Consider the following 112,559-nt stretch of genomic DNA (forward strand, 5'->3'; position numbering starts at 1 on the left):
TCCACCCCGAAGGGCTTCACCGTTCGACTTGCATGTGTTAAGCACGCCGCCAGCGTTCGTCCTGAGCCAGGATCAAACTCTCCGTGAATGTTTACCCGTAATCGGGTCCACACCCGCGTTGAGCGGCACGGCAACCACCGGAATAGGGTGATCCCGCGCACTGCGTCCTCGCTAGTGTTATTTCAAAAGGAATCTCCAACCCCAGAGAATCTGAGGCCGGGGATGTCAACATATCTGGCGTTGACTTTTGGCACGCTGTTGAGTTCTCAAGGAACGGACGCTTCCTTCAGGCGGCTTTCACACCGGCCCTCCGGGCGCTTCGTTCTTTCGTGTTTCCAGCTTACCAGATGTTTTCCGTGCCGTTCCCGGCGCTTCCTTCATCCAACTCGCTGGTGTCTTCTGCGGCTTGACGCCCCGTCCGACGTTTCAAACTCTAGCCGATCCCCGCTCCGAAAAGCGAATCCGGCCGCAATCCCTGAAAACAGGCACACCGAATAAACCCTGAGCCGGAACGCATCGAAAAGATGACGATACGCCTCGGCCCGTAACCGGGAAGAGGTGGTGTTTCAGAGGATTGGCTACCCCGGGACCGTCCGCGTTGATACGTGTCCGGTGCTCCCAGCCAGGCAGCTCGAAGAACACTAGACCTCTCGGACGGCCGAGTCAAGCGCCCGTATCCGTTCGGGCGACTCCTCGTCGGCCGGCAGCTGGAAGACCAGGACGGCGACATCGTCGTCGTGCTCGGAGGTGACGCCCATGGCCCGCAGCAGGCGCGCGCAGACCACGTCGGGGGCGCCGACCGCGCCGGTGAGGGTGCGGGCGAGCTGGTCGAGGCCCTGGTCGATGTCCTCGTCACGGCGTTCGACCAGGCCGTCCGTATAGAGGACGCCGGTGGTGCCGGGCAGCAGCCGCAGGGTGTGGGAGAGGTGGACGCCTCCCCCGGTGCCCAGCGGCGGGCCGTTCTGTTCCTCGCTGCGCAGGACGGTGCCGTCGGGGCAGCGCAGCAGGATCGGCAGGTGGCCGGCGGAGGCGTAGCCGAGAGTGCGGCGCGGCGGGTCCCAGACGGCGTAGGTGCAGGTGGCGATCTGGTTGGCGTCGATCTCCATGGCGAGGCCGTCGAGCAGGCTCATCACCTTGTGCGGCGGGAGGTCGAGGCGGGCGTAGGCGCGGACGGCGGTGCGGAGCTGGCCCATGACGGCGGCGGCGCGCAGGCCGCGTCCCATGACGTCGCCGATGACCAGGGCGGTGCGGCCGCCGCCGATGGCGATGACGTCGTACCAGTCGCCGCCGACGGCCGCCTCCGCTCCGCCGGGCTGGTAGGTGGCGGCGACCCGGAGGTCGGCCGGCTGGTCGAGCTTCTGCGGGAGGAGGCTGCGCTGGAGGGTGACGGCGGCCTCGCGGTGGCGGCGCTCGGACTCGCGCAGCCGGGCGGCGGCGAGGACCTGGTCGGTGACCTCGGCGGCGAAGACGAGGACTCCGGAGGTCGGGTCGTCGCTCGTTGGAGTGGAAAGGACGGGCGCACCGCCGGGACCGGTGCGGCCCGGGTCGCGGGTCAGGGGGACGCAGGAGACGTTGTAGTAGCGGTTGCCGGTGAGGCCGAGGATGCAGCGGGCCTTGACGCTGCGGGGGCTGCCGCCGCGGATGACCTGGTCCATGAGGGGCAGGACGCCGAGGGTGCCGAGTTCGGGCAGCGCGTCGCAGGCGGGCAGACCGGTGGGGCGCTCGCCGAAGAGTTCGCGGTAGGCGCGGTTGGCGTAGCCGAGCTGGTGCAGCGGGCCGTAGGTGACGGCCACCGGGGCCGGGATGCGGTTGAGGACCTCACGGAGGTCCTGGGGCCGGTGGGGGTCGAGCACGCCGGTGGGGTCGAGGGCGTCGGGCGGTCCGGCGGTACCGGTGGGGTCGCGGGGGCCGGGCACCACGACGGCGTCGCCGGACGGCGCGGCGCGGTCGGTGCCGGCCCCGGACGGCGGGGTGGCACGCCACGGGACTCCGGTGAGCCGGGCGCTCCAGCGCATGAGGTTCAAACGACGGCCGCTTCCTCGGGTTCCAGACATATCATCACTTCTTGTGCACTCGTCAGCACACGGGGTAATGACTCGGTCGGGCAGATCCTGTCAGGCGGAGGCCCGATTCCGGAAGTCGCCCGCGCCACGCGTGGCCCTTCGATCGGCCACAGGGCCGTGTCCGTACTCCGACCGGGCGGTGGCGGGCGCACCACCGGCGCGGCTCACACGGGCCGCTCGTCGGCCGGGGCCCGCCCGGCCGGGGCCCGCCGGTCCGGCCGGCCGAGCGGGACGACCTCGCGGGAGAACAGCCCCGCCAGCACCCAGTCCGTGAGGACCCGCACCCGGCGCTCGGCGCTCGGCAGCCGGCGCAGGTGCCGGGCCCGGTGCAGCCACCAGGCCCGCCGTCCGGTGAGCCGCCCGCCGCGCCTGGTGTGGGCGACCGCCCGGCCGAGGCCCAGCGAGGTGGAACAGGCCGGGGCCTCCGGCCGGTACTCGGCGATGCCGGGCGCGTGCGGTCCGCCGTCCAGCGCCACCAGCACGTTGGCGGCCAGCAGGGCGGCCTGGGCGAAGGCGTGCTGGGCGTTCGGCGCGCACGGCGCCCCGTCCGCCCCCGGGTCGGGCACGGCGGCGCCGTCCCCGGCCGCCCAGGCCCCCGGCAGCGCGCGGCCGTCCGGGCCGAGCACCTGGAGGGTGGGCAGGCAGCGGACCCGGCCGGCGGTGTCCAGCGGCAGGTCGGTGTCGCGCAGCAGCGGGTTCGGACGGATCCCGGCCGTCCAGACCAGGGTGCGGGCCGCGAACCGGCTGCCGTCGGAGAGCGCCATGACCCCGTCGGCGGCCGACTCCAGGGTGGTGCGCAGACGGACGTCGACGCTGCGCTCGCGCAGCTGGGCGAGGGTGTGGTCGGCGAGTTCGGGCGACTCCTCGGCGAGGATCCGGTCGGTGGCCTCGACCAGCACCCACCGCAGGTCCTCCGGGGTGATGTTGTGGTGGCCGCGGACGGCGTACCTGGCCATGTCCTCCAGTTCGGCGAGCGCGCCGACGCCCGCGTAGCCGGCCCCGACGAAGACGAAGGTGAGCGCGGCCTGGCGGAGCGCCGGGTCGCGGGTGGTGGCGGCCAGGTCGAGCTGTTCCAGGACGTGGTCGCGCAGGCCGACCGCCTCGCCGACGGTGGAGAAGCCCCGGCCGCGCTCGGCCAGGCCCGGGACGGGCGCGGTGCGGGAGACCGCGCCGGGGGCGAGCACCAGGACGTCGTAGTCGAGTTCGACGGGTGCGGGCGGCTCGCCCGGTCCCGCGGCGTCGGCCCAGGCCCGGCGGGTGGCGTGCTCGATCCGGGTGATCCGGGCGGTGAGCACCCGGCACCCGGTGAGTTCGCGGCGCAGCGGCACGACCACGTGCCGGGGGTCGATGGTGCCGGCCGCGACCTCCGCGAGCAGCGGGTGGTAGGTGAGGTAGGCCTGCGGTTCGACCACGGTGAGCTGGACCTCCCCGCGCCGCAGCCGCTCGCGCAGGCCGCGCTGGAGGTGCAGCGCCGCGGACATCCCCGCGCACCCGCCGCCGACGATCAGGATCCTGATGGCGCACCTCCTGTCGATGGGGCCCCGCGCCCGCCTTCGACCGGGCATGCCCCCATCACGCCCACCAATAAAGGACCGTCGGCGCCGTCTTGTCCACCATCCGTGCCGTGACGGATGGGGCCGCCGGGACCTGGCGGGGACGGATGTGCTGCCGGGGTGAGTTTCTGACGCACTTTCGGCCTCGAACGGCGGTGAACTATGGTCGGATTGTGTGGCGGCGCGGCCACTGCCATGTCAACTGGCGGCGACGCACCGTGGAGCGGCCATTACGGCCAGTTCTAGTGTTGGCGGGAGAACCCGACTGCGGGACCGTGATCCGGGGAAGGGTAGTTCCCGGACAAGGCCCCGGACGGGCGCCGACACGCCGGTCCGATCGCACCGATCGACCCGGCGGCGCCCGCCTGATCGGGGTCCGGGTGGACTGCGCGCGGCCGCACCCACGGTCGGGCGCCACCCGGGCGGCACCACCAACGGCACGAGCGATGGGTCATCGGTCATTTCTTTCAGGCTTAGCTGCACCGGGGGGTGCAGGGGCGGGCGACGACAGGGTCCGGAATCGGATGCCTGCGGGGGAGAGTTGGGATGATGGAACAGGAGCGACTGTTGGGGCGAGCGGGTGCGGCACACCCCGGCCAGGGCGTGGTCCCGGAGCAACGCGGCCCCGCCGAGGCGGCCGGGCCGCCCGGGGCCACCGGTGCGTCGGGCGTGCCCGGGACGACCGGGACGGCGTACGCGGCGGTCCCGTACCGGGGCGGCGAGATGACACAGGCCGGCGGGCCTCCACCGGGCGCGCGGCTGCGGGTCGACGCCCGCCGGAACCTGGAGAGCGTGCTGCGTGCGGCCCGCGAGGTGTTCGGCGAGTTCGGCTACGGCGCGCCGATGGAGGAGGTCGCACGGCGGGCCGGGGTCGGCGTGGGCACGGTGTACCGGCGTTTTCCGAGCAAGGAGGTGCTGGTCCAGCGGATCGCGGCCGAGGAGGTCGCCTGGCTGACCGCCCAGGCGCGCGAGTCGCTGTACGGCGGCTCGGGGGCGTGGGAGGCGCTGGCCGGGTACCTGGCGCGCGCGGTGTCCACCGGGGCCGGGCGGCTGCTGCCGCCGGAGGCGTTCCGGTACGCCGAGGAGCTCGGGCGGGTGCCCGAGCAGCGCTCGGGGGAACCGGCCGGGCCGGTCGGCGGGTTCGGCCTCACCCGGTACGAGCCGCTGGGCGGTGAGGTGGCGGCCGTGTCCGGCGGGTTCCCGGGCACCGGGGTCGCGGCGGCCGAGGCCGAGGCCGCGGCGCTGGGGGCCGACGCGGATCCGCGGCTGCTGCTGCAGCTGCTCGCGGCGCTGGTGGCGCGCGCGGGTGCGGCGGGTGAGCTGCGGCCCGGAGTCACCGTCGCGGACGTGGTGCTGGTGCTGACGGCGTCGGTGCCGGTGCACGCGTGGCGCGGCGGGCCGGCGGGTGCCGCTCCGTCCGGGGCCGCCGGTTCCGGTGCGGCGGGCCCGGTGCCCGGGGAAGCGGCGCAGGCGGCAGGCGGACGGCAGGCGGACGGTCAGTCCGCCGAAGGCCCGTCGGACCGGCTGCTGCAGATCCTGCTGGACGGCCTGCGGGCCCGCTGAACGTCACCCCGCCGGACGGCCACCGTCCGTCGCGGGCAAGGAGGTTGCTGAACCGGGCGGCGCGGGGAACCGGGTCGCGCGCCCGGCGCGAGCGGCGCCCGCCGGGGCGCCGTGCACCGGGCGAACACATCCGCGACGGCCCCACGGAAGAGTGGGTCACGGCCGGTCCGGCTACCGCCCAACTCTGCGCTATGCCATCCTTTGCCCGTGGTTGGAGCCAATGTCCCGATGCGCGCCGTTCGCGTGCCCTCGGCGCCGTGCAGCGGGAGCTCGTGCGCCCACGCACTCCCGTGCGCCCTGCCACACTACGGGGGCTGTCGTGGAATCTGGGGTCCGTTGTGAGCGCCGAGGAACAGAACGACTACGGCTACGGCCTCGACTTCGGGCGGTCCGCCGGGGCCGGGCCGGACTGGGGAGCCGACTGGGGGCCTGACGGCCCGGGCGCCGACGCCGCCCGGCCGGGTCAGGTGCCGGACCAGGCCGGGATGCCCAGCCGCGAGACGCTCTCCGCCTCCGCCGCCGCCTTCCCCCAGGGCCGCGTCCCCGGGCAGGCCCCCGCCGGGCGCGGCGGCGTCACCCCCGAGGCCTTCGTCGGCACCGGCGCCCCGACGCGCCCCACCGTGCCGGCGCCCGCCGACCCGGTCGACGGCGAACGTCCGCCCTCCGACGCCGAGTTGACCGCGCTGGTGCGGGCCGGCGACGACACCGCGTACGAGGAGATCTACCGCCGGCACGTCGACTCGGTGCGCCGCTACGCCCGGACGTGCTGCCGCGACAGCTTCACCGCCGAGGACCTGGCGGGCGAGGTGTTCGCGCGCACCCTTCAGGCGCTGCGGGCGGGCAAGGGGCCGGAATTCGCCGTCCGCGCCTATCTGCTGACCGCCGTGCGGAACGTCGCCGCGGCCTGGACCCGCAGCGAGCGGCGCGAGCAACTCGTCGACGACTTCAGCGTGTTCGCGCAGACCTCGGCCGCCGTCGTCGACCTCGACCTGGCCGACCCGGGCGCCGACGCCTGGGCGATGGCGATGGCCGACCAGCGCATGGTGATGCAGGCCTACGCCGAACTCCCCGAGGACGACCGGATGGTGCTCTGGCACACCGAGGTCGAGCGGGAGTCGCCGAAGACCGTCGCGGTGATGCTGGGCAAGACCGCCAACGCGACCGCCGTCCAGGCCCACCGGGCCCGCGACCGGCTCGCCGCCGGGTTCCTCCAGGCGCACGTCTCGGGCAGCCAGGACCGGGCCTGCCAGGCGTACGCCAACCGGCTCGGCGCGTACGCGCGCGGCTCGCTGCGCAAGCGGGCCTCGGCGGAGGTCGGGGGGCACCTCAAGGAGTGCGACCGGTGCACGGCGGCGTGCCTGGAGCTGTCCGAGATCAACCACGGGCTGCGTGCGCTGCTGCCCGGCGGGGTGCTGGTCTGGGTCGGCGTGGGCGGCTTCGGTGCCGCCGCGGCCGCCGTGGGCGGGGCGGCGGTGGTCGGCGGCGCGGCCGCCGGGACCGCGGCCACCACGGCGGGCGGTGCGGCCGGGGGTACGGCGACGAGTGGTGCCGCCGCGGGTACGGCCGGTGCCACGGGTGCGACGGGTGGCGCCGGGGCTGCGGGTGGCACCGCGGCTGCGGGCGGGGGCGCGGGCAGTGGGGCGGGTGCGGGCAGTGGGGCGGGTGCGGGAGCGGGGGCGGCCGGGGAGGGCCTGGGCACCGCCGCCAAGGCCGGCATCGCCGCCGCCATCGCGGTGGCGGCCGCCGCCGTCGCCGCGTACGCGCTCACCGGCTCGCCCGAGCCGAAGCCTCCGGTGGCCGCTCCCCCGGCGTCCGCCCCGGCCTCGCCCGCGCCGCCGGCCCCCGCGCCCGAACCGGCCGCCCCGGAACCGGCGCCGCAGCAGCCGGCCCCGGCGAGTGCCGAGTCCGCCCCGGCGGAGCCGCCCGCCCCCGCGCCGTCCGCGCCCTCGGCGTCGAGCGCCGTGCCCAAGCCCGCGCCGCCGGTCGTGCCCGGCACGCCGCGGGCCACCACGGCGGCCTCGCCGACGCCCGCGCCCCCGAAGTCCTCCCCGGCACCGGCGCCCACGTCGACGCCGGCCAAGCCGCAGGCCCCGGTCGTGGTGACGCCGCAGCCGAGCCTGCCGCCGCTGCCACCGGTGCCGACGCCCGAACTGCCGGTGGTCCCGTTGCCCGAGGTGCCGGTGATCCCGACGCCCACCATCCCGCCGACCGTCCCGCCGGTGGTCGTGCCGACGCCCACCACGCCACCGCCACCGAGCGACTTCTGGGGCGACAACCTGCCGGTGACCAAGCCCGGCAACAACCGGGTGCCCCCGCCGGAGCCGGCCATCCGGGAGAAGGGGAGCGACTGGTTCTGGCAGCGCGGCACCGTGTCGGTCGGCGGCACCGAGCGCCGGCACGGCATCACCGTGCACGCTCCGGCGACCACGGTGATCGACCTCAACCGCACCTGCACGTCCTTCGACGCGGTGGCCGGGATGGACGACCTGAGCGTGACCCTCGGCGCCGTGGTCTTCTCGGTCCAGGGCGGCGACGGGCGGACCCTGTGGAGCTCGCAGCCGGTGGGGGCGGGCGACCCGGCGGTGCCGGTGCACGTGCCGCTGGACGGGCAGAAGTCGATCAAGCTGGTGGTGACGCCGGCGAGCGGATTCTGGTCGGCGCTGAACATGGCCGACTGGGCCGAGGCCCGCTTCAGGTGCGTCTGAAACGGGCCTCGGGTCCGGCTTCCGGCCGAGGGGCTGCTCAGATGGCGCAGGAGCCGTCCGCGCAGGCCTCACCGGCCGGGGCGACCTGCACCGGCGCGGGCCGGTGCTCGCCGATCTCGGTGGCGACCTGCTCCAGCACCCGGCGGAAGGTCTCGGCCTCCTGGCCGCCCTGGACGGCCCACTTGCCCTCGAAGACGAAGGTCGGCACGGCGGTGATGCCGATCTCGCGGGCCTCGGCCAGCTGCGCGCGGACCTCGGCGACGCCCTCGTCGCCGGCGAGGTAGGCGGTCACCCGGTCGCGGTCCAGGCCCGCGCCGACGGCGACCTCGGTGAGCGCGGTGCGGTCGCCGACGTCCACGCCGTCGGTGAAGTGCGCCTTGAGCAGGGCCTCCTTGAGGCGGCCCTGGGCCTGCGCGCCGTACTCGGTCTCGGCCAGGTGCAGCAGGCGGTGGCCGAGGAAGGTGTTGGCGTGCAGCGCGGCGTCGAAGTCGTAGCCGATGCCCTCGGCGCGGCCCAGCTCGGCGACCCGGGCGTCCATCGCGACGGACTGCGGGCCGTAGCGCTCGGCGAGCCATTCGCGGTGCGGGCTGGCCGTGGCGGGCGCGTCCGGCACCAGCTGGTACGGCCGGTAGACCACCTCGACGTTCTCCTTGCCCGCGAAGCCGTCGAGCGCCTGCTCGAAGCGGCGCTTGCCGATGTAGCACCAGGGGCAGGCGATGTCGGAGTAGATCTCGACCTTCATGACGGGGGCTCCAGGGAGGTGGGGATGAGCGTGTGGTCCGAGATCGGTGAACGGTGAACCATCTCGGGACATTCCCGGCGCCCCGGGCGCGCTGCCCCGGGGCTCAGGTTGCGGGCGGGGCGGGGACGACCAGGACGGGGCAGGCCGCGTGGTGGACGACGGCGCTGCTGACCGAGCCCAGGAGGAGGCGGGTGAAGCCGCCGTTGCCCCGGGTGCCGAGCACCAGGGTGTGCTGGCGGGCCGAGGCGGCCAGCAGGACCTCGATCACATTGCCCAGCACCACGTGCAGCGACATCTCGGCCGTGCAGGGGTGCGGGCGGGCCTGTTGGACGGTGGCCACCGAGCGGCGCAGGCCGTCGGCCATCGACTCGACCAGGGTTTCCACGCTCTCCTGGACCAGCTCGGCCATCCCGGGCGGGTAACCGGCGGGCGCCGGGTTGACGACGGCGAGCACGTACAGGGGCAGGCCGTGCAGCTCGGCCTCGGTCATCGCCCGTTCCAGCGCCCAGAGCGAGCCGTCGGACCCGTCGCACGCCGCGAGCACCCCCGGCGGCCGGCCCGTCGGCGGCCGCCCGAGCACCGAGAGCACGACGGGAACGGGCTGGTCCGGACTGGCAGTGGTCACCACGACCTCCGTGGGTGCGGGGGGGGGGAAGCGGGAGTAGCGGGAGCTACGGGAGTAACGGGGAAGCGGGGGTTGACGGGGCGGGGGGACGGGATGCCTCGCCATGATCGCCGCCCGACCCCCGCCCCGCCCCCGAGCCGCGCCGAACACGCCCCCGAGCCCCGGCGCCGCGAACCCGCCGCACAGGAAGTCGGCTCCGCCGACTTTCCACTCCGCGCGTCCCGGGAGCGGGTGAGTGAATCAGTAGACCGGTCTGCATATTCATGGGCGCAGGAAGTCGGCCTGGCCGACTTTCCACTCCAGGGGATGGGCGCGGAGGAGCTGGCGCGAGGGAAATCCGTAGACCGGTCTGCATATTCGTGCGGGCGGAAGGGCCCGGGAGAGCAGGAAGTTGGACGGGCCGACTTTCCACTCCGCGCGCGCGGAGGATGGGTGCGGGAATCACTAGACCGGTCTGCATATTCGCCGGCGTAGGAAGTCGGGCCGGCCGACTTTTCGCTCCGGGGGTGGGTCAGGGGAAGCGGGTGGGGGTGAGGGCGGGGTGGGTGGGGTGGGGGAGGCCGGTCCAGCAGGCGCCGTGGCGGCGGGCGCGGATGCGGCGGAGCCAGAGTTCGGTGGCGACGAGGTCGGCGAGGCCGGCGAGGGTGGCGGGCGGGAGGGGGGCGGCCTGGTCGGCGGCGCGGGTGAGGGCGGTGCGGACGGCGGGGAGGTCGATCAGGCCGGCCTCCGCGAGCAGGGGGGCGTCGAAGAGTTCGGCCAGGCCGTCGGCGGCGAGCCGCAGGCCCGCGCGGGCGGGGGCGGTGCGGTCGGGGCGGGGTGTGCGGCCCCAGTCGGGCGGCAGGTCGGTGCGCCCGGTGCCGGCCAGGACGGACCGCAGCAGCGCGTGCCGCGCCCCGGGCTGGAGGCGGACGTCGTCCGGGAGCAGCCGGGCGGCGCGCACCACCTGGTTGTCGAGGAAGGGCGCGTGCAGGCGCTGCCCGGGCTGTTCGGTGGCGTGCACCAGCGTGCGGAACCCGCGCGCGTGCCGGTGGAGGGCGTGCCGGGCCCGGTACGCGCCCGGGTGTTCGCCGGGCGCCGGTTCGCGCGCCGCCAGGCGGAGCCGCAGCGCGACGGCGGAGAGCGCCTCGTCGGAAAGCCAGCGGGCGGCCGGCCCCGGGACCACCCAGGCGAGGTCGTCCGCCGAGCGGGTGCCCGCCGTGCCGCCGCCGTCGTCGGAGGTCCGGCGCAGGGTCAGCCGCACGGCCGTGTCGTCGAGCGCGTCCGCCCAGCGGGCGCGGGCGAGGCGGTGGGCAGCGCGCAGCACGGTGAGCGGGGTCCGCAGCGCGCCCGCCAGGACGCCGGCGGCCGCCCGGTCGGCGCCGGCCAGCGCGGCCACCGGGGAGAGCAGCTCGCGCGAGCGTCCGGCCCGGACCAGGTCGGCCAGCCGGGCCGGGTGCCCGTCCAGGACGTGCCGGGCGCCGTAGCCGGTGAGGTGGTCGGTGCCGCCCGCCTCGAACCGGGCGCCGGCCCAGGCCGCGGTGACCAGTTCCGGCCCGGGCTCGTCGGTGAGCCGGCCGGCCGTCGGGTCGGTGCGCAGGTCCGCGTACGGGAGGGTGTCCGGGCCGACGGCGAGCACGGTGTGCCGCAGCCGGGGGACGTCCGGCGCCGGGGCGGGGGGCGCCGTCCCGCCGGAGGTGACGGCGGCGACCGGTTCGGGGCCGGTCCGCGGCCGGCCGGCGGCGCGGGCCCAGGAACCCTTCACCGCCCCGGTGCGCGCGGCCCTGGGTCCGGCCGCGGCCGGACCGGACTCGGCGGGCCCCGACCCGGCGGGCCCGGACTCGGCGGGCCCGGACTCGGCGGGCCCGGACTCGGCGGGCGGCGGGCCGGGCTGCCGCGGCACGGCGGCGGCGAGCAGGGCGACCGTGGCGGACGCCGTCCCGTACGAGAGGTCGGCACCGAGCCGGGCCCGCCCCGGCGGCGCCGCCGGGCTGGTGCGGACCCGGAAGCGGACCGACTCCAGCAGCGCCCGGGTGAGCTCCCCGACGGCCGCCGCCTCGCCGCGCCCGCGCGCCCCGCCGGCGCCCGGCTCGTCGTACCCGGAGAGGTACGGCCGCCCGTCCCGCAGCCCCAGCGCGTGCCCGGGCGGCACCCGCCGCACGCCGAGGTAGGGCGTGCCGGTGCCGAGCGCCTCCGGGGCCTCGGGGCAGGCGAGCCGGGCGGCGAGGTGGCCGGTGTCCAGCGGTGCGCCGACCAGGTCGGCGAGCGGCAGCGCCGCGGTGGCGTACGCGGTGCCGCCGCCCCAGGGGGTGTGGAAGACGGGCTGGGCGCCGGCCAGGTCGGTGAGCAGCACGGTCGACCGGATTCCGCTGCGCAGCACCACGGTGTAGCCGCCGGGCCAGGCGGTGAGGTGGCGGACGGCGCCGCCGCGGGCGGCGGCCAGGCCGGCAGCGAGTTCGGCGTCGGTGGCGCCGCAGGGGCCGAGGACGGCGAGCCGCAGGACGGCCGGTCCGGCCTCGACCGGGTCCGCGGCGGTGGGCCCGGTGGTGACGGTGGCGGGGGCGCCGGGCCGCAGGGTGACCAGGCGGATCTCCTCGGGCCGCCAGTCGCCGACCGCCCAGAGCGGGTCGGGCCCGCTCCACAGGGGGCGCGCGGCGATCGGGGTGACCGCGCCGGGCGGCTCGTGCGCCGGTGCGCCCGGTCGGGGCGCGCCCGTGCACCAGCCCGTCAGCCACCGCATCGCGCCTCCACCGCACGAGGACCAGCACCGCGCGGCGCGCCCTTCAGCGGGCGGTCCCCCTGGCCGGCCCCTGGCGCACCGTCAGAAGACATGGTGCCACCGGTTGCGCGCCCGCCGACCGGAGTTGTCGTTTCCGGTACGCGCCGGGAAGGGCGCGTACCGGACGGCGACGCACAGTGTCGAACACCCGGACGATCCCCGGCCGGACGTCCCCGTCGGGGCGGGCCGGGCCTCCCCCTCCTCGGCCCGGACCGCCCTCCACGGCGCCCTGTCATGGTCATCGCGAAATGGCCGAAAGGCGTCGCTCTGCCCGGGAGGGCATCCGCATGCCCTCCCGGACGTCGCCACCGCCCGCGGGGATGTAGGCGGCGGCGTCCCCCGGCCCGCCGGGTCCTCGACGGCGGGCCGACCCACGACCACCAGCGAATCGCCGACCAGCCGGTCGGGCCAGGGGGCACGGCCGGGCGCACATCGACACGGGACCGGAGCACGGCGCTCCGGCGCTCCGCCCGGACGCCCCGGGACGGCCGGATCCGGGCGGTCGCAGCCGAGTCCCCGGAGCCCCCGCCACCCGGGCCCGGGCGCACGATCCCGCCATCCGGAATGCGGCCTCTTAACCGTCGGAACGCGTCCGACTACTCTAGGTACAGCAGCTACGGCCCGGTGCCGCCCGGGCCCCGCGCACAAGGCCGCAGGAGGTGCCGCCGCCACCATGACCGTCAGCCCACGAGGACCGAACGAACGGCTCGGCACGCTCCTGACCCTCGCCCAGATCAGCAACGCGGGGCTGGCCCGCCGCGTCAACGACCTCGGCGCGCAGCGCGGGTTGACGCTCCGCTACGACAAGACGTCGGTGGCCCGCTGGGTGAGCAAGGGCATGGTGCCGCAGGGCCCGGTCCCGCACCTGATCGCCACCGCGATCGGCGGCAAGCTCGGCCGGCCGGTGCCGCTGGAGGAGATCGGCCTCGGCGACACCGACCCGGCGCCCGAACTCGGCCTCGCCTTCCCGCGCGAGGTCCCCGACGCCGTCCGCTCCGCCACCGACCTCTGGCGGGTCGACCTCGACCTGCGGCGCGGCCCCGGCGGCGGGCGCTGGAGCGACAGCCTGGCCGGCACCTTCTCGGTCGCCGCCTACGCGACCCCGGTCTCCCGCTGGCTGATCACCCCCGCCGACGGCTCGGTGGCCCGCGAGGTGCCGCGCTCCCCCGCCGAGGCCGGTTCCTACCGGGTCGGCCACTCGGACGCCGCCAAGCTCCGCGAGGCCGCCCAGGAGGCCCGCCGCTGGGACTCCAAGTACGGTGGCGGGGACTGGCGTTCGTCGATGGTGCCGGAGTGCCTGCGGGTCGAGGCGGCGCCGCTGCTGCTCGCCTCGTACAGCGACGCGGTGGGCCGGGCGCTGTTCGGCGCGACGGCCGAACTCACCCGGCTGGCCGGGTGGATGGCCTTCGACACCGGCCAGCACGAGGCCGCCCAGCGGTACTACATCCAGGCCCTGCGGCTCGCCCGGGCCGCTGCGGACGTCCCGCTCGGCGGCTACGTCCTGGCCTCGATGAGCCTCCAGGCCGGCTACCGGGGCTTCGCCGAGGAGGCCGTGGACCTCGCCCAGGCCGCCCTGGAGCGCAACCGGGGCCTGGCCACCACCCGGACGATGAGCTTCTTCCACCTGGTCGAGGCCCGGGCCCAGGCCAAGGCCCGCAACGCGGCGGCGTGCGCGACGGCGCTCGGGGCCGCGGAGAGCGCCCTCGAACGGGCGCGCGCCGGGGATCCCGATCCGGCGTGGATCGACTTCTACGCCTACGACCGGCTCGCCGCCGACGCCGCCGAGTGCTTCCGCGACCTCGGTGTGCCCTCCAAGGTCCGCCAGTTCACCCGCGAGGCGCTGGCCCGGCCCACCGAGGGGTTCGTCCGCTCGCACGGCCTGCGGCTGGTGGTCTCCGCGATGGCCGAGGCCGAGGCCGGCAACCTGGACGCGGCGGTCGCGGCCGGCGAGCGCGCCGTCGACGTGGCCGGGCGGATCTCCTCGCAGCGCAGCCGCGAGTACGTGGTGGAGATGCTGCGCCGGCTGGAGCCGTTCCAGGGCGAGCGCCGGGTCCGCGAACTGACCGAACGGGCCCGCGCGGTGATCGTCGCACCCGCCTGACCCGGCCGGCGCCGGACCGCCGACGCCCACTCGACCGGCCCCCGCCGACGTGGCAGCATCGCGGACGGACGGGGACGGTCGGACGAGGCGAGGCGAGGAGCGGGCCGTGCGGTACGACGTCGACGTGCTGGTGGTGGGGGGCGGGATCGTCGGGCTCTCCACGGCGTACGCGCTGACCGGGGCCCGGCCCGGGCTGCGGCTCACCGTGCTGGAGAAGGAGCCCGTCCTGGCCTCCCACCAGACCGGGCGCAACAGCGGGGTGATCCACAGCGGCGTCTACTACCGGCCCGGGTCGCTCAAGGCCCGGTACGCGGTGGCCGGCGCCGCCGGGATGGTGGAGTTCTGCCGCGCCCACGCCGTCCCGTTCGAGGTCACCGGGAAGCTGATCGTCGCCACCGGGCCCGCCGAACTGGACCGGCTGCGCACCCTGGCCGAACGCGGCCGGGCCAACGGCATCCCGGTCACCGAACTGGACCGCCGGGGCATCGCCGGGTACGAGCCGCAGGTCACCGGCATCGCCGGGCTGCACATCGGGACCACCGGCATCTGCGACTTCCCCGCCGTGGCCGCCGCCTACGCCCGGCTGGCCCGCGAGGCCGGGGCGGAGATCCGCACCGGGGCCGAACTGCGCGCGGTCGCCCGGCGGGCCGACGGCGTCACCGTGCAGACCTCGGCGGGCGAGCTGCGCTGCCGGGTGCTGGTGAACTGCGCGGGCCTGCACAGCGACCGGATCGCCCGGCTGGCCGGCGACGACCCCGGCGTGCGGATCGTGCCGTTCCGCGGCGAGTACTACGAACTCGTCAAGGAGCGACGGGAGTTGGTCCGGGGCCTGGTCTACCCGGTCCCCGACCCGGCGTTCCCGTTCCTGGGCGTCCACCTGACCCGGGGCGTGCACGGGGACGTGCACGTCGGCCCGAACGCCGTCCCTGCGCTGGCCCGCGAGGGCTACGACTGGCGCACCGTGCGGCCGCGCGACCTCGCCGGCACCGCCGCCTTCCCCGGCACCTGGCGGATCGCCCGCCGGCACTGGCGGTACGAGGTGGGCGAGTTGCACCGCTCGCTCTCCAAGCGGGCGTTCACCACTGCCGTCCAGCGGCTGCTGCCCGCCGTCACCTCGGCCGACCTGGTCCGCGCCGGGGCGGGCGTGCGGGCCCAGGCGGTGGCCCGGGACGGCTCGCTGCTGGACGACTTCGCCTTCGCCGGCTTCGACCCGGACGACCCGCGCTCCACCCGCCGCCTGGTGCACGTGCTGAACGCGCCCTCCCCGGCGGCGACGGCCTCGCTGCCGATCGGCCGGGAGGTGGCCCGCCGGGCGCTGGCGGCGCTGGAGGCGGGCGGCTGAGGATGGCCGCGGCCCGGGGACGTGGGGACCGTCACAGGGCCTGCGGCCCGCGCCGGACGGCCCCGTAGACTCGGGTGATTGTGACTGCCACCGCCCCGATCCCCCAGCCATCGCCCTCCGCCCGGCTCTCCGCGGCGCCCGCCGCGTACCCCGCGCCGATGTACCCGCACAAGGCCACCGAGGCCCAGCACAGCGAGCGGCGCATCCGCAGCTTCCAGCCGCGCCGGGGCCGGATGACCAACGCCCAGGCGGGCGCGCTGGACCGGGGCTGGGAGAAGTACGGCATCGCGATCGACGGCACCCCGCTCGACCTGCCCGCGCTGTTCGACGGCCTGCCGGTCACCCTGGAGATCGGCTTCGGCATGGGCGAGACCACCGCCGCGATGGCCGCCGCCGACCCCGCGACGGGCATCCTGGCCGCCGACGTCCACACCCCCGGCCACGGCAACCTGCTCGGCCTGCTGGAGCGCGACGGCAGCACCAACGTCCGCCCGGCCGCCGGCGACGCCGTGATCCTGCTGCGCGACATGCTCCAGGACGCCTCGCTGGCCGGCCTGCGGGTCTACTTCGCCGACCCGTGGCCCAAGCCCAAGCACCACAAGCGCCGGCTGGTCCAGGCGTCCTTCCTGGAACTGGTCCTCCCCCGGCTGGCGCCCGGCGCGCTGGTGCACTGCGCCACCGACTGGGAGCCGTACGCCGAGCAGATGCTCGCCGTGCTGTCCGCCTCCCCGGAGCTGGAGAACCTGCACCCCGAGGGCGACGGCACCGGCTGGCTGGAGCCGGCGGACCACCCGGACGGCTCCGTCCCCGGCTACGCGCCGCGGCCCGACTGGCGCCCGGTCACCAAGTTCGAACGGGCCGGCATCGCCAAGGGCCACGTGGTGCACGACCTGCTGTTCCGCCGCCGCTGAACCACCGCCGGGTGTTCGACCCGGCGGGCCGCGCGGGCCCCGGCGTCCGCGGGCCGGCCGGGCCGGAGCGGGGCGCCCGCGCCGGGTCCCCCCGGCCGCCGGGCGGCGTGGCCTAACCTGTGGCGCGTGAGCACCCCGTCCGGCGGTGGGTACCACATCACCGTGCGGGCCGCCGACGACCGAGAGATGCCCACGCCCACCGCCGGCACCCGGACCATCCCGGGGCCGCGGAGGCGCCGGGCGCAGCGGCTCGTGCCCGCCCCCGGGGGCCCCGTCACGACCGCCACGACCGCCTTGCCCGCCTCCCCCGCCACCGGTGCCCCGCGCCCGCTCCGCCCGGTGGCGTTCTCCGCCGTGACCGCGTCCGTCGTGCTGACCCTGGCCGGTTGCGGCGTGCTGATCCTCCATCTGGTCCGCCGCCAGACCGGCACCACCGGACTGCTGGTCGGCCTCGGACTGGCGATGGTCCCGCTGCCCTTCGTGCTCGGCGGGCTCGCCTGGCTCAACCAGACCGCCCGGGTGCCGCTGCGGCACACCGTCTTCTGCCTGGGCTGGGGCGCCTGCGCCGCCACCACCGTGGCGATCCTCGCCAACGGCTGGACCAGCAGCTACCTCACCGCCCACCAGGGCAGCCTCGGCGAGGCGCTGGGCGCCGACCTGGTCACCCCGGTGATCGAGGAGGGCGCGAAGGGCGCCGCGCTGCTCGTCCTGCTGCTGCCGCTCGGCCGGCGGTCGCGCTGCGCGGCCCGGCACCCCGGCCGCCCAGGCCCCCGGCGCCCGCGCAGCTACGAGCGCCGGCCCGCCCTGCCGCACGCCCGCGTGCGGCTGCGGCTGCGCCCCTACCTGCGCCCGCTGCCCCATCCGCGCCCCGCGGCGCTCCCCGGCCACCCGCGGGCCCGTTCCCGGCCGCGCGCCCTGGCCGCCGGGGTGGTGCTCGGCGGGATCACCGCCTGCGGCTTCGCCTTCACCGAGAACGCGCTCTACCTGGGGCGGGCGTTCACCGACGACCAGCAGCAGCGGCTGGACAGCATCGGCCTCGGCGAGCCGCCGAGCCTGCGGGACTTCGACAGCACCGTGCAGACCTTCGTGCTGCGCGGCCTGCTCTCGCCGTTCGCCCACCCGCTGTTCACCGCGCTGACGGGGCTGGGCCTGGCGCTGACCCTCAGCACCGGGCGCCGCTGGCTGGCCCGGCTGGCGGCGCCGGCCGGGCTGGTCCTGGCGATGGCCCTGCACGGCACCTGGAACGCCGCGGCCGACCTCGGCACGCGCGGCTTCCTGCTGGTGTACGCGGTGCTGATGGTGCCGTGCTTCGCGGCGCTGGTCTGCTTCGCCGCCTGGGCCCGGGCACGGGCCGGACGGCACCCCGCGCGGGGGCCGGCGCGGGGGCGGTGAGGCGGGCGGGCCGGGCGGGGTGCAAGGCGGTGCGCAGGGGCGGATGTGGAACCGATTTCCCATTCGGGCGGCTTCCCCGTATGGTTGTGTTCACCGACGCGGGGTGGAGCAGCTCGGTAGCTCGCTGGGCTCATAACCCAGAGGTCGCAGGTTCAAATCCTGTCCCCGCTACTCAGTAGCCGAAGGCCCGGAGGATTCTTCCTCCGGGCCTTCGTCATGTCCGGACGGCTGGTGCGGCACGGTCCTGCCACGAAGCTGTAACGGCGCGGCGCGTCAAGATCGGATAAATAATCCTTCGATCATACTGAGCGGGTAAGTCACCCGTTCGGACGCGCTCTGTCGCGCCGGGTTAGGAAACACTCATGCTGTCGAAGCGCCTTGCCAGTACCGCCGCGATCTGTCTGCTGCTCGCGGCCGGCGCCACCGCCTGCGGTGACGACAAGCCTTCCGCGACGAAGCTGGACACCGCCAAGCTCAGCGCCGAGGAGATCCAGAAGAAGGCCAAGGACGCCCTGGCCGGCGCCGGCTCGGTCAAGGTCGCGGGCTCCGTCGGCAACGGCGCCGAGAAGATGACCATCGACCTCGCGCTCGACACCAAGGGGCAGTGCAAGGGCGGCATCACCATGCCGGGGATGGGCAAGTTCGAGCTTCTGGGCGACGGCAAGCAGGTCTACCTGAAGCCCGACGCCGAGTTCATCACCAACGTCGCCGGCGGCGGCTCGGAGGGCGCCAAGGCCGCCGAGCTCCTCAAGGGCCGCTACATCGCGGGCGTCCAGGACGACCCGGAGATGAAGGAGCTCACCGCCGCCTGCAACCTCAAGGAGCTCACCAAGAGCTTCCTGGACGACGGCAAGTCCACCGACCTCACCAAGGGCTCGGCCGGCACCGTCAACGGCGCGAAGTCCTTCAGCGTGAAGTCGAAGAACAGCAGCGGCGACGAGGTCGTCCTGCACGTCGCCACCGAGGGCACCCCGTACCCGCTGCGGGTCGAGAAGGCCGGCTCGGACGGCGGCCAGATGGACTTCACCGAGATCGACAAGCCGCTGACCATCCAGGCCCCGCCGGCCGACCAGGTCATCGACTACTCGAAGTTCAAGTCCGAGGCCTCGCCGGCCTGATCGCGCGGCGAGGGGCCCGGGAACGGGCCCGAAAAATGCGTTGCCCTCCTCCCGGCGGGCTGCCTATGGTGGCGGCACACTGAAGGGAGGTGATCCTGAATTGAGTTCCATCAGGATGCGTGAGGTGGCTGCTCGCTAGAGCCGCCCCTGCCTGCGCAGGGTGGGGCCACAGGCCTCCGGCAGGCGAAATTCCAAGCAGTCACCCGGCCCGCGGGCTCACCGGTACATCCCCGGTGCCTCGGCGCCCGGCCCCTCGCGGGCCGAGCGCCGAGGAGCAGCCCGCGGGTCGTCTGCGTTCCCGGGGCCGACGCGGGACCGGCGCGGGACCGGCGCGGGGCCGGCGCGGGGCCGGCGCGGGGCCGGCGCGGGGGTTGTCCGGGTGTGTCCGCGGGCCCGGCGGGGCATCCCCGCTAGAGTCGGCGCGCGCTCCGCAGGGGCGGAGGCGCGGCACTGGGGGTGGTGGGCGATGGCGACGACAGGACGGGCCGGCGGCGCGGCGGCGCTGGTGCGGGCTGTGCAGCGGATGGCGGCCGGGACGCTGCCGGGCGCGGGACTGCTGGGGCTGGTGCTGTTCTCGCTGGGACGGCCGCACCCCTGGCAGGCGCTGGGCGGTGGACTGGTGGTGGCCTGCGCGGCGACCCTGGTCGGCGGCGCGCTGGGCTTCCTGTTCGGGGTGCCCCGGGTGCGCGGCGGCTCCGGCGGCCAGGACGGCACCGGAGGCGGCGGGTCCCACGGCTCGTACGCGCCGAACACCAATCTGGAGCAGGTCTCGGACTGGCTCACCAAGGTGCTGCTCGGCGTCGGGCTGACCCAGCTCGGCTCGCTCGGCGAGCGGCTCGACCAGCTCGGCGGCACGCTCGCCCCGGCCCTGGGCGGGGGCCCGGGCACGGCGCCGTTCGCGGCGGCGCTGGTCCTCTACTTCCTGCTGCTCGGCTTCCTGTCGGGCTGGCTGCTGACCCGGCTGGCGCTGCCGAGGGTGCTCTCCGACGCGGACCAGGCGCTGGACCTCTTCCTGGCCGGGCAGGACCGGGACCGCAAGGGCGACAAGGTGGGCGCGGACGACCTGCGGATGCGGGCGATGCAGCACCTGGGCCTGATCGGCACCAGCACCGGGAAGGCGGACGACCTGCCCGGCTCGATGCCGACGGCGGACCGGACGGCCGGGCCGGAGCGGGTGGTCGCCGAGGTGCGGTCGGCGGCCCGGCGGTCGGCGCTGACGGCGGCCCAGGTGCGGGAGCTGTTCGCGGACGGCTCGGAGGGGCGGCGAATCCAGGCCCTGGCGCTGATGCAGGGCGATCCGGCGCTGGCCGACCTCGCGAGCGTGCTGGAGGCGATCGAGCACCCGCGCTCCGGGTTCGAGCAGTACCACGCGCTGCTGGCCGCGCGCGGGCTGATGTCCCGGCTTCCGGCCGACGAGGCCCGGCGGCTGCGGGACGCGGTGGCGGGGCGGCTGATGGCGCCGGACGGGATCCCGTTCGGCTCGGACCGGAGCTGGCTGGCGGAGAAGATCCTCTCGGGGCTGGACACCCCGGCGTTCCTGCCGCAGCAGCAGGGCGGCGAGCCTGCGCAGAAGCGGGAGCAGGAGCAGGAGCAGACCGCGTCCGGGGACCGGGCCTAGAGGGCGAAGCGGAGCTCGGGGCGGTCCCAGCCGATCGGCGGGCGGGCCGGGAAGGTGCCGACCCGCTCGGCGCCCATCCGCAGGTAGAAGGCCTCGGCGGGCGGGTGGGAGACCACCCGGACACCGCCGCTGACGCCGATGGCGCGGGCACGGTCGAGCATGTGGGTGATCAGTCGGCGGCCGATGCCGAGGCCCTGCGCCGCGTCGTCGACGAACATGAGGTCGAGATCGGCGGGGTCGGTGACCAGCGCGTAGAAGCCGAGCAGGCGGTCGTCGGCGGCTCGGACGGCGAGGTGGACCTCGTGCCGGGCGAGGTACTCGGGCGTCACCCGGTAGCCGGCGATCATCGGCGCGTAGTCGCCGCGGTAGGCGGAGCAGTCCTGGATCAGGGCGGTGAGCCGGTCGGCGTCCGAGGCCACGGCCGGCTTGATCAGCGTCTCGGTCATGGCAATGAGTATAGGGGTGAAACCCCCTTGCGATCATTACCGAGGTGCCCTGCCCGGTGCAGGACGAGGACCCGTTGGGCGCGTCCGCCCCGATCGGCGGGCGGCAGCACGCGGACCTCGCTGGCGATCCCGCGCTCGCCGAGCGCGTGCCGGACGGCGTCCAGGGTGGCGGTGCGGCGGCCCTCGCCGTCGAACAGCGGGTGGATCCTGACCTCGCCGTCCGGGGCGGTGACCCGGACCAGTTCGGCCAGCGCGGCCAGCTGCCGCTCCGGCCCGAACAGCTCGGGGTAGGCGAAGACCAGGTAGCCGCTCAGGGTGAGGGCGAAGGTGCCGTCCGCGAAGGGCAGCCGGGGCAGCGCGGCGGCGACGTACTGCCCGGGGTGGGCGGCGCGGTCGGCCGCGAAGAGCCGGCGGGCCCGGTCCCAGCCGCGCAGGTAGTGCTCGGGGCGGCGGTGCCGGCGGGCCGGGTAGAGGTCGGGGCGGGCCGCCATCGAGGCGGCCATCGCGGCCCGGGCGGCCAGCGCGCGGGCGGTGACCTCCTCGGGCGGCCGGGCGTACACCGGGTCGGCGGCGATCACCCGGCAGCCGAGCGGGCGGGCCTCGGCGGCCAGCCCGGCGGCGCCGCCGGGGCAGTCGAGCAGCGGGCCCGGCAGGGCGGCGATCCCGGCGCGGGTGAGGCCGAAGAGGCCGCAGTACTCGTCCAGCGGGCGGGAGGTGACCAGGGGCGCGGCCGGGGCGCGGGCGGTTCGGTCGGCCATCGCGGCCATCCGACCACGGGCCCCGGCGGCCCGCACCCGGGGGCGTCCGGGCGGGTGTACGGAGCCGGAGCCGGTGGGGGTGGGGGTGGGGGTGGGGGTGGGGGTGGGACGGGTGGTCAGCGGCCGAGCAGCCCGCGGGCGGCGAGGCGGTTGACGTTGGTCAGGCCGCGCACCAGCTGCGGGGTCAGGAAGACGAACAGCATCCCGAGCAGGCAGACCCCGGCGATCTGCAGCGGCGACTCGATGAAGTACTCGTGCCGGACGCCGTCGTCACCGGTGAAGTCGAAGACCCGGTAGCCCGGCCAGTCGACGTAGCGCGGGAACACCCAGTGGTAGACGGGGTAGAGCGCCAGCGCCCAGCCGACGCAGAGGAAGACCAGCGACAGCGCCATGCTGAGGATCGCCCACGGGAACATCACCACCTGGTACAGCACGGCCTTCCAGCCGGCCGCGTCCGCGAGGCGGGCGGTGATCGCGCCCCAGACGCCCGGCCGGGTGGCGCGGACCGGCGCCGGACCGGGCACGTCCAGGGCGAGCATGCCGCGCACCCGGGCGCGCTCCAGGCCGCCGAAGCCGCGGGCGAAGGTGGTCAGCGCGGCCAGCACCGGCAGGCCGAGCACGGTGACGAAGGTGCCGAGGCCGAGGCAGAACAGCGCGACGGCGACGGTGAAGCCGACGACCGCGACCGGCAGGCCGGTCAGCGTGTAGCCGACCTCGCGGTAGAAGTAGGAGGTGAACGGGGCCCGCCAGGCGTACGGCGGCTCCTCGATGCGGCGGGCCGGGGCGTGGTGCTCGCCGTACTCGCGGCCGTCGTACGCGTCGAACTCGTTGCGCTGCATGCTGTGGGTGCTCATGGCCGGTCTCGGTCCCTCGGGTCGGTCGCGGTTCGGGGCTCGTGGGGTCTGTCCTGCTGACTCCCCCAGCCTGTCAAAGCGCGCCCGGCTTGGACATCCGGCTCCCCGGCGAACCGGGGGTGGGGTTATCCCCCCTGACCGGCGCCCCCGGCCGACCCGTCGTCGGCGAGCAGCGCGTACTGGTAGGCGTCGCGCCAGCCGTCCCGGCGCCGGTAGTCGTGCCGGACCCGGCCCTCCAGCCGGAAGCCGGCCCTGGTCAGCACCCGGATCGAGGCGGCGTTGTCGACGTCCACCCGGGCCTGCAGCCGGTGCAGGCCGAGCGGGCCGAAGGCGAGGTCCCGCAGCAGGGCGACGACCTCGCCGGCGTACCCCCGGCCCCAGACGTCGCGGCGCAGGGCGTAGCCCAGGTGGGCGGCGCGGTGCGGGCCGAGGCCGAGCGCGGCGTTGCCGACCGGGACGGCGCGGGCCGGGTCGTCGGCGTCGGCGAGGCGGGTGACGGCCAGCCGGTAGACGGTCCGGTCCTCCTTCTCCGCCTCCTCCAGGTACTGGGCGATCTGGTCCGCGCAGTCCTCGTGGTCGCGCGGCTCGAAGGCGAGGTAGCGGGTGGCCTCCGGATCGCCGAACACCGCGTGCAGCGCGTCCACGTCCTCGGGGGACTGGTGGAACTCGCGGACGGCCAGCCGGGGCCCGGTGAGTCGGACGGGAACCATGGCTCCCGACCCTACCCCCGACCAGCGGTTACGGTTCGTGGTTATGGAAGACGAAGACCTGCGGCTCGCCCCGCGCACCAAGGCCGCCGAACTGCTCGCCTGGGCGGAGGCGGAGGGCCGCGAGCCGGTCGCCGGGGCCCCGCTGCGCGCGGTGCTGGCGCTGCTGGAACTGGGCGGCGGCAGGATGCACGACGGCTGGCCCGAACTGACCTCCGCCGCGGTGGAGCACCTGCTGTACGAGCGCCTCCACCTGTACGTCCAGCCGGAGCCGGGCCAGGACCCGCTGGCGTACGGCGCGGCGGTGCGGCTGCTGGTCGACCACCAGCGGGCGGCGAAGCGGCTGAACGCCAAGCGCCGGCAGCGGCTGCACGCCGAGGCCGAGTGGCAGGGCGAGCTGGCGGCCGGGCTGCTGCGCCGGGCGGACCTGGTGACCTGGCCCCGGCTGTACACGCTGCTGCTGCGCGCGGCCGGGGTGGACACCGGTGACGAGGCGGCGGTGCGGGCCTGGCTGGAGGGGTTCCGGGAGCTGCCGGCGCAGGAGCGCTCGGCGGCGTTCGAGGCGCTGGAGGCGGACGGCGTGCTGGACCCGGTGGACGACGGGGGCTGGGACGGCGGGGCCCGGACGCTGGCGGTCGGGATGGCCACCGACGGGGCGCGGCGGCTGCTGGAGCAGGGGCTGATGGAGCGCAGCTACCGGAACCTGGCGGAGCTGACGGCACTGGGCCGGCCGATGCCGGACGAGCTGGCCGGGGACTTCGGGGCGTTCGAGGACGCCGCGGTCCGGGTGGCGCTGGAGCTGGCCGGCGCGTGGACGGTTCCGGGGCTGCCGAGGCTGCTGGTGGAGGAGTTCCCGGAGCTGGCGCCGGAGCCGGGGCAGGCGGAGATCGACGCCTATCTGGCGGGTCTCGAACCGGCCGGCGACGAGGAGCGCTGACGCGCGAGGGGCCCCGGCCGGTCGGCCGGGGCCCCTCGTCGTGTGCTGCCGGAGGCGTCAGGGGGTGACGCCGCGCTGCTCGAACCAGCTCTCCGGGTCGACGGGGGCGCCGCCGCCGGGGCGGACCTCGACGTGCAGGTGGGCGCCGGTGACGTTGCCGGTCGCGCCGACCTTGCCGATCTGCTGGCCGGGGACGACCTTGCCGGAGCCCTTGATGATCGAGGAGAGGTGGCAGTACCAGATCTCGGTGCCGTCGGGCAGGGTCTCGACGATCCGGTAGCCGTAGGCACCGGCCCAGCCCGCCGAGGTGATGGTGCCCTGGCCGACCGCGTAGACCGGCTCGCCCTGGTCGGCGGCGAAGTCCAGGCCGGTGTGCAGGTGGGCCCAGTAGCGGGCGCTCTGGCCGTAGTGGGCGGAGAGCCGGTAGTCGCGCACCGGGAGCTTGATGGCGGCGAGCTTGGCCTTCTCGGCCTCCTCGGCGGCGCGCTTGGCCTGCTCCTGCTGGGCGATCTGGGCGGCGCGCTTGGCCTCGGCCTCCTGGGCGGCCTGGACGCGGGCGCTCTCCTCGGCCGCGGTGCGCTGGCTGTCGGCCTGCTGCTGGATGCGGGCGGCGAGGGCGAGGCCGGGGTCGGCGGAGAGCGCGACCGGCTGCTCGTCGGGCGCCTCGACGGCGGGCGCGGCGGCAGGGGTGGCGGAGGCGAAGCCGGTGGCGCCCAGGGTGGCGGCGACGGCGGTGACGCCGAGCAGCGGAGCGGTGCCGCGGCCCTGACGGGGCATCCGGTGCCGGCTGGTCTCGGCGGCCGGCGGGGCGGTCTCGTCGGCGGGGCCGCCGAACGGGCCCTGACCGGTGAACGGAGCCGGGTGATCGAGCAGCCGGGTACCGGCCGAGGAGCCGGACGGGTGTGCCGGGGTGTGCGTCGACGCCACGGAGGCGCGCTCCTTTCCTTCCTTCGCGCCTACCGGGTTAGCTGACGGGTTCGGAGCAGGAAGGTCTCCTACGGCTGGGCCTGGGCCTGGCCGATTCACCCCAAGGAACGTGGTTCCCCGGCTCCCTGGCCTGCCCGGAGGCCGGCCGGCGGGATTAGGCGACGGCGCACGGTGCCGTCTGGGTACGGCGTTGCGGACCGCGCTGCGTTATCAAACGTTAATCCGAGAGCCCCCCGATTCCAAGCCATCCGTTGGTGACGGCGGGATACGGATCGGGCACCACGCGGCCCGATGGGCGTTTTGGGACGTTTGATGACAACTGACACTACCGAACGTGTCAGGACGTCAACGAACGGCCCCTCACTTGAGTACCGCTACTCATGTGCGGCCGGGCCGGGCGCGGCCATCCTGGGCGCCATGAGCACACCGATGCAGTCCCGCACCACGGCCGCGTACTACATCCAGGCCGTGCTGTCCTTCACCCTCTCCGCCACCGCCCTCGGCGTCGGGATCGCCTTCCTCCCGGTGGAGCCGTGGACCCGGGCGTTCCTCGCCCTCGGCCTGCTCTACACGATCACCTCCACGTTCACCCTCTCCAAGGTGGTCCGGGACCGGCAGGAGACCTCCGAGCTGGTGACCCGGGTCGACCAGGCGCGGCTGGACAAGCTGCTGACCGAGCACGACCCGTTCAAGGTGGAAGGGGTCTGACCGGCCGCCCCGGGCGGGCCGGCCGCGCGCAGCCAGTACCGATAGCTTGACGGCTAAGGCTATTAGCCTTAGCTTTATGGCTATCGGCGCTCCGCCGACGATCCCGCCCCCAGGAGGCTCCCCATGAACGGCACCCTCGCCCCCGTCACCCGCCACCTCGACCTGCCCGGCGGCCGGATCGCCTTCGACGACACCGGGCACGGCGAGGGCGCCCCCGTCGTCCTGCTCCCCGGGATGCTCGACAGCCGGGCCGCCTACCGCCACCTGCACCCGCTGCTGACCGCCGCCGGCCGCCGGGTGATCACCATGGACCTGCGCGGCTTCGGCGAGTCCTCGATCGTCTGGGACGACTACTCCCCCGCCGCGATCGCCGGCGACGTCCTCGCCCTGCTGGACCACCTGGGCATCGAGCGGGCCGTGCTGGCGGGCAGCTCGTACACCGGCGCCAGCGTCGTCAAGGCCGCCGGGGCCGCCCCCGGGCGGGTGGCCGGCATCGTCCTGCTGGACGCCTTCGTCGAGAACGTCCCCGTCGGCGCGCTCCAGCGGCTGGTGGTCGGCGCGATGGGCGCGCTGGTGGTGCACTCGCCCGCGTTCTGGGGCCTCTACCACCGGAAGATGGCCTACCCCGGGCCCAAGCCGGCGGACCACGAGGAGTACGTGGCCGGGCTGGTCGCCGCGATGCGCACCCCGGGCCGGAAGACCGCCACCCGCGGCTATGTGCGCGGCGACTCCTCGCCCGTCGGCTGGACCGCCGCCGTGCGCTGCCCGGCGCTGGTCGTGATGGGCTCGAAGGACCCCGACTTCGGGAAGCCGGAGCTGGTCGCCGACCGGCAGGCCGCCGCGCTGAACGCGCGCAAGGTGATGATCGAGGGCGCCGGGCACTACCCGATGGCCGACCACCCGCGGGCCACCGCCGACGCCCTGCTGGCCTTCCTCGCCGACCTGGCCTGAGCGCTCCGAACGCCGTCACCCACCCACCCCAGGAGAACCGCTGTGCCCCGAGTCGGACTGACCCCCGAGCAGGTCGTCGGCCACGCCCTCGCCCTCATCGACGAGCAGGGCCCCGAGGCCCTCACCCTGGCCGCCGTGGCCGGCCGCGCCGGGGTCGCCACCCCCTCGCTGTACAAGCACGTGAGCGGCGGCCTGGCCGAACTGCGCCGGCTGGTGGCCGTCCGGGTCACCGAGGAGCTGGCCGACCGGCTGGCCGAGGCGGCGCTCGGCCGCGGCGGGGACGCGGCGGTCGCCGCCGTCCTGCGGGCGTACCACGCGTACGCCACCGAGCACCCGCACCGCTACGGCGCCCTGCCGCAGGCGCCGCAGCCGGACGCCGACCTGGCCGCGGCGGCCGGCCGGCTGGTCGGGGTGATCGTCGCGGTGCTGCGCGAGTACGGTCTCGAAGGCTCCGAGGCGATCCACGCCGCCCGCACCTTCCGCTCGCTGGCCCACGGCTTCGCCGCGCTGTCGACCGGCGGCGCCTTCCAGCTCGCCGAGGACCTCGGCGAGACCCAGGAGCGCATGATCACCGTGCTGACCGCGGGCCTGCGCGGCTGGCCCCGCCCCTGAGCGGCGCGGCAGCCGGACGCGGGAACGCCGAAGGGCCCGGAGCGGGATGCTCCGGGCCCTTCGTGGTGGTGTGGGGCTAACAGGACTTGAACCTGTGGCCTCTTCCTTATCAGGGAAGCGCTCTAACCGTCTGAGCTATAGCCCCGTACCGCACGACCCCGCCGGTACGGCGGGACGTCGTACGGAGAAGGGTACCGGACCCGGCGGGGGTGCTCGCACACCAGGGAAACCCGGTGCACCGGGACCCGCCGTTCGCCTCACGCCTCACCCGCTTAAGAAATAAGGTATTAAGAATTAACTGCCCCATAAGGAACCGGAGAGGCCGGCCGTCCCGTGGACCCGCGCAGCAGCCCCACCGCGCGCAGTGCCATGCGCTGCGTCCGCTTATTGCTCGGCTGCACCAGCGCCGCCGAACTGCTCGGCACCGTGCTCGCCGAGGGCCCCGGCTGGATCACCGGCGAGGGCTCGGCGCTCTACCTGCTCGACCCCGGCGGCATGCTCCGGCTCTCCGCCTCCCACGGCCTGCCCGACTGGGCCCACGAGCGCTACAGCGTGGTCGACCCGGCCAGTGAGCTGCCCGCCGCGATGGCGCTGAAGCTGCGCCGCCCCTATCTCCTGAGCCCCGAACGCACCAGCGTCGACTACCCGAACCGGAACACCGGGATGGGCACCGGGATGGTCGCCATCGTCACCCTGCCGATGGTCGTCGACGAGCGGCCGATCGGCGTGCTGGCCCTCGCGCTCGCCCACCGGGGCATCGTCCCCCGGCGCGACCTGGACGTGCTGGAGACCCTCGCGGACGCCTGCGCGCACCGGCTGGCGTACCTGCTGGAGCACGCCGGGGCGCCGCTCGCCCCGCACCACGGCGCCGCCACGCCGAACGGGGTGCGACCCGGGCCCGGCCCCTGCGGCGACCCGGCCGCCGGAACGGCCCACCCGCTGCTCTCGCTCGCCGTCCGCGCCGCCGGGCACGGCGCCTTCGAGCGCGACCTGGTCACCGGCGAGACCCACTGGGACGTCCAGGCGCTCCGGCTGGTCGGCCGGCCCGCGCCGCCGGACGGCGGTCCGGCCCCCGCGCCCGACCTCGACCTCGTCGTCCACCCCGAGGACCTGCCGGACGTCCAGGCCGCGCTCGCCGAGGCGCTCGCCACCGGCGGGCCGTACCGGATCCGCTACCGGGTGCCGCGCGCGGGCGGCGGGGTGATCCGGATCGAGGAGACCGGCGAGGTGATGCTGGACGTGCACCGCCGGCCGGTCCGGATCTCCGGGCTGATCGCCGACCTCGACCACGGGCGCGCCCTCGACGAACACCCGGTCACCGTCCATGCCGGCCGGGCCGCGGGGGGCGCCAACGGGACGGCGCTGAACGGGACGGCGCTGAACGGGGCGGCCGCCGGCGGGACGTCCGCCGCCGGGGCCCGGTCGGCGCTGCTGCTGGCGCTCACCCGGGCGCTGTCCCGGGCGGTCACCGTGCGGGACGTCATCACGGCCGTCACCGACATCGCCCGGCCCGCCTTCGGGGCGGCCAGCATCGTGCTGGACCTGGTCGACGAGGGCCGGCTGCTGCCCGTCGCACACACCGTCTACGGCGGGCCGCTGCGCACCGAGCTGACCCGGCTGGCCGACCTGTCGGAGGGCGTGATGCAGCGCGCGCTGGCCCGCTCGGCCCCGCTGTTCAGCGAGCCGGCCCGGCGCGGGCGGGGGCGCGGACGGCCGCAGGGGGCGGCCGCCGGCACCGGCGGCCCGCTCGCCCCGGCCGCCTGGGCGGTGCTGCCGCTGGTCGCCTCCGGGCGGCAGGTCGGCTCCTGCCTGATCACCTTCGCCACCGAGCGGGTCTTCAGCCGCGAGGACCGCACCCTCTACTCCGCCTTCGCGGGCATCCTGGCGCAGTCCCTGGAACGGGCCCGCCTCTACGACACCCACCACCACCGGGCCACCGAGCTGCAGCGCGCGATGCTGCCGCGCACCCTCCCCCGGCTGCCCGGGATCGCCAGCGCCGCCCGCTACCTGCCGAGCACCGAGGGCATGCAGATCGGCGGCGACTGGTACGACCTGCTGCGGCTGCCGGACGGCCGGATCGGCCTGGTGATCGGCGACGTCCAGGGCCACAACGCCGAGGCGACGGCGGTGATGGGGCAGCTGCGCAGCGGTCTGCGCGCCTACGCGACCGACGGGCACGACCCGGCCGCCACCCTGGCCCGCACCAGCCGGCTGCTCGCCGAGCTGGACACCGAGCTGTTCGCCACCTGTCTCTACCTCACCCTCGACCCGGCCGACGGCACCCTGCGGGCCGCCCGCGCCGGGCACCCGGCCCCGGTCCGGGTCACCGAGGACGCCCGGGCGGTGGAGCTGGACCTGCCCGGCGGCCCGCCGCTGGGCGTCGCCCCGGACCGGCCGTACCCGCTGGCGGTGGAGCACCTGCCGCCCGGCGAGACGCTGCTCGTCTACACCGACGGCCTGGTGGAGGACCGCGAGGAGGACTACGACGAGTCGGTGCAGCGGATGCTCGGCGGGCTGGAGCTGTGGGCCCGCAACGCCGGTCCGGTGCGGGTGGAGCCCGGTCCGGCGCTGGAACGACTGGCCGATCTGCTCACCCTGAACGTCACCGAACGGCGCTCCCGGCCGGACGATGTCGCGTTGCTGCTGTTGCACAGGTTGTCGGCTGTGCACTAGCGGGGCCGGTGGGACAACGATCGGGGGTCCACGGACCGTCCGATCGAGTCCGAAGCAGGGAGGATTGACGCGGTATTGACAGGATTTCGACGAGATCCGGTCACTTGGCGAGATCCGTTCACACCATCGTAGGATCATCACCCTAGAATTCGCCGCGTGACGATGACTCAGTGGTGCGCAACGGCAACAGGCGTGCTCGCCGTCCTCGCCCTCGTGGCCGCCGTCCGCTACCGCGCGGTCGCCGCCGTCCAGCGCCGCCGGGCCGCCGAGCGGCAGCGCGAGATCGCCGCCCTCCGGGGCCGGCTCGACGCCGAACTCTCCCGCCGCAGCGCCGAACTGGCCGCCGTCCAGCACGAGCAGGAACTCACCGCCTCCACCCAGCGGGCCTTCCTCAGCGTGGCCCGCCGGATCCTCGTGATGGCGCACGACCAGCAGGCCCTGCTGGACGAGATGGAGCGCACCCACGACGACCCGGCCCTGCTGGAGGGCCTGCTCAAGGCCGACCACGCCGCCGCCCAACAGGCCCGCCTCGCCCAGACGCTGGCCGTGCTCTGCGGCGCCCGGGCCGGCCGGCACTGGCCCGAGCCGGTCTCGCTGGAGGACGTCGTCCGCGGCGCCCAGTCGCGCATCCTGCCCTTCCAGCGGGTGATGATCCGCAGCCGGATCGAGACCGCGGTGGTCGGCGCGGCCGCCGAGGCGCTGATCCACGCGGTGGCCGAGCTGTTGGACAACGCCACCCGCTACTCCCCGCCCAGCACCCAGGTGTTCGTCACCCTGATGCCCGTGCACAACGGCGCCGTCATCGAGATCGACGACGGCGGCGTCGGCATGCCCGAGCAGGCCGTCGCCAAGGCCTCCGCAGCCCTGGCCGGCGGCTCCACGGTGGAGATCTCCCGCCTCGGCGAGGTGCCGCAGCTCGGCCTGGCGGCGGTCGGCCGGCTCGCCGAGCAGTACGGGTTCCGGGTCACGCTCAGCTCCGCGCCCTCGCCGTACGGCGGGGTGCGGGTCGTGGTGCTGCTGCCGAACGCGCTGCTCACCGAACCGCTGCCGCCGACCGTGCCCGGCCTGGGCGTGGACGACGCGGTGTTCGGGGGCGGTCGGCGCCGCCCCGGTCCGCCGCCGGCCGCAACGGGCCGGAGCACCGGGTACGGCGCGGGGCCGGCCCGGTCCGGTCAGGGCCCGGCCGCCCCGTACGACCCGGCGCAGGCCTCCGGCTACCCGCCCGTGTACCCCTCGCCCGCCGGCTACCCACCGGCTTCCGCCCCACCGGCCGCGGCCCCGCCCGCCCCGGCTCCGCCCGCCGTCTCCCCGGCCGGCGGGTCACCGGCGGACGGCCCGGCGTCGTCCGGCGCCACCCCGCCGCCGCTGCCCCGCCGCAGCCACCGGCGCGGCCGCGCCGCCACCCGGCACGCGGCCGGCCCCGCCTCCGCCCCGCCCCCGGCCCCGCCGTACCGCTCGGCGCAGCAGGCGCAGGCGTTCATGTCGATGTTCCAGGCCGGCACCGCCAGCGGCCGCTCCGCCGCCCAGGCCAACTCCCAGGCCCAGGCGGCGCACCAGGCCCGGTCGGCGTACCAGGCCCGGGCCGGGGCTGACGACCGGCAGCAGGACCGGACGGACCGCCCCCGCGGCCCGTTCGGCCCGGACCAGGGCGGTCCCCACCCCTCGGGCCACTCCCCGGCCCCCGCCCCGCACGACCCTTCCCTTCCCGCTTCCCCCCAGCTTCCCCAGTGCTCCGGAGAGTTCCATGACCACCACCCCTGACCTCGGCTGGCTGCTCGCCGACATCATCAACGTCCCCGAGGTCCAGCACGCCGTCGTGGTGTCCAACGACGGCCTGGAGATCGGGCGCAGCGAGGGCATCGTCCGCGAGGACGCCGAGCGCCTCGCCGCCGCCTGCTCCGGCCTGCAGTCGCTGGCCCGCGGCGTCGCCCAGGGCTTCGGGGGTCACCACAGCGCCACCCGGCAGATCATCATCGAGTACGGCGGCGGCTACCTCTTCATCGTCGCCGCCGGCGCCGGCGCCCACCTGGCCGTGGTGACCGGCGAGGCCGTCGACGCCGGCCTGGTCGCCTACCAGATGCAGGTCCTCGTGGAGCGGATCGGCACCCATCTCACCAGCCCGCCGCGCGCCGACCTGGCGGCGGGTGGCCACCGGTGAGCGGCGGCCCGGTCCGCCCCTACGTCATCACCGGCGGCCGCAGCCGCTCCACCCGCCCCGAGCTCGCGATCGAGAGCCTGGTCAGCGCCTTACCGGAGCAGCCCGAACTGCCCGACGACGCGCTGATCAACCGTGAGCACCGGCGCATCGTCCAGCTCTGCCGCAGCCTGCTGTCGATCGCCGAGGTGGCGGCCCACCTGGGGCTGCCGCTCGGCGTCGTCAAGGTGCTGGTCGGCGATCTCTGGGACCTCGGCGCCGTCCAGGTGCTCCCGCCCGTCCCGCAGGCCGAGCGCCTGCCCACCACTCTCCTGGAAGAGGTGCTCGTTGGCCTCCGCCAACTCCGCTGAGCCGCTCGCCGGCCCGCCGGCCGCCGCGCCGTTCGGCCCGCCCGCCGAGCCGCAGTACCTGCCGTCGTCCGTCCAGGGCGCGGTGAAGATCCTGGTCACCGGCCCGTTCGGGGTCGGCAAGACCACCCTGGTCGGCTCGCTGAGCGAGATCACCCCGCTGCGCACCGAGGAGACCATGACGGCGGCGAGCGCCGGCGTGGACGACCTCACCGGGCTCGGCGGGAAGACCACCACCACGGTGGCGCTGGACTTCGGCCGGATCACGCTCAACCGGCGGCTCGCGCTGTACCTGTTCGGCACGCCCGGCCAGCAGCGGTTCTGGCCGCTCTGGGACGACCTGTCGCGCGGCGCGCTCGGCGCGATCGCCATGGTCGACCTGCGCCGCCCGGACGAGAGCTTCGACGTGCTCGGCCGGCTGGAGGAGCAGCGGATCCCGTTCGCCGTCGCGGTCAACACCTTCCCGGACACGCCGGGTTACCCGGAGGAGGAGATCCGCGCCGCGCTGGACCTGCTGCCCGGGGCACCGATCCTGTTCTGCGACGCGCGGGACCGGCGGGCGGCGTACGACCTGCTGATCGACTTCGTCGACCACCTGCACCGCACCTCCGTCCTGGAGCTGGAGCGATGACCCTTCCCGACCCCGCCGGCACGGCCGCCGTCCCGCCGCCGGGGTGCCCCGCCCACGCGGGCGGCCGGGCCACCGGCCCGGCCACCACCCACCGCGGGACGCTGCCCGGCGGTCTGCCCGTCGGGGTGCCGCTCACCCCGCTGTACGGCGCCGCCGTCGCCGAGGACCCGCACGGCCTGTACGCCCGGCTGCGCGCCCAGTACGGCCCGGTGGCGCCGATCGAGCTGGAGCCCGGCGTCGAGGCCTGGCTCGTCCTCGGCTACCCCGAGCTGCTCGAACTCACCCGCAACGAGGCGCTGTTCTCCAAGGACTCGCGCCGCTGGCGGGTGCCCGCCGAGGGCCGGCTCGCCCCCGACTCGCGGCTCCAGCCGATGACCTCCTGGCGCCCGACCCTGCTCAACCTGGACGGCGCCGAGCACCAGCGGCTGCGCGCCGCCGTGGCCGACACGCTCGCCCAGATCGACCACCGGCAGCTGCGCGGAACCACCGAGACCTCCGCCAACGCGCTGATCGACAGCTGGGGCCCGGACGGCACCGCCGATCTGGTCGCCCAGTACGCGCGCCGGCTGCCGCTGCTGGTCTTCACCCAACTGCTCGGCCTGCCCGCCGACGCCGGTCCGCACCTCATCCGGCTGATCAGCCACATCGCCGACAGCGGCGCCGAATCGGTGCGCGCCAACCAGGAGTTCCAGGCGGTCCTGGTGGACCTGGTGCAGCGCCGCCGGGCTACGCCCAGCGCCGACCTCACCTCCTGGCTGCTGGCCCACCCGGCCGCGCTGACCGACGAGGAGGCGGTGCACCACCTGGTGGTGATGATGGTCGCCGGCAACGAGACCACCATCTGCTGGACCGGCAACACGCTGCGGCTGCTGCTCACCGACCGCCGCTTCCGGGCCACCCTCACCGGCGGCCGGCTGACCGTGGCCGACGCGCTGGAGGAGGTGCTCTGGCGCGACCCGCCGACGCAGAACTTCCCCGGCCGCTGGGCCACCGGCGACACCGTGCTCGGCGGCCAGTACATCAGCGAGGGCGACATGCTGGTGCTCGGCCTGGCCGCGGCCAACGCCGACCCGGCCGCCCAGGGGCCCGGCGCACTCGGGCACGCCGTGCTCGGCGGCAACCGGGCGCACCTGGCGTGGGGCGCGGGCAAGCACGTCTGCCCGGCCCAGCACCCGGCCCGGATCATCGTCGAGACCGCCGTCGAGACCCTGCTGCACCGGCTGCCGGACCTCCAACTGGCCGTGCCGGCCCATGAGCTGGCCTGGCGCCCGTCCCCCTGGTCGCGCGCTCTGGTCAGCCTTCCGGTGCTCTACAGCGCCTTCACCCCGCCCCGCCAGCCAGCCCCCGAAAGGCCCTCCCCATGGACACCGCCGCAGCTACCGGAAGACCGGGACCCGACGACCTCCACGCCGGACCCGGCGGGCTCGACGGAGGTGTCGCAGGCTCCGGAAGCGGCGCCGGCCGGCCCGGACCCGTCCGGCTCGATGTCCTCGGACGCGACCAGCACGGGGAGAACGCCCGCCTCCGGGAAGCCGGTCCGGCGGTCCTGGTGGAGCTCCCTGGCGGGGTGGTGGTCTGGGCAGTAACCCACCACGACACCCTCCAGGAGCTGCTCGCCGACCCCCGCGTCGGCAAGGACCCGCAGCTGTGGACGACGTTCCGGGAGGGCCGGCTGCCCGAGGGCTGGCCGCTGACCACCTTCGTCACCGTCCCCGGCATGATCACTGCCGACGGCGAGGACCACCGCCGGCTGCGCGGCCTGGTCACCCAGGCGTTCACCCCGCGCCGGACCGCCGCCCTGCAGCCCGCCGTCGAGGCCAGGGCCACCGCGCTGCTCGACCGGATCACCGATCCGCAGACCCCGTTCGACCTGCGCGAGCACTTCGCCTATCCGCTGCCGATGGAGGTGATAGGCGAGCTGCTCGGCCTGCCGCCCAAGCAGCAGGACGAGTTGCACGAGCTCTCCGACACCCTGGTCTCCAGCTCCGCGACGCCCGAGGCCGCCGTCGCCGCGCAGCGGTCGCTGTTCGCGCTGCTCGGCTCGGTGGTGGCCGCCAAGCGGGCCGAGCCCGGCGACGACCTCACCACCGATCTGATCGCCGCCCGCGAGGACGACGACCGGCTCAGCGAGAGCGAACTGGTCGGCACCCTGCTGCTGATGCTGGTGGCCGGCCACGAGACCACGCTCAACCTCATCACCAACGCCGTCCGCGCCCTGCTCACCCACCCCGGGCAGCTGCGGCTGGTGCTGGACGGCACGGTCCCGTGGTCGGCGGTCGTCGAGGAGACGCTGCGCTGGGACTCGCCGGTCGGCCAGTTCCCGCTCCGCTACGCGATCGAGGACATCCCGGTCGGCGACGCGGTGATCCGGCGGGGCGAGGCGCTGCTCGCCTCGTACGCGGCCGCCGGACGCGACGGCGCCCGCTTCCCGGACGCCGACCGCTTCGACATCACCCGGCAGCCGAACCGGCACCTGTCCTTCGGGCACGGCCCGCACTTCTGCCTCGGCTCCGGGCTCGCCCGGCTGGAGGCGGAGACGGCGCTGCGGCTGCTGTTCGAGCGCCACCCCGGGCTGGCGCTCGCGGACGGGCCGGTGCCGGAGCCGATCGGGTCGTTCGTCAGCAACAGCGTGCGGACGCTCCGGGTGACCGTCCCGGCGGCCCGGTGACCGAGGGCGGCCCGGGTCGTTGGGGGGTTCATGAAGAAACTCGCCACCCTGGCCGCCCTCACCATGGCCGGTCTCGCCGCCGCCGTGCCCGCCGCCTCCGCCACCACCTCCACCGCGACCTCCCCGGACGCGCTCGGCGGCCTGTCCAACGGGCTCACCCTCTCCCCCGCCGACCTCGTCGTCCACGAGGCGAGGGACCTGCCGCTGGTCGGCAAGGCCGCCACCGAGATCGAGGCGATCGGCACCGGCCAGCTGACCCACCCCGGTCTCAGCGGCCAGATCGGGCACGGCCTGTGACCGGCGTGCGGCGGCCCGCCGCGCTCGTGCTGGCCGCGCTGGCGCTGGCCGGTGCGCCGGCGCCCGCGTTCGCCTCCGCGACGGCGTCCGCGCCCGCGTCCCCGTCCACGCCGCTGTTCGACGGGGACTTCGGCACCGCCGCCACCTGCCTCCAGGAGGTGGCGACCGTCCCGGCGCTCGGCAGCCACGCCGCCGGGCCGAGCCACTGCGCAGGCGGCAGTGTGCTCGACCGGACGGTGGGCACGCTCGGCTCGCTCACCCGGTGACGTACAGCCCCTGCAACTCCCCGTAGCCCAGCCCGCCGTCGAGCGCGGTGTACGTGCCGTCCGCGTACACCTCCTCGGCGGCGCGGCGCACCGCCGTGTACGCCACCCGTGCCAGGCCCGGCCCCAGGCTCACCCGGGCCACGCCCAGCGCCGCCAGCTCCGGCACGGACGACAGGCCCGGCCCGCCCACCACGTTCAGCGGCCCCGGCACGGCCTCCACCAGCGCGGCGATCACCGCCGGATCGGCCACCCCCGGCACGAACAGGCCGTCCGCGCCCGCCTCGGCGTACGCCCGCAGCCGGGCCACCGCCTCGTCGAACCGCCCCTCCGGCTCGCCGATTTGCCGCACGAAGACATCGGTGCGGGCGTTGACGAACAGCGGCACGCCGGCCGCGTCCGCCGCCGCGCGGGCCGCCGCGATCCGCTCCGCGGCCTCGGCGGCGGTCCGGGCGCCGTCCTCCAGGTTGACGCCCACCGCGCCGGTGGCGAGCAGCGCGGCGATCGTCTCGCCGACCCCCGCGGCGGTGTCGGCGAACCCGCTCTCCAGGTCGGCGGTGACCGGCAGCGGCCCGGCGGCGCGGACCACCAGCGCCGTCTGCGCCAGCACCTCGTCCCGGTCGGCGGCGTCGCCGTCGGCACTGCCGAGCGCCCAGCTGACGCTCGCGCTCGCCGTGGCCACGGCCGGTGCCCCGGCGGCCGCGACCAGCCGGGCGCCCACCGCGTCCCACACGTTGGCGAGCACCAGCGGCTTACCGGGGCGGTGGAGTTCATGCAGGCGGCGGGCCTTGTCCCGCTGCTCCGTCGATGTCGGCATGGTGTGCTCCCCCTACTTCGCGGCCGGGCTGAGCCGGGAGGTCACGCCGACCCGGTTCCAGGAGTTGATGGTGATGATCAGCGCGATCAGCTGTGCCAGCTCGGTCTGCTCGAAGTGGGCGGCGGCCTCGTCGTAGACGGCGTCCGGCACATGGCCCTGGGTCAGCAGCGTGATCGACTCGGTCAGCGCCAGGGCGGCGCGCTCCTTGGCGGTGAACCACGAGGTCTCGCGCCAGGCGGGGAGGGAGAGCAGGCGGTGGCTCTGCTCGCCGTTCTTGACCGCGTCGGTGGAGTGCATGTCGATGCAGAAGGCGCAACCGTTGATCATCGAGGCGTGCACCTTGACCAGCTCTGCGAGCACCGGGTCCACCCCCTGGCGGGCGGCGCGCTCCACGGCGGACATCGCCTTGTAGTACTCGGGCGCCAGGTCGGGCAGCGAGATCCGCTGGGCCGGCGCGGGCACGGGCCCGTCGACGGCCGGGGTGGTCGGGGCGGTGGTCCCCTTCGTGGTTGTCATGGCGCCAGCCTAGGAACCCGGCGGCCCGCTGTCCCGGTACGTTCGTGCGCGAAAATCCTGGGCCACTCCGGGGCGGCCGAGCCGTGCGGTGTCGCGGAGTGTGGCACGAACGGACGGTCGGGCGAAAGACCGCGCAGCACTCCCGGTTGCCGAACGGGCGTGCGAGGATCGCGGGGAGGGTGGTGTCGGCGAGGTCAGGGGGAAGGGACGTGTGTACGGCGTTCGTGAGCATCGAGCCGGCGGCGGCGGTGCCGGTGCTGCTGCTGTCGGTGCGGGACGAGTACGCGGGGCGGCGGTGGGCGCCGCCCGGCCGGCACTGGCCCGCGCAGCCGTCGGCCGTCGGCGGGCTGGACCTGGTCGCGGGCGGGACGTGGCTCGCCGTGGAGCCGGGCGGGGCGGGGGCTCCGGGGCCGGTGGCGGCGTGCCTGCTGAACGGTTTCGGCACCCTGGCACCGGAGGAGGCCCGGCTCTCGCGCGGTGAACTGCCGCTGCTCGCCGTCCGGGGCGGCCGGGTCGACGAACTGGACCTCGACCGGTACGACCCGTTCCACCTGGTGGTCGTCCGGCCGACCGGCGCGCAGGTGCTGAGCTGGGGCGGGAGCGGCAGCCGGCTCGCCGCACTGGAGCTGCCGGCCGGCCTGAGCGTCGTCCTCAACGACGGCCCCGAGGGCCTGGCCGAGAGCCGCACCGCCTCCGAGCACATCCGCACCCTGATGGCCGCCCGCGCCGCCCACTTCCGGGCCCGCTTCGCCACCGCGCCCCGGCCGCAGCCGCGCACCGGCCCCGCGACGGCCGAGGAGGCGTGGGGCGACTGGCTGCCGATCGTCACCGGCGACGGCCTGGCGTTCGACGACTCCGCCGCCCTGGTCCAGCGCCGCGAGTTCGGGGACGGGCGGCTCTGGGGCTCGTCCTCGATCTCGCTGCTGGCCTTCGGCGCCGGCGGCGCCCGCTACGACTTCGCCTCCGTCCCCGTGGAGCCGGGCGGCCGCGAGGGCTGGCGGCGGGTGGAGATCTAGCGCCGGTCCAGGAGGCCCCGGTCGAGGGCGGTGACGACGGCGTGGGTGCGGTCGTTGACGTCGAGTTTGGCGAAGATCCGCAGCAGGTGGGTCTTCACCGTGGCCTCCGCGATGACGAGGCGGCGGCCGATCTCCACGTTGGACAGGCCGTCGGCGACGGCGGTCAGCACCTCGGTCTCGCGGGCGGTCAGCGCCACGGGGGCGGGCCGGCGCAGGCGGGCGACCAGGCGTTCGGCGACCCGCGGGGCCAGGACGGTCTCGCCCCTGGCCGCGGAGTGGATGGCGTCGACGAGCCGTTCGCGCGTGGTGTCCTTGAGCAGGTAGCCGATGGCCCCGGCCTCGACCGCGCGCTCGATCTCCTCGTCGGTGTCGTAGGTGGTCAGGATCAGCACGCGGGTGGCCGACCGGGCGGCGGTGATCTCGGCGGTGGCGCTCGCCCCGTCGAGGACCGGCATCCGCAGGTCGAGCAGTGCCACGTCGGGCCGCAGGCGGGCGACGAGTTCGACGGCCGCACGGCCGTCGCCGCCCTCGCCCACGATCTCGACGGTCGGTTCCGAGGACAGCAGGGCGACCAGCCCGGCGCGCATCACGGTGTGGTCGTCGACCACGACGATGCGGACCCTTCCCGGCACGGATCCCATGACGTCACCCCTGACCGTGGGCCGGGAGCGCGGCGAACACGCGGGTACCGTCGCCGGGTGAGCTGGTCACGGTGAGCTCGCCGCCGAGTTCGGCGAGCCGCCGGCGCATGCCGTTGAGCCCGAAGCCGTGGGAGTCGCGCACCGTGAACCCCTGCCCGTCGTCGGTGATCTCCAACTCGATGCCCCAGGGGGCCGGCCCGAGGACGACCGACACCTGGGAGGCGGCCGCGTGCTTGCGGATGTTGGCCAGCGACTCCTGGGTGCAGCGCAGGAGCGCGATCCGGGTCGGCCCGTCGCACGCGACCTCAGCCAGGTCCGCCGTCACGGGGAGCCCGGTGTCCTCGGCGAACCGGTCCAGGGTCCGGCGCAGGGTTCCGGCGATCGATCCGGTGGCGGGCCCGCTCTGCGGGGCCGGGCCCACCAGCACGCGCGCCTCGGCGAGGTTCTCCCTGGCGGTCCGCTCGATCGAGAGCAACTGCCGGGCGGCCCGGCCCGGATCGGCGGCGAGACTGGACGCGGCCGCCTCCGCCAGCACCACGATGGAGGCGAAGCCCTGCGCGAGGGTGTCGTGGATCTCCCGGGCGAGCCGCTCGCGCTCCTCGGTGGCGCCCTGGAGCCGGTGCGCCTCGGCCAGGCGCAGCCGGGCGGCCTCCAGTTCCGCGCCCAGCCGGCCGGCGCGCTCGTCGCTCTGCTCGACGATCCGGACCACCCCGAGCCCGACGAGCACGCCCGCCAGCCAGCCGATGAGGGTGAAGACGACGTTGCCCGCGGCGAACTCCTGCGCGTCCCAGGCCTGGTGGCGCACGATGCCGGTCACGGTGGCCGCCGCGGCGGCGGCGCTGAGGGTGATCGCCCGGCGAGGGCTCCCGGCGAGCAGCCAGAACTGGGGAAGGGAGACGATGAACAGCGCCGCGCCGTCGCCGCGGACGAGGGCCAGTGCCCCCATGCCGAGGACGAGCACGCCCAGGAAGGCCCGCGGCCGCAGGACCGGGCGGTCGGGGCGGGCCGCGACGCCCGCGTGGCAGAGGGCCAGCGCTGCCGACAGCCCGATCGACCAGTACGCGGTGGCACCCGTGTCGTCGAGCACGGAGACGACCGGGGGGAGGATCCCCAGGACGACCCACACGACCACGTACCAACGGCGGAGCGACCGTAACCGGAACCGGTCCTCGGGCTGCGGAGGTCGAGTCATGACGGTCAGCCTACGGTCGCCTGCCGGGCACGCGGGCGGGGCCGGGGGCGCGGGCGGGACCGCCGCGGCGGCCACCAGGCCGTGTCGCGGAGCAGCAGGAGGGCCGAGGGCAGCACCATGAGCCGGACGACCACGGCGTCCAGCAGCACGGCCACGGCCAGGCAGAAGCCCATCTGCTTCATCTCGGTGAGGTGCAGGGCGACGAAGGCCCCGAACACCGTCACCATCACGACCGCCGCGCTGGTGACCACCTTGGCCGACCGGCCGATGCCCTCCAGGACCGCCTCACGGGCCGGCGTCCCGGCGCGCACGGCCTCCTGGATCCGGCTGACCACGAACACCTGGTAGTCCATCGACAGGCCGAACAGGATCACGAAGAGGAACAGCGGTACCCGGGAGGCGATCGCACCGAGCGAGTCGAAGGCGAGCAGGCCCTCGGCCCAGGTCCCCTGGAAGACCGCGACCAGCAGGCCCAGCGACGCTCCTGCGGACAGCAGGTTGAGGACGACGCCGAGCAGTCCGAGGACCGGCGAGCGGAACGCCCAGAGGGTCATCAGGAAGGTGGCCAGCAGCAGCAGGCCGATCACCAGCGGCAGCGTCGCGCGCTCGTGCGCCACGTAGTCGCGGCCCCGGGCCACGTCCCCGCTCACCGCGCTCTCGGCTCCGGCCAACATACCGACGGTGGCGGGCACATGGACCCGCCGGAGGTGGTCGAGGGAGGCGATCGCCTCGGCGGAGGAGGCGGGGAAGGGGACGGCCAGCTCCAGCACCGTGACCCGGCCGTCGGCGGAGCCGCGCAGCACCGGTTCGGAGCCGGCGGCGAACAACGGGTCGGCCTGGGCCCGCCGGCCGAGGTCGTCCAGCGCCCGGCTCACCTGCGCGGCCTGGTCGGGCGCGGCGCGGGTGACGACCTCGTGCCTGGTCAGGAGCTCGGGGAAGGCGTGGGTGAGCCGGTCGTGGACCTGCATCGCGGGGATGTCGCGGGAGAAGGTGTCCTTACCGGGGTCGACGAGCTTGAGGCCGAGGGCGGGCGCCGCCAGGCCGAGCATGAGGAGCACCGAGAGGCAGAGGGTGAGCGCGGGGCGCCGTTGCGCGGGCCGGAGCAGCGCGCCGACCAGCCGGCCCGGGCCGTCCGCCGGGCGCCGTACGGAGCGGCGCTGCGACGCCTTGCGCTCGGCCCGGCGCTCGGCCCGGCGGCCGATCGTCACCAGCAGGGCGGGCAGGACGGTGAGCGAACTGGCCACGGCGACCGCCACGACCAGGATCGTGCCCGTCGCCAGGGAGGAGAAGATGACGTCGGAGGCCATGTAGAGGGTCGCGGTGGAGACGATCACGGCGAGACCGGAGACGACGACGGCCCGCCCCGCGGTGGCGGCCGCCAGCTCCACCAGGGCCTCCGGCGCGAGCCGCCCGCCGCCGCGGACCCGCTCCTCGCGTTCACGCTCCAGGTGGAAGAGGGTGTAGTCGACGCCCACCGCCAGACCGATGAGCAGGATCATGTTGGTCCCGACCCCGGCGTCGGGGACGAGGTGCGAGACCAGCATGGACAGCCCCAGGGCGGCGGCGATCGAGGAGAGCGCCAGCAGCAGCGGCACGCAGGCCATCACCACCGAGCCGAAGACGAGCAGCAGCGTCACCAGGGTCACCGGCAGGGTGATGCGCTCGGAGAGCGCGAGGTCCGCCCCGCGCTGCTCGTTGACGCCCTTGCTGATGGAGGGCGAACCGGTCTCCTCCACCACCAGCCCCGGGTGGGCCGCCCGCACCTCCGCGGTCTGTTCCAGGAGCGGGACGACGTTCCTCCGGCCCTCCAGCTCGGGCCCCTTCAGCACCACGGAGACCCGGACGGCCTCGCCGTCGTGCGACCGGACGGGCGCCGCGACCTCGGCCACCCCGGGCAGTGCCCGCATGCGCTCGGTGATGTCCCGGGCCGCGGCGGCCGCCGCCGTCGCGTCCAGCCTCCCGGAGGCGGAACGGATCAGGACGTGCTCCACGGGCCTGCGCTCCAGGCCCCCTTCGGCGGCCATCGCCTCGGCACGCCCGGCCTCGCCGACCCGGAAGTCCTCGGTGGTGGCCTCGTTGGTGCCGACGGCGACACCGGCGCCGAGGCAGAGGAGGACGAAGGCGAACCAGCCGGCGATGGCGGTCCGGGCGTGCCGGGCGCTCCAACGGGCCATCCGCACGGGGAGTTGACTCATACCGCGATCCTGCGCGACCCGCCCCGGCCCGCGGCACGCCTGCCCGGTGGAACCTGCCGTCCACCGACCGGTGGACACCGTGCGGGGAGGGCCGGCGCGCAGAGGAGCAGGAGGAGGTGCGCCGGGCCTGGGGCGCGGGGGCTGTTCTGATGCGGGATCACCTGCGCCAGAACAGGTGGTGCGTCACCCCGCTCCGGCTCGGGACGACGTCCAGGTGGAAGCGGTCGCGCAGTTCGTCGGGGGACTCCCACAGTTTCAGCCCGGAGCCGAGCTCCAGCGGGGAGACCGCCACGTGCATGGTGTCCACCAGGTCGGCGTCGAGGAACTCGCGGATGGTGGTCACGCCGCCGCCCAGGCGGACGTCCTTCCCGGCGGCGGCCTCCTTCGCCCGGGCGAGCACCGTGGCCGGGTCGCCGTCGACGAAGTGGAAGGTGGTGTCGGAGAGGGTGATCGAGGGGCGCTCGTGGTGGGTCAGGACGAAGACCGGGGTGCGGAACGGGGGCCGCTCCCCCCACCAGCCCTGCCACTCGTGGTCCTGCCAGGGGCCGCGCTGGGGGCCGAACTTGTTGCGGCCCATGATCTCGGCGCCGATGTTCCGGGCGTAGTCCCGGGTGAGGTAGTCGTCCAGGCCCCGGCTGCCGCCGGGGTCGGTGCGCATCGGCCAGCTCGCCGTGGCGCCGGCCCAGGAGAACAGGCGCTCGGCGTGGTCGAGGCCGAACGGGCGCTCCAGGCTCTGGTCCTCGCCGGCGGCGATGCCGTCGGCCGAGACGTTGAAGTTCTGGACCCTCAGGAGTTGGGTCATGCGTTCCTCCGGTGTGCGGCGCCCGCCTCCAGGCGGCGGGCGTGTTCGGTGAGGTGGCGGCGCTCCGGGGCGCTGGTCGCGCGGCGGGCGGCTTCGCGGTAGACGTCCGGCGCCGTCGGGTCGCCGAGGAGTTCCAGGAAGTGCGCCCGGGTGGCGAGGAGCCGGTGGTGGCGGGCGAACCGCTTGTCCGCCTCCAGCGGGGCGAGCGCCGCGAGCCCGGGCCCCGGGCCCTCGACCATCGCCAGGGCCACCGCCCGGTTGAGGACGATGAACGGGTTCTCGCCGAACCGGGCCAGCAGGTCGTAGAGGGCCAGGATCTGCGGCCAGTCCGTCGACTTGGCGTCCGGCGCCTCGTCGTGGACCGCCGCGATGGCCGCCTGGATCTGGTACGGCCCCACCTCGCCGCGCGGCAGCGTGCGGCTGATCAGCTCGACGCCCTCCGCGATGAGGGCCGGGTTCCACAGCGAGCGGTCCTGCTCCGCCAGCGTCACCAGTTCCCCGCCCGCCCCCGTGCGCGCCGGGCGGCGGGCGTCGGTGAGCAGCATCAGGGCGAGCAGTCCGGCCGTCTCGGCGTCGTCCGGGGCGAGCCGCAGGAGCAGCCGGGCCAGGCGGATCGCCTCGCCGGACAGTTCGGGCGCGGTGAGGTCGTCGCCGTTGCTCGCCGTGTAGCCCTCGTTGAAGATCAGGTAGAGCACCTGGCGGACGTCGGCGAGCCGGTCCGGCAGCTGCCGGGCGGGCAGTCCGGCGCTCCGCACGGTCTGCTTGGCCCGGCTGATCCGCTGCGCCATCGTCGCCTCCGGCACCAGGAACGCCGCCGCGATCTGCGCCGTCGTCAAACCGCCGACGGCGCGCAGGGTGAGCGCGATCCGGCTGGGCGCCGACAGGTCCGGGTGGCAGCAGAGGAACAGCAGGTGGAGCGAGTCGTCCCGGCCGGCGGCGGGCGCCGCGTCCGGCGGGGGGCTGAGCAGCGCCGACTGCGGCGTGGCGAGGGCGAGCGCGTCCTCGCGCCGCCGGCGGGCCGCCTCGCTGCGCACGGCGTCGGCGAGCCGTCGGCCGGCGACCGTCACCAGCCAGCCGCGCGGGTTCTCCGGCACCCCCTCGGCCGGCCACTGGGTGGCGGCGGCCAGCAGCGCCTCCTGCACGGCGTCCTCGCACGCGTCGAACTGCCCCCGCCCGTACCGGCGCACCAACGCCCCGAGGGCCTGCGGCGCGAGGTCGCGCAGCAGGCCCTCCAGGCCGCCGGGTCCCGGCTGCCCGCCGCCGCTCACACGGCCGCCGCGTCGGAGGCGGGGGACTCGTGCAGGATCGGCCACAGCTCCACCGGCTCGACGTCCGCGAACGGCATGTCGGCGGCGATCTCCTGGGCGCGCTCCAGGCTCTCGCAGTCCAGCAGGTAGAAGCTGGCGATGTACTCCTTGGTCTCCAGGTACGGCCCGTCGGTGACGGCCGGCAGCCCGTCCGCGCGCCGCACCAGCTGGGCGGCGGCGGCGTCGGCGAGGCCGTAGGCGCCGAACAGTTCGCCGGTCTCGCGGTACTTGGTGTTGAACGCCTCCTGCCTGGCGATGGCGGCCGGCCACTCCTCGGCCGGGAACGAGTCCCACTTGGCCTGGTTGCCGTAGATCATCGCGACGTACTTCATCCCGGGTGTCCTCCCGTCCCGCGCGCCCCGTGCGACGCGCTCTCACCCCTCGGTCGGAGCGGGGCGCGGGCCCTCGACATCCGCCGGAAAGATTTCTTCGACATCTTTCCGCACGGAGGTCGAGGGGGCACGGCGACGAGCGGACGGGCGGACGGGCGGGCCGGCGGGTGGGCGAGCGGACGGGCGGGCGTCAGGCCGCCGACAGGCCGAGGCGCTCCAGGCGCTCCGGGTCGGTGAAGACGTCCAGCTCGACGATCCTGCCGCCGCGCACGGTGAACACCGCGAGCCCGACCGGGCGCCCGTCGACGAAGGTGGCCACCGCCGGCTCGCCGTTGACCAGCACCAGGCGGGACTCCCCGGCGAACTGCGCGCCGAACACGCTCGCCCCGGCCGCCACCTCGCTCGCGCCGCGCCGGAAGGTGGCCGGGTGCAGGGTGCCGCCGTCGGAGCGGGCCACCACGTCCGGGTCGAGGACGGTGAGCAGCGCGTCGAAGTCCCCGCCGCGGGCGGCGGCCAGGAACGCCTCCACCACCTCGCGGCGCAGCGCCAGGTCGGCGTCCGGCGCGGGCGCGGCGCCCTGGACGCGGCGGCGGGCCCGGCTGGCGAGCTGGCGGGTGGAGGCGGAGGTGCGGCCGAGGATCGGGGCGATCTCGTCGAACGGCACCGAGAACAGGTCGTGCAGCACGAAGGCCAGCCGTTCCGCCGGGGCCAGCGTCTCCAGGACGATCATCAGCGCGATGCCGACCGAGTCCGCGGTCAGGATCTCCTGCTCCGGGTCGATGGCCGGCACTCCCCCGATGATCGGATCGGGCAGCCGGACCGGCCGGCCGTCCTGCTCCTGGAGGGGGTCCTCGCGCCGGGCGGCCCGCGAGCGCAGCAGGTCCAGGCAGACCCGGCCGACCACGGTGGTCAGCCAGCCGCCCAGGTTGGCGACCTGGCCGACGTCCGAGCGGCTCAGCTTGAACCAGGTCTCCTGGACGGCGTCCTCGGCCTCGCTGAGCGAGCCGAGCATCCGGTAGGCGACCGCCCGGAGGTGGGGCCGGTGCTCCTCGAACCGCTCGGCCAGAAAATCTTCCCCGTTCATCCGTCACACCCTCGCGTCGGCATCCGTCAGTTCATTGACGGACGTTAACCGCTCCGCGTGACACCAGCGCGGGCGGCCCGATCGGGAGGATCACCGATGACCACTCAGACCACCGCCCACACCGCCCGGATGAAAAACCCGGCGATGGTCCTGCCGGGCGCGATGAAGGGCATCCAGGCCATCTACCAGGCGATGCACCAGGGCGGTGTCCCGCACCGGATCATGGAGCTGGTCCACCTGCGGGCCAGCCAGATCAACGGGTGCAGCGCCTGCGTCTTCGCGGGCGTCGCCGGGGCGAAGAAGGCCGGCGAGACCGACGAGCGACTGCACGCGGTGGCCGCCTGGCGGGAGGCGCCGTTCTTCAGCGAGGAGGAGCGGGCCGCGCTCGCGCTGACCGAGGCCGCCACCCGGATCGCCGACCGTTCGGGGCAGGCGGTGCCGGACGCGGTCTGGGACGCGGCGGCGGACCACTTCACCGAGGAGCAGCTGTCGGCGATCATCCTGATGATCGGACTGACGAACTTCTTCAACCGGATCAACGCGACGATCCAGGAGCCGGCCGGCACGACCTGGGGCTGAGCCCGACCCGCCCGGGGACCCCGGGGCGGCGGCGGGGGCCTCAGGGCCGACGGGGGCCGCGGGCGGACGGGGACGGGCCGCCGGAGGGGCGCGGGCGCGGCGGACGGGGCGGGCGGGCCGGGCCGAGCGCGGCCTGGCGGCGCTGGATCTCCCGCCAGATCCGCGACGGGCAGGGGCCCTGCGGGTGGTCGGAGAGGAAGCTCTCGTACGGCACCCGGCGCGGCGTCATCCCGATCTCGACCCAGGACGGCTTGCCGGTGCGGTCCCAGCCCTCGTTCTCCATCCGGATGTAGTCGTCGCGGTGGTCCTTGTCCTTGCTGGTGATCTGGAGGACCTCCGCGTACCCGGCCCGGGCGCCCACCACCACGCAGTAGTGCCGGGCCGCCTCCGCGCGGTCCCGGAACGGCACCATCGCCACCCACACCTCGCCCGCCGCCGGGCGGGTGACGGTGGCGGTGCGCGAGGAGGAGCGGTCCGAGGACGGCGCCGACGCCGTCCAGCGGGGCCGCTGGCGCTCCACCAGGTCGCCGGCCCAGGACCGGACGCCCAGCCGCCACAGCCAGGCGAACCCGCCCACCACCAGGCACTGCAGGGCGTAGCCGTTCGCCGCGGCCGGGTCCTGGTCGGCGCCGAGGACCTTCGGCACGAGGTACGCGCCGACCAGGTGGGCGATCAGCGAGCACGCGGCGGTCAGCACGGCCGCCCGCACCGGCACCACCCACCGGGCGACCGGCCGGCGGCGCCGGCCCGCCTGCCAGTCCACCAGCAGGGCGACCGCGTACGCGATGCCGACCAGGATCGCCAACTGCCCGGTCGTGGTGTGCTGCGGCGGGGTCTGCGCCCGCATCAGGGCGGGGATCACGACCGGCACGGCGAGCGGATAGCCCAGCAGCGCACCGAACACCGGCAGCAGCAGGACGGCCAGGCACCCCCCGCGCCCCGGCCGCCGCCGTCTCTGCTGAACCGCAGAACTCCCGTACTGGTACGCCATGTTCGCCACCCCCACCGCGGTCGTGCGTCCGGCGCAATGTATCGGACATCCGGGGGCCGCGGGGGGTGCGGCGATAATCCCGCCATGAGCCGCCCCCGAACCACCCCCGGCCCCGTTCCGGACGCCGGCCGTGACGCCGACCGCGGCACCGGCCGCTGGACCGCCTTCGGCGGCGACCTGCACCTCGACCTCGGCGAACGGCGCGCCGCCGGGGCCGGGCTGCGCGCGGCGCTGGAGGACGCGCTGCGCGAGGCCGTCCAGGACGGGCGGCTCGCGCCCGGCACCCGGCTGCCGTCCTCCCGTGCGCTCGGCGAGGACCTCGGGATCGCCCGCAACACCGTCGTCGAGGCGTACGGGCAGCTGACCGCCGAGGGCTGGCTCAGCTCGCGCCAGGGCTCCGGGACGACGGTCGCCGAACGCGCCGCGCCCCGGCCCGCCGGCCGCCCCGTCGAGGTGCGGGCGGGCCGCCGCCCCACCGGGCGGCACGACCTGCTCGCCGGGCGGCCCGACCTCTCGCTGTTCCCGCGCAGCGCCTGGCTGGCCAGCGCCCGCCGGGCGCTGGCCGTGGCGCCGCACGAGGCCTTCGACTACGGCTCGCCGCTGGGGCGGATCGAGCTGCGGCGGGCGCTCTCCGACCACCTGGCCCGGGTGCGGGGCGTGCGCACCGACCCCGGGCGGCTGCTGATCTGCGCCGGCTTCGGCCAGGGCCTCGGCCTGCTGTCCGCCGCGCTGCGCGAGCGCGGGGCGGGGCGGGTGGCCGTCGAGGCGTACGGGCTGCCGCCGCAGCGGGAGGTCCTGCGGGCGGCCGGGCTCGGCCTCGCGCCGCTGCCGCTGGACTGCTCCGGGGCGCGGACGGACCTGCTGGCGGAGCTGTCGGGCGCGCGGAGGGCCGAGCGGCTGGGGGCGGTGCTGCTCACCCCCGCGCACCAGTTCCCGACCGGCGCGGCGCTGGCCGCCGAGCGCCGGGCGGCGGCCGTCCGCTGGGCCCGCGAGCACGACGGGTACGTGATCGAGGACGACTACGACGGCGAGTTCCGCTACGACCGGCAGCCGCTCGGCGCGATGCAGGCGCTCGACCCGGACCGCGTGGTCTACGGCGGCACCGCCGCCAAGAGCCTGGCGCCCGGCCTGCGGCTGGCCTGGCTGGCGCTGCCGGACGAGCTGGTGGAACCGGTCGCCCGGCGCAAGGCGCTGACGGACACCATGAGCCCGGTGCTCGACCAGCTCACCTTCGCCGAACTGATCACCTCGGGCCGGTACGACCGGCACGTGCGGCGCTGCCGGCTGCACTACCGGCGCCGCCGGGACCGGCTGGTCGCGGCCCTCGCCGAACGGGCCCCGCACGTGAAGGTCACCGGAATCGCCGCCGGGCTGCACGCCGTCCTCGAACTGCCGCCCGGCTCCGCCCCGGAGGCGGAACTGGTGGGCCGCGCCCGCGCCGCCGGCCTGGTCCTCACCGGCCTCGGCTGGTACCTCACCGGGCACACCGCGGCCCCGGACGCCGCCCCGTCCCTGGTCGTCGGCTACGCCACCCCGCCCGACCACGCCTTCCCCGCAGCCGTCGACGCCCTGTGCGAGCTGCTGCGCACGGCCTGAAGGCGCCGGACGGCGGCCGGAACGGGCCGGAGGCCGCCGGGGCGGTGCCTCGGCGGCCGGGGTGCGGCGGGGCGGCTACTTGTTCCGGCTGCCCAGTTCGAACAGGAGGATGATGAAGCCGGCGAAGGCGTGGATGCCGGCGGTGTAGATCACCAGACGGTGGTAGACGCGGCGGTTGGCCCACTTGCCGGCGTCGATGGTCTTCGGGGAGTTCGCGGCCCTGGTGTCCGGAGCGGGCAGCACGGTCGGGGCGGGGGTGGTGGCGGGCTCGGCCATCGGGGGTCTCCTCCGGGTTTCCTGACGTCGGGTCAGTGGTGCGGGACGGCGGGGCCGCCGCCGAGGCAGAGTTCGCCGCCGGGGCTCTGCAGCAGGGTGTGCATGAAGAGCAGTTCGACTCCGGACGAGGAGTCGGCGGCGATGCAGTGCGGGGTGAGCGAGTCGAAGTGGGCGGAGTCGCCCTCCTCCAGCAGGTGGACGCGTTCGCCGAGGGTCAGCTTCAGCCGGCCCTGGAGGACGTACAGCCACTCCTCGCCGGGGTGGACGCGGACCACGGCGTCCTGCACGCCCGGGGGGACGTGCACGCGCAGCGCCTGCATCGCCCGGCCGGGGGCGCCGGCCCGGCGGTAGCCCCAGCCGCCGGCGCGGCCGGGTTCGATCGCACCGCCGCGCACCACCGGGTCCGGCTCGGTGAAGGTCTCCCCGAGCAGGCCGGAGACGGAGGTGCCGTAGGCGCGGGCGAGGCCGAGCAGGACGGGCAGCGAGGGCTGCCGGCGTCCGGTCTCCAGTCGGGACAAGTAGGCTGGGGAGAGACCGACCCGGGCGGCGGCGACCTCCAGGGTGAGGCGGCTGCTGAGCCGGTGGTCGCGCAGCCTGGCGGCGAGGCCGGCCACTTCCTGCGTCTCGTGGTCGCCGACGGGGACGGCGGCGGGAGCGGCAGGGGCGGCGGACGCCTCGGGCGGACCGGCTGGGCTGGTGGTCATGTGTCCAGTGGACACCCCACGTGCCGCGTGGGCAATTTTTTTGCCCCACAGGCAAGGCCGGGTATCGGGCGGCTACGGCCGGGGAATGTTCCTGAGGTTGGACCGGGCCAGGTCGATCATCCGGCCGACGCCGCCGGAGAGCACCGTCCGCCCCGCGGCCAGCGCGAAGCCCTTCAGCTGGGCGGCGGTGATGTGCGGCGGGATGGACAGCGCGTTCGGGTCGGTGACCACGTCCACCAGGGCCGGGCCCGGCCGCTCCAGCGCCTCCGCCAGCACCTCCCGCACCCGGGCCGGCTCGGTGACCCGCTTGGCCGGGATGCCCATCGCCCGGGCGATCCCGGCGTAGTCGACGTCACCGTTGTCGATCTCCGACTCCGGGTAGCCGGAAACCAGCATCTCCAGCTTGATCATGCCGAGCGCGCCGTTGTTGAAGACCACCGTCTTCACCGGCAGCCGGTGCCCGGCCACCGTCAGCAGCTCGCCGAGCAGCATCGACAGGCCGCCGTCGCCCGCCATCGCCACCACCTGCCGCCCGGGGAAGGCGAGCTGGGCGCCGATCGCGTGCGGCAGGGCGTTGGCCATCGAGCCGTGCAGGAAGGAGCCGATCACCCGGCGGCGCCCGTTGGGCTGCAGGTAGCGGGCGGCCCAGACGTTGTTCATGCCGGTGTCGACGGTGAACACCGCGTCCTCGGCGGCCACCTCGTCCAGCACCGAGGCCACGTACTCGGGGTGGATCGGCAGGTGCTTGTCGATGTCCCGGGTGTACGCGCCGACCACGCCCTCCAGGGCGCGGCAGTGGCGGCGCAGCATGTCGTCGAGGAAGGAGCGGTCGGTCTTCTGCTCCAGCAGGGGCAGCACGGCGCGCAGGGTGGCGGAGACGTCGCCGTGCACCGCGAGGTCGAGGGCGGTGCGGCGGCCGAGCCGGGTGGCGTCGTGGTCGACCTGGACGGTGCGGGCCTGGGGCAGGAAGGAGTCGTACGGGAAGTCGGTGCCGAGCAGGACGACGACGTCGGCGGAGTGCAGCGCCTCGTGGCAGGCGCCGTAGCCGAGCAGGCCGCTCATCCCGACGTCGTAGGGATTGTCGTACTGGATCCACTCCTTGCCGCGCAGCGAGTGGCCGACCGGCGCGTGCAGGGTGGCCGCGAGCTCCATCACCTCGGCATGCGCCGCGCGCACGCCGGCGCCGCAGAACAGGGCGACCCGGCGCGCGGCGTTGAGCGCCCGGGCGAGCTCCTGCACCTGGGACCAGGGCGGGGCGGCGACGGCCTGCTCGGTGAGGAAGTGGCCGGCCCCGGTCGGGTTGGCGGCGGAGAGCGCGGCGACGTCGCCGGGGAAGGCCAGCACGGAGACGCCGCGCGCGCCCAGGGCGTGCTGGATCGCGACCCGCAGCAGGCGGGGCAGCTGGCCGGGGGTGGAGAGCATCTCGCACCAGCCGCTGCAGTCGGTGAACACCCGCTCGGGGTGGGTCTCCTGGAAGAAGCCGGTGCCGATCTGGCCGGACGGGATGTGCGAGGCGAGGGCGAGGACGGGGACGCCGCTGCGCTGGGCGTCGTAGAGGCCCTGGATGAGATGGGTGTTGCCGGGGCCGCAGGAGCCGGCGCAGACCGCGAGGCGGCCGGTCAGCTCGGCCTCGGCGGCGGCGGCGAAGGCGCCGGCCTCCTCGTTGCGCACGTGCACCCAGCTGATGCCCTCCGCCCGGCGGACCGCGTCCACGACGGGGTTGAGGCTGTCGCCGACCACGCCGTACACCCGTTCCACCCCGGCCTCCCGGAGCACCGCCACCATCTGCTCGGCCACACTCACCACGGGGGATCTCCTGACGCCGGGGACGCGCGACGGACACGCGACACCAGCACCCTCCGACGGCGGCGGGCCGGCCGCAGCCGGGGTGGGCCGGACGGGTGAGGGGCTCGCCGGGCAGGAGGGTGAGGGGCGCCCCCGGCCCGGTAGGGCGCCCCCGGGGCGGGTGCGCGCTACTCGGCGGCGAGGTGGTCGGGGCCGGAGGTGATGCGGCCGGTGGAGAGGCCCGCCTGGGCCTGGCGGCGGGCCGGCTCGCGGCCCGGGGGCTGGCTGCAGCGCTCCTGGGCCGGCGGGGTGGTGGTGGGCACCGTGACCGGGCGGCCCGCCTTCACCTGGACCGTCTCGCCGTCGTGCCGCAGGTGGATCACCTCGCCGCGGCGCAGCGTGTACGTGGTCTCGTCGTGGTCGATCCGCACCGCCAGCAGCTGCCCGCGGACCAGCAGCGAGAAGCCGAGCCGCATGATCCCGGTGGGCAGCCTGGGCCGGAACCAGAGCACCTCGCCGTGGTCGCGCAGCCCGCCGAAGCCGGCCACCAGGGCGATGCAGGCCCCGGCGAGCGAGGCCATGTGCAGGCCGTCGCGGGTGTTGCCGCCGAGGTCGTGCAGGTCCATCAGGGCGGCCTCGGCGGTGTAGTCGTACGCGAGGTCGAGCTGCCCCACCTCGGCGGCCATCACCGCCTGGGTGCACGCGGAGAGCGAGGAGTCGCGGACGGTCAGCCGCTCGTAGTAGGCGAAGTTGCGGGCCTTCTGCTCGTCGGTGAAGGCGTCGCCGCGGACCTGCATGGCGAGCACCAGGTCGGCCTGCTTGACCACCTGCTTGCGGTACAGGTCGAAGTACGGGTAGTGCAGCAGCAGCGGGAAGTTCTCCGGCGGGGTCTTCTCGAAGTCCCAGACCTGGTGGTCGGTGAAGCCGTCGGCCTGCGGGTGGACTCCGAGGTTCTCGTCGTACGGGATGAACATCGCGGCGGCGGCGTCCCGCCAGGCGGCGGTCTCCTCGGTGTCGACGCCGAGCCTGGCGGCCTCGCGCGGGTGGCGGGCGGCGGCCTCGGCGGCGGCGCGCAGGTTCGTCTGCGCCATGAGGTTGGTGTAGACGTTGTTGTCGGCGATGGCACTGTACTCGTCGGGGCCGGTGACGCCCTCGATGCGGAACCGGCCGACGGCGTCGTGGTGCCCCAGCGAGCGCCACATCCGGGCGGTCTCGACGAGCAGTTCGAGCCCGTAGTCGCGCTCGAACCCGGCGTCCCCGGTGGCCCGGACGTAGCGGGCGGCGGCGGCCGCGATGTCGGCGCCGATGTGGAAGGCGGCGGTGCCGGCCGGCCAGTAGCCGGAGCACTCCTCGCCGCGGATCGTCCGCCACGGGAACACCGCGCCGGCCAGGCCGAGTTGGACCGCCCGGTCGCGGGCCAGCGGGAGCGTGGTGTGCCGCCAGCGCAGCGCCTGGTTGACGGCGGCGGGCAGGCAGTAGGTGAGCACCGGCAGCACGAAGGCCTCGGTGTCCCAGAAGCTGTGCCCGTCGTAGCCGGGTCCGGTCAACCCCTTGGCGGGGATGGCGCGTTCCTCGCTGCGGGCACCGGCCTGGAGCACGTGGAAGACGGCGAACCGGACGGCCTGCTGGAGTTCGACGTCGCCCTCGATCTCGACGTCGCTGGTCTCCCAGAACTCCTTGAGGAAGTCGGCCTGTTCGGCGACCAGGCCGTCCCAGCCGGTGTACCGGGCGGCGGTCAGCGCGGCCTCCACCTGGTCCCGGACGGCCGGCAGCGAGCGGGTCGCCGACCAGCCGTAGGCCATGAACTTCACCAGCCGCAGCCGCTCGCCGGGGTTCAGCACGGTGGTGACGCTGATCCGGCAGTGGTCGGCCTCCGCCTCGGCGACGGTGTCCAACCGCTCCGGGCCCTCGATCACGTGGCCCATGCCGGCCGCGACCCGGATGCCGCTGTACCGGGTGCGGTGGACCAGCACCGCCTTGGTCCCGCCCGCGTGGTTCGCCTCGGCGAGCAGCGGGGCCTCCAGCACGGCGGCCGCCCGCGGGTCGCCCTCGGGGCCCCCGGGCAGCTGCTCGTTGGCGACCAGCTCGCTCTGCAGCACGATCCGCACCGGGCCGTCCACCGCCTCGACGGTGTACTCGACGGCGGCGACGGCCCGTTGGGTGAGCGAGACCAGCCGGGTGGAGTCGACCTTGATGGTCCGCCCGGCCGGGGAGGTCCACTCGGCGGAGCGCCGCAGCACGCCCTCGCGGAAGTCCAGCCAGCGGCGGTGGCTGAGCAGTTCGCCGTAGCGCAGGTCGAAGGGCTCGTCGTCCACCAGCAGCCGGATGATCTTGCCGTTGGTCACGTTGATGACGCTCTGGCTGGACTCCGGGTAGCCGTAGCCGCCCTCGCCGTACGGCAGCGGGCGCAGCTCGAAGACGCCGTTGAGGTAGGTGCCCGGCAGGCCGTGCGGCTCGCCCTCGTCGAGGTTGGCGCGCAGGCCGATGTGGCCGTTGGAGAGCGCGAAGACGGACTCGGCGCGGGCCAGCGCGGTGAGGTCGAGGCCGTGTTCGGCGATCTGCCACGGGTCGACGACGAAGGGCTGTTCCTGGCGGTCCTGACGTTCCTGGCGCTCCCTGCGCTCCTGACGCTCCCTGCGCTCCTGGCCGGTCATGCCGACGCCTCCTCGGGGTGGTCGGGGATCAGCTCGGCGAGGTCGCGGACGACCACGGTGGCGCCGTCGCGGCGCAGTTCGGCGGCCTGGCCGGTGCGGTCCACGCCGACCACCGCGCCGAAGCCGCCCGCCCGGCCGGAGGCGACCCCGGCCAGCGCGTCCTCGAACACCGCGGCGTGCGCGGGTTCGACGCCCAGCGCCCGGGCGGCGGCCAGGTAGGTGTCCGGCGCGGGCTTGCCCGGCAGCCCCTCGCGCTTGGCGACCACGCCGTCCACGATCACGTCGAAGAAGCCCTCGATGCCCGCCGCGCGCAGCACGTCCCGGCAGTTGGCGCTGGACGAGACGACGGCGGTGGGCAGCCCGAGCGCGCGCAGCCGGCGCACGTAGGCCACCGAGCCGTCGTACGGGGCGACGCCCTGTTCGCGGATCATCCGCAGCACGGTGTCGTTCTTGGCCCGGCTGACCCCGTGCACGGTGCGGGCGCCCGGCGGGTCGGCGTCGGTGCCCTCGGGCAGCTCGACGCCCCGGCTGCGCAGGAAGGAGCGGGTGCCGTCGAGTCTCGGCCGCCCGTCCACGTGGGCGTCGTAGTCGGCGACGGCGTCGAACGGGATGAACGGCCCGCCGGTGCGGGCCGCTTCGGCGCGCAGGAAGGCGTCGAAGGTGTCCTTCCAGGCCGCGGCGTGCACCGTGGCGGTCTGGGTGAGCACCCCGTCGAGGTCGAAGAGGAAAGCGCGGATGTCGTCCGGTAGCCCCAGCATGGGTGCAGTCTTACCCGTCCGCGCGCGGCGTACCGCCCATTCCCGGCGGCGCGTCGCGGGAACGGGCGGTCCGCCGGCGGCGGCCGGGGCTCAGGGCGAGTCCGGGGTGGAGGTGACCGCGAAGGCCGCGCCCTGCGGGTCCCGCACCACCGCCATCCGCCCGGCCTGCATGTCGAACGGCGGCTGGATCACCGAGCCGCCCGCCTTGACCAGGGCGTCCACCGTGGAGTCGGTGTCGTCCACCGAGAAGTAGGTCATCCAGTGCGAGGGTGTGCCCGGCGCCAGGTACTCGGCGACCGGCTGCATGCCGCCCACCGTGTGGTCGCCGACGTTGAGCGAGTAGAAGCCCTCCATGCCCTGGATGGTCCCCGGCCGCAGGCCGAACGCCTGCTGGTAGAACCGGCCGGCCGCGCCGGTGTCGGTGGTGTTGAGCTCGTTCCAGACCAGCGCGCCGGGCTCGTTGACGATGCCCGCGCCGATGAAGTCCAGCTTCTGCCAGACGCCGAACACCGCGCCGGTCGGGTCCGCGGCGACCAGCATCCGGCCGGTGCCGCCGACCTCCATCACCGGGTGGACGATCGTTCCGCCCGCCCCGGCGACGGCCTGCGCGGCGGCGTCGGCGTCGTCCGCGGCGAGGTAGGTGGTCCAGGTGACCCGGGACGGCGGCTGCCCCTCCTGGGCGGAGTTCGCCATGATCCCGGCGACCGGCTTCCCGTTCAGCGAGCACACGGAGTAGCCGCCGTACTCGGGCGGGCCGACCTCGCCCTGCCAGCCGAACAGGTCGCGGTAGAAGTCGAGCGCGGCCTGCTGGTCGCTCGTCGTCAGGTCCACCCAGCAGGGGGTCCCGGGCTTGTACGGTGCGGTGACTACGGGCATTCCTGGGCCTCCAAGCGAGGGTCGTCCGCCGGGCGGGCCGCCGGGGGCGCGGGCCGCTCGGCCGCGCGGCCGACGGCCGTACACCGCCCACCATCGCCGCGCCTCCGCGATCCCGCCACCGGACGGCCTCCCGGCGGGTCGCCGTCCGCCGGGCGGTCGCCGGCGGGGTGCGGGCGGTCACGGCGCGTGGTGGTGGCCGCCCTTGGTGAAGAGCGGCTGTGCCTTGCCGCTCTGCGCGTAGTCCTTCAGCCGGACGACCAACTGCGCCCAGGTGCCGGCCACCATCGGCACGCCCTCCTCGCTGCCGGGCTGCCAGCCGCCGTGCCGCAGCAGCAGCCGGGTCCGGTGGCCGGGTTCGCCCCGCTCGTCGGGCCGGTCGGCGAGGTCCCAGCTGATCCAGGTGCCGGCCCAGTGCGGCGGGAAGGCACCGGCGTTCGTCCACACCACCCGGTCCGGTCCGGTGCGCTCGCGCCGCAGCCGGAACGGCTCGGGGACGCCGGGGAAGCCAAACAGCAGCACGTCGTCCTCCCGCTCCACGTCCGTGGTCCACCAGGAGGTCAGCCCGTCGTGGGTGGTCAGCGCGGCCAGCACGACGGCGCGCGGCGCGGCGATGTCGAGCTCCAGGGCGATCTCGGCCATGGGTTCCGCCTTTCGGGCCTGCTGCTCCCCCCGGCGTGTCCGACAGGCCCACCATGGCACGGGCCCGCAGGCGGCGCGCCCCGGGCCCGGGGCGGCCGGTGGCGGATCAGTAGGAGATCTTCTCGCAGATGTCGTCGTCGGCCGAGCGGGCCGCTTCGGTGACGCTGGGCGGCAGCGAGGCGGGCGCGGACGGGGTCGCCGGGGCGCTGCCGGAGCCGCTCGGGGCGGCCGCTCCCCCGTTGGCCGCCGCGAAGTCCTTGCCGACGATCACGGTGACGCCCGCCGTGCCTCCCGGCTCGACGGTCGCGCCGGGGAACAGGGCCGCGGCCTTCTCGGCGTTCGCCTTCTGCCCGGAGGCGTACTGGACCATCGTGGTCGTGTACTTGAGGCTCTTCGCCGGGCCCACCGCGGTGGCGGTGAACTTGGCCGCCTTGAGCTGCTCGGCCGCCTTGCCGGCCATGCCGTCGACGGAGGTGCCGTTGTAGACGGACACCTTGATGTTCTTGTTCACGGTGTCGCTCGCGAGCGGGGAGGCGGAGGTGGGGGCGGGGGCGGACTCGGCGGCGGTGGCCGGGGCGGTCGGCGAGGGCGCCTCGGCGGGCTGCTCACCGGTGGCGTTCTGGCCGTCGATGGTGCGGTCGGCCCTGATGGTGGCCCAGAGCTTGTCGGCGTCCGCCGTGACCAGCTCCAGGTCGTCCTTGTGGAAGCGCCAGGGCGGGGTGACGAACTTGATGTCGTGCAGGTCGATGTCCTTCAGCGAGAGAGCGAGGGACATCAGCTTGTCGACCGTGCCGAGCCCCTCGTCGACGCGCAGCGACTTGGTGGCCGCGTCGGCCAGCGGCAGCAGGTTCGTGGGGTTGAGACCGCGCTGCTTCACCGCGCTGATCATCGAGCCGATGAAGGCCTGCTGGCGCATCATCCGGCCGATGTCCGAGCCGTCGCCGAGGCCGTGCCGCAGCCGGACGTAGTCGAGCGCCTGCTGACCCTCCACCTTCTGGCGCCCGGCGGGCAGCACGACGTCGCCCTTCCTGCCGAGCTTCGGGTTGATGTCGCCCTCGTGGATCTCCTTGGGCAGGCAGACGTCGACGCCGTGCACGGCCTTGGTCATCGCCGCGAACCCCTGGAAGTCGACCACCATGGTGTGGTCGATCCGGATGTCGGTGATCTTCTCCAGGGTGTTCTGGGTGCAGGCCGGGTTGCCGTCCGGGTGGCCGCCGGTGGAGAAGGCCGCGTTGAACAGGACCTTCTCGCCCTTCTGCTCCTTGGTCCACTTCCCGTCCGGCTTCTTGCAGGGCGGGATCGTCACGATGGCGTTGCGCGGCATCGAGATGCCCACGGCGTGCTTGTGGTCCGCGTAGATGTGCAGCAGGATCGTGGTGTCCGAGCGGGCGCCCTCGGCGTCGCCGCCGCCGAGGTCGGAGTTGTCGCCGCCGCGGCTGTCCGAGCCGATCAGCAGGATGTTCACCGGCTTGTTGCCGTTGGCGTCGGCCTGCGCCTCCGGCGGGCGGTCCTTGCTGAACGCGTCCGGGTCGATGGTCTTGATGTTGCCGTTCAGCTTGTAGTAGATCAGCCCGCCCGTACCCGCCAGCAGGACGAGCACGCCGGCGGCGGACCAGGCGACGATCTTCTTGGCGCCCCACTTCGGCTTGCGCGCCGCCGCCCTGGCCGCGGCGCGACCGCCGGGCGCCGGCGCGCCCTGGACGGCGCCCGCCTTGCCCTGGGCGGCCCGGCGGGCCTCGGCGCGTCCGCCCGGACGGGGCGGGGGCACGGCGGCGGCCTTCGTCCCGTCGGCCGTGAGCGCACCGGGCGCGTCGTCACCGCGAGCCGGACCCTCGCCCCACTGACCTGACATGCATAAGACCTTTCACCACCGGACACCGCGCCCCCCTGCGTCCGGACGCGTTGCACACAAAGAGACGGTCGAGGAAGCCCTGAGGTTGCACATACGACGGTCGCAATACCCTACGAATGCCCCCGAGATGACTTCCCCACGGCCCCGCGGCGGGCCCCTTGTCCCCCAGGAGGCCAGCTCTCGGATCATACAAACCGATGATCCGGCCGAATCGTTCCGCGTCCCGGAGGCACCCCGGGAACGGCGGAGGCCCGGATCGGAGGTGGTCCGGCCCGGGCCTGCGCGTGTCGGTGGGGCGCCAGGGGCTCGAACCCTGAACCCACGGATTAAAAGTCCGCTGCTCTACCCATTGAGCTAGCACCCCGACACCGTGGACATCATGCCAGACCGGGCCGTCCCGTGCGGACGAATACGGGCCCGGCGGCGGGCGGCGGGGGCCCGCCCTACGGGGCGGCCGTCACGGGAACAGCCTTCCGACGGTGGTGACGCGGGCGCAGCGCAACGATCACCGGGCCCGGGGGGCCGGCCCGCGGTGCGTCACGAGCGGCCTGCTCACGGTGAACTCCCGGAACCGGCGGGCCGCTTCGGAGTGGTAGGCCGCCCGGTTCCAGACCAGGTTGAGCACCCGGTGGCAGTTGGGGGCCGCCAGGCGCACCCAGGCCACCGGGACGTGGGTGTCGGTTCCGGCCAGCCGGGACATCGCCGGGATGAGGCCGATGCCGAGGCCGGTGCTGATCATGTCCTGGCTGGCCCCCGGCTCGTCGCCCTCGCAGGACAGCCGCGGGGTCAGCCCCTCGGTCGCGAACAGCCGCTCCAGCAGGGCGCGCTGCCAGTGGCCCCGGCGGGTGGTGACGAACGGCTCGTCGGCGATCTCGGCGACGGTCACGCTCTCCCGGCCGTCCAGCCGGTGCCCGCGCGGGACGGCCAGCAGCACCTCCTCGCGGAGCAGCTCGACGGACTCCAGGTCCGGGCCGGCCAGCGGCTGCGAGGCCATGCAGAAGTCGACCTCGCCCGCGCGCAACTGGCGGTCCATCTCCTCCACGTTGGACTGGAAGAGCCGCACCTCGGCGCCCGGGAAGGCGGCCCGGAAGCCGCCCATCAGACGGGTGACGGTCAGCAGCGTCTCGGAGGCGACGCCGACCCGGCCGAGCCCGCTCTCCCGGGCCTCCCGCAGCGCCCGGCGCCCGTCCTCCAGCTCGCTCAGCGCGCGGTCGACGTGCCGCAGGAACACCGCGCCGTACTGGTTGAGCCGGATCCGCCGGCCCTGCCGGTCGAAGAGCGCGGTGCCAAGCTCCGCCTCCAGCCGGGCGATGGTGCGGCTGAGCGAGGGCTGGGCGACGTTCAGCTCCTCGGCGGCGCGGCTGATGTGCTCCAGGCGGGCGACGGCCTGGAAGTGGCGCAGCTGCAGCAGATCCACGGTTCACCTCGAATGATGCCTGACGGGTTATCCGTACATAGCAAAACCGGTCTTGGAAGGCATGAGCAATCCTCACCTAGCGTCTGCGGCGGGGTTCGTCGCACGGGTGGCGGGCAGCGATGCCCGCCACCCGCCACGCGAGGCGAGGAGCCCCGCCCCTTCCCTCCGTCCGCCGATCCGGAGGCCGACCGGCCCCCAGGAAGGTCGCATCATGAGCGCTGCCGACCTGGCCCGACTCCAGTTCGCGGCCACCACCGGCGTGCACTGGCTCTTCGTCATCCTCACCATGGGGCTGGTCCCCCTCGTGGCGTTCATGCACACCCGGGCCGCGTACACCCGGGACCCGGCCACCCGCGCGATGCGCGAACGCATGACCCGCTTCTGGGGCCAGCTCTACGTCGTCAACTACGCGGTCGGCATCGTGACCGGCCTCGTCATGGAGTTCCAGTTCGGACTCTCCTGGAGCGGACTGAGCAGGTTCGCCGGCAATGTCTTCGGCGCCCCGCTGGCGCTGGAGACCCTGATCGCGTTCTTCGCCGAATCCACCTTCCTCGGCATGTGGATCTTCGGCTGGGGCCGGCTGCGCCGCGGTGTGCACGTCGCGCTGATCTGGCTGGTCGCGCTCACCGCGTACGCCTCGGCGTTCTGGATCCTGGTCGCCAACGGCTTCCTCCAGCACCCGGTCGGCTACGAGGTGCGCGACGGCACCGCCTACCTGACCGACTTCGGCGCGCTGCTGACCAACCCCAACGCCCTGGTCGCGCTCGGCCACATCGCGCTGGCCGCGCTCACCACCGGCGGTGTCCTCGTCGCCGGCATCAGCGCCTGGCACTTCGCCAAGGGCACCCGGGAGACCGCGCTGTTCCGCGGCTCGCTGCGGCTGGGCGTCTGGGTGGGCATGCTCTCCTCGTTCTTCGTCGTCATCGTCGGCGACCTCCAGGTCCCGGTGATCGAGCGGACCCAGCCGATGAAGGCCGCCGTCCTCGGCGGCAGTGGCGTCGCCGAGGAGCAGGCCCGGCTGGTCGCCCAGTACGGCCCCGGGGACTACGTGCCCTGGCAGGGCTGGGTGAGGAACGCGATGGACCTGATGACCATCCTCGGCAACACCGTCTCGACCATCACCTTCATCGCCGCCTTCCTGCTGCTGAAGGACCTGCTGGTACGCCGGCGCCCGCTCGCCCACCTGATGACCGCGATCATCCCGCTGCCCTTCATCGCCTCGGTCGGCGGCTGGGTGGTGCGCGAGATCGGCCGCCAGCCCTGGCTCGTCCACGGAGAGTTGACCGTCGACGAGGCGCTGTCGGACGTCGGCAGGGGCGCCCTGGCGGTGTCCTGCGCCCTGTTCGTCGCGATCTTCGCGGCCCTCGCCGCGGTCAACTGGACGCTGATCGCCCGCTTCGCCCGGCGCGGCCCGGACGGCGCCCAGCTCGGCGCGGGGGATCCGCCGGCCGACGGCCTGCCCGACCCGGGCGGCGCCGACGGCAAGCAGCCGGTCCCGGCCTTCTGATCCCCCCAACCGAGATGAATTCCCCGAATCCGAAGGAAGGTTGGGCGACATGAGCCTGGAGACCCTCTGGCTGGCCCTGCTCGGCCTGCTGCTCGCCGGCTACTTCGTGCTCGGCGGCTACGACTACGGCGTGCAGATGCTGTCCCCGTTCCTCGGCGGCCCGCCCGCGGGCCCCACCGGGGCACGGGACCCCGCCGGACGGAACGCCGCGCTGGACGCGATCGCCCCGTTCTTCCTCGGCAACGAGGTGTGGCTGGTCGCCTTCGCCGGCGTGATGTTCGGCGCCTTCCCGCACCTGGAGGGCAGCCTGCTGACCGGCCTGTACCCGCTGATCGTGGCGATCCTGGCCGGCCTGGTGCTCGGCAACGCCGCCGTCCAGCTGCGCGGCCGCTCCCGCGGGCCCCGGGCGGCGCGGATCTGGAACGCCCTGGTGGTGCTCGGCGGCGCGTTGCCCGCCGTGTGCTGGGGCATCGTGGTCGGCCTGCTGCTGCACGGCGTACCCCGCCGGGCGGACGGCTCCTTCCACATCGGCCCCGGCGAGGTGTTCGCGCCGTTCGCGCTGACCTGCGGCTCGGCCACCGCGCTGCTCTTCGCCGGGCACGGCGCCGCGTTCGTCGCACTGCGCTCCGGCCCCGGCCTCGCCGCCGGCGCACGGCGGGCGGGCGCCGCCCTGCTCGCCGCCGCCGGCGCCGCGAGCGCCCTCGCGCTGCTGCTGTCGCTGTTCGGGGCGGGCGCCTCGATGACCAGGACGGCCACCTCGGCGGTCCTGTTCGCGCTCGTCGCCGCCGCCCTCGCGGCCGGCCGGTGGTTCCTCACCCGCGGCCGCGACGCCCTGGCGTTCACCGCCACCTGCGCCGCGACCGCGCTGCCGGTACCGCTGATCGGGGCCGGCCAGTACCCGTACCTGCTGACCGCCACCTCGGGCGCGGGGCTCACCGTCGACGAGGCCGTCGCCGACGGGGCGACGCTGAGGCTGCTGCTCGGGTTCGGCGTGCTGGTCGTCCCGGTGATCCTCGGGTACCAGGCCTGGAGCTGGTGGGCGTTCCGCGGCCGGACCGGCCTGCGCCACCCCGACTACTTCTGACCGCACGCCGCACACCGCACACGCCGGGGAGGAAGCCATGGGAGGGAGCACGGGATGAAGCCGGCCGAACGCCGACTGCGGCGCGAACTCCCGGTGGTGCGACGGCACCTGGCCGCCTCGACCGCGCTCGCGCTGCTCGGCGCCGGGCTCGTCGTCGGCCAGGCCGTCCTGCTCGCCGGACTGCTCGCGGACGGCTTCGCCGGCGGCCGGGGCCCGCACACCGGCGCCCTCGCCGCCCTCGCCGCCGTCCTCGGCCTGCGCGCCCTGCTCGCCTGGGCCCGCGGCACCCTCGCCCGGCGCGCCGCCGCCGAGGCCGGGCGCGCCCTGCGCGAGCGCCTCGCCGACCGCCTGCGGCGCACCGGCCCGCACCGCCTGGCCGCCCGCCGCCACGGCGAGACGGCCACCCTGCTCACCCGCGGCCCGGACGCCCTCGACCCGTACCTCACCGGCTACCTGCCGGCCATGGCCGCCTGCGCCGTCGTCCCGCTCGCGGTCGTCGGGTGGCTCTGCCGGACCGACTGGCCCTCGGCGCTGATCATCGTGGTCACGCTCCCCCTGATCCCGGTGTTCGGCGCGCTCGTCGGGGCGCACACCGCCCGCCGCACCGCCCGGCAGTGGCGGCTGCTCGCCCGGCTCGGCGGCCACTTCCTCGACGTCCTCGCCGGACTGCCGACACTGCGCGCGTTCGGCCGCGAGCACCACCAGAGCGGCGTGGTGCGGGAGATGGCCGACGCCCACCGGCGGGCCACCATGCGGACGCTGCGGGTGGCGTTCCTCTCCTCGCTCGTCCTGGAGACCGTCGCCACCCTGTCGGTCGCGCTGGTCGCCGTCCCGGTCGGCCTGCGACTGCTGGCCGGTGAACTGGACCTGCGCACCGCCCTGGTGGTCCTCCTCCTCGCCCCCGAGGCCCATCTGCCGCTGCGTGCGGCGGGCGGGGCCTTTCACGACAGCGCCGAGGGGATCGCGGTGGCCGAGCGGGTCTTCGCCGTCCTCGACGAGGAGGAGCCCATGGCCGCCGCCCCCGGTCCCGTACCCGGCGGCCGGACGGCCCGGCTGCGCCTCGACGCGGTCACCGTCCACCACCCCGGCCGCGCCGAGCCCGCGCTCGACGCCGTCTCGCTCACCGTCCGCCCCGGCGAGCGCCTCGCCCTGGTGGGCCCGAGCGGCGCCGGCAAGTCCACCCTGCTCGCGCTGCTGCTCGGCTTCACCGCCCCCACCACGGGCCGGGTCCTGGTCGACGGCACCGACCTCGCGGCGCTGGACCCCGACGGCTGGCTCACCCAGGTCGCCTGGGTGCCGCAGCGCCCGCACCTGTTCGCCGCGAGCATCGCCGACAACATCCGCCTCGGCCGCCCCGGCGCGAGCGACGCCGAGGTCCGCGCGGCCGCCCGCGCCGCCCACGCCGACGGCTTCGCCGAGGCCCTCCCGCAGGGCTACGACACCCTGCTCGGCGAGCACGGCGCCGGGCTCTCCGCCGGACAGCGCCAACGCGTCGCCCTCGCCCGGGCGTTCCTCAAGGACGCGCCGGTCCTGCTGCTCGACGAGCCCACCGCCCACCTCGACCCGGAGAGCGAGGCCGCCGTGGCCCGGGCCACCGCCGACCTGATGCGCGGACGCACCGCCGTCGTGGTCTCCCATCGCGGGAGCCTGCTGCCGCACGCCGACCGGATCGTCACCGTCCGGGCGGGCGTCCTCGGCCCCGCCCCGGCCGGCGAAGGCCCGGTGCGGCCGTGACCGCCCCCACCGCGCGTCTGCTGCGCCACCTGCTCCCGCACCGGCGCCGCCTGCTGCCCGCCGTCCTCGCCGCCGCCGGCGGCGAACTCAGCGGCGCCGCCCTGACGGTTACCGCCGCCTGGCTGATCACCCGCGCCGCCGAACAGCCACCGCTCTCCGCCGTCGCGGTCGCCGTCGTCGCCGTGCGCGCCCTCGCCCTCGGCCGGGGCACCCTGCGCTACGCCGACCGCCTGCTCGGCCACGACGGCGCGCTGCGCGCCGTCGCCGGCTTCCGCGCCCGGGTGTACGAGGCGCTGGTGCCGCTCGCGCCCGCCGGCACCCCGGCGTTCCGCTCCGGCGACCTGCTGACCCGCCTGGTCGACGACGTCGACGCCGTTCAGGACCTGCTGCTGCGGGTACTCGTCCCGGTCACCGCGGCCGGCCTGGTCGCGGCCGCCGCCACCGGTACCGCCCTGGTGCTGCTGCCCTCCGCCGGACTGCTGCTCGGGGCGCTGCTCGCCGTGGCGGGCCTGCTGGTGCCCGCCCTGGTGCTCGCGCTGTCCCGCCGGTCCGGGCGCGCGGAGAAGGCGGCCCGCGCCGAACTCGCCGCGCTCACCGTCGATCTGACCGCGGGCGCGGCCGACCTCGCCGCGTACGGCGCCCGCGGCCGCGCCCACGAGCGGGTCCGGGCGGCCACCGACCGGATCGCCGCCCTGGAACGCCGCGCGGCGCCGACCACCTCGCTCGCCGTCGCCGCGGTCCTGCTGTTCCAGGCCGCCGCCACGGTCGGCGTCACCTGGCTCGGCCTGGACGCCCACGCCGACGGCCGACTGCCCGCCGTCCGGCTCACCGTCCTCGCGGTGCTCGCCCTGGTCTCCTTCGACGCCCTGGCCGCACTGCCCGCCGCCGCCCGTCGGCTCGCCCACGTCCAGGCCTCCGCCGGCCGGCTCGCCGACCTCATGGACACCCCGCCCCCGGTCACCGACCCGGCCGACCCGGCCCCGTTGCCCGCCGACGGCCCGCTCGGCGTCGAGATCACCGGCCTGCGGGTCCGTCACCACCCCGACGGCCCGGCCGTCCTCGACGGCGTCGGCCTGCACCTGCCGCCCGGCCGCCGGGCCGTCGTCGTCGGCGCCAGCGGCTCCGGCAAGTCCACGCTGATCGCCGCCCTGATGCGGTTCGTCCCCTACGAGGGCGGCAGCATCCGGGTCGGCGGCCGCGAACTGCGCGACTGCGCGGGCGCCGACGTCCGCCGGGTGATCACCGGCATGACCCAGGACGCCCACGTCTTCCACACCACGATCCGGGCCAACCTGCGCCTGGCCCGCCCCGACGCCACCGACGGGGATCTCCGCGAGGCCGCCCGCCGGGCCCGGCTGCTCGACTGGATCGAGTCCCTCCCCGACGGCTGGGAGACCGTGCTCGGCGGGGACGGTGCCACCGTCTCCGGCGGCCAGCGCCGGCGCCTGCTCCTGGCCCGCGCCCTCCTCGCCGACCCGCCCGTCCTCGTCCTCGACGAACCCACCGAGGGCCTGGACCCGCACACCGCCGCCGCCGTCCTGGCCGACGTCCTCGCCGCCACCCGTGGCCGCACCACCCTCCTGATCACCCACGACCGCAGCGCCCTCACCGCCGCCGACACCGTCCTCACCCTCGACGGCAACACCCCGGCCTGAACGCGGAAACGGCCCCGGGCGGAGGTCGTCCGCAGCAGCACCAGTAGGCCGGGAACAGGTAGGCAGACTACTCAAGTGGGGCGGTCTGTGCTACCAATTGATTGGTAGCCAACGTATTGGCAGTCAATCCATAGGGGGATCCCGGTGACCAAACTGCTGCTCTCGGTGCATGTGCTGGCGGCGATCCTGGCGATCGGCCCGATCACGGTGGCGGCCTCGATGTTCCCCCGCTTCGTCAAGCCGCAGAACGAGGGCGACAACCCGGCCGGGGAGGAGCGCACCCCCGCCACCGCGGCGCTGCTGCACCGGATCTGCCGGGGATACACCGTCGTCGGCGTCGCCGTACCGGTCTTCGGCCTCGCCACCGCCATCCGGATGGGTGTGCTGGGCGACGCCTGGCTCATCGCCTCGATCCTCCTCACCGCGATCGCGGCGGCCCTCCTGCTGATGGCGATCCTGCCCGGCCAGGAGCGGCTGCTCGCCCGGCCCGCCGGCGCGGCCGCGGACACCGCGGCCCCGGAGGCGACCCGGTCCGCGGCGGCGACCCGGTCCGCGGCGGCGCGCCTGGCCATGGTCACCGGGATCTTCAACCTGCTCTGGGCCGTGGTCGTCGTGCTGATGATCGTCCGCCCCGGCTCGACGACCGGCGCCTGAGCGCCGACCCCCCGCAGAACCCGCCCCATCCGCCCGGGACGAGGACAGACATGGCCCTCCCCAACGCGGCATCCGGTCTTGCCGGAGCCCTGGCGGATTCCGTCGCGGGCCCGGTGCTGCTGCCCGACAGCAGCGGTTTCACCGAGGAACTGGCCGGCTTCCAGCTCGGGTCGCGCCACCGGCCGGACCTCGTGGTCGGTGCGCACCGGGTGACGGACGTCCGGATCGTGCAGCGGCTGAACCGGCGTCACCGCGGTCGCCGCCGTACTGGCCCCCGCCGCCGGCCTGTGGACCTGACCGGGCTCGCCGACCCGGTGGTGCCGGGCGCCGCCTTCCTGCTGCTGTTCGTGGCGGTGCCGGGCGAGTTCCTCGGCGCCTACGCCGGGGCCAGGCTCAACCGGCGGACCCGGTGGGAGGCGCCGGCCCTCGGGGCGGGGAACTCCGCGATAAGGCGTACGGACAGAGGGACAGGTTCCGCCGTCGCGACGGCGGAACCTCTCGCGCGTGGTCAGCGCTCCCCGGCGCCCGGGGTCCCGAGGACCAGCCGGGCGCAGTGCCGGCAGGACCGGGCCGAGCCCGCCACCAGGGCGTGCGCGGTGGCCGCGAGGATTCCGGCGAAGGCCGGCAGCAGCCAGTTGGTGCCCAGGACGGCCGCGATGGCGAGGGCGAGGGTGGCGACGGCCATGGAGACGCTGGCGAGGGTGCCGCCCCAGGCGACGGTGAGCGGCAGCCGCTCCGGCGTGGGCAGCCGGCGGGCGAGGGTGCCGGTGGCCGCGAGGGCCACGGCGGCGAGGAGTGCGGCGACGGCCGAGACGCCGGCCAGGTGGACGGCCAGGAACTGGACGGTGCGCGGCAGTTCCCGGGTCGGGTCGTGCCCGGCCTGGCGGACCAGGTACCAGCAGGCGATCACGAAGGGGACGGTGAGCGCGACGGCGCGGGCGGTGTGCCGGGCCTGGGCGATGGTCAGCTCGCGCTGCCAGCTCGTCACGAGTTCGTCGGCGGTGCCGAACTCCCGCACCGCCTGGTCGGCGGCGCGCCGGTAGGTCAGCCCCGCCCGGGTGCGTTCCGAGACCGCGTCCGCCAGGTCCTCGCGGACCTCGGCCACCATGCGCGCCTTGGTGCGCGCCGGGCCGTGTAACGCGGCGGACAGCGTGGCGACGTAGTCCTCGATGGGGTCGGTCCGCGGGGTGACGGCGCTCATGCGGTGGCACCGGGCGGCGTGACGGGGTTCAGGACCGAGCCGATGGCGGCGGTGAACTCCTGCCATGCCGTGCGCTCGCCGGCCAGGGTCCGGCGTCCGGCCTCGGTGAGCTCGTAGCACCGCCTGCGGCGCTCGCCGGCCGACTGCCAGCTGCCGGCCAGCAGCCCGACGCGCTCCAGCCGGTTGAGCGCCGGGTAGATCGTGCCCGTACGCAGCTCCAGCGCGCCTCCGCTGCGCTGCTGGACCGCGGTGATGATCGCGTAGCCGTGCAGGGGGCCGGATTCGAGTACGGCCAGCAGCAGTCCGTCCAGGTGGCCGCGCACCGCATCCTGTCTCATGAGTCGGCAGCCTACCCAAATCGGGCATTGGCGTTCTATCTATTGGCAGCCAATGCACGCCGGCGACGAAGGGCCCACCGGTGACCGACGTCCAGGCGCGCACCCCGCCGGGGAAACGGAGGAGGCCCGGGCCGGACGACGTCCGGCCCGGGCCTTCGCGGTGGGCCGCCAGGGGTTCGAACCCTGAACCTACGGATTAAAAGTCCGCAGCTCTGCCGATTGAGCTAGCGGCCCGGGGCCCGGCCGGGTGGTGACGGCGGGCCGCCGCGATCCTACCCGGTGGGGTCGGGCTCACGCGTGCGCGGCCGGGGGGTGGGACGTCCAGTGGGCGGTGCGGACGCGGTGGAGCCAGGCGTCGGCGGGGCGCTCGTCGGGGCGGTCGGGGAGGACGCCGGGGCGGTCGAGGCGGTCGGTGGCGGCGGCGAGGAGGCGGTCGGCGTGCGCGGGGTCGCCGACGACGCGCTCGCCGAGGTCGCGGACGCGCTCCGGGTCGGGCAGCCGGACCCGGTTGCGGCCGGTCTCGTGCAGGTGGACGGCCTGGTCGAGGAGGCGGACCAGGTGGCGGGCGTGCTTGGCGGCCCGGGCGCGCGCGGCCGGGTCGGTGGTGTCGCGGGTCCGCAGCTTGCGCAGCTGCTGGGTGGCGTAGCCGAGGTAGGAGTTGCGGACGCCCCGGGCGCTGAGGAAGGAGCCGCGTATCGCGATCAGCTCCTCGCCGAGCGGGGTGCGGACCTCGTAGAGGTCGTCGGGCAGCCAGACCAGCTCGGAGGCGGTGGGGTTGCAGCCGAGCGCCAGCCGGCACCACTTGGCGGCCTCGTGCAGGGTGCGGTCCGGGGCGGTGGTGACGTGCGACTCGGCCGGGCGGCGCAGGCCGTGGAAGCCCTCGGTCGGGGCGGCGAACAGGCCGAGCCGGTCGACGTCGGAGCCGGCGTGGGCCAGCCCGTACGCGGTGGAGCCGACGACGCCGGAGAGCAGGACGGTGCCGGAGGGCAGGGCGGTGCCGGAGGGCAGGGCGGTGCCGGGCGTGGTGGACACGGGCGGGGCTCCTCTCGGCGGCCGGTGCCGAGGAGTCTGCCGGGCGGAACCGCGCCGGGCGAACGGATTTCGGCCGAGCGGCTAGGGTGCGGGACATGTCGACCACGAACGGTTCCGAGCAGCCCGACGTCGTTCTGATCACCGGTGCCGGCCGCGGCATCGGCGCCGCCACCGCCCTGCTGGCCGGGCGGCGCGGGTACCGGGTGTGCGTCAACTACCGGGCGGACGAGGCCGCCGCCGCCTCGGTGGTGGACGCGATCCGGGCCGACGGCGGCACCGCGCTCGCCGTTCGCGCGGACGTCTCCCGCAGCACTGAGGTGGCCCGGCTGTTCGACACCGTCGACGCCGAACTCGGCCCGCTCACCGGCCTGGTGAACAACGCCGGCACGCTGGAGCGGCAGACCCGGCTGGAGGACATCGACGAGGAGCGGCTGAACCGGATCTGGGCCGCCAACATCACCGGCCCGTTCCTGTGCGCCGCGCAGGCCGTGCGCCGGATGTCCACCCGGCACGGCGGGCGCGGCGGCGCCATCGTCAACGTCTCCTCGGCGGCCTCCCGGATCGGCGCGCCCAACGAGTACGTGGACTACGCGGCGGCGAAGGGGGCCGTCGACTCGATGACGCGCGGGCTGGCCCTGGAGGTCGCCGCCGAGGGCATCCGGGTCAACGCCGTGCGTCCCGGCCTGATCCACACCGGCATCCACGCCCTGGGCGGCGAGCCCGGCCGGGTCGACCGGATCGCGCCGAACCTGCCGATGCGCCGCGGCGGGCGGCCCGAGGAGGTCGCGGAGGCGATCCTCTTCCTGCTGTCGCCGGCCTCCTCGTACAGCACGGGCGCGTTCCTGGACATCGCCGGCGGGCGGTGAGAACGGCGGCCGGTGAGCGGCGCTCGGTGGTGCTCGGTGGTGCTCAGCGGCGCTCGGTGGCGCTCAGTGGTGCCAGGCCCGGCCGGCGGTGTTGTGGATGAAGCGCTGGAGGACCTTGAGGGTGGTCAGGTAGTCCTCGTCGGAGACGCCCGCGTGGCGCTCGGCCAGCAACTCGTCCTGGACGGCGGCCACCTCGTCGAAGAACGCCCGGCCCTCGGCGGTGAGGGCGAGCCGGCCGTCGGCGGCCTCGGTGGTCCAGCCCCGCTCCAGGGTCGCGTCGATCTCGGCGTCCAGGTTCTCCGCGCCGGTGTCCAGGTAGTCGCGCAGCACGCCGGACACCTCCGCCCGGGTCACCGGCGCCGCGGCGCGGGCGACCTGGGCGAGGACCCACCACTGCGGCTGCGTGGTGCCGAGTTCGGCCAGCGCGCCACGGGTTCGGGTGACGACCGCCTTGTAGGCCGCCCAGGTCCAGTAGCCGGCGGGCTGCCTGATCAGTTCGGCGTCGGGGTGCGAGTACTCCATGGCCGGTCCTTCCGTCTCCGTCTCCGGGGTTCGACGCGACCGACCCTAGGAGTTGAAGCCGGCTTGAGGTCAAGATCGGAAAGGCGGGCCGTTTCCTTCCCCCGGCGCGACCCGCGACCGTACCGTGGTGGCCATGACCGACGACGTGCAGTCCGCCTTCATCGACATCCCCGGGGTGCGCAACTTCCGTGACGCCGGGGGCGTCGGCACGCTGCGCCGGGGCGTGCTGTTCCGCTCCGGCTCCTTCCACACCCTCGCCCCCGAGGGCGCCCTGCGGCTCAAGGCCCTCGGCCTGCGCACCGTGATCGACCTGCGCAGCCGGCACGAGGAGGACGCCTTCCCGGACCTCCGGCACGACCTCGACCACGAGACCCTCCGCCTGCCCACCCTGCCCGCCAACCGGGAGGACTACGACCGGCCCTGGCCGGAGGACCAGGTCGAGCTGTACCCGTTCATGGCCGCAACCGCCGGCCCGTCGCTGGTCGCCGCCATCCGCCGCCTCGGCGCCCCCGGCACCCTGTCCGCCGTCGTCCACTGCGCCGTCGGCAAGGACCGCACCGGCCTCACCATCGCCGTCGTCCAGTCCCTGCTCGGCGCCTCCGAGGCCGACATCACCGCCGACTACCTGCTCTCCAACGCCGGCCTCGGCCTGCTGGACGGACCCACCCCGTACATCGACGAGACCGGCGCCGAGCGGATCTCCCGCCCGGTCGCGGCGGAGCTGCTGACCTCCTCCTTCGCCTGGATCCACGACCACCACGGCTCCCTCCCCGCCTACCTCCACGCCCACGGCGCCACCGACGCCGACCTCGACGCCCTCCGGTCCAACCTGTCGGCGTAGGCCGGAACGGGGGGACGAGCGGGATGAAGCGAGGGGAACTGCTCGGCGCGCTGGACGGGCTGCGGCAGGCGAACACCGGCGGGGTGCGGGCCCCGCACAAGCCGCTGCTGCTGCTCTGGCTGCTCGGCCGGCACGCCCGCTCCGGGACCAGCGTGGTCACGTACGCGGAGGCCGAGGAGCCGGTCAGCCGGCTGATCAACGACTTCGGGCCGGCCGTCGGCCGCGCGACCGCCGCGCAGCGGGCCGCGATGCCGTTCGTCCGCCTGGAACGGAGCCTCTGGACGCTGACCGACGCCGCCGGGCGCGCGCTCGGCAAGGACGACGTCCGGAACAGCGGGGCGGCGCTGCGCGGGGTGGGCGCGGTGGGGCGGCTGCGGCCCGAGGTCGAGCGGCTGCTCACCGAGGACCCGTCGGCCGGGCCGGTCGCCGTCCGGCTGCTGCTCGACCGGCACTTCACGCCCTCCCTGGAGGCCGCGATCTGCGAGCAGGCGGACGTCGGCCTGCCGGAGCTGGACGTCGCCGATGTCGCCGCTGCGGAGGGCGGGGCCCCGGACGGGGCGGCCGGGGAACCGGCGTTCCGGCTGGTGCGGCGGCGGGTGCGGGCCTCGGGATTCGCCGCCGATGTGCTGCGGGCGTTCGACCACGCCTGCGCGTTCTGCGGCTACGACGGCCGGCTCGGCCGCCACACGGTCGGCGTCGAGGCCGCGCACATCCGCTGGCACAGCCAGGGCGGCCCGGACGTCCTCGCCAACGCCTTCGCACTCTGCTCGCTGCACCACGCGCTGTTCGACTTCGGCGTGCTCGGGATCACCGAGGACCGCACCGTGCGGATCTCCCCGCACTTCCGCACCGACTCCCCCGCCGGCGAGGCCGTCCGGGCGCTGCGCGACCGCCGGGTGCCGCTCCCGCACGGCCGGCCGGCCGCACCGCGCGCGCACGACTTCCTGCGCTGGCACGACCGTTCGGTGTTCAAGCACGACGGGTACCGGCCGGACTGAACGGCCCGCGGCCTAGGGCGTGTCTTGCGGATCTTTGCCGGGTCCGCGGCGCCGGGGCACGCACCTCGCCGCGTTGTCGTCGGTCGCCAATGCTCCGCAGTGGCTCCCTCCTCCGCCTTGCGATGCACGCACCCCAACGCCGCGGCCTGATCCGACAAGATCCACAAGACACGCCCTAGCGGCGTTCCAGGTGCCACCACTGGGTCGGGGAGTCGGTGTCCTCCCACTGGTGAACGGGGGCCGTCGGGTCCTCGGGCGGGGCGGTGAGGGGTTTGCCGCTGATGAAGCTGGTGAGCGTGTAGGTGCCGGGGGCGTCGACGTGGTGTTCGACCAGCCACTCCTGGGCGCCGAAGGCGTTGGCGGACCACTGCTGGACCGGCACGCCGTCGTCGGTCGCGGCGCCGGTGACGTCCAGGCGCTTGCCGCCGGCGACGTTCTCGACGTGGAACAGCGCGCCGCCCGGGTGGACGGCGGTCAGCCGCCAGAGCTGGGCGTCCGAGCCGTCCTCGGCGCCGAGTTGCACCTTCACGCCGCTGCGGCGGCTGCCGCCGGGGACCTCCAGCAACAGGCCGGTGGCGACGTTCCGGATCCGGTAGAGGCCGTCGGTGATCTTGTGGTCGGTCACCTGCCGAGTCTCGCATCCGGCAGTGACAGCCGGAGGCCCTAGGCTGCGGGGAATGGTGTTCGACCCTCATTCCACTCAGCACGGCCCCGGGCCGTCGAACAGTCAGCAGTGCGCCCTCGCCGGGGCGGTGGGCGCCCTGGAGGCCGCCGCGGGCGGGCTTGCGGCGGACGGTCCGGACGGCGGGGAGCGCTTCGACGCGGCGCTGCGCCGGCTGGGCGGGGCGCTCGGGCCCGCCGGGGAGGCGGAGTCGGCGGCGGCCGGTCCTCGGCTGGCGGCGCTGCTCCTGGACACCCCGCTGTTCCCGCGGGCCCATCTGGCGATGATGGTCGGCGCCTGCGTGGAGCGCGGCGCCGATCCGGTGGCCTGCGCCGACCCCGTGCTCGCCGGGCTGCGCGCGGCGCTGACCGGCGCGCTGCTGCTGCTCGACCGGTGGGAGGAGGGCGGCGAGGACGACGACGAGGACGCCCTGCCGGACCCCGACCGGGACGACCCCGGCCGCGCCCACGCCCGGCTCACCGGGCCCGGGCGGACGGACCCGTGGCACGCCCACCGCGCGGTGGCCGGCTGGTGGACGCTCGGCCTGTGGCAGCGGGCCGCGTTCGCGCTCTGCACCCACGCCGCCGTGCGCCGCGCCGCCCGCGCCGACGGCGTGACGGAGGTCCTCGGCGAGCTGATCGACCGCTACCGCGAGCGGTCCGACCAGCACGACCTCAAGGGCCTGCGGTACCTGGCCGCCACCCTCGACGACGAGCCGCTGCTCGTCCTGCACCGCCCGAGCGGCACCGGCTACCTGCTCCGGATGGACGGCCTGACCGACAACTTCCAGTTGCACACCCTGCTCGCCGAGGCGCTGATCGGCGGCGGCCACCTGCCCGGCGACCGCCCCGACCCGGAGGTGGTCGCACTCAGCCGCACCCGGTGGCTGGACGGGCGCCGGTTCATCGCGACGGGCGCGTTCAACCTGGTCGCGCCGGACGGTGGTTGGATCTGGCACGAGGGCATGCCGGAGTCCATCCCGGTGGTGGACGGCGTACGGACCCTCGTCCTGGACCCGCAGCCGTTCGAACGGAGCTGGGCGGCCGGGCGGTTCGTCGAGCAGGTGCCCGGCGACCTGCGGCTGGAGCGGGTCCTGGCACCGCACGAGGCCGCCGCCCGGCTGGCCGCCGCCGCGCCCGCGCTGCCCTTCGAGCAGGCGGTGCGGTAGCGGGGCGGACGGTTGCGGGGTCCCGGACGGGCGGGCCGGGGCGGCGGGTTATGGTCGGAGGCCCGGGGGAACCCCGGGAAGCCGCCGCGGATCCGGACCGGATCCGCCGAGGAGTGGAGTCGACGATGGCGAGGATCCCGAACGCGCTCGCGAGCACCGCACCGGCCGCGCTGACCGCGGCGAGCGGTCTGGTCGGCGGCTACGGCGTCGCCCGGTGGACCGGGAAGCGGCAGCTCGGCGGCGCGGTGCTCGCCGTGGCCGGCGCGGGTGCCGCCGCGCAGTGGCACCGGCGCTCGGGGGCGCCCGCCGCAGCCGCGTTGACCGGCCTGTACGTGGCGGCCTTCGGCGGCTCGCACCCGCTGGCGAAGAAGATCGGCGCCTGGCCGTCCGTCCTCGCCGTCACCGGCGTGGTGACGGCCGCCTCCGCGCTCACCTCGACGCTAGTCACCCGCAAGGGCTGAGCGGGTCAGCTCCCGAACCGGGCCTCGAAGGCGGCCCGGTTCGGCGAGACCGGCGTCCGGTCCCAGACCGCGAACACCACCCGGTCGAAGGCCGCACCGTAGCGGGCCAGCCCCTGCTCGAAGGCCTCCGCGACCTCGGCCGGGTCGTTGCGGAACACCCCGCAGCCCCACGCCCCCAGCACCAGCGCGCGCACCCCGTGCCGGGCGGCCGCCGCGAGCACCCGCTCGGCCCGCTCGGCGAGCACGCCCCGCACGTCCACGCCCTCCGGGCTCCGCAGGGCGAGCTGGCCGGCGTTGGGGGCGGGCGAGGTCAGGAAGGTGACGGCGTACGGGTGCGCCAGCAGCCCGCCGTCCCCTCCCCGGATCACCGGCACGGCGGGCGAGACGATCACCCGGTGGCTGTACCGGAGGTCGGTGGAGGCGCGGTGCGCCTCGTAGTAGTCCGGCGCCTCCAGCAGGCAGGTGTACAGCAGGGCGCTGCGGCAGAGGTCCTCCTCCTGGGCCCGGGCGCCGCGCAGATAGCCGCCGCCGGGGTTGCGGGCGGAGGCGAAGTTGAGCACGCCGACCGTCCCGGCACCGGCCTCGACCAGCCGGCGGGCCGCCTCGATGCTGCCCTCGGCCGTCACCTCGACGGCGCCCGCCGCCACCGGACCGGGGCCGCCCGCCGCGACCAGCGCGTCCAGACCGGCCGGGTCGTACGACACCGTGCCGGCCCGCGCCGCCGCCAACCGCTCGGCCACCTCGACGAGTTCGCCCCCGGTCGCGCGGTAGTCCCCCCGGTCGGCGATGCCCTCGTTCACCGCCGCCACATCCCGCATTCTGCTGCTCATGCCGCCGACGGTAGGCGACGGCGGAGGCGTCGCGCCACTGGTTATTCTCAGCCACAGAACAACGGTCCGGGCACAACGCGACGGGCCCGCCCCACCGAAGTGGAACGGGCCCGTCGCGGATGCGTCAGGTGCTACGCGGCATCAGGTGCTGCGCGGCGTCAGTTCTTCCAACGCGGCTTGCGGTCGTCGCGGTTGAAGCCACCGGAGCGGCCGCCGCGGTCGTCGCGGTCACGGTTGAAGCCACCGGACTGCGGACGGCCACCGGAGCGGTGGTCGTCGCGGCGGGCGAACGGACGGTTGTTGCTGCCGCCGCGCTCGTCGCGGTCGCGGCCGAAGCTGCGGTCGCGGTCACCGAAGGAACGGGCCGGACGGTCGCCGAAGGAACGGCCGCCGCGGTCGTCACGGTCACGGTTGAAGCCACCACGGTCACGGTCACCGAAGGAACGGCCACCACGGTCGTCACGGTCACGGTTGAAGCCACCGCGCTCACGGTCACCGAAGGAACGGCCACCACGGTCGTCACGGTCACGGTTGAAGCCACCGCGCTCACGGTCACCGAAGGAACGGCCACCACGGTCGTCACGGTCACGGTTGAAGCCACCGCGCTCACGGTCACCGAACGAGCGACCGCCACGGTCGTCACGGTCACGGTTGAAACCGCCGCGCTCACGGTCACCGAAGGAACGGCCGCCACGGTCGTCACGGTCACGACCGAACGAGCGGCCACCACGGTCGTCACGGTCACGGTTGAAACCGCCACGGTCACGGTCACGGTCGCGGTTGAACGACGGGCGCTCGGTGCGCGCCTCGCGGTACGACGGGGTGCGCTCCTCGGTCACCGCGGCCGGCTCGGCGGCGGCCACCGGGGCGGCGGCGGTCTCGTCGGCGGCGGCACCCTCGGTCGCGGCCTCGGCGGCCGGGGCCTCGTCCTCGATGCCCAGCTCGGCCCGCTCGCGCGCGGCCCGTGCGGACAGGCGGTCGGCCTCGTCGCGCAGCTCGGCGGCACGGCGCTGCGCGCGCTCCAGCTGGCGGGCCATGTCGGCGACCTCGCGCTCGGCGGCACCGGCGATGTTGGCCGCGCTCTCCGCCTGGACCTCGACCAGCGAGCGGGCGCCGGTGATCCGGGCCACCTCGGCGTCGAAGGCGTGGTCGAGGATGTGGCGGCTGGCCTCCACGCCCGCGTCCTCCATCAGGCGGAAGACGCCGCGGCGCTGGTGCGGCAGCACCAGGGTGACGACGGTGCCGGAGCGGCCGGCCCGGGCGGTGCGGCCGGAGCGGTGCAGGTAGTCCTTGTGGTCGCCGGCCGGGTCGACGTTGAGCACCAGGTCGATGCCGTCGACGTGGATGCCGCGCGCGGCGACGTCGGTGGCGACGACGACGTTGACGTAGCCGTCCTTGAAGTCGCCGAGCACCCGGGTGCGGGCGCCCTGGGTCATGCCGCCGTGCAGCGCGTCGGCCTTCACACCGGCCTCGACCAGCTGCTCGGCGACCCGGTCGGCGCCCATCTGGGTGCGGACGAAGATGATCGTGCGGCCCTTGCGGGCGGCGATCGCGTTGGTGATCGGCGCCTTGTCCTTGGGCTTCACCACGAGGATGTGGTGGGTCATGGTGGTGACGGCGCCGGCCGACGGGTCGACCTCGTGGGTGACCGGGCTGTTCAGGTAGCGCTTGACCAGGGTGTCGATCTCGTTCTCCAGGGTGGCGGAGAACAGCAGGCGCTGGCCGCCGGCCGGCACCTGGTCGAGGATCTCGGTGACCTCGGGCAGGAAGCCCATGTCGGCCATCTGGTCGGCCTCGTCGAGGACGGCGACCTGGACGTCGTCGAGCTTGGCCGAGCCGCGGTTGATCAGGTCGCGCAGACGGCCCGGGGTGGCCACCAGGACGTCGACGCCGCGCTCCAGCGCGTAGATCTGGTTGGACATCGAGGTGCCGCCGCAGACGACCTTGAGGCGCTGGCCGAGCACCGAGCCGAAGGGCTCCAGGGCGTCGGCGACCTGCATGGCCAGCTCGCGGGTCGGGACCAGGATCAGGCCGCGCGGGTGCTTGGCGCGGGTGCGCTCGCCGTCGGCGAGGCGGGTCAGCAGCGGCAGGCCGAAGCTGAGGGTCTTGCCGGAGCCGGTGCGGCCGCGGCCCAGCACGTCCTTGCCGGCCAGGGCGTCCGGGATGGTCGCGGCCTGGATCGGGAACGGGGTGGTGACGCCGCGCTTGGCGAGGGCGCGGACGACCTCGTCCGGCAGGCCCAGGTCGCCGAAGGTGATGGTCGGCTCGGCGTCGGCGGCCTCGTCGGCCTCCTCGGCCGCGACCTCGACATCGGCGTCGACGGCGTCGGTGGTGGTCTCGGCGGTGGTGTCCTCGACGGCGTCGACGGCGGCGATCAGCTCGGCGTCGGCCTCGGCGGGAACGGTGGTGGTGGCATCGGCGGCGGACTCGCTCGCGGGCATGGCGAAGCGGGCGTCGTCAACGAGAGACATGCAAAACCTTCCGGAAGTGGCACGCGCCAAAGTCCGGGGTTCTGTTTCACAACCGCCTCTATGCGGTCAGCCACGGATCGCCGGAACGCGCCAAGGGCGCCAGATGGGAGTAGGGCGCCAGTCAAATGGATCAAACGAACGATCTACCACCATAGAGGAACCTGGGGATCAGAGGCAAATGCGCTGGCCAGGCTGCGGTTCGGCGCTCAGTGACCGCCCGGCGCACCCGAGCTGGGGGGCGCGGTGGCGCTCGGGACGGGGGTCGGCTGGGGCGCCGTGGTGGCGGTCGGGGCGGGGGTGGTGTGGCCGGGTTCCGGGGAGGACGGGCGCCCGGTGGGGCTGGCCGCCGGGGCGGAGGTCGTCGTCCCGCCGGAGCCGCCGGTGCCGCCGCCCGTGGTGGTCCCCGCGCCGCCCGGGGGGTGGCCCGTGCCGCCGGAGCCGCCTCCGGGGCCGCCCGCCGTGCCTCCGGCCGGTCCGCCCGTGGCGGCGCCGGTGGTGCCCGGACGGGGCGCGGGGCTGGCGTTCGCGCCCCCTGCGGTGCCCGTCGCGCCGGGCGCGGACTCGCCGGAGGCCGCCGCCGGCACCGGCTCCGCGCCCACGGGTGCGCCGTTCACACCGCCTCCGCCGTTGCCGCCGCCCGTGCCCGCCGCCCCGTTGGAACCCCCGCCCGCCTCGCCGGGGACCGCGTTCATGCCCCCGGTCGGCGCGCTCTGGGCCTGTGCGCCCGCCGCACGCTCCGAACGTCCGGTCGCGCCCCCGGGGTGTCCGGCGCCGCTCGGCGAGGCCGAGGAGGTCGCCGCCGTCCCCGTCCTGGTCGGCGTCCCCGCCTGGCCGACCGGCACCACCCCGTGCCGCTCGTCCGCGCCCGGCCCGACCGACATGCAGCCGGTCAGCCCCAGCCCGGCCACCGCCAGCACCGCCGCGCCGCGCACCACGGCGCTCCGGACCACCGCCGTGTCCCGCTCCGCCACCGCACGCACCACCCGCACCGCACGCATCGCCGCCACCGAAGTCCCTCTCCTGCACCCGCCCCGCCCTGGCCGCCCACCCACCGCGCACGGCCACCCTTGCGGGTGTCCAACGCCCGCCGCGGGCGCCCGGACACGGGTGGGACCCCCGGAAGCACCCGGACGGGCACCGGACCGGCGGCCCGGCCCCGGCGGCTCAGCCCCAGAACGCCGAGGCCAGCCCCGCCCCCGCGTACGCCGCCGCCAGGCCCGCCGCGACGCTTCCCGCCACGTTCACCAGCGCGTACCGCCCGGCCCCGCCCTCGGCCAGCCGCAGCGTCTCGTACGAGAACGTCGAGTACGTGGTCAGCGCCCCGCACAGCCCGGTCCCGAGCAGCAGCCGGACGTGCGAGGACGCCGCGCCGGCCGCCGCCGCCCCGGTCACCAGCCCGAGGACCAGGCTGCCGGAGACGTTCACCACGAAGGTCCCCCACGGGAACACCGAGTCGTGCCGGGACTGCACCGCCCGGTCGGTCAGGTACCGCAGCGGCGCGCCCACTAGCGCGCCGGCCACCACCAGCAGCCAGTTCACGCCCCGCCCTCCCCCGCGTCCCCCGCGTCCCCCGCGTCCCCCGCCGCCGACCCGCCGGGCCGTCCGGCGTACCGGACCACCTCGCACCGCTCCAGGGTCACCAGCCCCTCCACCGCCAGCCCCTCCAGCTCGGGCAGGAACGCCCGGACCCGCTCCTCGGTGTCCACGATCACCACCGCCACCGGCAGGTCCTCGCTCAGCGACAGCAGCCGCGCCGTGTGCACCATCGAGGACGCGCCGAACCCCTCCACCCCCCGGAACACGCTCGCCCCGGCCAGCCCGGCCGCCCGCGCCCGGTGCACGATCTCGCTGTACAGCGGGCGGTGCCGGTGGCGGTCGCCCTCGCCGACCAGCACGGTCAGCCGCAGCGCCGGAACGCCCGGCCGGGGCCCCGCCGCGCCCGTCACACCGGCCTCCCGGCCCCGCGCGCCAGCAGACGGCGCGTCACCGCGGCCGCCGCCCAGACCGCCGCCATCGCCGCCGCCAGGGTCAGGCCCAGGTACGCCACGGCCGGTCCCGGCCGGCCCTCCTCCAGCAGCCGGCGGATGTCCACCGCGTACGTCGAGAAGGTCGTGAAGCCGCCGAGCACGCCCGTGCCGAAGAACGGCCGCAGCAGCGGATGGGCTGGCCGGCCCTCGGTGACCACCACCAGGAAGACCCCGATCACGGCGCACCCCACCATGTTCACCAGCAGCGTCGTCCACGGGAAAGCCGACGGCCCGGTGGTCCACAGCAGCCCCGCGCCGTACCGGGCCGTCGCCCCCAGCGCCCCGCCGGCGGCCACCACCGCCACCGCCGGCCCCTGCCCGCGCAGCACCGGCGGCCGCCGCCGGGCCGCCCCGGACGCCGCGCCGTTCGCGGCGTCGTCCGCCGCCAAGTCCTCCGAGGTCGCCACAGACCCATGAAACACCGGCCCCGACCGCCTGGCACACCGTCACCGCAGACCCGACAATGAACCGGTGGAGATGACCCGGGAAGAGTTCGAGGTACTGGTCGCCGACGCGCTCGACCGGATCCCGCCGCAGCTCGCGGCGATGATGGACAACGTCGCCGTCTTCGTCGAGGACGAGCCCGACCCCGCCGACCCCGAGCTGCTCGGCCTCTACGAGGGCACCCCGCTCACCGAGCGCGGCGAGTGGTACGCCGGCGTCCTGCCGGACCGCATCCTCGTCTACCGCGGCCCGACCCTGCGCCTGTGCGAGACCCACGAGCAGGTCGTCGAGGAGGTCCGCACCACGGTCATCCACGAGGTCGCCCACCACTTCGGCTTCGACGACCACGAGCTCGACGAACTCGGCTGGTCCTGACCCCCACCGCCCGCCCGGCCGAAACCCGTTTTGGCGTTCGGCCCCACATCCCATATGCTTCTCGACGTCCCCGAACGCTGGAAACAGCGGGACAGGCCGCAAGCCCTCATCGTCTAGTGGCCCAGGACGCCGCCCTTTCAAGGCGGTAGCACGGGTTCGAATCCCGTTGGGGGCACGCAGTACCGTAGTAAAGTGTTGTGCCGCAAGACCTTGGTGGTTCGCCACTACGAGGTCCCGTGGAGCAGTTGGTTAGCTCGCCACCCTGTCAAGGTGGAGGTCGCGGGTTCAAGTCCCGTCGGGATCGCTCGTCTCGCAAGAGACGGTGCAGTACGGCCAGGTAGCTCAGTTGGTACGAGCGTCCGCCTGAAAAGCGGAAGGTCGCCGGTTCGACCCCGGCCCTGGCCACATAGCCTGACCAGGCACGATGCCCTCGAAGCAGCTCGCTTCGGGGGCATTTTTGTGTCGTCTGACGCCAACGGCACAGCGGACGGTCAATGCCCTCCCGGGCACCGAGCACGTGACGTACTTGACGTACTTGACGTACTTCTACCGCAGAGCGATCCTGGTTCTCAGACGAGGAGGCTTCCCATGACGGCGGTCCACTACGAGAGCTACACCGAAGCCCGAGCACACCTGAAAGACCTGCTCGACGCAGCCGGGCAGGGTCGTGTCGCAACCGTTCGCCGGGACGCCGAATACGCGGCCGTGGTCGACGCAGGGCGGCTGCGCCACGCCCTCACGCTGCTGTGCCCGTCCAGGGCCGAGGTGGTCGCCGAGGGCGGTGGCTGGTCGGTGTTCTTCCCCGGTCTGCCGGTCGCGGCGGACGGCGGTACGTTCGACGAGGCCATCGACGAGATGATCGGCGCGCTCCGCGAGTACGCGGAGGACTGGCAGGACCGACTCCTGACCGCTCCGAACCACCGCGACAACTGGGGCCTGGTGCAGCTGATCGGCCTCAGCGACGACGCGCAGCTCCGGGATTGGCTACTCGGAGTCGCGAAGTGACCTGGCCTCAGCCGACACGCGAACGACACGAGCACTTCTGCAAGGTCGAAGGCTGGGAACGCGTACGTGACGCGCGCGGCCGCACCGGCACCCACCACATCACCTACGAGTTCGGGCTCTCCGATGGGCGCATTCTGCGCACCCGGGTGTCGCATCCGGTCGACCGCACCGTGTACGGCGCGAGCATGTGGGCACACATCCTCCGCGATCAGCTGGACGTGACAGAGGATGTCTTCTGGCCGTGTGTCCTGGACGGCACACTCCCTGATCGAGGCGCGCCCGAGCCACCACGTGAGGCGCTTCCCGCAGATCTGGTCCACCTGCTGATCAATCGCATCGGACTCACCGAAGACCAAGTAGCCGAGCTGGACAAGGCTCAGGCGATCGCGCGACTCCAGCAGTTCTGGACCGAGGGCCACTGACCCCAGGTGCTGGATCTCCGCCTGGACCACTGGTGCCCCTCCGCGCGCCCGACAAGCGGGACGGACAGGTATCAGCCTCGCAGTGCCCGGTCGTCGAGTCGACGCAGCAGGCCAGGCAGATGCTGGTGCTGGTCGCGGAGCGCAGCCAGCCGCTGCCGGAACTCAGGACCGCGCCCGACGTGGTCGCAGGCGTCACGGAGCTCGACCAGGAGGGCCGTGGCAACGTCGTAGCGGGCCGCCTGCTTACGGGCGACGTGGTTCTCGACCTCGCGCCAGATCGCCTCCTCGTCGGTAGCCAGAACGGTCAGCTTCGTCGCCCGCGCCTCGACTCGAACCCGCTCGGCGCGCTGCCGGCGTTCCGTGACTCGCGCATGCGCGGCATCCAGCAGTTCTGCGGCGGAGCGCTGCCCCGGCACAGTCACGGCCGACGGCTCGCCGCGCAGCCGGCGCACGAGTTCGGCTCCCAGCTGAGGCTCGTCGCCCAGCGCGAGGCGCAACAGGAAGTCGTCCTTCTCCTCTTCGGGAAGTGCGGCGATCAGCGGCGCCAGTTCCTTTTTCCTGGGCATCTTCCGAGGTGCGGGGGCGGGCGGGCTGGCCCGGGCGGCGACCGCCAGCAGGTCGGCGTCGACCCGCAGGAAGTCCGCGAGCGCTCGCTGCGGTGCGGTGAGCCGGTCGAGCCCGGCCGGGACCGGGGGCTCGACCGCTGCCCGGTAGGCCTCCTCGTCGTCCTCCTGGAGCGCCCAGGCGCCGACGGCGGACAGCCATGCGAGGTACACGGCGCGGCGGTCCCCGGCGGCCAGCTCGGCCCGCACTCCGGCGATGGCACTCAGTGAGTCCTCGGCACCCTCGTCCCGGTCTCCACCCTCGTCCTCGCTGCGCAGGTCCAGGACGAGGTGAGTCTTGGTCGTCCATGCTTCGACGTACTCGTCGAAGCAGTACGGCTCCAGCAACCGCAGCGGGAGCTGCCCCTTCGGCAGGCGCAGGATCACCTGATGGGTGCCCCAGGTAGTCAGGTAGAGGTGGGCGTCGTAATACTGCTCCACCATCCGCCGAGGGTCACCGCGGAAGTTGCCCCACTGATACTCGTTGGTGAAGCTGGTCGCGGTGATCCGGGCCCGGGTGGACAGCGACCGCAGTTGCCCCTGCTCGTCGCTGGTCAGCGGTCGGTCGATCGCCAGGAACTCGTAGTACTGGTACTCACTCATGCAATGACCGAGTTCCACTGAACGATCTCACTGCGCTCAGCATCCCCGCTCCCTGACGGTCTTCGGCCCAGTCCTGCTCTGCCACGCCCGCGCAGCCTACCCATGCCAGCCGCGCGACCACCTCCATGCAGGCCCCCGCACAGTAGTGTGGATTGCCCAATGGACAGTGGAAAACCTGAACTGGGAGGGGTGTTGGAGCTTCTGGGGGGGTGCCGGAGAGTGCCGACCGACGCTGGCGAAGATCCAGAATGAGGTCTCCGGTCAGGTCTCCGGACCGGTCATCCAGGCGGGATGCATCTTCGGTGATGTCAATGTCACGACCGCCGCCAGCTCCGCGGACGCCGGGCCCACTGACGAAACGCTGGCCGAGGAGCTTCGCAAGTCGACCTGGCGAGCGCGATTCTCCTGTGTTGATTTCGTCAACCTGCCACGAATTCCGATGCTTTCGGACGGTACCGCAGTCCTCGGTGCGGCCAGGAGAGCGGGACTCGACGTGGCCGCGCCTCTCTTTCTCCGGCAAGGGCTGGCAGCCGGGCAGTTCGTTCATCTCGTCAAGCCTGTGTTCGAGACCTGGGACACAGAGGCAACCGCGCTCTGCGAAAGCACCATCAAGCGGGTGCACCCCGGCATGCTGGTCTCCTTCGAGGCCCGCATGCGATGCCGCAACGCGCCGAAGTCCCCTCCGATGGAGCTCACCGGAGCACCTGAGCAAGATCCCCACCTCTTCTTTCGCATTGGTGAGCGATCCGTCCTCATCAGCTTCGACCCGCGGTGGCTCACCACCTCGACAGCATCCGGCACACTGCACGATGCCGCACGCAATCCACTGGAGTATTCCGGCCTTGGCCTCGTACGTTCCGTCTTGGAGGACGGGCAGGTCCGAGTCTCCGCGCTCGTCTTCGGCCAGCCTCAGACGCCGGCCCAGTCGCAGTTCGAGTACATGCAGGAATCGACTCTTCGATCTCCCGCCGGACTGACGGCGGCCGACTTCCGCAACGAGCTAGCGGCGAGCAGTCGGGAAGCTCCACACCCTGCTCGCCCCCAGGAGAGGAAGAGCGTGAACCGGCTGGACGTGACCCTGTTCTTCGATGAGGACAAGCTGCTGTTTCCAGGCCACCTCCAGCGGGAGGTGATGACCCAACTCTTGCGCGTCGTCCCCGAGTACCGACGCGACACCGGGGTCGCGGTCGCAAGCCTGGCCATCTACGGCGTACTCGGCCAGGGCGCCAAGTCTGCGGACATCGCCGCACACATTCTTGCCCGTGAGCCTGACCTGTGGAAGACGTTCACGGTCCCCGGGCTCACCACTCTGCTCGACTCCGTCAACCTCGCGGTCGCCACCGTCACCGGTTTGGGCCAGGATCAGGTCGGCGATCTCCATGAGGTCATGCAGGTGGAGGTGTCCAGCTATCTCGGCGGCGTGGAGTTGGACCGGAGCATCCCGATGCATCGTCGGCTGCTGGGGCATCCCAACGCTACGGCTTGGCCTGAAAGGCGGAAGGTCGCCGGTTCGACCCCGGCCCTGGCCACAGGTGCCTGAGAAGGCGGAAGGCCCCGGAGAGTTCGCTCTCCGGGGCCTTCGTCGTGCCCGGGGCGGCGGGGGAGCCGCCCCGGGCCGGGGGGGGGTTATTCGGTGAGGCCGAAGCGGGTGTGGAGGCGGCGGAGGGGGGCGGGGGCCCACCAGTTGGCGGGGCCGGCGAGGCGCATCACGGCGGGGAGCAGGATGGCGCGGACCAGGACGGCGTCGACCAGGACGGCGAGGGCGAGGCCGACGCCGAGTTCCTTGAGGAAGACGACCGAGCCGGTGGCGTAGACCGCGAAGGTCAGGGCCAGGATGCCGGCGGCGGCGGTGATCAGCGGGGCGCTGCGCTGGATGCCGGTGGCGACGGCGGTCGGGGTGTCCGCGCCGCGGTCGTGCTCCTCCTTGATCCTGGAGACGATGAAGACCTCGTAGTCCATCGACAGCCCGTAGGCGATGCAGAACATCAGGATCGGGATGCTGGGCTCCATCGACCCGGCCGAGGTGAAGTCCAGCAGGCCGGCCAGGTGGCCGTCCTGGAAGCCCCAGACCAGGGCGCCGAACATCACGGTGAGGCTGAGCAGGTTGGAGACGGTGGCCTTGGCCGGGATCAGCAGGCTGCCGGTCATCAGGAAGAGCAGGATGAAGGTCGGCACCAGGATCAGGCCCGCCACCAGCGGCAGCGCGGAGAGCAGCCGGGAGCGGAAGTCGGTCATGTCGGCCGGGAAGCCGCCGACCTGCACCTGGTAGGGCGCGGCCTCGTCCCTGACCTTGCCGACCAGCCCGGGCATGTCCCCGGCCAGCGCGGCCTCTTCGGGGATCACGGTGAGCCAGACGCCGGAGCCGGTGGCGAACCGCGCGGAGTCGGCGGTCGGGCCGGTGCGCAGCTTCCCGTCGGCGTAGGAGCCGGTGAAGGTGTCCACCTGGAAGACGCCGGGCAGGGTGGAGAGCCTGGCCGCGTAGGCGTCGGTCGGGCCGGTGGTGCCCCTGGCGTCGGCGACGCCGGTGGCGACCACCTGGAGGGCGTCGGTCTCGCGGGCCGGGAAGCCGTCGCGGACCTGCTGCTGGACGACCCGGCTGCTGGCGTCGGCCGGCAGCACCCGCTCGTCGGGCAGGCCGAACTTCACGCCGAGGAACGGCGCGCCGACGAGCAGCAGCAGGGCGACCACGGCGGTGCCCCAGACCAGCGGGCGCTCCATCACCCGGCGGGTGAGCCGGTACCAGCGGCCGTCCTCCACCGGACGGGCCGCCCCGGCGGCGCCCGGGCGCAGCACCCGGTGACCGACGGCGGCGAGCGCGGCGGGCAGCAGGACGACGGCGCCGACGATCGCGGTGAGCACCACGAAGACGCCCGCGTACGCGAAGGAGCGCAGGAAGGGGAACGGGAAGGCGAACAGCGCGAGCAGCGAGATGGCCACGGTGATCCCGCTGAAGATCACCGTCCGGCCGGCCCGCTCGACGGCGCGGACCACGGCGGTGTGCTTGTCGTGGCCGGCCGCGGCCTCCTCGCGGAACCGGGAGATCACGAACAGGCTGTAGTCGATGCCCAGGCCCAGGCCCATCACCAGGGCCAGGTTGGCGGCGAAGGTGGAGACCTCGGTGAACAGGGTGACGCCGCGCAGCAGCGTCAGCGTGCCGAGCACCGAGAAGAGGCCGACGCCGATGGTCAGCCCGGCGGCCGACCAGCGGCGGTAGACGGCGAGCAGGAGCAGCAGGACGATCGGCAGCACGATCGCCTCGGCGCCCAGGAAGTCCTTCCGGGCCTGGGCGCCGACCTGCCGGAACACCTCGTCCTGGCCGCCGACCTCGACCTTGACGTCGGCGGTCTCGCGGGTGAACTTCGGCGAGAGGTCGGCGAGCCGCTCCCGGGACTCGGTGGCGGTGCCGTCCAGCCAGGCGGTGACCAGGGCCTTGCTCCGGTCGGTGGCGGCCAGCGCGGGGCTGTCGCCCTGCGCCCAGTAGGAGCCGGTGGTGCGCACGCCCGCCGAGGCGGCCAGTTCGTCGGCCAGCGCCCGGCCGGCGGCGGCGACGGCGGGGTCGTCCACGGTGCCGTGCTTGGCGGTGACCAGCAGGATCATATTGGGGCTGCCGTGGCCGAACTCGCGGTGCAGCACCTGCTCCGCCTGGTCGGACTGCGATCCGGGGGCCTCGAAGCGCGACAGCGAGAGCGCCTTCTGGGCGCCGGCGCCGAGCGCGGCGGCGATCACCAGCAGGACCGTGCCGGCGATCAGCACGGCCCGCCGCCGGTCGACCAGCAGTCGGCCCAGCCTCCGCAGCAGCGGCACCCGCTGGTCGACCCCGGGTTCGAGGGTGAGCGTCATGACAACTGGTCTCCAGACGTGAGGTGGGGACGGTGCGCCCCCGGCGGGCGTTCGGGTCAGCCCAACTGGTGCTTGGTCAGCCAGTCGGCCAGGGAGGCGTGGACCTGGGGGGCGTTGCGGGCCATGCCCATGTAGTGGCCCGCCGCGGGGATCTCGACGAGCTGGGTGTCGGTGGTGCCGGTGAACAGCGCGCGGTGCTCGGCGCCGCCCTGGACGCGGGCGTCCTTCTCCCCGTAGAGGAAGAGCACCGGCACCTTGATGTCCTTGAGGTGGCGCAGGTCGACCAGGACCGAGCCGAGCTGGGAGGCCATGTCGCCGCAGGGGTGGCGGTTCTGGTGCGGGGCGGAGAGGGCGACGACGCCGGGCTCGGTGTCGTTGAAGTTGCCGGCCTTGAACTCCTCGGTGCCGAGGTCGTAGTACGCGTAGCCGCCGGGGCCGCCCGCGCCGTCCGCGGCGGAGCCGCCGCGCAGGCACGTCTGCAGGGAGGAGAAGAAGCGGGCGTTGGCCTGCGGGGTGAGGCCGAGGTCGGTCCAGTCCATCAGGACCAGGCCGTCGACGTCCTGGAAGGAGTAGGCCTCGATCTGGGAGACCTGGCCGCCGTTGGACTGGCCGGCCAGCACGACCTTGTCGAAGGCGACGGGGGTGCGGCCCTCCTGCTCGGTGCGGTAGCCGCCGGCCCGCAGCTGCTCCACGATCTGGTGGGCGATGTCGGCCTGGCCGCCGATGCAGCTGCCGAAGCCGTCGGGCTTGTCGCTGGCGCCGTAGCCGATCCGGTCGATGGTGAGCGAGGCGTGGCCCTTCTTGGCCAGCTCCTCGGCGTGGTGGTAGCCGGGGGCGTCGAGGCGCCAGTACCACTCGCCGGCCGCGATGCCGTGCTCGTAGAGGGTGACGGTGCGCGGTCCCGCGCCGCCGTCGAGGACCGCCTTGGGCGCGGTGAGGTGGCCGCTGACCTGGTAGGTCCGGCCGTCCACCGGGCAGGCGGCCAGGGTGCGGTTGACGTTCTGGACGGTGAAGCGGACCGGGATGTCGACGATGGACTCGGCGGCGAGCCTGGTCCTGGTGTCGGCGGCGGCCTGCTCGGCGCCGGGCGGCGGGGCGCCCGGGCCGGCGGCGTCGGACGCGGCGGGCGGCGGGGTGGCGTCGGAGCGGGCCGCGACGGCGGCCACCGCGGGCGTCAGGGCGATCAGCGCGGCCGCGACGGTCAGTACGGCGGTCTTCCTGGAACGGGGCACGGTCGCGGCCCTTTCGTTGTCCGGGGTCGGGGCTGGGCCCGGGGAGGGGGATGCGGGAGGTGTCATGACGGCAGCCGCCCCTGGTCGCGGTACCAGCGCGCCTCGTCGGCCAGGGTCTGTACGAGCGGGCGGAAGGTGACGCCGAGCTCCCGTTCCGCGCGGGCGGAGGAGAGCCGGGTGCGGGTGCCGTCGAGCAGCACCCGGACGCCTTCGCGGGTGGCCACCGGGGGGCGCCCGCGCAGCTTGGCGCCGTACTCCAGTGCGGTGGCGAAGGCGAGCGCGGCGCCGGCCGGGATCTGCCGGGGCGGGGTGGCGCCGGAGGCCGCGGCGATGCCGGTGACCAGGTCGTGCAGGCCGTACCAGGAGCCGGCGACGATGTAGCGGCGCAGCCCGGTGCCGTGGGTCAGCGCGCGGACGCAGGCCGCGGCGACGTCCCGGGCGTCCACCACGTGGTTGCCGGCCCGGGGGACGGCGCGCAGTTCGCCGTGCGCGACGGCGAGGAAGAGCCGGCCGGCCGAGGTGGGTCCGGCGTCGCCGGGGCCCCACATCCAGCCGGGCAGCACCAGCGGGACGGTGAGGCCCTCGCGCGCGCAGAAGTCGGCGACGGCCTGCTCGGCGCGGACCTTGCTGGCCCGGTAGCCGTTGCGCTGCCAGTCGGCGGGCGGCGGGGTGTCCTCGTCGGCGGGGAAGCCGGTGCTGCCGCGGCCGACGGTGTTGATCGAGCTGGTGTGCACCACCCGGGGCACACCGGCGTCCACGGCCTCGCGGAGCAGGGTGAGCACCGCGTCGACGTTGACGGCGTGCAGCCGGCGCAGGTCGGGCTGCGGCTGGTAGTACTCGCGGAAGTAGGCGGCGGTGTGGATGACGCCGCTCGCGCCGGGCAGGGCCCGCCGGTAGCCCGCCGGGTCGGTGATGTCGCCGGCCAGCACGGTGAGCCGTTCGTCGGCGGGCAGCAGCCGCTGCGCCTTCTCCCGGTCGCGGACCAGGGCGGTCACCCGGTGGCCGGCGGCCAGCAGGTCGCGGACGACGGCGCCGCCGAGCAGGCCGGTGGCGCCGGTGACCACGACGCGGCCCGGCGGGGCGGGCTGGTCGGTCATCAGGACTCCTTCGCGGCGAGGACGGGCCCGGGGCCGTGGTCGGGGTCGGGGTCGTGGCCGTGGTCGGGATCGGGACCGGGATCGCCCGGGGTGGCGGGGCCGGCGTCCGGGTGCTCCTTCGTCCCGCCCCCGCCCGCCGGGGCGGCGAGCGGCTCCTCGCGCAGCCCGAAGCGTTCCTGGAACCGCTTGAGCGGCGCCGGGGCCCACCAGGTGGCGTGGCCGCCGAGGGCCATCACGGCGGGGACGAGCAGGCAGCGCACCACGGTCGCGTCGACCAGCACGGCGAGCGCGACGCCGAGGCCGAGCATCTTGGTGTTGGTGATCCGGGAGGTCCCGATCGCCACCAGCACCACCGAGAGGATCAGCGCGGCCGCGGTGATCAGCCCGCCGGTGTGCCGGATGCCGTCGGCGACGGCCTTGCGCGGGTCGCGGCCGCGTCCGTACTCCTCCTTGACCCGGGAGAGCAGGAAGACGCCGTAGTCCATGGAGAGGCCGAAGGCGACGCAGAACATCAGCACCGGCAGGGTGGTCTCGACGGCGCCGGTCGGGGTGAAGCCGAGCAGGCCGGACAGGTGGCCGTCCTGGAACACCCAGACCACGACGCCGAACATCGCGGTCAGGCTGAGCGCGTTCAGCACCACCGCCTGGAGCGGGATCAGCAGGCTGCCGGTGAGCAGGAAGACCAGCAGCAGGGTGGCGCCGACGATCAGCGCGCCGGCCGGCAGCAGTCGCACCGCGATGGCGTGCTTGCTGTCGACCAGGGAGGCCGCCTGGCCGCCGACCACCGGCCGCAGGCCGGGGAACTCGGCGCCGGCCCGGCGGATCTCGCCGACCAGGTCCTGATTGGCCTGGGAGACGTCGCCCCGGCCGGCGGCGGGCACCACCGAGAGGTGGCCGAGGCCGTCGGCGGTGCGGACGCTGTCGGCCGGGCCGGACTCGCCCGAGGCGGCGCCGGAGCGGTAGTCGCCGAGCGGGGTGGAGACCTCGGTGACGCCGGGCAGCGCGGAGAGCCGGGCGGCGAACCGGCCGAGCGTCTCGCGGTCCGGGTCGGCGGCGGCGCCGGCACCGCCGGTGGCCGCGCTCGCCCCGCTGTGCACCACCACGTCGATGACACCGGTGGCGCTGGCGGTGAAGCCGTCCCTGATCGTCTGCTGGACCACCCGTGACTCGGAGCCGGTGGGCAGCTGCCGGTCGTCGGCGGCGGCGAACTGGACGCGCAGGAACGGCAGTCCGGCGACCAGCAGCAGCGCGGTGATGCCCAGCGCGAACAGCGGGGCGCGCCGCATCACCAGGGTCGCGGTGCGGTGCCAGCCCATCCCGGCGGGCCGGCCGGCGCGCGCGGCGCGGCGGGGCAGCCGGATGGTGAGCGCGTCGATCCGGCCGCCGAGCAGGGTGAGCAGGGCGGGCAGCAGGATCAGCGCCGCGGCGGCCGCGATCAGCACCACGGAGATGCCCGCGTACGCGAAGGAGCGCAGGAAGTAGAGCGGGAAGACGAGCATGGCGGAGAGCGAGACCGCGACGGTCAGCGCCGAGAACAGCACCGCGCGCCCGGCCGTGTCGAGCGTGGTGGCGACGGCCGCGCGGACCTCCAGGCCGCGTTCGCGCTCCTCGCGGAAGCGCCGCACGATGAGCAGCGCGTAGTCGATGGCGAGGCCGAGCCCGAGTGCGGTGGTGAGGTTCTGCGCGAACACCGAGACCTCGGTGAACCCGGTGATCACCCGCAGCGCCGCGTTGGTGCCGAGGATCGCGCAGATCCCGACGGCGAGCGGCAGCAGGGCGGCGACCAGGCCGCGGAACACCAGGACCAGGATCAGCAGGGTGATCGGCAGCGCGATCAGCTCGGCCCGGGCCAGGTCGTCGGCGATGGTGGTCTGCATCTCCTCGCGGACCGCGACGGTGCCGCCGAGCCGGACGTCCAGCTGCTCCAGCCCGGCCGGGCTGCCCCGGTAGCGGGGGGCCAGCCGGTCGAAGACCTCCTTGGCGCGGTTCTCGTCGCCCTCGATGCGGGCGAGGATCAGCGCGGTGCCGCGGTCGGCGGAGCGCAGGCCCTCGACACCGGTCTGCCAGTACGAGGTGACCCCGACGACGTCCGGCTCGAAGGCGAGCCGCTCGCCGAGCCGGGCACCGTCCCGGGCCGTTTCGGGGGCGTCCACCGAGCCGCCGGCCTTCGCCGAGACCTCCAGGACGAGGTTGGGCGAGCTGGCCGGGAAGGAGCGCTCCAGCAGCACCGCGGCGCGCGCCGACTCGGAGCCCGGGTCGGCGGTGCCGCCGTTGTGCAGCCGGTCCGTGACCCCGGCGCCCACGACCAGCGCGTTGACCAGGAACACCACGACGAAGAGGAGGGCGGACCAGGGCCGGGCGGTGACCACCCGGCCGAGTCGCTTGAGCATCGGGAACCTCACGGAGCGGGGGTGGCGGAACGCTGCCCGGTCGGCAGCGCGGAGAGCAGCTCGCCCACCCGGCCCGGCCGGTCCAGGGCCACGACCCGGGCCACCACACCGTCCGGACGGAGGTGGCAGGCCAGGGCCGCCGCCCCGGCCTGCCCGCCGGGAAGCCGGCCGGCCGCGAGGTCGTGGCCGGCCGGCCCCGCCGGGGCGGGCAGCGGCCCGTCCGGCGGGAGCAGGAGCAGTACGTCGGCGAGGTCGCGCACGCCGCGCCGGGTCAGCTCGGTGGCGGCCTCCTCGGCCGCCGTCGCGGCCTCCTGCCCGGCCCCGGCGACCAGCACCGTGTGCCGGCCGGTCGCGAGGTAGCCGTGCAGGGAGGTGGCACCGGTTCCGCCCACCGGGCGGAGCGGTGCGTCACCGAGCCGTCGGCCGGGGGTCGGACCGCCCGGCGCGGGCGTGCGCCCGACGGCCGGACTGGCCGTCAGATCGAGGTCCAGCTGGGCGAGTTCCGGAACGATGCGGCGTTCCAGGGCGCCACTGCGGGAGAGGACGCCGAGCAGCAGGTCGCGCAGGGCGCGGGCCGGGCGCGGCTTGAGCAGCCAGAGCTTGGTCTGGCGCTCGGAGTTGCGCACCGCCCGGGCGGAGGTGGGGCGGCGCTCCGGGTCGTAGCTGTCGAGCAGTGCCGGGTCGCCCCCGCGCAGCACGGCGGCGAGCTTCCAGCCGAGGTCGAAGCCGTCCTGGACACCGGTGTTGAGGCCCTGGCCGCCGGCCGGGCTGTGGGCGTGCGCGGCGTCCCCGGCCAGGAAGACCGGGCCGTGCCGGAACCGGGCGGCCACCTTGGTGTGCACCCGGAAGCGGCTGGTCCACCAGGTCTCCTGGACGGTCCAGCGGCCCCGGCCGCGGGCGTCCAGGAGCTGCTGGAGCTCGGCGTCGTCCGGCGGTCCGGTCCGGCTGCCCGGGGGCAGGTCGAAGAAGATCCGGTGGCCGCCCTCGGGCAGCGCGACCAGGACCAGCACGCCGTCCGGGCCGAGGTGGTACTGCGCCTCGGTGGGCGGCAGGTCGCCGGCGATCCGGCCGTCGCCGAGCACGAACTCCCGGTCGTAGCTGCTGCCCTCGTAGGGGACGCCGATCGCCTCGCGGACCGTGCTGCGGACGCCGTCGGCGCCGATCAGCCAGGGGACGGAGACGGTCTCGGCGCCGCCGGCCGACTCCAGCCGGACCACCGCCCGGTCGCCGGCCACCTCGACCGAGGTGGCCCGGGTGGCCCACTCGACCCGCCCGCCGAGGCCGAGCAGCCGCTCGTAGAGCAGCTCCTCGGTGACCGGCTGGGGCACGCAGAGCGGCCCGGGGAAGCGGGTGTCGGCCAGCGTGCCGAACGAGACGCCGGCCAGCCGGCGGCCGTTCGACCAGTAGGAGGCGCCGGTGAGCGGCAGGGCCCGCTCGGCGACCGCGTCGGCCACGCCGAGGCGGTGCAGCGCCTCCAGGGCGCCGCTCCACATCACCAGGGCCTTGGGTTCGGCGGCGAAGCACTCCCGGCGGTCCACCAGGCGGACCGGCACGCCGTGCTGGAGCAGCGCGCAGGCCGCGGTCAGTCCGGTGGGGCCGGCGCCGACCACGAGGACCGGCGGCGCCGCCGTCACCGGAGCGCCCCGTCGGCCGGGCGGCCGAGGTCCTCCACCAGGGGGTGCCCCAGCCGGCTGGAGAGTTCGCGCAGGGCCTGGGCGGTCAGCCGCTCGGAGACCTCGCGGATGGTCTGCGCGGTGTTCTCGAAGAGCACGGTGTGGAAGCCGAGCCGCCGGGCGGCGTCGAGGTTCTCGGCCGTGTCGTCGATGAAGAGGCAGCGCCCGGCCGGGGTGTCCAGCCGCTCCAGCAGCCGCAGGTAGAGCTCCGCGTCCGGCTTGCGGACCCGCTCGGCCGAGGAGTCCACGACCGCGTCGAAGAGCTCCGCCACCGGGAGGGTGGCCTGCCACCGGGGGCGCCACTCCACCACGTTGTTGGTGAGCAGCGCCGTCCGGTAGCCGCTGGACCTCAGCTGGCGGACGAAGTCCACGAGTCCGGCGTTGGCCCGGCGGCCCTGGAACCACAGCTCGCCGAACGGCCGGCCGCCGAGGGCGGCGGCGGAGCCGGGCGGCAGCTCGGCCAGCAGCCGCTCGGTGAACTCCTGCTCGGTGATCGCCGCGACCTCCAGCTCGGCCATCGGGCTGATCCCGTAGCGCGCGGTGGCGGCCGCGAAGGCGGTGCCGACGGCCTGGAGGTCCAGGCCGGTGCGCATGCCGAACTCGGTGAAGGTCTCGGCGAGCGGGTTGGTCAGCACGCCGCCGTAGTCGAGGACCACGGTGTCGATGCCGTCGGCGGACGGGACGATGTGGTTCAGCTCCACTGGGTCACCTCGATGGCGAGGGAGGCGACGGTGCTCCCCTCCTGGGAGACGGTGATCACGACCGGGACGGTGACGGCGCCGAGCGCGCCGTCGAAGCTGGCGTCGCCGACCTCGGCGACCGCCTTGGTCACCAGGTCCAGCTCGGCGAAGTCGGAGAACTCGGCCCGCGCCGCGGTGACCACCAGGCTCTCGGCGGGCAGTCCGTGCAGCTTGGCGACGGCGGCCACGGAGAGCTGGCGGGCGGCCTCCAGCTGGAGGTTGCCGGGCACGTGGTCCAGCTGGTGGTCGAACAGGTGGGGGTGGTCGGTGTCCACCACGAGCATCGCCGAGGCGGTGCCGGACTCGCTGACGGACGGCTCGGTCAGCACGATGTTGAACGCGTCCCGCCGCCCGACCAGGGACGGCGCGGAGCGCAGCAGCTGCGGGTGGCGCGGCGAACGCCCGTCCAGCTTCTTGCGGTTGCCGGCCCGCAGCATCTGGAAGGCCCGGTTGGTGACGAAGGTCAGCGAGCCCGAGCCGACGATGGCCGCCTCGCCGTCCAGCCAGAAGGTGCCGGTGAAGTCGAAGCCGAGCACCCGGCCGGCCGGGTTGCGCTTGGGGCGGACGGTGGTGGAGAGCACGGCGTGCGCCGGGCGCGGGCCGATCCGCAGGGCCTCCAGGCCGGAGATGGTGAGGTTCAGGGCGCTGAAGATGAAGGCGCGGTCCAGCGGCACGTCCAGGTAGCGGTGCGCGACCAGCACGCCGGACTGCCGCAGGACCTCGATCAGCAGCAGGAAGTCGTAGCTCCCGCCGCGCTCGCCGACGACGTGGCCGCGCGGCAGCTGGGCCGCGACCTCGAAGGTGTGCTCGTCGCTCGCCGGGTCCGGGTCGCCGACCCGGGCCGAGTCGGTGACGAACACCTCGGCGATGGCGGCGCGGTGCACCAGGTCGCGCGGAACGGTGGAGTCGAACCTCAGCTCGGCGGCGGGCCGGTGGCCCAGGGACTCGTCGGAGTCCGCCAGTCTCAGCAACTCGGGCGTGGCGTTCATGGTGTATCCCCCCGTGGGCAACGTCGGTTTCCCGGATAGAAGGCGCGAAAGGGCGGTTCGGTCTGCCTCGGTACGACGGGCCGGTCCCCCCGGCGGCGCCGGCCGGGGTCCTCGCGGTTCCCGGCCTGCGGCAACTGTCCGGCCGCGCGCTGACCGTCCGCTGAAGGCGCCGGGAAGGGATCGGGAAGGCTCCGGGAAGCGGCGCGGGGCACGGCGCGGCGACGGCGCGACGCGAGGGGTCGCCCGGAGAACGGGGCGGGATGAACGCCGGTCATGTCCCTGCCCAAGATCGGCTGAGCTTACACAAACGAAGAGATAACGATCCGGGTTCAGCCCCCCGCCCGGTGGTAACGTCCGCGTGGGGGCGAGACGTCACAACTGCTTTGGGGGGAGCGTTGGCTGACGACGTGTGGTTCGAGGTGCTCGGACCGGTACGGGTCAGACGGGGACAGAGCGCGGCGGACCTGGGACCGCCCCGGCAGCGGGCGGTCCTGGCCGTGCTGCTGCTCAACAGCGGGCGCCCGGTGCGCACCGAACGGATCGTCAGTCTGGTCTGGGGCGCCGAGGCGCCCGGACGGAGCGTCAACCTGGTGCAGAAGTACGTCTCCGGGCTGCGCCGGGCGCTCGCCGGACTGGCCACCCTGGCCTGGACGGACGCCGGGTACGTGCTCGCCGCGTCCGGCACGGTGGACGTCGAGCGGTTCGAGGAACTGCTCGCCGACGGGCGGACCCGGCGGACGACCGGCGACGCGGCGGGCGGCGCGGAGGCGTTCACCGAGGCGGTGGCGCTCTGGCGCGGGCCGCTCGCCCAGGGCGTGGACGGGCCGGGGATCGAGCCGCTGCGGCTGCGGCTGGCCGAGGCCCGGCTCGGCGCCCTGGAGGACCTCTTCGACCTGGAGCTGGAGCTGGGCCGGCTGGCCGGCCGGATCCCGGAGCTGCGCCGGCTGGCGGCCGAACACCCGTTGCGCGAACGGTTCCAGGCGCAACTGGTGCTGGCGCTGGCCCAGTCCGGACGGCAGGCGGAGGCGCTGGAGGTGTACGAGCGGGTCCGCCGGCTGCTCGCCGAGGAGCACGGCCTGGACCCGGGACCGCACCTGCGGGCCGCCCAGGAGCGGGTACTGCGGCTGGCCCCGGCGGAGCCCGCCGGGTCCGCTCCGGGCCCGGCCCCGCCCGCGGAGCCGCGGCGGGGGCCGGCCGCCGGTTCCGGACCGGGGCCGGCGCCCGCCCCGGAGCCCCGGCCGACCGCGCCGGACATTCCCAGACCGGCACAGCTCCCGCCCGGCCCCCGGGGTTTCACCGGACGCCGGGAGCACATCGACCGCCTCGCCGAGCTGCTGCGCCCCACCGACGGCACCCTGCCGCTGGTCTGCCTGGAGGGCACCGCCGGGGTCGGCAAGACCGCGCTCGCCCTGCACGTCGCCCACCGGGCCTCGGCACTGTTCCCGGACGGCCAGCTCTTCATCGACCTGCACGGCCACGGACGGGCCGCGCCGTGCGGCCCCGCCGAGGTCCTCGGCGGCTTCCTGCGGGCCCTCGGGGTGCCCGCCGAGCGGGTGCCGCAGGGGGTCAACGAGCGGATCGGCCTCTACCGCTCCCTGCTGGCCGGCCGCAGCGTGCTGGTGGTGCTGGACAACGCCCGGGACGCCGACCAGGTCCGGCCGCTGCTGCCGGGCGGCGGCGGCAGCGCCGTGCTGGTCACCAGCCGGCGCCGGCTGGTCAGCCTGACCGTCCGGGAGGGCGCGCACCGGCTGGTCGTACCGGTGCTGCCCGCCGCCGAGGCGCGCCGGCTGGTCGACGCGCTGCTCCACCCCGGGCAGGGCGACGACACGGCCGCCGTGGACGAGATCGTCCGGCTCTGCGCCGGGCTGCCGCTGGCCCTGCGGATCGTCGCCGCCAACGCCGCCTACCGCTCCGACGTGCCGCTCGGCCGGATCGCCCGGGAGCTGGCCGTCGACCGGGTGGCCGCGCTCTCCATCCCGGACGAGGCGCAGACCGCGCTGGCCGGTTCGCTCGGCCTCTCCTACGACCTGCTCCGCCCCGATGTGCGCAGCTTCTTCTGCCTGCTCGGACTCGTCCCCGGACCGGACTTCACGGTGGCCGCGGCCGCCACGATGACCGGCTCGACGGCGGCCACGGCCGGCCGGCAGCTGCGCGAGCTGGAGGTCGCCAACCTGCTGGAGCGGGTGGACGACCGCTACCGCTTCCCGCACGAGCTGCTCCAGTTGTTCGCCCACGAGCACGCCCACCAGCGGCTGACGGCCGTCGAACGGACCGCCGCGCTGGGCCGGCTGTTCGGCTGGTACGTGGCGACCGCCGCGGCGGCGGGCGCCGGCGGCCCCGCCCCGCGCCGCAGCGTCGACCAGGCGGGCGTGGTCACCCCGGACCCGGGTTGCGCCTCCCGGGAGGAGGACGGTGCGGACCTGCGCGCGGAGTTCGTCAACCTGACCGCCGCCGTCCGCTACGCCGCCGAGTCCGGACCGCTCCCGGTCGCCTGGCAACTCGCCGACGCGCTACGGGGGTTCTGCAAGCAGCACGCCCTGCTGGCCGAGTGGTGCCGGCTGGCCGAGTCCGGTCTGGCCGCCGCCCGGCGGGCCGGGGACCGCGGCGCCGAGGCGGTCATGCTGCTCAACCTCAGCGACGCCAAGCACAACTCCGCCCTGGTCGCGGACGGTGAGGGCTACGCCCGGCTGGCGCTGGCGCTCGGCCGGGAACTCGGCCGGCCGCAGATCGAGGCGGCGGCGCTCGACCAGCTCGGCCGCGCCGCCTGGATCCGCGGCACCCTGGCCGAGGCCCGGACGCTGCTCACCGCGGCCGTCGGGCTGCACACCCGCAACGGCGACCCGATCGGCCTGGCCGTCTCGCTCGCCGCGCTCGCCCGGACCGAGTTCGACTCGGGCAACCGCCCCGAGGCCTACCGCCACTACACCCGCTGCCTGCGGCTGGCCCGCACCAGCCGCTCGGAGGCCCTGGAGACCATGGCCCTGGTCGAACTCGGCATGGCGCACGCCGCGTTGGGCCGGCCGGGGAACGCCCTCCAGTCGCTGCGGGCGGCGCTGTCGCTCGGCCGCACCGGTAACCACCGGCGGGCCGAGGCGCTGGTGCTGGCGATCCTCAGCGTGCTGCACGCCGAGGCCGGGCGGGCCGAGGAGGCCCACACCTCGGCGCGCGAGGCCCTGCACGCGGCCGAGGCGCACGGCGACCGCTGGACCGAGGCCGAGTGCCTCAACGCCACCGGCGCCGCCGCGCTGGCCGTCGACTGCCCGGCCACCGCCGCCGCCAGGTACGGCGCCGCGCTCACCCTGGCCGGCCGGCTCGGCTACCGGCGGGCCGAGCTGCACGCGCTGGTCGGGCTCGCCGAAGCGGCCCTCCAGCAGGGCGAGTCCGGCCGGGCCGCCGACTTCGCCGACCGGGCCCACGCCTCGGCCTCCGCGCTCGGCTACCTGCCGCTCGCGCTCACCGCCCAGCACATCCGGCGCCGGCTGCCGCCCGCCCCGGACCGCACGCCCCGGCCGAGTTCGCTCGGCGTGCACTGACGCAGGACGGCCGCTGCCGCGGGCTTCCCGGCCCGTGGCACCGGCGGGCCGCCGACCCCGTCAACCGCGCCAACCCCGTCAGCTGTCCAGCCACTTCGCGTCGGTGGCGATCAGCGAGCCGTCGGCGGCGTAGAGCCGGAGCTCGGCCGGGATGCCGCGCTTGGTGACGGCGATCCAGCGGGCCTCGGAGTCGCCGAAGGAGAGCACTCCGGGCTCGGCGGTGACGCCGTCGCTCCACCGCACCTCGGCGCGGGCGACGTCCGGACCGACCAGGCCGGCCTGGGCCTTGGGAACGAGGAACAGCGGGTCGGCCTCGCCGTTCTTGGCCTGGCGGCCCAGCCAGACCTTGGGGAACCGCTCGTCCGGGGCGTCGACGAAGCCCGGCGCGGAGCCCGGCGGTGTGAGCAGGGCCTGCGCCGGAGTCGCCAGCCGCGTGCCGTCCAGGGAGTAGTAGAAGACCACGCGGTCCGCGTCCGGGCGCCCGTCCCGGTCGATGGAGTCCTTGGTCGGCGCCGGCCAGGTGTAGCCGGCGGAGGCGTCCTCCGCCCAGATCAGCCGGGCCTGTTCGTGCATCCGCTCCTTGCCCGGGGCCGGCCACAGGGCCGCCCAGACGCTCCACGGCCGGCCGTTCACGGTGCCCGCGAGCACCTGGGTCCGGACCGGGTCCAAGGGGTCGCGGGGGTCCTTCGGGACCGGGGCGGCGCCCGGGACCGGGGCGGCACCCGGCACCGGGGCGGCACCCGGGACCAGGACGGCGGAGGCGCCGGCGGCGGAGACCACGAGCACCGTGGCGCCGTCCGTCGATGCTCCCGCCCCGCCGTTCACCGCCGCGACCCCGCCCAGCGCGGCGACCAGGGCCAGCGCCATCGCGCCGCCCAGCGACGCCCGCCGCCGCACCACCCGCCGCCGCCCGCCGGCCAGCACGGCCGCGTACGGCGCCGGGCCGGCCTCCATCGTGCGGGCCAGCCCGGCCAGCGCCAGCGCCACCTCCGCGCCGTCCTCGACCGCCGTGTCCGCGGGCGTACCGTCGTGGTTCATGCCGCACCTCCGATGCTCGTCATGCCGATGAGTGAGGAGAGTCCGCGCAGCTTGGCGACGCCCTTCGAGGCCTGGCTCTTGACCGTGCCCACCGAGCAGCCCATCGCGGCGGCGGCCTGGGACTCGCTCAGGTCCTCCCAGTACCGCAGCACCACCGCCTGGCGCTGTCCGGGCGGCAGCGTGCCGAGCGCCTCCAGCAGCGCGGCCCGGTCGTCCAGCCGCTCGAAGCCGTCCGGTCCGGAGCGATCCGGCACGGCGGTGACCAGCTGCTCCCGCACCCGGCGCCGGAAGCGGCGGGCGTGCTCGTTCACCACGATCCGGCGCACATAGGCGTACGGCTCGTCGGCCCTGGTGACCCGCCCCCAGGCGACGTAGGTCCGTTCCAGCGCGGTCTGCACCACGTCCTCCGCCAGATAGCGGTCCCCGGTCAGCAGGAACGCCGTGCGCAGCAGACGTGGCCAGGCACCGGTCACGAACGCGTTGAACTCCGCGTCCCGCTCGGCCTTCTTGGCTCCCATGAGCACCTCCTCGCCCCCTCAGAGCCCGCGGCGGGCGCGGACCGTTGCCGGGAACGCCGGCGACCGGCCCGGACGGACCGGCCGAACGGGCAGGCGGGCAGGCGGGCAGGCGGGCAGAGCGGGCGGGGCCGGACCGAGCGGGCGGGGCGGGCGGCCGGGGGCCCTCAGGAGGCGGGCGGGATGTTGAAGTTGAGCCGGAACAGGTTACCCGGGTCGTACACCGCCTTGAGCCCGGTCAGCCGCCGGTGGAGCGGCTCCGGGTAGGCGGTGCGCACGGTGGCCGGGCCGGCGTCGTCCAACCCGAGGAAGTTGGCGAACGTCCCGCCGGTGGCCCACGGCCGCAGCCGCTCGTGCAGGGCCGAGTGCGCGGCGCGCAGCGCGTCGAGGCCGACCGGGCCGATCATCGCGGTGGAGAAGGCCAGGTACCCGGCGTCCCGGCCGCCGACCGCTCCGACGTCCGGGTTGGAGCCGCTGAGCGGGGCGAGGCCGTGCGGCGCGGCGGCGGCGAGCACGTCGCGCCGGCGGACGCCGGCCCGGACGGTGGCGGTGCGGGCGGCCGGGTCGACGGTGACGCCGTCCAGGCCGGAGGTGTCGATCACCAACTGGCCGTCGGTGGGGACGGAGACGCCGTGGCCGGTGGCCCGGACGGCGACGGCCAGGCCGTGCGCGGCGGCGTACCGGACGGCGGCGGCCACGTCCGCCCGGTCGGCGGCGGCCACCACCAGGGCCGGGCGGTGGTCCAACGCGAGGTTGTAGCCGGTCCGTCGGGCGTCGTAGTCGGCGTCTCCCGGCCGGTGCACCGGCCCCTTGGTCTCGATCACGCCGGGAGGCCAACCCGCCCGGGGGCGGATCGATCCCGTCCACGTCCGCTCTCTGCCAGGTTGCACCGCAGCGGAGTTGACGTACCGTCGGATGTTTTCACCGGCTGTCGCCGGAGGCCCGGGTCATGATCTCCAGATTGTGGCCGCTCGGGTCCTCGAAGTAGGCGCCGCGGCCGCCGAACCAGTCGTTGACCCGGTCGGGGTGGCGGTGGAAGGGGTCCGCCCAGTAGGTGAGTCCGCGCTCCCGGACCCGGCCGAGGATGGCGTCGAACTCCTCGTCGCCGACCAGGAAGGCGTAGTGCCCGGTGGGAACCGGGCCGTCGGTCCGCATCACGTCCAGGCAGACGTCATTGGCGAGCCGGACGACCAGGAAGGGTTCGCTGCGGACCGGGGCGGCGAGGCCGAGGACCTCGGCGAGGAAGCCGGCGGTCTCCTCCTCGTCGCGCGCCGGAACGATCGTGTGGTTCAGCTGAACGGCCATGGAACGCTTCCCTCCTGGGGCTTCCGGACGTCTCCCGAGCGTAGGACCTCAAGTCCGCTTCAGGGCAAGCCTGTCGTAAACTACACGATGTAGTGCACCGCAAGGAGGGTTTCCCGTGACCGACCAGACCACCCCGGAGGCCGCGGCCGCCCCCGAGACCCCGGCCGCCGGCCGGGGCACCGTCCAGCGCGGCATGCCGGAGAAGCGGGTGGCGATCGCCCGCGCCGCCCGCACGGTGTTCGGACGCGAGGGGTTCACCCGCACCAGCGTGGACGCCATCGCCGCCGAGGCCGGCGTCTCCAAGCGGACCATCTACAACCACTTCGCCGACAAGGAGCGGCTGTTCCAGTCGGTGGTCCTGGAGGGCGCCACCGCGGTGGCCGCCACCCAGGCCAGGATCGCCGACCGCCATCTGCGCAAGATCGTCGACCTGCGCACCGACCTCGTCGACTTCGGTCTTGAGCGGGTCGACTCGCTCACCACCTTCGCCGAGCACTGGGCGCTGGTGCGCACCATCGAGGCCGAGGCGCTGCACATCAGCCCGGCACTCCTGGAGGCCTGGCAGGAGGCCGGACCGCGGGAGACCCACCGGGTGCTGACGCACTGGATGACCGACTTCGCCGAGCGCGGGCTGCTGGTGGTGCCGGACCCGGCGGAGGCCGCCCGGATGCTCAACCTGCTGACCTTCCTCGCCGTCGCCCAGCCCACCTTCTACGGCGCCCTGCCGATGCCGGCCGAGCGGATCGCCGAACTCGTCGCCAACGGGGTGACGGCCTTCCTCGCCGTGTACGGCGCCGGGCGGTAGCCTCTGGCCCTGCCCTTCAGCACCTTCAGTCGCCACGCTCCGCAGGGGGAACGGACCATGGAACTGACCGTCGTCGACGTCGGACCGGACACGCCCGCGCTGCACCGGGACGTCGCCCCGCTGATCCGGGCGCTGCGCCCGGCGCTCGGGGCGGACGGCTTCGCCGCCTTCGCCGCCGAGGCGCACGCCCAGGGGCTGGTCTTCACGGCCGCCTACGACGACCTGGGGCGCTGCCTGGCGGTGGCCACCCACCGGGTGCTGGCCACCAGCCGGGGGCGGCTGCTCTTCGTCGAGGACCTGGTGACCGCTCCCCCGGCCCGTTCGGCGGGGATCGGCGGGCGGCTCTTCGCGGTGCTCCGGGAGCGGGCCCGGGCGGCGGGCTGCGTCCGGATCGAACTGGACTCGGGGACGGCCAACCACGGCGCGCACCGCTTCTACCACGCGCACCGGATGGCGGTCACCGCCCTGCACTTCGGCCTGGAACTGAAGTAGCGCGACGCTGATCCGTCAGGTCCACGCCCGGACTTGACGGACCCGCCGGCACGGCTTTGACCCTCCCGCGCGCCGCCGCCCAGGATTCCGGGCATGGGAGACAGGGGATCCGCGGCATCACCGCCGGGATGGACGAGGACGCCCGGCGCCGCTTCCTCGCCGAGTGGGGCGGGAAGGTCGCGGCCGACCTCGGGGTGACCCTGGAGCAGATCAAGCAGGTCGTCGAGAAGAGCCGAACCAGCCCCCCGAACCCCCCTCGCACATCCGGAAAGCACAGCGACCCGCGACCCCACCGAGAGGGCGGACACGGTGCTCCTTCAGCGCATGTCCAACCGGGGAATCCGACTGGGCACGCTCTTCGAGCGGGCCGCCGTGCGGAACGGCGCGAACGTGGTGATCCTCGACCACGACCTCGACATCGCCCCCGAGCTGGGCCGGCGGTCCACCGTCGCCGAGCTCGCCGACCTGGTCGACGACCACGCCGCCCGGCTGTGGGCGGCCGGGGTCCGCCCCGGCCGCCGGGTGGTGGTCCACAAGTCGAACAGCTTCGACATCACCCTGCTCTCCTGCGCCGCCGCCCGGATCGGCGCCGTCCCGGTGCTGCTCTCGCCCCGGCTGGACGGCGCGACCGTCGCCGGCGGGACGTTCCTCAACCTGGCCGCCTCCCGCGACAACGGCGCCACCGAGGCGCTCGCGGACGTCCCCGTCACCGGGGGGCCGTCGCGCAGCAACTGGCGGGCCTGACCGCGCCGGACGCCCGGCGGCTGCTGGCGCTCGGCACGGGCTGGCGCTCCTGGGTGCTGGTGGACCGCGAGCCGGTCCAGCGGTGGACCGACGGCCGGGTGGTGCTGCTCGGCGACGCCGCGCACCCGATGCTGCACTACGCCGCGCAGGGCGCCTGCCAGGCGCTGGAGGACGCGGTGCTGCTGGGCGAACTGGCCGACGGCACCGGCGCGCTCGCGGCGGTCTTCGGCTCGTTCGCCGCCGAACGGCGCGCCCGCACCGCGGCCGTGCAGCGCGCGGCCCGGGAGTCGATCAGGCTCTGGCACCCGGCGGGCGGGGCCGCCGAGGCCCGCAACCGGCTGCTCCGCGGGCTCTCCGAGGACGGGCTGCACGAGCGAGTGGCCTGGATGCACGGTGTCAAGACCTTTTCATCATCAGATCATCACAACTACGATACCGAGCCGTGGGCATGATCGATCGTCATCTCCAGATCTGTGTCATCGGCGCAGGTCCGCGCGGCCTCTCGGTACTGGAACGGCTCTGCGCCAACGAACGAAGCAGGCCCGCCGGGGCCTCCGTCACCGTGCACCTGGTGGACCCGGCACCCCCCGGGGCCGGCCGGGTCTGGCGCACCGACCAGTCCCGGCACCTCCTGATGAACACGGTGGCCTCGCAGATCACCGTGTACACCGACGACAGCGTACGGATCGAGGGCCCGGTCGAACCCGGCCCGAGCCTGTACGAATGGGCCGGAGCACTTGCCCAGGAGGGCAGCTCGCCCGACCGTCCGGCCCGCCACGACGACCAGACCCGGGCCGAGGCGGCCGACATCGGCCCGAACACCTACCCGACCCGGGCCTTCTACGGGCAGTACCTGCACGACGCCTTCCTGGCCGTGGTCGCCGCCGCCCCGCCCACCGTCACCGTCCGGGTGCACCGCTCCCGGGCGGTCGCGATGGCCGACGCGCACGGCTTCCCCGGCGGCCCGCAGGGCGTCCGGCTGGAGGACGGCACCCGGCTGAACCGGCTGGACGCCGTCGTGCTCGCCCAGGGCCACGTCCCCGCCCGGCTCACCCCGCGCGAGGCGCGCACCGCCAGCCTGGCCCGGATCCACCACCTCGACTACATCACCCCCGCCAACCCCGCCGACGTCCACGTCACCACCAGACCCGGTCAGAACGTCCTGCTGCGCGGCCTCGGCCTCAACTTCTTCGACCACATGGCGCTGTTCACGCTCGGCCGGGGCGGCCACTTCGAGCGGGTGGACGGCGCCCTGGTCTACCGCCCCTCCGGCACCGAGCCGAGGCTCTACGCCACCTCCCGGCGCGGCGTGCCGTACCACGCGCGCGGCGAGAACGAGAAGGGCGCCTACGGACGCCACCTGCCGCGGCTGCTCACCGCCGAGGTGGTCGCCGCGCTGCGCGAACGCGCCCGCCGGGGCGAGCCGGTGCGCTTCGCCACCGACCTCTGGCCGCTGGTCTCCCGCGAGGTGGAGGCCGTCTACTACGGCGCGCTGCTCACCGCCAAGGCCCGCGGCGCCGAACGCGCGGCCTTCACCGACCGGTTCCTGACCGCCGCCGACCCGGCCGCGGTGCTCGACGCGTACGGCCTCCCGCCGGCCGAGCGGTGGAGCTGGGAGCGGCTCTCCCGCCCGTACGCCGGACGTGGGTTCACCGACCGCGCGGACTTCCGCGACTGGCTGCTCGGCCATCTGCGCCAGGACGTCGCCGAGGCCCGGGCCGGCAACCTCAGCGGCCCGCTGAAGGCCGCCCTGGACGTGCTGCGCGACCTGCGCAACGAGATCCGGCTCGCGGTCGACCACGGCGGCATCGAGGGCGCCTCCTACCGGGACGACCTCGACGGCTGGTACACCCCGCTGAACGCCTTCCTGTCCATCGGCCCGCCGGCCGAGCGGATCGAGCAGCTGATCGCGCTGATCGAGGCCGGCGTGCTGGAACTCCTCGGCCCCGGCACCGAGATCAGGATCGACCCGGTCGACCCGGCCTTCACCGCGCACTCCACCACCGTCCCCGGCCCGCCGGTGCGGGCCTCGGTGCTGGTCGAGGCCCGGCTGCCCGAGCCCGACCTGCGCCGCACCGACGACCCGCTGCTGCGTCACCTGCTGGACACCGAGCAGTGCGCCCCCTACCGCATCCCCGGCGGGCCCGGCGGCGGCCACCAGAGCGGCGGCCTCGCCGTCACCGAGCGGCCCTACCGGCTGCTGGACGCCCGCGGCCGGGCGCACCCGCGCCGCTTCGCGTACGGCGTGCCCACCGAGTCCGTGCACTGGGTGACCGCCGCCGGCATCCGTCCCGGCGTCGACTCGGTGACCCTGGGCGACTCCGACGCCATCGCCCGCGCGGTGCTGGCGCTCTCCCCCGCCCCCGAGCGGCCCGCCGCCGGCCCGTCGCGCACCGACGGCACCGACGGCGGCGCCGGCGGCGCCGGGACGTTCACCGTGGGCGGGACCGACGAGACGGACGAGACCGAACCGAGAGGCGTCGTCGTATGACCGACCAGCACCCCGCCGCCCCGACCCCGGCGGACACCGACTCCGGACTGCTCTCGCCCGTCCGGGCCGGCACCCCGGTGGAGGCGGCCGTGGCCGACCACGCCTGGCTGCAGGCCATGCTGGACGCCGAGGCCGCGCTGGCCCGCGCCCAGGCCGGGCTCGGCACGGTGCCCCCCGCCGCGGCCGCCGCGATCACCCGGGCCGCCCGCGCCGAGCACTTCGACGTCCGCGCCCTCGCACTGGCCTCCCGGGAGACCGCCAACCCGGTGGTCGGCCTGGTCCAGGCGCTGGCCCGGGTGGTGGCCGCCGAGGACCCGGCCGCCGCCGAGTACGTGCACCGCGGCTCGACCAGCCAGGACATCCTGGACACCGGCGCGATGCTGGTCGCCGCCCGGGCCCTGACGCTGGTCCGTGCCGACCTGGACCGCACCGCCCGCGCGCTCGCCGCCCTGGCCGCCGGCCACCGGGACACCGTGCTGGCCGGACGCACCCTGGCCCTCCAGGCGGTGCCCACCACCTTCGGCCTCAAGGCGGCGGGCTGGCGGCAGCTGGTGCTGGACGCCGACCGCCGGCTCGCCGCCGTACTGGCCGACGGCCTGCCGGTCTCGCTCGGCGGCGCCGCCGGCACCCTGGCCGGCTACCTGGAGTACGCCCGGCTGGACGGCCCGGACCCGGACGTCGAGGCCAGCGGCTACCTGGACCGGCTGGTGGAAGCCTTCGCGGCGGAGACCGGCCTGGCCCGCCCCGCGCTGCCCTGGCACGCGCTGCGCACCCCGATGGCCGACCTGGCCGCCGCGCTGGCCTTCACCGCCGGGGCGCTCGGCAAGATCGCGGTGGACGTGCAGTCGCTGACCCGCACCGAGGTCGGCGAGGTGGTCGAGCCAGCCGTCACCGGGCGCGGCGCCTCCTCGGCGATGCCGCACAAGCGCAACCCGGTGCTCTCCACCCTGCTGCGCAGCGCCGCGCTCCAGGTGCCGGTGCTGGCCGCCGGGCTGACCCAGTGCCTGGTCACCGAGGACGAGCGCTCCGGCGGCGCCTGGCACGCCGAGTGGCTGCTGCTGCGCGAGTGCCTGCGGCTGGCCGGCGGCGCCGCGCACACCTCGGTGGAGCTGGCCGAGGGCCTGCTGGTGCGCCCGGAGCGGATGCGGGCCAACCTGGAGCTCACCGGCGGGCAGCTGGTCTCCGAGCGGATCGCCGCCCGGCTGGCGCCCAAGCTGGGCAAGGCGGTGGCCAAGCAGCTGCTCACCGAGGTCTCGCTGACCGCCGACCGCGAGGGCCGGCCGCTGGCCGAGGTGCTCGGCGAACAGGTGGAGCTGGCCGGGCACTTCACCCCGGCCGAGATCGCCGGGCTGTGCGACCCGGCCGGGTACACGGGCGCCGCCGGCGCGCTGGTGGACCGCGCGCTGCGGGACTGAACGCTGCGGGACTGAACGCCGTCGGGATCCCGGGGCCCGGGATCCCGACGCTGCCGCGCCCGGCTCAGCGGATGACCGTCTTGGTCCGCATCAGGAACTCCCCGAGGCAGCCGTCGTGCGGCACCCCCGGCCGGATCCGGTACGTCGGGTGGTCGCCCCGGTAGACGTTGGCGATGGTCGGCTCGCGCAGCAGCCGGTCGAACAGCGCGTCGTCCCCGGTGAGCGCGGTCAGCACCAGCGAGTTCCGCAGCGGCGCGACCCCGGCCTGCGGGCTCCACGGCGCCACCCAGACGCACGGGAAGGCGAGTTCGATCCCGGCCTGCTCGGCGTCCGGCCGGTCCAGCTGGTGCACGGCCGGGCGCAGCACCGCGCTGCCGTCGCCGGGTTCGGCCACCACGCCGTCCCCGCCGAGCCAGGCCCGGGTGCCGGCCGCGCGGCGCAGCAGGTGGGCCTCGACCGCCCGGGCCTCGGCGACCGGCCGGACGGCGAGCACCGCCTTCTCGTCCTCCGGCGGCAGGGTGGGCAGCGCGGCCGGCCGTTCGGCGATCGCCGCCGCCAGCGGCGCCGGGTCGCCCTCGACCATCGTCAAGGGCAACCGGCCGACCGAGGGCGCGCTGCGCCACATCCACCTCAACCTGCGCGCCGACATCCGCCCGCTGCTGCCCCGGATCACCGCCCGCACCCTGGTGATCGGCTGCACCCGGGACGCCACCGTCCCGGTCGGCCGCACCCGCGAGCTCGCCGACTCGATCACCGGCAGCACCTACGCGGAGATCGACAGCGGCCACGTCGTCGTCTTACGAGCAGGCCGAGGCCTGGGCCCGGCTGGTCCGCGACTTCATCCTCCGGGAGGACTGAGCCCCGGCCGGCACCGCTTCCGCGCCCCGGGTGACGGCATCCCCGCCCGGGGCGCGGGCGCCACGCCGCCGTCCCTCACGCACGGCGACCGCCCGTCGGCGGACGGTGCCGGCGACGCCCCGGGCCGAGGTTGGCAGCGGACGGGCGTCCCCTGTGACACTGGAGGCGCTCGAAAACCGAGGTGCGCTCCGCCGCATCTCCTTGCGAACCTAGAGGGATGCCCGCCGTGAGTTCTCCCGCAGTCCAGTCCGCCGCCGAGTCCCCCCGGAGCGAGGGGCCCGGCATCGGCGAGCTGGCCGCGCGCCTGCCCGAACTGACCCTGCGCGACCAGGTGCGGATCGGCCGCCGGCTGGACGGCGCGCGCCGGGTCCGCAAGCCCGACGCCCGCGCGAAGATCGCCGCCGAGATCGCCTCCGACATCGCCAGGGCCGAGCTGCTGGTCGAGCGCCGCCGCGCCGCGGTGCCGGCCATCGACTATCCCGCCGAGCTGCCGGTCAGCCAGAAGAAGGACGAGATCCTCGAAGCCGTCCGCGACCACCAGGTGGTGATCGTGGCGGGCGAGACCGGCTCCGGCAAGACCACCCAGATCCCGAAGATCTGCCTGGAGCTGGGCCGCGGCGTGCGCGGCCTGGTCGGCCACACCCAGCCGCGCCGGATCGCCGCCCGCACGGTGGCCGAGCGGGTCGCCGAGGAGCTGCGCAGCCCGCTCGGCGAGGCGGTCGGCTGGAAGGTCAGGTTCACCGACCAGGTCGGCCCGGACACCCTGGTCAAGCTGATGACCGACGGCATCCTGCTCGCCGAGATCCAGACCGACCGCGAGCTGCGCCAGTACGACACCCTGATCATCGACGAGGCCCACGAGCGCAGCCTCAACATCGACTTCCTGCTCGGCTACCTCAAGCAGCTGCTGCCCCGCCGCCCCGACCTCAAGGTGATCATCACCTCGGCGACCATCGACCCGGAGCGCTTCTCCCGGCACTTCGAGGACGCCCCGATCGTCGAGGTCTCCGGCCGCACCTACCCGGTCGAGGTCCGCTACCGCCCGATCGTCGACGAGAACGACGAGGACGGCGACGGCGACGAGGCGGACCGCGACCGCGACCAGATCCAGGCGATCTGCGACGCCGCCGAGGAGCTCCAGGCCGAGGGCCCGGGCGACATCCTGGTCTTCCTCTCCGGCGAGCGCGAGATCCGCGACACCGCCGACGCGCTGGCCAAGCTGAAGCTGAAGAGCACCGAGATCCTGCCGCTGTACGCCCGGCTGAGCTCCGCCGAGCAGCACAGGGTCTTCCAGCGCTCCGGCTCCCGCCGGATCGTGCTGGCCACCAACGTCGCCGAGACCAGCCTCACCGTCCCCGGCATCAAGTACGTGATCGACCCGGGTACCGCCCGGATCTCCCGCTACAGCCACCGCACCAAGGTCCAGCGGCTGCCGATCGAGGCGGTCAGCCAGGCCAGCGCCAACCAGCGCAAGGGCCGCTGCGGCCGGACCTCGGACGGCATCTGCATCCGGCTCTACTCGGAGGAGGACTTCCTCTCCCGCCCCGAGTTCACCGACGCCGAGATCCTGCGCACCAACCTGGCCTCGGTCATCCTCCAGATGACCGCCGCGGGCCTCGGCGACATCGCCGCCTTCCCGTTCCTGGACCCGCCGGACTCCCGCAACATCAAGGACGGCATCAGCCTGCTGCACGAGCTGGGCGCGCTCGACCCGGACGAGAAGGACGTCCGCAAGCGGCTCACCCCGCTCGGCCGCAAGCTGTCCCAGCTCCCGGTGGACCCCCGGATGGCCCGGATGGTGCTGGAGGCGGACCGGAACGGCTGCGTGCGCGACGTCATGGTGATCGCCGCCGCGCTCTCCATCCAGGACCCGCGCGAGCGCCCCGCCGAGAAGCGCCAGGCCGCCGACGAACGGCACCGCCGGTTCGGCTCGGAGACCTCCGACTTCCTCTCCTTCCTGTCCATGTGGCGCTATGTGCGCGAGCAGCAGCGCGAGCTCTCCTCCTCCGCGTTCCGCCGGATGTGCAAGGCCGAGTTCCTCAACTACCTGCGGATACGGGAGTGGCAGGACATCTACTCCCAGCTGCGCACGGTCGCCAAGCAGCTCGGCGTCACCATCGAGGAGGCGCGCGACGACGCCGAGCCGGACGCCGACCGGATCCACCAGTCGCTGCTGGCCGGCCTGCTCTCCCACATCGGCCTGTACGACGTGGAGAAGCGCGAGTACGGCGGCGCGCGCGGCGCCCGGTTCGCGGTCTTCCCCGGCTCGGGCCTGTTCAAGAAGCCGCCGCGCTGGGTGATGTCCGCCGAGCTGGTGGAGACCTCCCGGCTCTGGGCCCGGATCAACGCGAAGATCGAACCGGAGTGGGTCGAGCCGCTGGCCGGCCACCTGGTGAAGCGCGGTTACAGCGAGCCGCACTGGGAGAAGAAGGCCGGGGCCGTCATGGCCTTCGAGAAGGTCACCCTCTACGGGGTGCCGGTGGTCGCGCAGCGCAAGGTCAACTACGGCCGGATCGACCCCGAGCTCTGTCGCGAGCTGTTCATCCGCAACGCCCTGGTCGAGGGCGACTGGGAGACCCACCACCGCTTCTTCGCCGAGAACCGCAAGCTGCTCAGCGAGGTCGAGGAGCTGGAGAACCGGGCCCGCCGCCGGGACATCCTGGTCGACGACCAGACCCTGTTCGACTTCTACGACGGCCGGCTGCCCGACGACATCGTCTCCACCCGGCACTTCGACTCCTGGTGGAAGCAGGCCCGCCGGGAGCAGCCCGACCTGCTCGGCTTCGAGAAGTCGATGCTGATCAACGACGCCGCCGACGGCGTCACCGAGGCCGACTACCCGGACTACTGGCAGCAGGGCGCCCTCCGGTTCAAGCTCACGTACCAGTTCGAGCCGGGCAGCGACGCGGACGGCGTGACCGTGCACATCCCGCTGCCGGTGCTCAACCAGGTCACCGCGGAGGGCTTCGACTGGCAGATCCCGGGCCTGCGCGAGGAGCTGGTCACCGCCTGGATCAAGGCGCTGCCGAAGGCGGTGCGGCGCAACTTCGTGCCCGCCCCGGACTACGCCCGCGCCGCGCTGCGCGAGCTGAGGAACCACCAGGAGCGCCAGGAACCCCTGCTTCCGGCCCTGGAGCACGCCCTGAAGCGGCTGACGGCCGTCACGGTGCCCCCGGAGGCCTGGGACGAGGAACGGGTCCCCGAGCACCTCAAGGTGACCTTCCGGGTGGTGGACGGGCGCAAGAGGCTCGCCGAGTCCAAGGACCTGGAGGAGCTGCGGCAGCGCCTCAACCCGAAGCTGAAGGAGACGCTCTCCTCGGCCGCCTCCGGCCGGGGCATCGAGCGCTCCGGGCTGACCGCCTGGCCGGAGGGCCTGCCGGTGCTGCAGCGCACCTTCGAGCAGCGCTCCCGGGGCCACTCGCTGCGCGCCTACCCGGCGCTGGTGGACGA

General features: G+C 75.0%; 96 protein-coding genes, 7 tRNA genes, 1 rRNA gene, 3 pseudogenes and 1 riboswitch (1 of these 108 running past the window's edge). Of the genes and pseudogenes, 50 read left to right on the forward strand and 57 right to left on the reverse strand.

Annotation, left to right across the window (positions count from 1 at the left end; genetic code table 11):
- The 3 genes and pseudogenes from ACFZBX_RS04365 to ACFZBX_RS04375 all read right to left on the reverse strand — a co-directional run.
- A 16S ribosomal RNA gene (locus ACFZBX_RS04365) occupies positions 1-88 on the reverse strand; the annotation flags it as partial.
- A 610-nt stretch (positions 89-698) separates the two neighbouring features.
- Positions 699-2,024 (reverse strand): annotated as a pseudogene (locus ACFZBX_RS04370) (PP2C family protein-serine/threonine phosphatase); the annotation flags it as partial.
- A gap of 203 nt (positions 2,025-2,227) precedes the next feature.
- A complete protein-coding gene (locus ACFZBX_RS04375; RefSeq protein WP_391531460.1) occupies positions 2,228-3,544 on the reverse strand; it encodes an NAD(P)/FAD-dependent oxidoreductase in 1,317 nt (438 codons plus the stop codon).
- A gap of 621 nt (positions 3,545-4,165) precedes the next feature.
- Here ACFZBX_RS04375 and ACFZBX_RS04380 point away from each other — a divergent pair.
- Entirely contained in the window at positions 4,166-5,179 is a 1,014-nt protein-coding gene (locus ACFZBX_RS04380) for a TetR/AcrR family transcriptional regulator (RefSeq protein WP_391531461.1), read from the forward strand.
- A 338-nt stretch (positions 5,180-5,517) separates the two neighbouring features.
- Complete coding sequence (locus ACFZBX_RS04385) at positions 5,518-7,884, forward strand: sigma-70 family RNA polymerase sigma factor (protein ID WP_391531462.1); 2,367 nt, start codon at positions 5,518-5,520, stop codon at positions 7,882-7,884.
- Between the two features lie 37 nt (positions 7,885-7,921).
- On the opposite strand, the gene ACFZBX_RS04390 is transcribed toward ACFZBX_RS04385, so the two are convergent.
- From ACFZBX_RS04390 to ACFZBX_RS04400, 3 genes are all read right to left on the reverse strand, one after another.
- Positions 7,922-8,626, reverse strand: a complete 705-nt coding sequence (locus ACFZBX_RS04390; RefSeq protein ID WP_391531463.1) for a DsbA family oxidoreductase — start codon at positions 8,624-8,626, stop codon at positions 7,922-7,924.
- Between the two features lie 103 nt (positions 8,627-8,729).
- Positions 8,730-9,251 (reverse strand): universal stress protein, encoded by a 522-nt coding sequence (locus ACFZBX_RS04395; RefSeq protein WP_391531464.1) that lies wholly within the window; start codon positions 9,249-9,251, stop codon positions 8,730-8,732.
- Positions 9,252-9,762: 511 nt separating this feature from the next.
- Positions 9,763-11,967 (reverse strand): asparagine synthase-related protein, encoded by a 2,205-nt coding sequence (locus tag ACFZBX_RS04400; protein ID WP_391531465.1) that lies wholly within the window; start codon positions 11,965-11,967, stop codon positions 9,763-9,765.
- A 712-nt stretch (positions 11,968-12,679) separates the two neighbouring features.
- Here ACFZBX_RS04400 and ACFZBX_RS04405 point away from each other — a divergent pair.
- The 7 genes from ACFZBX_RS04405 (at position 12,680) to ACFZBX_RS04435 (ending at position 20,488) form a co-directional block, all read left to right on the forward strand.
- The gene (locus ACFZBX_RS04405; RefSeq protein WP_391498006.1) at positions 12,680-14,107 is read left to right on the forward strand and encodes an MFS transporter; all 1,428 of its coding nucleotides are present in this window, start codon (positions 12,680-12,682) and stop codon (positions 14,105-14,107) included.
- A 106-nt stretch (positions 14,108-14,213) separates the two neighbouring features.
- Positions 14,214-15,449 carry an L-2-hydroxyglutarate oxidase gene (lhgO, locus tag ACFZBX_RS04410; protein WP_391531466.1) on the forward strand — a complete coding sequence of 412 codons (1,236 nt, stop codon included), beginning with the start codon at positions 14,214-14,216 and terminating at the stop codon, positions 15,447-15,449.
- Positions 15,450-15,529: 80 nt separating this feature from the next.
- Positions 15,530-16,360 (forward strand): tRNA (guanosine(46)-N7)-methyltransferase TrmB, encoded by an 831-nt coding sequence (trmB, locus tag ACFZBX_RS04415; RefSeq protein ID WP_391531467.1) that lies wholly within the window; start codon positions 15,530-15,532, stop codon positions 16,358-16,360.
- A 126-nt stretch (positions 16,361-16,486) separates the two neighbouring features.
- Positions 16,487-17,752: a PrsW family intramembrane metalloprotease gene (locus ACFZBX_RS04420; protein WP_391531468.1), complete on the forward strand. Its 1,266-nt coding sequence runs from the start codon at positions 16,487-16,489 to the stop codon at positions 17,750-17,752.
- 97 nt (positions 17,753-17,849) lie between these two features.
- A tRNA-Met gene (locus ACFZBX_RS04425) sits at positions 17,850-17,923 on the forward strand.
- Between the two features lie 191 nt (positions 17,924-18,114).
- Positions 18,115-18,870 (forward strand): hypothetical protein, encoded by a 756-nt coding sequence (locus ACFZBX_RS04430; protein ID WP_391531469.1) that lies wholly within the window; start codon positions 18,115-18,117, stop codon positions 18,868-18,870.
- Between the two features lie 466 nt (positions 18,871-19,336).
- Positions 19,337-20,488: a hypothetical protein gene (locus ACFZBX_RS04435; RefSeq protein WP_391531470.1), complete on the forward strand. Its 1,152-nt coding sequence runs from the start codon at positions 19,337-19,339 to the stop codon at positions 20,486-20,488.
- Here the strand turns inward: ACFZBX_RS04435 and ACFZBX_RS04440 are convergent.
- The 4 genes from ACFZBX_RS04440 to ACFZBX_RS04455 all read right to left on the reverse strand — a co-directional run bounded on the left by ACFZBX_RS04440 (position 20,485) and on the right by ACFZBX_RS04455 (position 23,256).
- Positions 20,485-20,934 carry a GNAT family N-acetyltransferase gene (locus tag ACFZBX_RS04440; protein WP_391531471.1) on the reverse strand — a complete coding sequence of 150 codons (450 nt, stop codon included), beginning with the start codon at positions 20,932-20,934 and terminating at the stop codon, positions 20,485-20,487. The two genes, ACFZBX_RS04435 and ACFZBX_RS04440, sit on opposite strands and share 4 nt — an antisense overlap.
- Complete coding sequence (locus ACFZBX_RS04445; RefSeq protein WP_391531472.1) at positions 20,931-21,692, reverse strand: class I SAM-dependent methyltransferase; 762 nt, start codon at positions 21,690-21,692, stop codon at positions 20,931-20,933. Before ACFZBX_RS04445 ends, ACFZBX_RS04440 begins: the two co-directional genes overlap by 4 nt.
- Positions 21,693-21,808: 116 nt before the next feature.
- Positions 21,809-22,546: a sensor domain-containing protein gene (locus ACFZBX_RS04450; protein WP_391531473.1), complete on the reverse strand. Its 738-nt coding sequence runs from the start codon at positions 22,544-22,546 to the stop codon at positions 21,809-21,811.
- 125 nt (positions 22,547-22,671) lie between these two features.
- The gene (locus tag ACFZBX_RS04455) at positions 22,672-23,256 is read right to left on the reverse strand and encodes a GNAT family N-acetyltransferase (protein ID WP_391531474.1); all 585 of its coding nucleotides are present in this window, start codon (positions 23,254-23,256) and stop codon (positions 22,672-22,674) included.
- A gap of 43 nt (positions 23,257-23,299) precedes the next feature.
- Here ACFZBX_RS04455 and ACFZBX_RS04460 point away from each other — a divergent pair, with 43 nt between their 5' ends.
- Positions 23,300-24,190 (forward strand): hypothetical protein, encoded by an 891-nt coding sequence (locus tag ACFZBX_RS04460; RefSeq protein ID WP_391531475.1) that lies wholly within the window; start codon positions 23,300-23,302, stop codon positions 24,188-24,190.
- Positions 24,191-24,247: 57 nt separating this feature from the next.
- On the opposite strand, the gene ACFZBX_RS04465 is transcribed toward ACFZBX_RS04460, so the two are convergent.
- Positions 24,248-25,117, reverse strand: a complete 870-nt coding sequence (locus ACFZBX_RS04465) for a M23 family metallopeptidase (protein ID WP_391531476.1) — start codon at positions 25,115-25,117, stop codon at positions 24,248-24,250.
- 12 nt (positions 25,118-25,129) lie between these two features.
- A riboswitch (cyclic di-AMP (ydaO/yuaA leader) is annotated at positions 25,130-25,288 on the reverse strand.
- A 246-nt stretch (positions 25,289-25,534) separates the two neighbouring features.
- Between ACFZBX_RS04465 and ACFZBX_RS04470 the strand changes: the two genes are divergently transcribed.
- The 3 genes from ACFZBX_RS04470 to ACFZBX_RS04480 all read left to right on the forward strand — a co-directional run bounded on the left by ACFZBX_RS04470 (position 25,535) and on the right by ACFZBX_RS04480 (position 27,388).
- Complete coding sequence (locus ACFZBX_RS04470) at positions 25,535-25,825, forward strand: YiaA/YiaB family inner membrane protein (protein WP_391531477.1); 291 nt, start codon at positions 25,535-25,537, stop codon at positions 25,823-25,825.
- Positions 25,826-25,948: 123 nt separating this feature from the next.
- On the forward strand, positions 25,949-26,776 hold the full coding sequence (locus tag ACFZBX_RS04475) for an alpha/beta fold hydrolase (RefSeq protein WP_391531478.1): 828 nt from the start codon (positions 25,949-25,951) through the stop codon (positions 26,774-26,776).
- A 42-nt stretch (positions 26,777-26,818) separates the two neighbouring features.
- Entirely contained in the window at positions 26,819-27,388 is a 570-nt protein-coding gene (locus ACFZBX_RS04480; protein WP_380755707.1) for a TetR/AcrR family transcriptional regulator, read from the forward strand.
- A gap of 71 nt (positions 27,389-27,459) precedes the next feature.
- Here the strand turns inward: ACFZBX_RS04480 and ACFZBX_RS04485 are convergent.
- A tRNA-Ile gene (locus ACFZBX_RS04485) sits at positions 27,460-27,533 on the reverse strand.
- Positions 27,534-27,721: 188 nt separating this feature from the next.
- Between ACFZBX_RS04485 and ACFZBX_RS04490 the strand changes: the two genes are divergently transcribed.
- The 9 genes from ACFZBX_RS04490 to ACFZBX_RS04530 all read left to right on the forward strand — a co-directional run bounded on the left by ACFZBX_RS04490 (position 27,722) and on the right by ACFZBX_RS04530 (position 36,425).
- Positions 27,722-30,061 carry a SpoIIE family protein phosphatase gene (locus ACFZBX_RS04490; RefSeq protein ID WP_391531479.1) on the forward strand — a complete coding sequence of 780 codons (2,340 nt, stop codon included), beginning with the start codon at positions 27,722-27,724 and terminating at the stop codon, positions 30,059-30,061.
- 162 nt (positions 30,062-30,223) lie between these two features.
- On the forward strand, positions 30,224-31,822 hold the full coding sequence (locus ACFZBX_RS04495) for a sensor histidine kinase (protein ID WP_391531774.1): 1,599 nt from the start codon (positions 30,224-30,226) through the stop codon (positions 31,820-31,822).
- Positions 31,806-32,219, forward strand: a complete 414-nt coding sequence (locus ACFZBX_RS04500) for a roadblock/LC7 domain-containing protein (protein WP_376086659.1) — start codon at positions 31,806-31,808, stop codon at positions 32,217-32,219. The genes ACFZBX_RS04495 and ACFZBX_RS04500 overlap by 17 nt, the downstream gene beginning before the upstream one ends.
- The gene (locus ACFZBX_RS04505; protein ID WP_391531480.1) at positions 32,216-32,566 is read left to right on the forward strand and encodes a DUF742 domain-containing protein; all 351 of its coding nucleotides are present in this window, start codon (positions 32,216-32,218) and stop codon (positions 32,564-32,566) included. The genes ACFZBX_RS04500 and ACFZBX_RS04505 overlap by 4 nt, the downstream gene beginning before the upstream one ends.
- A 58-nt stretch (positions 32,567-32,624) precedes the next feature.
- Positions 32,625-33,194 (forward strand): ATP/GTP-binding protein, encoded by a 570-nt coding sequence (locus ACFZBX_RS04510; RefSeq protein ID WP_391531775.1) that lies wholly within the window; start codon positions 32,625-32,627, stop codon positions 33,192-33,194.
- A complete protein-coding gene (locus tag ACFZBX_RS04515) occupies positions 33,191-34,780 on the forward strand; it encodes a cytochrome P450 (protein WP_391531482.1) in 1,590 nt (529 codons plus the stop codon). The genes ACFZBX_RS04510 and ACFZBX_RS04515 overlap by 4 nt, the downstream gene beginning before the upstream one ends.
- Positions 34,765-35,862, forward strand: a complete 1,098-nt coding sequence (locus ACFZBX_RS04520; RefSeq protein ID WP_391531483.1) for a cytochrome P450 — start codon at positions 34,765-34,767, stop codon at positions 35,860-35,862. Before ACFZBX_RS04515 ends, ACFZBX_RS04520 begins: the two co-directional genes overlap by 16 nt.
- A 30-nt stretch (positions 35,863-35,892) precedes the next feature.
- Positions 35,893-36,159, forward strand: coding sequence for a hypothetical protein (locus tag ACFZBX_RS04525; protein ID WP_391531484.1), 267 nt, complete (start codon positions 35,893-35,895; stop codon positions 36,157-36,159).
- The gene (locus tag ACFZBX_RS04530; protein ID WP_391531485.1) at positions 36,156-36,425 is read left to right on the forward strand and encodes a hypothetical protein; all 270 of its coding nucleotides are present in this window, start codon (positions 36,156-36,158) and stop codon (positions 36,423-36,425) included. Before ACFZBX_RS04525 ends, ACFZBX_RS04530 begins: the two co-directional genes overlap by 4 nt.
- Here the strand turns inward: ACFZBX_RS04530 and ACFZBX_RS04535 are convergent.
- Together ACFZBX_RS04535 and ACFZBX_RS04540 are read right to left on the reverse strand one after the other, a co-directional pair.
- Positions 36,415-37,239 (reverse strand): isocitrate lyase/phosphoenolpyruvate mutase family protein, encoded by an 825-nt coding sequence (locus tag ACFZBX_RS04535; RefSeq protein ID WP_391531486.1) that lies wholly within the window; start codon positions 37,237-37,239, stop codon positions 36,415-36,417. The genes ACFZBX_RS04530 and ACFZBX_RS04535 overlap by 11 nt on opposite strands.
- 12 nt (positions 37,240-37,251) lie before the next feature.
- Positions 37,252-37,755 (reverse strand): carboxymuconolactone decarboxylase family protein, encoded by a 504-nt coding sequence (locus tag ACFZBX_RS04540; protein WP_391531488.1) that lies wholly within the window; start codon positions 37,753-37,755, stop codon positions 37,252-37,254.
- 224 nt (positions 37,756-37,979) lie between these two features.
- On the opposite strand from ACFZBX_RS04540, the gene ACFZBX_RS04545 reads away from it, so the two are divergent.
- The gene (locus ACFZBX_RS04545) at positions 37,980-38,771 is read left to right on the forward strand and encodes an NRDE family protein (protein ID WP_391531489.1); all 792 of its coding nucleotides are present in this window, start codon (positions 37,980-37,982) and stop codon (positions 38,769-38,771) included.
- Here the strand turns inward: ACFZBX_RS04545 and ACFZBX_RS04550 are convergent.
- The 7 genes from ACFZBX_RS04550 to ACFZBX_RS04580 form a co-directional block, all read right to left on the reverse strand.
- Positions 38,768-39,412 (reverse strand): response regulator, encoded by a 645-nt coding sequence (locus ACFZBX_RS04550; RefSeq protein WP_391531490.1) that lies wholly within the window; start codon positions 39,410-39,412, stop codon positions 38,768-38,770. The genes ACFZBX_RS04545 and ACFZBX_RS04550 overlap by 4 nt on opposite strands.
- 4 nt (positions 39,413-39,416) lie before the next feature.
- Complete coding sequence (locus tag ACFZBX_RS04555; protein ID WP_391531491.1) at positions 39,417-40,604, reverse strand: sensor histidine kinase; 1,188 nt, start codon at positions 40,602-40,604, stop codon at positions 39,417-39,419.
- Between the two features lie 5 nt (positions 40,605-40,609).
- On the reverse strand, positions 40,610-42,799 hold the full coding sequence (locus ACFZBX_RS04560) for an MMPL family transporter (RefSeq protein WP_391531492.1): 2,190 nt from the start codon (positions 42,797-42,799) through the stop codon (positions 40,610-40,612).
- 157 nt (positions 42,800-42,956) lie between these two features.
- The gene (locus ACFZBX_RS04565; protein WP_391531493.1) at positions 42,957-43,601 is read right to left on the reverse strand and encodes a dihydrofolate reductase family protein; all 645 of its coding nucleotides are present in this window, start codon (positions 43,599-43,601) and stop codon (positions 42,957-42,959) included.
- Positions 43,598-44,869 (reverse strand): RNA polymerase sigma factor, encoded by a 1,272-nt coding sequence (locus ACFZBX_RS04570; protein ID WP_391531494.1) that lies wholly within the window; start codon positions 44,867-44,869, stop codon positions 43,598-43,600. The genes ACFZBX_RS04565 and ACFZBX_RS04570 overlap by 4 nt, the downstream gene beginning before the upstream one ends.
- Complete coding sequence (locus ACFZBX_RS04575; RefSeq protein ID WP_391531495.1) at positions 44,866-45,240, reverse strand: YciI family protein; 375 nt, start codon at positions 45,238-45,240, stop codon at positions 44,866-44,868. Before ACFZBX_RS04575 ends, ACFZBX_RS04570 begins: the two co-directional genes overlap by 4 nt.
- 190 nt (positions 45,241-45,430) lie before the next feature.
- A complete protein-coding gene (locus ACFZBX_RS04580; protein ID WP_391531496.1) occupies positions 45,431-46,324 on the reverse strand; it encodes a sigma-70 family RNA polymerase sigma factor in 894 nt (297 codons plus the stop codon).
- 96 nt (positions 46,325-46,420) lie between these two features.
- On the opposite strand from ACFZBX_RS04580, the gene ACFZBX_RS04585 reads away from it, so the two are divergent.
- A complete protein-coding gene (locus ACFZBX_RS04585) occupies positions 46,421-46,903 on the forward strand; it encodes a carboxymuconolactone decarboxylase family protein (RefSeq protein ID WP_391531497.1) in 483 nt (160 codons plus the stop codon).
- A 40-nt stretch (positions 46,904-46,943) separates the two neighbouring features.
- Here the strand turns inward: ACFZBX_RS04585 and ACFZBX_RS04590 are convergent, their stop codons facing one another.
- Positions 46,944-47,894, reverse strand: a complete 951-nt coding sequence (locus ACFZBX_RS04590) for a hypothetical protein (RefSeq protein ID WP_391531498.1) — start codon at positions 47,892-47,894, stop codon at positions 46,944-46,946.
- 84 nt (positions 47,895-47,978) lie between these two features.
- Here ACFZBX_RS04590 and ACFZBX_RS04595 point away from each other — a divergent pair, with 84 nt between their 5' ends.
- Positions 47,979-49,490 carry a PLP-dependent aminotransferase family protein gene (locus ACFZBX_RS04595; protein ID WP_391531499.1) on the forward strand — a complete coding sequence of 504 codons (1,512 nt, stop codon included), beginning with the start codon at positions 47,979-47,981 and terminating at the stop codon, positions 49,488-49,490.
- Between the two features lie 75 nt (positions 49,491-49,565).
- Here ACFZBX_RS04595 and ACFZBX_RS04600 read toward each other — a convergent pair whose 3' ends face one another.
- The 10 genes from ACFZBX_RS04600 to ACFZBX_RS04645 form a co-directional block, all read right to left on the reverse strand.
- Positions 49,566-49,766, reverse strand: coding sequence for a DUF6126 family protein (locus ACFZBX_RS04600; protein WP_380756923.1), 201 nt, complete (start codon positions 49,764-49,766; stop codon positions 49,566-49,568).
- Positions 49,767-49,798: 32 nt separating this feature from the next.
- A complete protein-coding gene (locus ACFZBX_RS04605; RefSeq protein ID WP_391531500.1) occupies positions 49,799-50,470 on the reverse strand; it encodes a helix-turn-helix domain-containing protein in 672 nt (223 codons plus the stop codon).
- 72 nt (positions 50,471-50,542) lie between these two features.
- Positions 50,543-52,255 carry a pyruvate dehydrogenase gene (locus tag ACFZBX_RS04610; RefSeq protein ID WP_391531776.1) on the reverse strand — a complete coding sequence of 571 codons (1,713 nt, stop codon included), beginning with the start codon at positions 52,253-52,255 and terminating at the stop codon, positions 50,543-50,545.
- Positions 52,256-52,443: 188 nt separating this feature from the next.
- Positions 52,444-54,909, reverse strand: a complete 2,466-nt coding sequence (locus ACFZBX_RS04615; protein ID WP_391531501.1) for a glycoside hydrolase family 65 protein — start codon at positions 54,907-54,909, stop codon at positions 52,444-52,446.
- Entirely contained in the window at positions 54,906-55,667 is a 762-nt protein-coding gene (locus ACFZBX_RS04620; protein WP_391531502.1) for an HAD family hydrolase, read from the reverse strand. Before ACFZBX_RS04620 ends, ACFZBX_RS04615 begins: the two co-directional genes overlap by 4 nt.
- A 90-nt stretch (positions 55,668-55,757) precedes the next feature.
- On the reverse strand, positions 55,758-56,543 hold the full coding sequence (locus tag ACFZBX_RS04625) for a VOC family protein (protein ID WP_391531503.1): 786 nt from the start codon (positions 56,541-56,543) through the stop codon (positions 55,758-55,760).
- A 177-nt stretch (positions 56,544-56,720) separates the two neighbouring features.
- Complete coding sequence (locus ACFZBX_RS04630) at positions 56,721-57,182, reverse strand: SRPBCC domain-containing protein (protein WP_391531504.1); 462 nt, start codon at positions 57,180-57,182, stop codon at positions 56,721-56,723.
- A 106-nt stretch (positions 57,183-57,288) separates the two neighbouring features.
- The gene (locus ACFZBX_RS04635) at positions 57,289-59,034 is read right to left on the reverse strand and encodes an LCP family protein (RefSeq protein ID WP_391531505.1); all 1,746 of its coding nucleotides are present in this window, start codon (positions 59,032-59,034) and stop codon (positions 57,289-57,291) included.
- Positions 59,035-59,325: 291 nt separating this feature from the next.
- Positions 59,326-59,398, reverse strand: a tRNA-Lys gene (locus ACFZBX_RS04640).
- Between the two features lie 141 nt (positions 59,399-59,539).
- Positions 59,540-60,451 (reverse strand): LysR family transcriptional regulator, encoded by a 912-nt coding sequence (locus ACFZBX_RS04645; protein WP_391531506.1) that lies wholly within the window; start codon positions 60,449-60,451, stop codon positions 59,540-59,542.
- A gap of 211 nt (positions 60,452-60,662) precedes the next feature.
- Between ACFZBX_RS04645 and ACFZBX_RS04650 the strand changes: the two genes are divergently transcribed.
- The 5 genes from ACFZBX_RS04650 to ACFZBX_RS04670 all read left to right on the forward strand — a co-directional run bounded on the left by ACFZBX_RS04650 (position 60,663) and on the right by ACFZBX_RS04670 (position 67,085).
- Complete coding sequence (locus ACFZBX_RS04650; protein ID WP_391531507.1) at positions 60,663-61,958, forward strand: cytochrome ubiquinol oxidase subunit I; 1,296 nt, start codon at positions 60,663-60,665, stop codon at positions 61,956-61,958.
- A gap of 49 nt (positions 61,959-62,007) precedes the next feature.
- Positions 62,008-63,042: a cytochrome d ubiquinol oxidase subunit II gene (locus ACFZBX_RS04655; protein WP_391531508.1), complete on the forward strand. Its 1,035-nt coding sequence runs from the start codon at positions 62,008-62,010 to the stop codon at positions 63,040-63,042.
- A 54-nt stretch (positions 63,043-63,096) separates the two neighbouring features.
- Positions 63,097-64,776 carry a thiol reductant ABC exporter subunit CydD gene (cydD, locus tag ACFZBX_RS04660; RefSeq protein ID WP_391531509.1) on the forward strand — a complete coding sequence of 560 codons (1,680 nt, stop codon included), beginning with the start codon at positions 63,097-63,099 and terminating at the stop codon, positions 64,774-64,776.
- On the forward strand, positions 64,773-66,431 hold the full coding sequence (gene cydC / locus ACFZBX_RS04665; protein WP_391531510.1) for a thiol reductant ABC exporter subunit CydC: 1,659 nt from the start codon (positions 64,773-64,775) through the stop codon (positions 66,429-66,431). The genes cydD and cydC overlap by 4 nt, the downstream gene beginning before the upstream one ends.
- A 144-nt stretch (positions 66,432-66,575) precedes the next feature.
- On the forward strand, positions 66,576-67,085 hold the full coding sequence (locus ACFZBX_RS04670; RefSeq protein ID WP_391531511.1) for a hypothetical protein: 510 nt from the start codon (positions 66,576-66,578) through the stop codon (positions 67,083-67,085).
- A gap of 508 nt (positions 67,086-67,593) precedes the next feature.
- On the opposite strand, the gene ACFZBX_RS04675 is transcribed toward ACFZBX_RS04670, so the two are convergent.
- The 4 genes from ACFZBX_RS04675 to ACFZBX_RS04690 form a co-directional block, all read right to left on the reverse strand.
- Entirely contained in the window at positions 67,594-68,286 is a 693-nt protein-coding gene (locus ACFZBX_RS04675) for a permease prefix domain 1-containing protein (RefSeq protein WP_391531512.1), read from the reverse strand.
- Positions 68,283-68,624 carry a PadR family transcriptional regulator gene (locus ACFZBX_RS04680; protein WP_391531513.1) on the reverse strand — a complete coding sequence of 114 codons (342 nt, stop codon included), beginning with the start codon at positions 68,622-68,624 and terminating at the stop codon, positions 68,283-68,285. Before ACFZBX_RS04680 ends, ACFZBX_RS04675 begins: the two co-directional genes overlap by 4 nt.
- A gap of 161 nt (positions 68,625-68,785) precedes the next feature.
- Positions 68,786-68,858: transfer RNA gene (locus tag ACFZBX_RS04685), tRNA-Lys, on the reverse strand.
- 57 nt (positions 68,859-68,915) lie between these two features.
- Positions 68,916-69,656, reverse strand: coding sequence for a DNA polymerase beta superfamily protein (locus ACFZBX_RS04690; RefSeq protein WP_391531514.1), 741 nt, complete (start codon positions 69,654-69,656; stop codon positions 68,916-68,918).
- A 95-nt stretch (positions 69,657-69,751) separates the two neighbouring features.
- Here ACFZBX_RS04690 and ACFZBX_RS04695 point away from each other — a divergent pair, with 95 nt between their 5' ends.
- Entirely contained in the window at positions 69,752-70,522 is a 771-nt protein-coding gene (locus tag ACFZBX_RS04695) for an SDR family oxidoreductase (protein ID WP_391531515.1), read from the forward strand.
- A 63-nt stretch (positions 70,523-70,585) separates the two neighbouring features.
- On the opposite strand, the gene ACFZBX_RS04700 is transcribed toward ACFZBX_RS04695, so the two are convergent.
- Positions 70,586-71,044, reverse strand: a complete 459-nt coding sequence (locus ACFZBX_RS04700; RefSeq protein ID WP_391531516.1) for a MarR family winged helix-turn-helix transcriptional regulator — start codon at positions 71,042-71,044, stop codon at positions 70,586-70,588.
- Between the two features lie 133 nt (positions 71,045-71,177).
- Between ACFZBX_RS04700 and ACFZBX_RS04705 the strand changes: the two genes are divergently transcribed.
- A complete protein-coding gene (locus tag ACFZBX_RS04705) occupies positions 71,178-71,885 on the forward strand; it encodes a tyrosine-protein phosphatase (protein WP_391531517.1) in 708 nt (235 codons plus the stop codon).
- A gap of 23 nt (positions 71,886-71,908) precedes the next feature.
- Complete coding sequence (locus ACFZBX_RS04710) at positions 71,909-72,883, forward strand: phosphorothioated DNA-binding restriction endonuclease (RefSeq protein ID WP_391531518.1); 975 nt, start codon at positions 71,909-71,911, stop codon at positions 72,881-72,883.
- A gap of 175 nt (positions 72,884-73,058) precedes the next feature.
- Here the strand turns inward: ACFZBX_RS04710 and ACFZBX_RS04715 are convergent, their stop codons facing one another.
- Positions 73,059-73,508, reverse strand: a complete 450-nt coding sequence (locus tag ACFZBX_RS04715) for an RICIN domain-containing protein (RefSeq protein ID WP_391531519.1) — start codon at positions 73,506-73,508, stop codon at positions 73,059-73,061.
- Between the two features lie 52 nt (positions 73,509-73,560).
- Between ACFZBX_RS04715 and ACFZBX_RS04720 the strand changes: the two genes are divergently transcribed.
- Both ACFZBX_RS04720 and ACFZBX_RS04725 read left to right on the forward strand, forming a co-directional pair.
- Positions 73,561-74,712 (forward strand): hypothetical protein, encoded by a 1,152-nt coding sequence (locus ACFZBX_RS04720; protein ID WP_391531520.1) that lies wholly within the window; start codon positions 73,561-73,563, stop codon positions 74,710-74,712.
- A 125-nt stretch (positions 74,713-74,837) separates the two neighbouring features.
- On the forward strand, positions 74,838-75,173 hold the full coding sequence (locus ACFZBX_RS04725) for a hypothetical protein (RefSeq protein ID WP_391531521.1): 336 nt from the start codon (positions 74,838-74,840) through the stop codon (positions 75,171-75,173).
- 5 nt (positions 75,174-75,178) lie between these two features.
- On the opposite strand, the gene ACFZBX_RS04730 is transcribed toward ACFZBX_RS04725, so the two are convergent.
- From ACFZBX_RS04730 to crcB (ACFZBX_RS04755), 6 genes are all read right to left on the reverse strand, one after another.
- Entirely contained in the window at positions 75,179-76,003 is an 825-nt protein-coding gene (locus ACFZBX_RS04730; protein WP_391531522.1) for a TIGR02452 family protein, read from the reverse strand.
- Between the two features lie 158 nt (positions 76,004-76,161).
- Positions 76,162-78,474 carry a DEAD/DEAH box helicase gene (locus ACFZBX_RS04735; RefSeq protein WP_391531523.1) on the reverse strand — a complete coding sequence of 771 codons (2,313 nt, stop codon included), beginning with the start codon at positions 78,472-78,474 and terminating at the stop codon, positions 76,162-76,164.
- A gap of 206 nt (positions 78,475-78,680) precedes the next feature.
- Positions 78,681-79,481 carry a hypothetical protein gene (locus ACFZBX_RS04740; RefSeq protein ID WP_391531524.1) on the reverse strand — a complete coding sequence of 267 codons (801 nt, stop codon included), beginning with the start codon at positions 79,479-79,481 and terminating at the stop codon, positions 78,681-78,683.
- Between the two features lie 157 nt (positions 79,482-79,638).
- Positions 79,639-80,013 (reverse strand): fluoride efflux transporter CrcB, encoded by a 375-nt coding sequence (gene crcB, locus ACFZBX_RS04745; protein ID WP_391531525.1) that lies wholly within the window; start codon positions 80,011-80,013, stop codon positions 79,639-79,641.
- Positions 80,010-80,420 (reverse strand): DUF190 domain-containing protein, encoded by a 411-nt coding sequence (locus tag ACFZBX_RS04750; RefSeq protein ID WP_391531526.1) that lies wholly within the window; start codon positions 80,418-80,420, stop codon positions 80,010-80,012. Before ACFZBX_RS04750 ends, crcB (ACFZBX_RS04745) begins: the two co-directional genes overlap by 4 nt.
- Entirely contained in the window at positions 80,417-80,908 is a 492-nt protein-coding gene (gene crcB, locus ACFZBX_RS04755; RefSeq protein WP_391531527.1) for a fluoride efflux transporter CrcB, read from the reverse strand. Before crcB (ACFZBX_RS04755) ends, ACFZBX_RS04750 begins: the two co-directional genes overlap by 4 nt.
- Positions 80,909-80,978: 70 nt before the next feature.
- Between crcB (ACFZBX_RS04755) and ACFZBX_RS04760 the strand changes: the two genes are divergently transcribed.
- From ACFZBX_RS04760 to ACFZBX_RS04785, 6 genes are all read left to right on the forward strand, one after another.
- Complete coding sequence (locus ACFZBX_RS04760; RefSeq protein ID WP_380761629.1) at positions 80,979-81,320, forward strand: metallopeptidase family protein; 342 nt, start codon at positions 80,979-80,981, stop codon at positions 81,318-81,320.
- A gap of 102 nt (positions 81,321-81,422) precedes the next feature.
- A tRNA-Glu gene (locus tag ACFZBX_RS04765) sits at positions 81,423-81,495 on the forward strand.
- Positions 81,496-81,550: 55 nt separating this feature from the next.
- A tRNA-Asp gene (locus ACFZBX_RS04770) sits at positions 81,551-81,624 on the forward strand.
- A gap of 27 nt (positions 81,625-81,651) precedes the next feature.
- Positions 81,652-81,725 (forward strand) — tRNA-Phe (locus tag ACFZBX_RS04775).
- A 183-nt stretch (positions 81,726-81,908) separates the two neighbouring features.
- On the forward strand, positions 81,909-82,325 hold the full coding sequence (locus ACFZBX_RS04780; RefSeq protein WP_391531528.1) for a prevent-host-death protein: 417 nt from the start codon (positions 81,909-81,911) through the stop codon (positions 82,323-82,325).
- A complete protein-coding gene (locus ACFZBX_RS04785; RefSeq protein ID WP_391531529.1) occupies positions 82,322-82,747 on the forward strand; it encodes a cytotoxic translational repressor of toxin-antitoxin stability system in 426 nt (141 codons plus the stop codon). The genes ACFZBX_RS04780 and ACFZBX_RS04785 overlap by 4 nt, the downstream gene beginning before the upstream one ends.
- A gap of 71 nt (positions 82,748-82,818) precedes the next feature.
- Here ACFZBX_RS04785 and ACFZBX_RS04790 read toward each other — a convergent pair whose 3' ends face one another.
- Positions 82,819-83,952 carry a hypothetical protein gene (locus ACFZBX_RS04790; protein ID WP_391531530.1) on the reverse strand — a complete coding sequence of 378 codons (1,134 nt, stop codon included), beginning with the start codon at positions 83,950-83,952 and terminating at the stop codon, positions 82,819-82,821.
- Between the two features lie 166 nt (positions 83,953-84,118).
- On the opposite strand from ACFZBX_RS04790, the gene ACFZBX_RS04795 reads away from it, so the two are divergent.
- Positions 84,119-85,492: a hypothetical protein gene (locus tag ACFZBX_RS04795; RefSeq protein ID WP_391531531.1), complete on the forward strand. Its 1,374-nt coding sequence runs from the start codon at positions 84,119-84,121 to the stop codon at positions 85,490-85,492.
- Between the two features lie 86 nt (positions 85,493-85,578).
- Here ACFZBX_RS04795 and ACFZBX_RS04800 read toward each other — a convergent pair whose 3' ends face one another.
- From ACFZBX_RS04800 to ACFZBX_RS04830, 7 genes are all read right to left on the reverse strand, one after another.
- Entirely contained in the window at positions 85,579-87,792 is a 2,214-nt protein-coding gene (locus ACFZBX_RS04800; RefSeq protein ID WP_391531532.1) for an MMPL family transporter, read from the reverse strand.
- 56 nt (positions 87,793-87,848) lie between these two features.
- Positions 87,849-89,024 carry an alpha/beta hydrolase gene (locus ACFZBX_RS04805; RefSeq protein ID WP_391531533.1) on the reverse strand — a complete coding sequence of 392 codons (1,176 nt, stop codon included), beginning with the start codon at positions 89,022-89,024 and terminating at the stop codon, positions 87,849-87,851.
- Between the two features lie 62 nt (positions 89,025-89,086).
- The gene (locus ACFZBX_RS04810) at positions 89,087-90,121 is read right to left on the reverse strand and encodes an NAD-dependent epimerase/dehydratase family protein (protein WP_391531534.1); all 1,035 of its coding nucleotides are present in this window, start codon (positions 90,119-90,121) and stop codon (positions 89,087-89,089) included.
- Positions 90,121-92,511: an MMPL family transporter gene (locus ACFZBX_RS04815; protein WP_391531535.1), complete on the reverse strand. Its 2,391-nt coding sequence runs from the start codon at positions 92,509-92,511 to the stop codon at positions 90,121-90,123. Before ACFZBX_RS04815 ends, ACFZBX_RS04810 begins: the two co-directional genes overlap by 1 nt.
- Positions 92,512-92,519: 8 nt before the next feature.
- A complete protein-coding gene (locus ACFZBX_RS04820; RefSeq protein WP_391531536.1) occupies positions 92,520-94,145 on the reverse strand; it encodes an FAD-dependent monooxygenase in 1,626 nt (541 codons plus the stop codon).
- Positions 94,142-94,885, reverse strand: a complete 744-nt coding sequence (locus tag ACFZBX_RS04825) for an HAD family hydrolase (protein ID WP_391531537.1) — start codon at positions 94,883-94,885, stop codon at positions 94,142-94,144. Before ACFZBX_RS04825 ends, ACFZBX_RS04820 begins: the two co-directional genes overlap by 4 nt.
- The gene (locus ACFZBX_RS04830) at positions 94,876-95,913 is read right to left on the reverse strand and encodes a ScbA/BarX family gamma-butyrolactone biosynthesis protein (RefSeq protein ID WP_391531538.1); all 1,038 of its coding nucleotides are present in this window, start codon (positions 95,911-95,913) and stop codon (positions 94,876-94,878) included. Before ACFZBX_RS04830 ends, ACFZBX_RS04825 begins: the two co-directional genes overlap by 10 nt.
- 395 nt (positions 95,914-96,308) lie before the next feature.
- Between ACFZBX_RS04830 and ACFZBX_RS04835 the strand changes: the two genes are divergently transcribed.
- Complete coding sequence (locus ACFZBX_RS04835; RefSeq protein ID WP_391531539.1) at positions 96,309-99,446, forward strand: BTAD domain-containing putative transcriptional regulator; 3,138 nt, start codon at positions 96,309-96,311, stop codon at positions 99,444-99,446.
- A gap of 78 nt (positions 99,447-99,524) precedes the next feature.
- Here ACFZBX_RS04835 and ACFZBX_RS04840 read toward each other — a convergent pair whose 3' ends face one another.
- The 4 genes from ACFZBX_RS04840 to ACFZBX_RS04855 form a co-directional block, all read right to left on the reverse strand.
- Entirely contained in the window at positions 99,525-100,484 is a 960-nt protein-coding gene (locus ACFZBX_RS04840) for a hypothetical protein (RefSeq protein WP_391531540.1), read from the reverse strand.
- On the reverse strand, positions 100,481-101,002 hold the full coding sequence (locus ACFZBX_RS04845) for a SigE family RNA polymerase sigma factor (RefSeq protein WP_391531541.1): 522 nt from the start codon (positions 101,000-101,002) through the stop codon (positions 100,481-100,483). Before ACFZBX_RS04845 ends, ACFZBX_RS04840 begins: the two co-directional genes overlap by 4 nt.
- 164 nt (positions 101,003-101,166) lie before the next feature.
- Positions 101,167-101,823 carry an FAD-binding protein gene (locus tag ACFZBX_RS04850; RefSeq protein ID WP_391531542.1) on the reverse strand — a complete coding sequence of 219 codons (657 nt, stop codon included), beginning with the start codon at positions 101,821-101,823 and terminating at the stop codon, positions 101,167-101,169.
- A 97-nt stretch (positions 101,824-101,920) separates the two neighbouring features.
- Complete coding sequence (locus tag ACFZBX_RS04855; RefSeq protein ID WP_391531543.1) at positions 101,921-102,304, reverse strand: VOC family protein; 384 nt, start codon at positions 102,302-102,304, stop codon at positions 101,921-101,923.
- 115 nt (positions 102,305-102,419) lie between these two features.
- On the opposite strand from ACFZBX_RS04855, the gene ACFZBX_RS04860 reads away from it, so the two are divergent.
- From ACFZBX_RS04860 to ACFZBX_RS04885, 6 genes and pseudogenes are all read left to right on the forward strand, one after another.
- Complete coding sequence (locus ACFZBX_RS04860; RefSeq protein WP_391531544.1) at positions 102,420-103,109, forward strand: TetR/AcrR family transcriptional regulator; 690 nt, start codon at positions 102,420-102,422, stop codon at positions 103,107-103,109.
- Between the two features lie 57 nt (positions 103,110-103,166).
- Positions 103,167-103,601 (forward strand): GNAT family N-acetyltransferase, encoded by a 435-nt coding sequence (locus tag ACFZBX_RS04865; RefSeq protein WP_391531545.1) that lies wholly within the window; start codon positions 103,167-103,169, stop codon positions 103,599-103,601.
- 309 nt (positions 103,602-103,910) lie between these two features.
- Positions 103,911-104,237 (forward strand): annotated as a pseudogene (locus ACFZBX_RS04870) (AMP-binding protein); the annotation flags it as partial.
- Between the two features lie 104 nt (positions 104,238-104,341).
- Positions 104,342-104,797 (forward strand): FAD-dependent monooxygenase, encoded by a 456-nt coding sequence (locus ACFZBX_RS04875; protein WP_391531777.1) that lies wholly within the window; start codon positions 104,342-104,344, stop codon positions 104,795-104,797.
- Positions 104,794-106,836 carry an FAD/NAD(P)-binding protein gene (locus tag ACFZBX_RS04880; RefSeq protein ID WP_391531546.1) on the forward strand — a complete coding sequence of 681 codons (2,043 nt, stop codon included), beginning with the start codon at positions 104,794-104,796 and terminating at the stop codon, positions 106,834-106,836. Before ACFZBX_RS04875 ends, ACFZBX_RS04880 begins: the two co-directional genes overlap by 4 nt.
- A complete protein-coding gene (locus ACFZBX_RS04885) occupies positions 106,833-108,251 on the forward strand; it encodes a lyase family protein (RefSeq protein WP_391531547.1) in 1,419 nt (472 codons plus the stop codon). The genes ACFZBX_RS04880 and ACFZBX_RS04885 overlap by 4 nt, the downstream gene beginning before the upstream one ends.
- A 64-nt stretch (positions 108,252-108,315) precedes the next feature.
- Here ACFZBX_RS04885 and ACFZBX_RS04890 read toward each other — a convergent pair.
- Positions 108,316-108,834: pseudogene (locus tag ACFZBX_RS04890) on the reverse strand (aldehyde dehydrogenase); the annotation flags it as partial.
- 501 nt (positions 108,835-109,335) lie between these two features.
- Here ACFZBX_RS04890 and hrpA point away from each other — a divergent pair.
- Positions 109,336-112,559, forward strand: partial view of an ATP-dependent RNA helicase HrpA gene (hrpA, locus tag ACFZBX_RS04895; RefSeq protein WP_391531548.1) — the 5' portion only. It continues 769 nt past the right edge of the window; only the first 3,224 of its 3,993 coding nucleotides appear in the window; it begins with the start codon at positions 109,336-109,338; its stop codon lies beyond the right edge, outside the window.

Source organism: Kitasatospora sp. NPDC008115 (assembly GCF_042957205.1).
Lineage (GTDB): Bacteria > Actinomycetota > Actinomycetes > Streptomycetales > Streptomycetaceae > Kitasatospora.

What these genes read in the sequence shown, in the direction of transcription:
- ACFZBX_RS04375 (WP_391531460.1), bottom strand. Translation starts at nt 3,544, where the DNA reads ATGTCCGCGGCGCTGCACCTCCAGCGCGGCCTGCGCGAGCGGCTGCGG.
- ACFZBX_RS04380 (WP_391531461.1), top strand. Translation starts at nt 4,166, where the DNA reads ATGGAACAGGAGCGACTGTTGGGGCGAGCGGGTGCGGCACACCCCGGC.
- ACFZBX_RS04390 (WP_391531463.1), bottom strand. Translation starts at nt 8,626, where the DNA reads ATGAAGGTCGAGATCTACTCCGACATCGCCTGCCCCTGGTGCTACATC.
- ACFZBX_RS04400 (WP_391531465.1), bottom strand. Translation starts at nt 11,967, where the DNA reads ATGCGGTGGCTGACGGGCTGGTGCACGGGCGCGCCCCGACCGGGCGCA.
- ACFZBX_RS04405 (WP_391498006.1), top strand. Translation starts at nt 12,680, where the DNA reads ATGACCGTCAGCCCACGAGGACCGAACGAACGGCTCGGCACGCTCCTG.
- ACFZBX_RS04430 (WP_391531469.1), top strand. Translation starts at nt 18,115, where the DNA reads ATGCTGTCGAAGCGCCTTGCCAGTACCGCCGCGATCTGTCTGCTGCTC.
- ACFZBX_RS04435 (WP_391531470.1), top strand. Translation starts at nt 19,337, where the DNA reads ATGGCGACGACAGGACGGGCCGGCGGCGCGGCGGCGCTGGTGCGGGCT.
- ACFZBX_RS04440 (WP_391531471.1), bottom strand. Translation starts at nt 20,934, where the DNA reads ATGACCGAGACGCTGATCAAGCCGGCCGTGGCCTCGGACGCCGACCGG.
- ACFZBX_RS04445 (WP_391531472.1), bottom strand. Translation starts at nt 21,692, where the DNA reads ATGGCCGACCGAACCGCCCGCGCCCCGGCCGCGCCCCTGGTCACCTCC.
- ACFZBX_RS04450 (WP_391531473.1), bottom strand. Translation starts at nt 22,546, where the DNA reads ATGAGCACCCACAGCATGCAGCGCAACGAGTTCGACGCGTACGACGGC.
- ACFZBX_RS04455 (WP_391531474.1), bottom strand. Translation starts at nt 23,256, where the DNA reads ATGGTTCCCGTCCGACTCACCGGGCCCCGGCTGGCCGTCCGCGAGTTC.
- ACFZBX_RS04460 (WP_391531475.1), top strand. Translation starts at nt 23,300, where the DNA reads ATGGAAGACGAAGACCTGCGGCTCGCCCCGCGCACCAAGGCCGCCGAA.
- ACFZBX_RS04470 (WP_391531477.1), top strand. Translation starts at nt 25,535, where the DNA reads ATGAGCACACCGATGCAGTCCCGCACCACGGCCGCGTACTACATCCAG.
- ACFZBX_RS04475 (WP_391531478.1), top strand. Translation starts at nt 25,949, where the DNA reads ATGAACGGCACCCTCGCCCCCGTCACCCGCCACCTCGACCTGCCCGGC.
- ACFZBX_RS04495 (WP_391531774.1), top strand. Translation starts at nt 30,224, where the DNA reads ATGACTCAGTGGTGCGCAACGGCAACAGGCGTGCTCGCCGTCCTCGCC.
- ACFZBX_RS04500 (WP_376086659.1), top strand. Translation starts at nt 31,806, where the DNA reads ATGACCACCACCCCTGACCTCGGCTGGCTGCTCGCCGACATCATCAAC.
- ACFZBX_RS04515 (WP_391531482.1), top strand. Translation starts at nt 33,191, where the DNA reads ATGACCCTTCCCGACCCCGCCGGCACGGCCGCCGTCCCGCCGCCGGGG.
- ACFZBX_RS04525 (WP_391531484.1), top strand. Translation starts at nt 35,893, where the DNA reads ATGAAGAAACTCGCCACCCTGGCCGCCCTCACCATGGCCGGTCTCGCC.
- ACFZBX_RS04535 (WP_391531486.1), bottom strand. Translation starts at nt 37,239, where the DNA reads ATGCCGACATCGACGGAGCAGCGGGACAAGGCCCGCCGCCTGCATGAA.
- ACFZBX_RS04540 (WP_391531488.1), bottom strand. Translation starts at nt 37,755, where the DNA reads ATGACAACCACGAAGGGGACCACCGCCCCGACCACCCCGGCCGTCGAC.
- ACFZBX_RS04550 (WP_391531490.1), bottom strand. Translation starts at nt 39,412, where the DNA reads ATGGGATCCGTGCCGGGAAGGGTCCGCATCGTCGTGGTCGACGACCAC.
- ACFZBX_RS04555 (WP_391531491.1), bottom strand. Translation starts at nt 40,604, where the DNA reads ATGACTCGACCTCCGCAGCCCGAGGACCGGTTCCGGTTACGGTCGCTC.
- ACFZBX_RS04560 (WP_391531492.1), bottom strand. Translation starts at nt 42,799, where the DNA reads ATGAGTCAACTCCCCGTGCGGATGGCCCGTTGGAGCGCCCGGCACGCC.
- ACFZBX_RS04565 (WP_391531493.1), bottom strand. Translation starts at nt 43,601, where the DNA reads ATGACCCAACTCCTGAGGGTCCAGAACTTCAACGTCTCGGCCGACGGC.
- ACFZBX_RS04575 (WP_391531495.1), bottom strand. Translation starts at nt 45,240, where the DNA reads ATGAAGTACGTCGCGATGATCTACGGCAACCAGGCCAAGTGGGACTCG.
- ACFZBX_RS04580 (WP_391531496.1), bottom strand. Translation starts at nt 46,324, where the DNA reads ATGAACGGGGAAGATTTTCTGGCCGAGCGGTTCGAGGAGCACCGGCCC.
- ACFZBX_RS04585 (WP_391531497.1), top strand. Translation starts at nt 46,421, where the DNA reads ATGACCACTCAGACCACCGCCCACACCGCCCGGATGAAAAACCCGGCG.
- ACFZBX_RS04590 (WP_391531498.1), bottom strand. Translation starts at nt 47,894, where the DNA reads ATGGCGTACCAGTACGGGAGTTCTGCGGTTCAGCAGAGACGGCGGCGG.
- ACFZBX_RS04595 (WP_391531499.1), top strand. Translation starts at nt 47,979, where the DNA reads ATGAGCCGCCCCCGAACCACCCCCGGCCCCGTTCCGGACGCCGGCCGT.
- ACFZBX_RS04600 (WP_380756923.1), bottom strand. Translation starts at nt 49,766, where the DNA reads ATGGCCGAGCCCGCCACCACCCCCGCCCCGACCGTGCTGCCCGCTCCG.
- ACFZBX_RS04605 (WP_391531500.1), bottom strand. Translation starts at nt 50,470, where the DNA reads ATGACCACCAGCCCAGCCGGTCCGCCCGAGGCGTCCGCCGCCCCTGCC.
- ACFZBX_RS04610 (WP_391531776.1), bottom strand. Translation starts at nt 52,255, where the DNA reads ATGGTGGCGGTGCTCCGGGAGGCCGGGGTGGAACGGGTGTACGGCGTG.
- ACFZBX_RS04615 (WP_391531501.1), bottom strand. Translation starts at nt 54,909, where the DNA reads ATGACCGGCCAGGAGCGCAGGGAGCGTCAGGAGCGCAGGGAGCGCCAG.
- ACFZBX_RS04620 (WP_391531502.1), bottom strand. Translation starts at nt 55,667, where the DNA reads ATGCTGGGGCTACCGGACGACATCCGCGCTTTCCTCTTCGACCTCGAC.
- ACFZBX_RS04625 (WP_391531503.1), bottom strand. Translation starts at nt 56,543, where the DNA reads ATGCCCGTAGTCACCGCACCGTACAAGCCCGGGACCCCCTGCTGGGTG.
- ACFZBX_RS04630 (WP_391531504.1), bottom strand. Translation starts at nt 57,182, where the DNA reads ATGGCCGAGATCGCCCTGGAGCTCGACATCGCCGCGCCGCGCGCCGTC.
- ACFZBX_RS04635 (WP_391531505.1), bottom strand. Translation starts at nt 59,034, where the DNA reads ATGTCAGGTCAGTGGGGCGAGGGTCCGGCTCGCGGTGACGACGCGCCC.
- ACFZBX_RS04650 (WP_391531507.1), top strand. Translation starts at nt 60,663, where the DNA reads ATGAGCGCTGCCGACCTGGCCCGACTCCAGTTCGCGGCCACCACCGGC.
- ACFZBX_RS04655 (WP_391531508.1), top strand. Translation starts at nt 62,008, where the DNA reads ATGAGCCTGGAGACCCTCTGGCTGGCCCTGCTCGGCCTGCTGCTCGCC.
- cydD (WP_391531509.1), top strand. Translation starts at nt 63,097, where the DNA reads ATGAAGCCGGCCGAACGCCGACTGCGGCGCGAACTCCCGGTGGTGCGA.
- ACFZBX_RS04675 (WP_391531512.1), bottom strand. Translation starts at nt 68,286, where the DNA reads ATGAGCGCCGTCACCCCGCGGACCGACCCCATCGAGGACTACGTCGCC.
- ACFZBX_RS04680 (WP_391531513.1), bottom strand. Translation starts at nt 68,624, where the DNA reads ATGAGACAGGATGCGGTGCGCGGCCACCTGGACGGACTGCTGCTGGCC.
- ACFZBX_RS04695 (WP_391531515.1), top strand. Translation starts at nt 69,752, where the DNA reads ATGTCGACCACGAACGGTTCCGAGCAGCCCGACGTCGTTCTGATCACC.
- ACFZBX_RS04700 (WP_391531516.1), bottom strand. Translation starts at nt 71,044, where the DNA reads ATGGAGTACTCGCACCCCGACGCCGAACTGATCAGGCAGCCCGCCGGC.
- ACFZBX_RS04705 (WP_391531517.1), top strand. Translation starts at nt 71,178, where the DNA reads ATGACCGACGACGTGCAGTCCGCCTTCATCGACATCCCCGGGGTGCGC.
- ACFZBX_RS04710 (WP_391531518.1), top strand. Translation starts at nt 71,909, where the DNA reads ATGAAGCGAGGGGAACTGCTCGGCGCGCTGGACGGGCTGCGGCAGGCG.
- ACFZBX_RS04720 (WP_391531520.1), top strand. Translation starts at nt 73,561, where the DNA reads ATGGTGTTCGACCCTCATTCCACTCAGCACGGCCCCGGGCCGTCGAAC.
- ACFZBX_RS04725 (WP_391531521.1), top strand. Translation starts at nt 74,838, where the DNA reads ATGGCGAGGATCCCGAACGCGCTCGCGAGCACCGCACCGGCCGCGCTG.
- ACFZBX_RS04730 (WP_391531522.1), bottom strand. Translation starts at nt 76,003, where the DNA reads ATGAGCAGCAGAATGCGGGATGTGGCGGCGGTGAACGAGGGCATCGCC.
- ACFZBX_RS04735 (WP_391531523.1), bottom strand. Translation starts at nt 78,474, where the DNA reads ATGTCTCTCGTTGACGACGCCCGCTTCGCCATGCCCGCGAGCGAGTCC.
- ACFZBX_RS04760 (WP_380761629.1), top strand. Translation starts at nt 80,979, where the DNA reads ATGACCCGGGAAGAGTTCGAGGTACTGGTCGCCGACGCGCTCGACCGG.
- ACFZBX_RS04780 (WP_391531528.1), top strand. Translation starts at nt 81,909, where the DNA reads ATGACGGCGGTCCACTACGAGAGCTACACCGAAGCCCGAGCACACCTG.
- ACFZBX_RS04790 (WP_391531530.1), bottom strand. Translation starts at nt 83,952, where the DNA reads ATGAGTGAGTACCAGTACTACGAGTTCCTGGCGATCGACCGACCGCTG.
- ACFZBX_RS04800 (WP_391531532.1), bottom strand. Translation starts at nt 87,792, where the DNA reads ATGACGCTCACCCTCGAACCCGGGGTCGACCAGCGGGTGCCGCTGCTG.
- ACFZBX_RS04810 (WP_391531534.1), bottom strand. Translation starts at nt 90,121, where the DNA reads ATGACCGACCAGCCCGCCCCGCCGGGCCGCGTCGTGGTCACCGGCGCC.
- ACFZBX_RS04815 (WP_391531535.1), bottom strand. Translation starts at nt 92,511, where the DNA reads ATGCTCAAGCGACTCGGCCGGGTGGTCACCGCCCGGCCCTGGTCCGCC.
- ACFZBX_RS04830 (WP_391531538.1), bottom strand. Translation starts at nt 95,913, where the DNA reads ATGAACGCCACGCCCGAGTTGCTGAGACTGGCGGACTCCGACGAGTCC.
- ACFZBX_RS04840 (WP_391531540.1), bottom strand. Translation starts at nt 100,484, where the DNA reads ATGAACCACGACGGTACGCCCGCGGACACGGCGGTCGAGGACGGCGCG.
- ACFZBX_RS04845 (WP_391531541.1), bottom strand. Translation starts at nt 101,002, where the DNA reads ATGGGAGCCAAGAAGGCCGAGCGGGACGCGGAGTTCAACGCGTTCGTG.
- ACFZBX_RS04855 (WP_391531543.1), bottom strand. Translation starts at nt 102,304, where the DNA reads ATGGCCGTTCAGCTGAACCACACGATCGTTCCGGCGCGCGACGAGGAG.
- ACFZBX_RS04865 (WP_391531545.1), top strand. Translation starts at nt 103,167, where the DNA reads ATGGAACTGACCGTCGTCGACGTCGGACCGGACACGCCCGCGCTGCAC.
- ACFZBX_RS04880 (WP_391531546.1), top strand. Translation starts at nt 104,794, where the DNA reads ATGATCGATCGTCATCTCCAGATCTGTGTCATCGGCGCAGGTCCGCGC.
- ACFZBX_RS04885 (WP_391531547.1), top strand. Translation starts at nt 106,833, where the DNA reads ATGACCGACCAGCACCCCGCCGCCCCGACCCCGGCGGACACCGACTCC.